This window comes from Paraburkholderia acidipaludis NBRC 101816, assembly GCF_000684975.1.
Lineage (GTDB): Bacteria > Pseudomonadota > Gammaproteobacteria > Burkholderiales > Burkholderiaceae > Paraburkholderia > Paraburkholderia acidipaludis.
Map to the genome: position 1 here is coordinate 283,286 of NZ_BAXZ01000005.1, position 99,506 is coordinate 382,791.

General features: G+C 64.1%; 89 protein-coding genes and 2 tRNA genes (1 of these 91 cut by a window edge). 36 read left to right on the forward strand and 55 right to left on the reverse strand.

What is annotated here, in order from left to right:
• The 7 genes from ubiB to BAC01S_RS08330 form a co-directional block, all read right to left on the reverse strand.
• Positions 1–1,207, reverse strand: the 5' portion of a protein-coding gene (ubiB, locus tag BAC01S_RS08300; protein WP_027794344.1) for a ubiquinone biosynthesis regulatory protein kinase UbiB. 371 nt of this gene lie to the left of the window's left edge; the window shows 1,207 of its 1,578 coding nt (coding positions 1–1,207); the start codon lies at positions 1,205–1,207; the stop codon falls past the left edge of the window.
• Positions 1,208–1,210: 3 nt separating this feature from the next.
• Entirely contained in the window at positions 1,211–1,852 is a 642-nt protein-coding gene (locus BAC01S_RS08305) for a ubiquinone biosynthesis accessory factor UbiJ (RefSeq protein ID WP_027794345.1), read from the reverse strand.
• A 177-nt stretch (positions 1,853–2,029) separates the two neighbouring features.
• Positions 2,030–3,073, reverse strand: coding sequence for a Tim44 domain-containing protein (locus tag BAC01S_RS08310; RefSeq protein WP_027794346.1), 1,044 nt, complete (start codon positions 3,071–3,073; stop codon positions 2,030–2,032).
• A 36-nt stretch (positions 3,074–3,109) separates the two neighbouring features.
• Complete coding sequence (gene ubiE, locus BAC01S_RS08315) at positions 3,110–3,841, reverse strand: bifunctional demethylmenaquinone methyltransferase/2-methoxy-6-polyprenyl-1,4-benzoquinol methylase UbiE (protein WP_027794347.1); 732 nt, start codon at positions 3,839–3,841, stop codon at positions 3,110–3,112.
• A gap of 90 nt (positions 3,842–3,931) precedes the next feature.
• Positions 3,932–4,345, reverse strand: coding sequence for a gamma-butyrobetaine hydroxylase-like domain-containing protein (locus BAC01S_RS08320; RefSeq protein WP_027794348.1), 414 nt, complete (start codon positions 4,343–4,345; stop codon positions 3,932–3,934).
• A 58-nt stretch (positions 4,346–4,403) separates the two neighbouring features.
• The gene (locus tag BAC01S_RS08325) at positions 4,404–4,835 is read right to left on the reverse strand and encodes an HIT family protein (protein ID WP_027794349.1); all 432 of its coding nucleotides are present in this window, start codon (positions 4,833–4,835) and stop codon (positions 4,404–4,406) included.
• 54 nt (positions 4,836–4,889) lie between these two features.
• Positions 4,890–8,933, reverse strand: coding sequence for a DUF3683 domain-containing protein (locus BAC01S_RS08330; RefSeq protein ID WP_027794350.1), 4,044 nt, complete (start codon positions 8,931–8,933; stop codon positions 4,890–4,892).
• 462 nt (positions 8,934–9,395) lie between these two features.
• Here BAC01S_RS08330 and ilvA point away from each other — a divergent pair, with 462 nt between their 5' ends.
• From ilvA to queF, 3 genes are read left to right on the forward strand one after another with little or no spacing between them, the layout of a single operon-like run.
• Positions 9,396–10,979, forward strand: a complete 1,584-nt coding sequence (gene ilvA, locus BAC01S_RS08335) for a threonine ammonia-lyase, biosynthetic (protein ID WP_281175883.1) — start codon at positions 9,396–9,398, stop codon at positions 10,977–10,979.
• Between the two features lie 25 nt (positions 10,980–11,004).
• A complete protein-coding gene (locus tag BAC01S_RS30660) occupies positions 11,005–11,955 on the forward strand; it encodes a 5'-nucleotidase (protein WP_043201599.1) in 951 nt (316 codons plus the stop codon).
• Complete coding sequence (gene queF, locus BAC01S_RS08345) at positions 11,952–12,776, forward strand: NADPH-dependent 7-cyano-7-deazaguanine reductase QueF (protein WP_027794352.1); 825 nt, start codon at positions 11,952–11,954, stop codon at positions 12,774–12,776. Before BAC01S_RS30660 ends, queF begins: the two co-directional genes overlap by 4 nt.
• 39 nt (positions 12,777–12,815) lie before the next feature.
• On the opposite strand, the gene mtgA is transcribed toward queF, so the two are convergent.
• From mtgA to mpl, 5 genes are all read right to left on the reverse strand, one after another.
• Complete coding sequence (mtgA, locus tag BAC01S_RS08350; protein ID WP_027794353.1) at positions 12,816–13,529, reverse strand: monofunctional biosynthetic peptidoglycan transglycosylase; 714 nt, start codon at positions 13,527–13,529, stop codon at positions 12,816–12,818.
• A gap of 35 nt (positions 13,530–13,564) precedes the next feature.
• Positions 13,565–14,425, reverse strand: a complete 861-nt coding sequence (gene aroE, locus BAC01S_RS08355; protein WP_027794354.1) for a shikimate dehydrogenase — start codon at positions 14,423–14,425, stop codon at positions 13,565–13,567.
• Positions 14,422–16,530, reverse strand: coding sequence for a ribonuclease catalytic domain-containing protein (locus tag BAC01S_RS08360; protein WP_027794355.1), 2,109 nt, complete (start codon positions 16,528–16,530; stop codon positions 14,422–14,424). The genes aroE and BAC01S_RS08360 overlap by 4 nt, the downstream gene beginning before the upstream one ends.
• Before the next feature lie 131 nt (positions 16,531–16,661).
• Positions 16,662–17,246: a YqiA/YcfP family alpha/beta fold hydrolase gene (locus BAC01S_RS08365; protein ID WP_027794356.1), complete on the reverse strand. Its 585-nt coding sequence runs from the start codon at positions 17,244–17,246 to the stop codon at positions 16,662–16,664.
• A complete protein-coding gene (gene mpl, locus BAC01S_RS08370) occupies positions 17,243–18,634 on the reverse strand; it encodes a UDP-N-acetylmuramate:L-alanyl-gamma-D-glutamyl-meso-diaminopimelate ligase (protein ID WP_027794357.1) in 1,392 nt (463 codons plus the stop codon). The genes BAC01S_RS08365 and mpl overlap by 4 nt, the downstream gene beginning before the upstream one ends.
• 209 nt (positions 18,635–18,843) lie before the next feature.
• Here mpl and BAC01S_RS08375 point away from each other — a divergent pair, with 209 nt between their 5' ends.
• The 10 genes from BAC01S_RS08375 (at position 18,844) to BAC01S_RS08420 (ending at position 27,004) form a co-directional block, all read left to right on the forward strand.
• Positions 18,844–19,509, forward strand: a complete 666-nt coding sequence (locus tag BAC01S_RS08375) for a hypothetical protein (RefSeq protein ID WP_027794358.1) — start codon at positions 18,844–18,846, stop codon at positions 19,507–19,509.
• A 51-nt stretch (positions 19,510–19,560) separates the two neighbouring features.
• Positions 19,561–20,112, forward strand: coding sequence for a TlpA family protein disulfide reductase (locus BAC01S_RS08380; protein ID WP_027794359.1), 552 nt, complete (start codon positions 19,561–19,563; stop codon positions 20,110–20,112).
• Between the two features lie 193 nt (positions 20,113–20,305).
• Positions 20,306–20,758, forward strand: a complete 453-nt coding sequence (gene aroQ, locus BAC01S_RS08385) for a type II 3-dehydroquinate dehydratase (RefSeq protein WP_027794360.1) — start codon at positions 20,306–20,308, stop codon at positions 20,756–20,758.
• A 114-nt stretch (positions 20,759–20,872) separates the two neighbouring features.
• On the forward strand, positions 20,873–21,337 hold the full coding sequence (gene accB / locus BAC01S_RS08390) for an acetyl-CoA carboxylase biotin carboxyl carrier protein (protein WP_027794361.1): 465 nt from the start codon (positions 20,873–20,875) through the stop codon (positions 21,335–21,337).
• Between the two features lie 21 nt (positions 21,338–21,358).
• A complete protein-coding gene (gene accC / locus BAC01S_RS08395; protein ID WP_027794362.1) occupies positions 21,359–22,726 on the forward strand; it encodes an acetyl-CoA carboxylase biotin carboxylase subunit in 1,368 nt (455 codons plus the stop codon).
• Between the two features lie 3 nt (positions 22,727–22,729).
• Positions 22,730–23,626, forward strand: coding sequence for a 50S ribosomal protein L11 methyltransferase (prmA, locus tag BAC01S_RS08400; RefSeq protein ID WP_027794363.1), 897 nt, complete (start codon positions 22,730–22,732; stop codon positions 23,624–23,626).
• Positions 23,627–23,680: 54 nt separating this feature from the next.
• The gene (locus tag BAC01S_RS08405; protein ID WP_027794364.1) at positions 23,681–24,844 is read left to right on the forward strand and encodes a zinc-ribbon and DUF3426 domain-containing protein; all 1,164 of its coding nucleotides are present in this window, start codon (positions 23,681–23,683) and stop codon (positions 24,842–24,844) included.
• A 106-nt stretch (positions 24,845–24,950) separates the two neighbouring features.
• Entirely contained in the window at positions 24,951–25,451 is a 501-nt protein-coding gene (tpx, locus tag BAC01S_RS08410) for a thiol peroxidase (RefSeq protein ID WP_027794365.1), read from the forward strand.
• Between the two features lie 96 nt (positions 25,452–25,547).
• Positions 25,548–26,489: a carbohydrate kinase family protein gene (locus BAC01S_RS08415; protein ID WP_027794366.1), complete on the forward strand. Its 942-nt coding sequence runs from the start codon at positions 25,548–25,550 to the stop codon at positions 26,487–26,489.
• Between the two features lie 38 nt (positions 26,490–26,527).
• Positions 26,528–27,004 carry an outer membrane lipoprotein gene (locus BAC01S_RS08420; RefSeq protein ID WP_027794367.1) on the forward strand — a complete coding sequence of 159 codons (477 nt, stop codon included), beginning with the start codon at positions 26,528–26,530 and terminating at the stop codon, positions 27,002–27,004.
• Between the two features lie 259 nt (positions 27,005–27,263).
• On the opposite strand, the gene BAC01S_RS08425 is transcribed toward BAC01S_RS08420, so the two are convergent.
• The 7 genes from BAC01S_RS08425 to BAC01S_RS08450 form a co-directional block, all read right to left on the reverse strand.
• Positions 27,264–27,821: a histone H1-like DNA-binding protein gene (locus BAC01S_RS08425; RefSeq protein WP_027794368.1), complete on the reverse strand. Its 558-nt coding sequence runs from the start codon at positions 27,819–27,821 to the stop codon at positions 27,264–27,266.
• Between the two features lie 28 nt (positions 27,822–27,849).
• The gene (locus BAC01S_RS35485; protein WP_084168370.1) at positions 27,850–28,176 is read right to left on the reverse strand and encodes a hypothetical protein; all 327 of its coding nucleotides are present in this window, start codon (positions 28,174–28,176) and stop codon (positions 27,850–27,852) included.
• Between the two features lie 93 nt (positions 28,177–28,269).
• Complete coding sequence (locus BAC01S_RS08430) at positions 28,270–29,493, reverse strand: ribonucleotide-diphosphate reductase subunit beta (protein WP_027794369.1); 1,224 nt, start codon at positions 29,491–29,493, stop codon at positions 28,270–28,272.
• Between the two features lie 415 nt (positions 29,494–29,908).
• Positions 29,909–32,923, reverse strand: a complete 3,015-nt coding sequence (locus BAC01S_RS08435; protein ID WP_027794370.1) for a ribonucleoside-diphosphate reductase subunit alpha — start codon at positions 32,921–32,923, stop codon at positions 29,909–29,911.
• Between the two features lie 536 nt (positions 32,924–33,459).
• Positions 33,460–34,080 (reverse strand): 1,6-anhydro-N-acetylmuramyl-L-alanine amidase AmpD, encoded by a 621-nt coding sequence (gene ampD, locus BAC01S_RS08440; protein ID WP_027794371.1) that lies wholly within the window; start codon positions 34,078–34,080, stop codon positions 33,460–33,462.
• Positions 34,077–34,394: a PP0621 family protein gene (locus BAC01S_RS08445; RefSeq protein ID WP_027794372.1), complete on the reverse strand. Its 318-nt coding sequence runs from the start codon at positions 34,392–34,394 to the stop codon at positions 34,077–34,079. Before BAC01S_RS08445 ends, ampD begins: the two co-directional genes overlap by 4 nt.
• 66 nt (positions 34,395–34,460) lie before the next feature.
• On the reverse strand, positions 34,461–35,396 hold the full coding sequence (locus BAC01S_RS08450; RefSeq protein ID WP_027794373.1) for a cytochrome C assembly family protein: 936 nt from the start codon (positions 35,394–35,396) through the stop codon (positions 34,461–34,463).
• Positions 35,397–35,480: 84 nt separating this feature from the next.
• Here BAC01S_RS08450 and ffh point away from each other — a divergent pair, with 84 nt between their 5' ends.
• Together ffh and BAC01S_RS08460 are read left to right on the forward strand one after the other, a co-directional pair.
• Entirely contained in the window at positions 35,481–36,848 is a 1,368-nt protein-coding gene (gene ffh, locus BAC01S_RS08455; protein WP_027794374.1) for a signal recognition particle protein, read from the forward strand.
• A 159-nt stretch (positions 36,849–37,007) separates the two neighbouring features.
• The gene (locus BAC01S_RS08460) at positions 37,008–37,559 is read left to right on the forward strand and encodes a hypoxanthine-guanine phosphoribosyltransferase (RefSeq protein ID WP_027794375.1); all 552 of its coding nucleotides are present in this window, start codon (positions 37,008–37,010) and stop codon (positions 37,557–37,559) included.
• 97 nt (positions 37,560–37,656) lie between these two features.
• Here the strand turns inward: BAC01S_RS08460 and BAC01S_RS08465 are convergent, their stop codons facing one another.
• Complete coding sequence (locus BAC01S_RS08465) at positions 37,657–38,256, reverse strand: MarC family protein (protein WP_027794376.1); 600 nt, start codon at positions 38,254–38,256, stop codon at positions 37,657–37,659.
• Between the two features lie 14 nt (positions 38,257–38,270).
• On the reverse strand, positions 38,271–40,007 hold the full coding sequence (locus BAC01S_RS08470; protein WP_027794377.1) for a proline--tRNA ligase: 1,737 nt from the start codon (positions 40,005–40,007) through the stop codon (positions 38,271–38,273).
• A gap of 239 nt (positions 40,008–40,246) precedes the next feature.
• Between BAC01S_RS08470 and BAC01S_RS08475 the strand changes: the two genes are divergently transcribed.
• Both BAC01S_RS08475 and BAC01S_RS08480 read left to right on the forward strand, forming a co-directional pair.
• Positions 40,247–40,894: an RNA pyrophosphohydrolase gene (locus BAC01S_RS08475; RefSeq protein WP_027794378.1), complete on the forward strand. Its 648-nt coding sequence runs from the start codon at positions 40,247–40,249 to the stop codon at positions 40,892–40,894.
• Between the two features lie 131 nt (positions 40,895–41,025).
• Positions 41,026–41,589, forward strand: coding sequence for a CNP1-like family protein (locus BAC01S_RS08480; protein WP_027794379.1), 564 nt, complete (start codon positions 41,026–41,028; stop codon positions 41,587–41,589).
• A 95-nt stretch (positions 41,590–41,684) separates the two neighbouring features.
• Here the strand turns inward: BAC01S_RS08480 and proB are convergent, their stop codons facing one another.
• From proB to rplU, 4 genes are all read right to left on the reverse strand, one after another.
• Positions 41,685–42,803 (reverse strand): glutamate 5-kinase, encoded by a 1,119-nt coding sequence (gene proB / locus BAC01S_RS08485; RefSeq protein ID WP_027794380.1) that lies wholly within the window; start codon positions 42,801–42,803, stop codon positions 41,685–41,687.
• Between the two features lie 77 nt (positions 42,804–42,880).
• A complete protein-coding gene (gene cgtA / locus BAC01S_RS08490) occupies positions 42,881–43,993 on the reverse strand; it encodes an Obg family GTPase CgtA (protein WP_027794381.1) in 1,113 nt (370 codons plus the stop codon).
• A 142-nt stretch (positions 43,994–44,135) separates the two neighbouring features.
• Positions 44,136–44,399, reverse strand: coding sequence for a 50S ribosomal protein L27 (gene rpmA / locus BAC01S_RS08495; RefSeq protein WP_027794382.1), 264 nt, complete (start codon positions 44,397–44,399; stop codon positions 44,136–44,138).
• 26 nt (positions 44,400–44,425) lie between these two features.
• On the reverse strand, positions 44,426–44,737 hold the full coding sequence (gene rplU, locus BAC01S_RS08500) for a 50S ribosomal protein L21 (protein WP_004194344.1): 312 nt from the start codon (positions 44,735–44,737) through the stop codon (positions 44,426–44,428).
• Between the two features lie 275 nt (positions 44,738–45,012).
• Here rplU and BAC01S_RS08505 point away from each other — a divergent pair, with 275 nt between their 5' ends.
• From BAC01S_RS08505 to BAC01S_RS08525, 6 genes are all read left to right on the forward strand, one after another.
• Positions 45,013–46,005, forward strand: coding sequence for a polyprenyl synthetase family protein (locus BAC01S_RS08505; protein WP_027794383.1), 993 nt, complete (start codon positions 45,013–45,015; stop codon positions 46,003–46,005).
• A 37-nt stretch (positions 46,006–46,042) separates the two neighbouring features.
• Positions 46,043–46,115 (forward strand) — tRNA-Pro (locus tag BAC01S_RS34485).
• A gap of 209 nt (positions 46,116–46,324) precedes the next feature.
• Entirely contained in the window at positions 46,325–47,548 is a 1,224-nt protein-coding gene (locus BAC01S_RS30665) for a hypothetical protein (protein ID WP_052408712.1), read from the forward strand.
• Positions 47,549–47,725: 177 nt separating this feature from the next.
• Positions 47,726–48,388 (forward strand): hypothetical protein, encoded by a 663-nt coding sequence (locus tag BAC01S_RS08515; RefSeq protein ID WP_027794384.1) that lies wholly within the window; start codon positions 47,726–47,728, stop codon positions 48,386–48,388.
• A 108-nt stretch (positions 48,389–48,496) separates the two neighbouring features.
• Positions 48,497–49,357 (forward strand): hypothetical protein, encoded by an 861-nt coding sequence (locus BAC01S_RS08520; RefSeq protein WP_027794385.1) that lies wholly within the window; start codon positions 48,497–48,499, stop codon positions 49,355–49,357.
• A gap of 125 nt (positions 49,358–49,482) precedes the next feature.
• Positions 49,483–49,917, forward strand: coding sequence for a hypothetical protein (locus BAC01S_RS08525; protein ID WP_027794386.1), 435 nt, complete (start codon positions 49,483–49,485; stop codon positions 49,915–49,917).
• A gap of 33 nt (positions 49,918–49,950) precedes the next feature.
• Here the strand turns inward: BAC01S_RS08525 and BAC01S_RS08530 are convergent, their stop codons facing one another.
• On the reverse strand, positions 49,951–50,391 hold the full coding sequence (locus tag BAC01S_RS08530; RefSeq protein WP_245616536.1) for a MarR family transcriptional regulator: 441 nt from the start codon (positions 50,389–50,391) through the stop codon (positions 49,951–49,953).
• Between the two features lie 211 nt (positions 50,392–50,602).
• Between BAC01S_RS08530 and BAC01S_RS08535 the strand changes: the two genes are divergently transcribed.
• Positions 50,603–51,001 (forward strand): helix-turn-helix domain-containing protein, encoded by a 399-nt coding sequence (locus BAC01S_RS08535; protein WP_027794388.1) that lies wholly within the window; start codon positions 50,603–50,605, stop codon positions 50,999–51,001.
• 356 nt (positions 51,002–51,357) lie between these two features.
• On the opposite strand, the gene BAC01S_RS08540 is transcribed toward BAC01S_RS08535, so the two are convergent.
• The 3 genes from BAC01S_RS08540 to BAC01S_RS08560 all read right to left on the reverse strand — a co-directional run bounded on the left by BAC01S_RS08540 (position 51,358) and on the right by BAC01S_RS08560 (position 56,450).
• Complete coding sequence (locus BAC01S_RS08540; RefSeq protein ID WP_245616537.1) at positions 51,358–54,147, reverse strand: tetratricopeptide repeat protein; 2,790 nt, start codon at positions 54,145–54,147, stop codon at positions 51,358–51,360.
• Positions 54,148–54,895: 748 nt separating this feature from the next.
• Positions 54,896–55,462 carry a tyrosine-type recombinase/integrase gene (locus tag BAC01S_RS08555; RefSeq protein WP_027794392.1) on the reverse strand — a complete coding sequence of 189 codons (567 nt, stop codon included), beginning with the start codon at positions 55,460–55,462 and terminating at the stop codon, positions 54,896–54,898.
• Positions 55,463–55,955: 493 nt separating this feature from the next.
• On the reverse strand, positions 55,956–56,450 hold the full coding sequence (locus tag BAC01S_RS08560; protein ID WP_027794393.1) for a hypothetical protein: 495 nt from the start codon (positions 56,448–56,450) through the stop codon (positions 55,956–55,958).
• 113 nt (positions 56,451–56,563) lie between these two features.
• Between BAC01S_RS08560 and BAC01S_RS08565 the strand changes: the two genes are divergently transcribed.
• Positions 56,564–57,010: a DUF6641 family protein gene (locus BAC01S_RS08565; protein ID WP_027794394.1), complete on the forward strand. Its 447-nt coding sequence runs from the start codon at positions 56,564–56,566 to the stop codon at positions 57,008–57,010.
• Positions 57,011–57,258: 248 nt separating this feature from the next.
• On the opposite strand, the gene BAC01S_RS33715 is transcribed toward BAC01S_RS08565, so the two are convergent.
• Both BAC01S_RS33715 and BAC01S_RS35275 read right to left on the reverse strand, forming a co-directional pair.
• Positions 57,259–57,582, reverse strand: a complete 324-nt coding sequence (locus tag BAC01S_RS33715; RefSeq protein ID WP_156954349.1) for a hypothetical protein — start codon at positions 57,580–57,582, stop codon at positions 57,259–57,261.
• 234 nt (positions 57,583–57,816) lie between these two features.
• The gene (locus BAC01S_RS35275) at positions 57,817–58,677 is read right to left on the reverse strand and encodes a lysozyme inhibitor LprI family protein (protein ID WP_052408713.1); all 861 of its coding nucleotides are present in this window, start codon (positions 58,675–58,677) and stop codon (positions 57,817–57,819) included.
• A 372-nt stretch (positions 58,678–59,049) separates the two neighbouring features.
• Here BAC01S_RS35275 and BAC01S_RS30675 point away from each other — a divergent pair, with 372 nt between their 5' ends.
• From BAC01S_RS30675 to BAC01S_RS08615, 9 genes are all read left to right on the forward strand, one after another.
• Complete coding sequence (locus tag BAC01S_RS30675) at positions 59,050–59,235, forward strand: hypothetical protein (protein WP_043201605.1); 186 nt, start codon at positions 59,050–59,052, stop codon at positions 59,233–59,235.
• Between the two features lie 401 nt (positions 59,236–59,636).
• Positions 59,637–59,713 (forward strand) — tRNA-Pro (locus tag BAC01S_RS08580).
• Between the two features lie 198 nt (positions 59,714–59,911).
• A complete protein-coding gene (locus BAC01S_RS08585) occupies positions 59,912–61,231 on the forward strand; it encodes an HlyC/CorC family transporter (protein ID WP_027794395.1) in 1,320 nt (439 codons plus the stop codon).
• A 38-nt stretch (positions 61,232–61,269) separates the two neighbouring features.
• Entirely contained in the window at positions 61,270–62,592 is a 1,323-nt protein-coding gene (locus tag BAC01S_RS08590; RefSeq protein WP_245616538.1) for a GspE/PulE family protein, read from the forward strand.
• On the forward strand, positions 62,589–63,815 hold the full coding sequence (locus BAC01S_RS08595; RefSeq protein WP_027794397.1) for a type II secretion system F family protein: 1,227 nt from the start codon (positions 62,589–62,591) through the stop codon (positions 63,813–63,815). The genes BAC01S_RS08590 and BAC01S_RS08595 overlap by 4 nt, the downstream gene beginning before the upstream one ends.
• A gap of 27 nt (positions 63,816–63,842) precedes the next feature.
• Positions 63,843–64,760 (forward strand): prepilin peptidase, encoded by a 918-nt coding sequence (locus BAC01S_RS08600; RefSeq protein ID WP_043201606.1) that lies wholly within the window; start codon positions 63,843–63,845, stop codon positions 64,758–64,760.
• Between the two features lie 3 nt (positions 64,761–64,763).
• Positions 64,764–65,381: a dephospho-CoA kinase gene (gene coaE, locus BAC01S_RS08605; RefSeq protein ID WP_027794399.1), complete on the forward strand. Its 618-nt coding sequence runs from the start codon at positions 64,764–64,766 to the stop codon at positions 65,379–65,381.
• Positions 65,382–65,551: 170 nt separating this feature from the next.
• On the forward strand, positions 65,552–66,307 hold the full coding sequence (gene zapD / locus BAC01S_RS08610) for a cell division protein ZapD (protein WP_027794400.1): 756 nt from the start codon (positions 65,552–65,554) through the stop codon (positions 66,305–66,307).
• 86 nt (positions 66,308–66,393) lie between these two features.
• Complete coding sequence (locus tag BAC01S_RS08615; protein ID WP_027794401.1) at positions 66,394–66,591, forward strand: DNA gyrase inhibitor YacG; 198 nt, start codon at positions 66,394–66,396, stop codon at positions 66,589–66,591.
• Positions 66,592–66,720: 129 nt separating this feature from the next.
• Here BAC01S_RS08615 and mutT read toward each other — a convergent pair whose 3' ends face one another.
• From mutT to secA, 4 genes are all read right to left on the reverse strand, one after another.
• Positions 66,721–67,137, reverse strand: coding sequence for an 8-oxo-dGTP diphosphatase MutT (gene mutT, locus BAC01S_RS08620; RefSeq protein WP_027794402.1), 417 nt, complete (start codon positions 67,135–67,137; stop codon positions 66,721–66,723).
• Between the two features lie 2 nt (positions 67,138–67,139).
• Positions 67,140–68,012, reverse strand: a complete 873-nt coding sequence (locus BAC01S_RS08625; protein ID WP_027794403.1) for an ATP-binding protein — start codon at positions 68,010–68,012, stop codon at positions 67,140–67,142.
• Positions 68,013–68,039: 27 nt separating this feature from the next.
• Positions 68,040–69,281 (reverse strand): bifunctional glutamate N-acetyltransferase/amino-acid acetyltransferase ArgJ, encoded by a 1,242-nt coding sequence (argJ, locus tag BAC01S_RS08630; protein WP_027794404.1) that lies wholly within the window; start codon positions 69,279–69,281, stop codon positions 68,040–68,042.
• A gap of 163 nt (positions 69,282–69,444) precedes the next feature.
• Positions 69,445–72,252: a preprotein translocase subunit SecA gene (gene secA, locus BAC01S_RS08635; RefSeq protein WP_027794405.1), complete on the reverse strand. Its 2,808-nt coding sequence runs from the start codon at positions 72,250–72,252 to the stop codon at positions 69,445–69,447.
• A gap of 372 nt (positions 72,253–72,624) precedes the next feature.
• Here secA and BAC01S_RS08640 point away from each other — a divergent pair, with 372 nt between their 5' ends.
• Positions 72,625–73,098 carry a DciA family protein gene (locus tag BAC01S_RS08640; protein WP_027794406.1) on the forward strand — a complete coding sequence of 158 codons (474 nt, stop codon included), beginning with the start codon at positions 72,625–72,627 and terminating at the stop codon, positions 73,096–73,098.
• A gap of 99 nt (positions 73,099–73,197) precedes the next feature.
• Here the strand turns inward: BAC01S_RS08640 and lpxC are convergent, their stop codons facing one another.
• The 20 genes from lpxC to BAC01S_RS08740 all read right to left on the reverse strand — a co-directional run bounded on the left by lpxC (position 73,198) and on the right by BAC01S_RS08740 (position 97,997).
• On the reverse strand, positions 73,198–74,115 hold the full coding sequence (gene lpxC / locus BAC01S_RS08645; protein ID WP_027794407.1) for a UDP-3-O-acyl-N-acetylglucosamine deacetylase: 918 nt from the start codon (positions 74,113–74,115) through the stop codon (positions 73,198–73,200).
• Positions 74,116–74,369: 254 nt separating this feature from the next.
• Positions 74,370–74,879 (reverse strand): peroxiredoxin, encoded by a 510-nt coding sequence (locus BAC01S_RS08650; protein ID WP_027794408.1) that lies wholly within the window; start codon positions 74,877–74,879, stop codon positions 74,370–74,372.
• A gap of 285 nt (positions 74,880–75,164) precedes the next feature.
• Positions 75,165–76,364 (reverse strand): cell division protein FtsZ, encoded by a 1,200-nt coding sequence (ftsZ, locus tag BAC01S_RS08655; RefSeq protein WP_027794409.1) that lies wholly within the window; start codon positions 76,362–76,364, stop codon positions 75,165–75,167.
• Between the two features lie 123 nt (positions 76,365–76,487).
• On the reverse strand, positions 76,488–77,720 hold the full coding sequence (gene ftsA / locus BAC01S_RS08660) for a cell division protein FtsA (protein WP_027794410.1): 1,233 nt from the start codon (positions 77,718–77,720) through the stop codon (positions 76,488–76,490).
• Between the two features lie 27 nt (positions 77,721–77,747).
• Positions 77,748–78,500 (reverse strand): cell division protein FtsQ/DivIB, encoded by a 753-nt coding sequence (locus BAC01S_RS08665; RefSeq protein WP_027794411.1) that lies wholly within the window; start codon positions 78,498–78,500, stop codon positions 77,748–77,750.
• A gap of 63 nt (positions 78,501–78,563) precedes the next feature.
• Complete coding sequence (locus tag BAC01S_RS08670) at positions 78,564–79,505, reverse strand: D-alanine--D-alanine ligase (protein WP_027794412.1); 942 nt, start codon at positions 79,503–79,505, stop codon at positions 78,564–78,566.
• A gap of 5 nt (positions 79,506–79,510) precedes the next feature.
• Positions 79,511–80,905 (reverse strand): UDP-N-acetylmuramate--L-alanine ligase, encoded by a 1,395-nt coding sequence (gene murC / locus BAC01S_RS08675; protein ID WP_027794413.1) that lies wholly within the window; start codon positions 80,903–80,905, stop codon positions 79,511–79,513.
• On the reverse strand, positions 80,902–82,014 hold the full coding sequence (murG, locus tag BAC01S_RS08680; RefSeq protein ID WP_027794414.1) for an undecaprenyldiphospho-muramoylpentapeptide beta-N-acetylglucosaminyltransferase: 1,113 nt from the start codon (positions 82,012–82,014) through the stop codon (positions 80,902–80,904). Before murG ends, murC begins: the two co-directional genes overlap by 4 nt.
• Positions 82,011–83,273 (reverse strand): putative lipid II flippase FtsW, encoded by a 1,263-nt coding sequence (gene ftsW, locus BAC01S_RS08685; protein WP_027794415.1) that lies wholly within the window; start codon positions 83,271–83,273, stop codon positions 82,011–82,013. The genes murG and ftsW overlap by 4 nt, the downstream gene beginning before the upstream one ends.
• A complete protein-coding gene (murD, locus tag BAC01S_RS08690) occupies positions 83,270–84,784 on the reverse strand; it encodes a UDP-N-acetylmuramoyl-L-alanine--D-glutamate ligase (RefSeq protein WP_027794416.1) in 1,515 nt (504 codons plus the stop codon). Before murD ends, ftsW begins: the two co-directional genes overlap by 4 nt.
• Before the next feature lie 32 nt (positions 84,785–84,816).
• Positions 84,817–85,986: a phospho-N-acetylmuramoyl-pentapeptide-transferase gene (gene mraY, locus BAC01S_RS08695; RefSeq protein WP_027794417.1), complete on the reverse strand. Its 1,170-nt coding sequence runs from the start codon at positions 85,984–85,986 to the stop codon at positions 84,817–84,819.
• A gap of 20 nt (positions 85,987–86,006) precedes the next feature.
• A complete protein-coding gene (locus tag BAC01S_RS08700; RefSeq protein ID WP_027794418.1) occupies positions 86,007–87,419 on the reverse strand; it encodes a UDP-N-acetylmuramoyl-tripeptide--D-alanyl-D-alanine ligase in 1,413 nt (470 codons plus the stop codon).
• On the reverse strand, positions 87,416–88,972 hold the full coding sequence (locus tag BAC01S_RS08705) for a UDP-N-acetylmuramoyl-L-alanyl-D-glutamate--2,6-diaminopimelate ligase (RefSeq protein WP_027794419.1): 1,557 nt from the start codon (positions 88,970–88,972) through the stop codon (positions 87,416–87,418). The genes BAC01S_RS08700 and BAC01S_RS08705 overlap by 4 nt, the downstream gene beginning before the upstream one ends.
• Positions 88,969–90,861, reverse strand: coding sequence for a peptidoglycan D,D-transpeptidase FtsI family protein (locus BAC01S_RS08710; protein WP_027794420.1), 1,893 nt, complete (start codon positions 90,859–90,861; stop codon positions 88,969–88,971). The genes BAC01S_RS08705 and BAC01S_RS08710 overlap by 4 nt, the downstream gene beginning before the upstream one ends.
• The gene (gene ftsL, locus BAC01S_RS08715) at positions 90,858–91,214 is read right to left on the reverse strand and encodes a cell division protein FtsL (protein WP_027794421.1); all 357 of its coding nucleotides are present in this window, start codon (positions 91,212–91,214) and stop codon (positions 90,858–90,860) included. The genes BAC01S_RS08710 and ftsL overlap by 4 nt, the downstream gene beginning before the upstream one ends.
• Positions 91,211–92,152: a 16S rRNA (cytosine(1402)-N(4))-methyltransferase RsmH gene (gene rsmH, locus BAC01S_RS08720; protein ID WP_027794422.1), complete on the reverse strand. Its 942-nt coding sequence runs from the start codon at positions 92,150–92,152 to the stop codon at positions 91,211–91,213. The genes ftsL and rsmH overlap by 4 nt, the downstream gene beginning before the upstream one ends.
• A gap of 28 nt (positions 92,153–92,180) precedes the next feature.
• Positions 92,181–92,609, reverse strand: coding sequence for a division/cell wall cluster transcriptional repressor MraZ (gene mraZ / locus BAC01S_RS08725; protein WP_027794423.1), 429 nt, complete (start codon positions 92,607–92,609; stop codon positions 92,181–92,183).
• Positions 92,610–92,997: 388 nt separating this feature from the next.
• Complete coding sequence (coq7, locus tag BAC01S_RS08730; protein ID WP_027794424.1) at positions 92,998–93,687, reverse strand: 2-polyprenyl-3-methyl-6-methoxy-1,4-benzoquinone monooxygenase; 690 nt, start codon at positions 93,685–93,687, stop codon at positions 92,998–93,000.
• A gap of 396 nt (positions 93,688–94,083) precedes the next feature.
• Positions 94,084–95,757: a long-chain fatty acid--CoA ligase gene (locus BAC01S_RS08735; protein ID WP_027794425.1), complete on the reverse strand. Its 1,674-nt coding sequence runs from the start codon at positions 95,755–95,757 to the stop codon at positions 94,084–94,086.
• 161 nt (positions 95,758–95,918) lie between these two features.
• Complete coding sequence (locus BAC01S_RS08740) at positions 95,919–97,997, reverse strand: molybdopterin-containing oxidoreductase family protein (protein ID WP_027794426.1); 2,079 nt, start codon at positions 97,995–97,997, stop codon at positions 95,919–95,921.
• 254 nt (positions 97,998–98,251) lie between these two features.
• On the opposite strand from BAC01S_RS08740, the gene BAC01S_RS08745 reads away from it, so the two are divergent.
• Positions 98,252–99,445 (forward strand): M20 aminoacylase family protein, encoded by a 1,194-nt coding sequence (locus BAC01S_RS08745; protein ID WP_027794427.1) that lies wholly within the window; start codon positions 98,252–98,254, stop codon positions 99,443–99,445.
• Positions 99,446–99,506 lie beyond the last annotated feature (61 nt).

A 99,506-nucleotide genomic window follows, 5' to 3' on the forward strand; every position in this document is an offset into this window, starting at 1 on the left:
GCAGCAGCACGAGCTGCGGCTGGATTTCGACGTTGAAGCGCCGCGAAGTCTGGAAGAGGCGCAGCAGCACCTGGCCGAGCGAAATGTCCTTGAGCGAGCGGTCGAAATACGGCTCGCAGACAGCGCGAATCGCGCTCTCCAGCTCCTCGACGCGCGTGTTGGGCGGCACCCAGCCCGACTCGATATGCAGCGTGGCGACGCGGTGATAGTCGCGCTTGAAGAAGGCCAGAAAGTTCTGCGCGAGGTAGTTCTTGTCGAAATCAGAAAGCGCGCCGACGATGCCGAAATCGAGCGCGATATAGCGCCCGAAGTGCGCCGGATCGAGGCTCACCTGGATGTTGCCGGGGTGCATGTCGGCGTGAAAGAAGCCGTCGCGAAACACCTGCGTGAAGAAGATCTCGACGCCCTCGCGCGCCAGCTTCGGAATGTCCACGCCAGCCGCGCGCAGCTTGTCCACCTGGCTGATCGGCACGCCGATCATGCGCTCCATCACGAGCACGTTGCTCGTGCTGAACTCCCAGAACATCTCCGGCACGAGCAGCAGTTCGAGGCCTGCGAAGTTGCGGCGCAGCTGGCTGCCGTTGGCGGCCTCGCGCATGAGGTCGAGTTCGTCGTGCAGGTACTTGTCGAATTCGGCCACGACCTCGCGCGGCTTCAGGCGCTTGCCGTCGGCCCACAGCCGCTCGGCCCACACGGCGATGTCGCGCAGCAGTGCGAGGTCGGAATCGATCACGGGCCGCATGTTCGGCCGCAGCACCTTCACGGCGACCGCCTTGCCCGCATGCTGCCCGGACTTCAGCTTCGCGAAGTGCACCTGCGCAATCGAGGCGCTCGCCACCGGCACGCGCTCGAAGTCGTCGAAGATCGTGTCCACCGGCGCGCCGAGCGACTTCTCGATAATGCCGATCGCCACGTTGGAATCGAACGGCGGCACCTGATCCTGCAGGCGCGCGAGCTCGCTGGCGATGTCGGGCGGCAGCAGGTCGCGGCGGGTGGACAGCACCTGGCCGAACTTCACGAAAATGGGACCGAGGCTCTCCAGCGCGAGACGCAGGCGCACGCCGGGCGGCTGCTCGAACTTGCGGCCGATCGTGGTAACGCGAAGCAGCAACCGCACACGGCGGTCATTGATCCGGCTCAACATCATTTCGTCGAGGCCGAAGCGGATAACCGTGAAGAAAATCTTCAGAAAACGCAGGAAACGCATGTTCTAGAGGCCTGTTGACGGGCGCGGGCCACGCGGCGACGCGACACCGCCGGCAGCCGTTTTTTGTTCGAGGCGCTCGATGCGCTTTTCCACGCGCGCAAGAGCGTCGCGCGCGTGGGAGAGTTCGGCGGAAAGGCCATCCAGCTCGGCACGCCGCACGAGCTGCGGGTTTTCATCCAGCAGGTATTCCGTGACCGAGCCGAGCACGTTGCGGCCGGTGCGCAACGCCTGCTCGCCTGCGGCGCGCGCGAACGAGGCGACGCGCGCGGCGCTCGCGTCGCCAATCAGCTTCGCGAGATCTTCCTCGGGCTCCCAGCGCAGATGCTCCGCGAGCTTGCCGATGACCTGCGCGAATTCCGCGTCGCCCTCGATCTTGACGTGCTTCATCACCGCGGCCTGACCGCCCTGCACGAACGACGACAGCGCGCCCGCGGGCAACGAGAGCGAGACGTCCGCATGCTGCGCCTCGAGTTCATCCACGGCGGCGAGATAGCCGTCGGGCTGTACGAGCAGCGTGAGGACGACAGGCGGACACGAGAGTCGCGCCGTCTTTCCCGCGTAGGGAGCGAGGCGTTCGCGGGCCCACGTTTCGCGGGCGAGCAGGTGATTGACGGCAGAAGCGAAGGGCTTGGCGGCGAGAGTCATCGGCGTGGGGGACAAGAAAACCCGCGCGGGCAAAAGCCCGCGCGGGTTCCTATTGTAGCGTTCGCGAACTGCAATCGCGCCCCAGTGCGGCCTGGCCGCATGGCCAGCATGGCCGGGCAGGCGCCTACGATCCTGCGCGCGACGAGCCCAATGCGAGAACCGGACGCCGTAGCGACCTTAGTGGGCCCCCAGTTGAGTTCCCACCTGCTGGATCCCTGCGAGCAACCAGCCTTCGCCGGTCGAACGCGACTTCGAAAGATTCCAGATCTCCCCGAACGGCTCGGCCGCTGCACCTTGCGTCTCGCGGATCAGGCCGTAAAAGCGCACGCTCGCGAGATACTCGTTGCCCTGCTCCGCCACGTCGAGCAGATCGGCGTTGAGCTGCACGACGTCGGTCTGGTTGGGCTGCGACCCGCGGTCCGCGAGATCGACACGGACCTCGGCGAACATCTCTGGCGTCGTGAACTCGCGGATGTCGTCCATGTTGCCCGCGTCCCAGGCGGCCTGCAGGCGAACGAAGTGCACCTTCGCGTTGCGCAGGAATGCTTCGGTATCGAAACCCGCCGGGACCGACGGTGCCGCGGCAATCTGCGGCGTGGTGAGCGGATTGGCTTCCGGCGCGAGGTACTGGCCCGTGGGCGGCGCGGTATAGCGCGGCTCCTGCGGATAGCCGTGCGCCTGGGTCAGACCGCCCGACGGCGGCAAGCCGGCACCGCCCGCCTGATACGCCGCCTGCGCGACACGGCGGCGGCTCATGAGCTTGCGGATCAGCCAGATGGCAACGAACGCGATCAGCGCGATCACGATCGCATTGGCCATCGCGCCCGCGAATGCTTCGCCAAGGCCGAAGTGCGAAAGCAGCGCCGCGATGCCAAGGCCGGCCGCGAGGCCTGCGATCGGGCCGAGCCAGCGGTTGCGCGCCGGCGCTGCGGCGGCAGGTGCCGGGGTGGGCGTGGCGGGTTGGGCACGCTGCGCCTGACCGGGCTGCGTGGACTGCGTGGGCGTCGGCGAGTTGGGCTGCGCAGGCGGCGGCGTGGTGCTGCGCTGCGAGGCCACCGACGACTGCTTGCCGATGCTGCGGCTACCGCCCATGCGGCGGGCTTCGGCGTCGAAAGAGGCGAAGCTGCCGACCATCATCGCGCCGGCTACGGCCAGAACTCCGATCTTTCTGGCCCACTGCATTGAAAGCTTTTTGGAAGAATTGACACGGGGCTCAGACATGAAGGAATTTCCTTTAAAGACAGAGATTTGGGAACGCTAATACTTTGTCCCGACGTGCAAGGCTACCACGCCAGCTGACAAATTGTAATATTTGACGGCATCAAGGCCGACTTGTTCCATCATCGTCTTCAAAGTTTCCTGGTCGGGGTGCATGCGGATCGATTCGGCAAGATAGCGATAGCTCTCGGCGTCCTGCGCGAAGCGCGCGCCGAGCCACGGCAGCACCTTGAACGAATAGACGTCGTAGGCCTTCTTGAGCGGCTCCCAGACCTTGGAGAACTCCAGCACGAGCAGGCGTCCACCCGGCTTGAGCACGCGGCGCATCTCGGCAAGCGCGGCGTCCTTGTGGGTCATGTTGCGCAGGCCGAAGGCCACGGTCACCACGTCGAAATAGTTGTCCGGAAACGGAATTTTCTCGGCGTCGCAGAGCAGCGCGGGCGTGAGCACCCCATGGTCGATCAGGCGGTCGCGGCCCACGCGCAGCATCGACTCGTTGATGTCGGTATGCCAGACCTCGCCCTTCGGACCGGCCTTCTTCGCGAACGCCATCGAAAGGTCACCGGTGCCGCCCGCGATGTCGAGCACCTTCGCGCCCGGCCGCACGTTGGCCTGTGCAATCGTGAAGGCCTTCCAGGCACGGTGCAGCCCGCCCGACATCAGATCGTTCATCAGGTCGTAGTTCGAGGCGACCGAGTGGAACACGCCGGCCACCTTCTTCGCCTTTTCCTGTTCGTCGACTGTCTGATAGCCGAAGTGGGTTTTGCTCATCGCGCTCGTCCTTTCGCGGGGGTCTTGTCTTGAGAATAGTCGTCGCCGCCGGAACGCGCCGGCAGCGGGGCAGGATCGTAACAGGAAGCGTCAGTGGCAGTGGCCGTGCGCCGCCGCGGGCGGCGCCATGGGCGCGTCGCGCTCGACGCCCGCCGCCTTCAGCCTGGCGAAGTAGTCCGCCCAGAGTTCGTCCTGGCGCGTTGCCAGCTCGTAGAGCTGGTCCCAGGAATAGATGCCCGAGTTGTGGCCGTCCGAGAAGGTCGGCTGCAGCGCATAGTGGCCGACGCCTTCGAGCGCCGTGATCGTCACCTCGCGCTTGCCGGTTTGCAGCGTCTCCTGCCCCGGCCCGTGGCCGCGCACCTCCGCGGAAGGCGAATACACGCGCATCAGCTCGAACGGAATGCGATAGCTCTCGCCGCTCGCGTACTGCAGCTCCAGCACGCGCGAGACGGCATGCACCACGACGCCGGTCGGCACCGGCGTATCCGATTTCAGTCCACTCATGATCGTCCTCGGGCTCGTACCCGTTTCTGCGCGGCGCGCGACATGCGCAAAGTGCGCGTCAGGCCAGCGCCTCGTCCATCTCATGGCGCACCGCGTCGCGCAGCAGCGTGGCCTGCGCGCGGCGCTGACCCAGCATCGCCTCGGAAACCGTGCGCTGGCGCGGCGCCCAGACCGGCAGCGGGAAGTGCGCGTCGTTCGTATAGCGCGGGATGACGTGCCAGTGCACATGCGGAACCTGGTTGCCGAGGCTCGCCAGGTTCACCTTCGACGGCTGCATGACGCGACGCAGCGCGCGTTCGACCGCGTAGACGGCGCGCATCAGATGTTCCCGGTCGGGCGCGGCGAGATCGGAGAACTCGGCAACGTGGCCGTTCCAGATCACCCGGCAGAAGCCCGGGTAATCGGTCTCCGACGTCGCCAGCACGACGCGCATCCGCTCGTCCTGCCACAGCACGTCGCCGCCATCCTCACTGCAGAATACGCATCCCATCATCGCCCCCGAAGCCGCCGTCACGAAATCATACGGAATTATTACGCGCCGCCATTAAACCAGCACGCGCTCGATTCCGCCATTGTTCGCCTTCTGGACATAGTCTGCCATCCAGTTTTCGCCCAGAACGTGCCGGGCGATTTCGACCACGATGTAGTCGGCTTCGATGCCGGCGTCCTCGTTGTAGCGCGAAAGCCCCTGGAGGCACGACGGGCAGCTCGTCAGGATCTTGACGTCCTGGGCCGTGCCCTGCCCGCCCGCTTCCTGCGGCGTCACCGGCTGCACGCCGTTGGCGTTGCCCACGAGCGGAATGCCGCGCAATTTCGCCGCACCCTTGCGGATCTCCTCTTCCTTGCGGAAGCGCACCTGGGTGGAGATATCGGGACGCGTGACGGCCAGCGTGCCCGACTCGCCGCAGCAGCGATCGTTTTTCTCGATCTTGTATCCATCTTTCTCGGAGCCCATCAGTTCGTTGACGAGCTTGACCGGATCGATCGTCTTGATCGGCGTGTGGCACGGGTCGTGGTACATGTAGCGCGTGCCCGTCACGCCGTCGAGCTTGATGCCCTTCTCGAGCAGGAACTCGTGAATGTCGATGATGCGGCAGCCCGGGAAAATCTTGTCGAATTCATAACCGGAAAGCTGGTCGTAGCACGTCCCGCACGACACCACCACGGTCTTGATGTCGAGGTAGTTGAGCGTGTTGGCGACGCGGTGGAACAGCACCCGGTTGTCCGTGACGATCTTCTCGGCCTTGTCGAACTGGCCCGAGCCGCGCTGCGGATAACCGCAGCAGAGGTAGCCCGGCGGCAGCACGGTCTGCACGCCCGCTTCCCAGAGCATCGCCTGGGTGGCGAGACCCACCTGCGAGAACAGACGCTCGGAGCCGCAGCCCGGGAAGTAGAACACCGCTTCCGAATCGACGCTCGTCGCCTTCGGATTGCGGATGATCGGCACGATCTTGTTGTCCTCGATGTCGAGCAGCGCGCGCGCCGTCTTCTTCGGCAGGTTGCCCGGCATCTTCTTGTTGACGAAGTGGATCACCTGCTCCACGACGGGCGGCCGGCCCGTGGTGGCTGGCGGATGCGCCGTCTGCTTCTTGATGACCTTCTTGAGGATATCGTTGCCGAGGCGCTGCGCCTTGTAGCCCACGCCCATCATCGCCTCGCGCGCGAGGTTGATGGTCTGCGGGTTGGTGGCGTTGAGGAAGAACATGCCCGCCGCGTTGCCCGCGTTGAACTTCTTCTTGCCCATCTTGCGCAGCAGGTTGCGCATGTTCATCGTCACGTCGCCGAAGTCGATCTTGACCGGGCATGGCGTCACGCACTTGTGGCAGACCGTGCAGTGGTCGGCCACGTCGTTGAACTCGTCCCAGTGCTTGATCGACACGCCGCGGCGCGTCTGCTCTTCGTACAGAAAAGCCTCGACCAGCAGCGAGGTCGCGAGGATCTTGTTGCGCGGGCTGTACAGCAGGTTCGCGCGCGGCACGTGCGTCGCGCACACGGGCTTGCACTTGCCGCAGCGCAGGCAGTCCTTCACCGATTCGGCAATCGCGCCGATATCGGACTGCTGCATGATCAGCGACTCGTAGCCCATCAGGCCGAACGACGGCGTGTAGGCGTTGCGCAGGTCGGCGCCGTCGAGCAGCTTGCCCGCGTTGAAGCGGCCGTTCGGATCGATACGCTGCTTGTAGGCGCGGAACTCGGCGATCTCGTCGTCCGTGAGGAATTCGAGCTTCGTGATGCCGATGCCGTGTTCGCCCGAGATCACGCCGTCCAGCGAACGCGCGAGCTTCATGATGCGCGCGACCGCCGCGTGAGCGTCCTGCAGCATCTCGTAGTTATCCGAGTTGACCGGGATGTTCGTGTGCACGTTGCCGTCGCCCGCGTGCATGTGGAGCGCCACGAACACGCGGCCACGCAGCACCTTCTTGTGGATCGCCTGGGCCTCGTCGAGGATCGGCTTGAAAGCGCCGCCGTTGAAGATCTGGCGCAGTTCCGCGCGAATCTCCTGCTTCCACGAGATGCGCACCGTGCGGTCCTGCGTGACGTGGAACACGTTGGCCTCGGGCTGCGCGTCGACGCGGTCGGCGAACTTCTCCGCCAGCGCCTCGTAGCCGAGCCGCACGAGATAGTGCTGTGCCTCGCGCAACGACAGGTCGAGCTTTTCTCCGACGAAGGTCCAGCGCTCGCGCACGCGCTTGAGCAGATCGAGCGCCTGCTGCACGCGGTCTTCGAGCAGTTCCGCAGACGGAATCTCGCTCGCGTCGTCGCTCCGGCCAAGCGGCAGATTGCCGGCCTTGAAGAATGCTTCGAGCGCATCGAGCAACTGCAGCTTGTTCTTGATCGACAGCTCGATGTTAATGCGCTCGATGCCGTCCGTGTACTCGCCCATGCGGTTGAGCGGAATCACGACGTCTTCGTTGATCTTGAACGCGTTGGTGTGCTTCGCGATGGCGGCCGTGCGGCTGCGGTCGAGCCAGAAGCGCTTGCGGGCCTCGGCGCTCACGGCCACGAAGCCTTCGCCGCTCTTGCCGTTGGCCATGCGGATGACTTCGGACGTAGCGGTGGCCACGGCATCGGCGTCGTCGCCGACAATGTCGCCGATCAGCACCATCTTCGGGAACGCATTGCGCTTGCTCTTGGTCGCATAGCCCACGGCGCGCAGATAACGTTCGTCGAGGTGTTCAAGGCCGGCGAGAATCGCGCCGCCCTGCTTCGAGGTTTCGAAGAGATAGTCCTTGATTTCGACGATGCTCGGAATCGCCTCGCGCGCCTGGCCGAAGAACTCCAGGCAGACGGTGCGCGTATGCGCGGGCATCTTGTGCAGCACCCAGCGCGCCGACGTGATGAGGCCGTCGCAGCCTTCCTTCTGCACGCCGGGCAGGCCGGCCAGGAACTTGTCCGTGACGTCCTTGCCGAGGCCTTCCTTGCGGAAACGCTTGCCCTCGATGTCGAGCCATTCCGTGCGCAGCAGCTTCTCGCCCGGCGCGTGCTCGCCGTCGAACCACTTCAGTTCGAAGCGCGCGACCGGGATGTCATGAATCTTGCCCATGTTGTGGTCGAGGCGCGTGACTTCGAGCCAGTTGCCCTCGGGATCGACCATGCGCCACCAGGCGAGGTTGTCGAGCGCCGTGCCCCACAGCACCGCCTTCTTGCCGCCCGCGTTCATCGCGACGTTGCCGCCGATGCACGAAGCGTCGAGCGAGGTGGGGTCGACCGCGAACACGAAACCTGCCGCTTCGGCCGCCTCGGTCACGCGGCGCGTGACGACGCCGGCGCCCGAGTAGATCGTCGGCACCTTGCGGTCGACGCCCGGCAGTTCGGTCATCTCGACCGGACCGAGCTGTTCGAGCTTTTCGGTGTTGATAACGGCCGAGAACGGCGTGAGCGGCACGGCGCCGCCCGTGTAGCCCGTACCGCCCCCGCGCGGAATCACCGTGAGGCCCAGTTCGAAACACGCCTTCACGAGACCGGCGATTTCCTCTTCTGAGTCGGGCGTCAGGACGACGAACGGATATTCGACGCGCCAGTCCGTGGCGTCGGTCACGTGCGAGACGCGCGCGAGGCCGTCGAAGCGGATGTTGTCTTTCTGCGTGCAGCGGCCAAGCGTCTTCGTCGCGCGGCGGCGCAGCTCAGCCATCTTCTCGAACTCGCTCGCGAACGAATCGATCGCGCGGCGCGCGGCGGCCACCAGCGTCTCGACACGCGCGGAACGGTCCATGCCGGCTTCGTCGCCGTGCTGGCTCAGGTCGGCGCGGCGGCGCTTCTCGATTTCGGCGAGACGGTGGTTCAGCGCCTCGATCAGGAGCGCGCGACGCTTCGGATTGTCGAGCAGGTCGTCCTGCAGATAAGGATTGCGGCGCACGACCCAGATATCGCCGAGCACTTCGTAGAGCATGCGTGCCGAGCGGCCCGTGCGGCGTTCGGCACGCAGTTCGGCGAGTGCGGCCCAGGCTTCCTCGCCAAGCAGGCGAATGACGATTTCGCGATCCGAAAAGGACGTGTAGTTGTACGGAATCTCGCGCAGGCGCGGTTCGATGTCGGCGGCCACGGCGGTGGCGGCGCCGTGAGGATCGAAAACTTGAGGTGCGTTCATGGTTGGACGACTCTTTGGGTCAGCACCGCACGGCGGCTGGCGAGCCGCCCGGGTCGATGCCGACGGGGCGCATGGGGCGCTATTCTGAAATCGTGTCCGCCTGTGGCTGGTTGCGGACTTTGGGGTGGGGAAGCCTGGCGGCGGCGGCACTCACACCGACGGAACCCCTGCGCTCAGACTCCGCGACACGATCGTGCGTGACGGATGTGCCGCTGCGCCGCGGGGCGGGTCTCGCGCCGTGCGGGCATCAAATGGGCTGTCCGAGGTTGCCAGTGCATCTTCCGATCCTGGTTATCAAAACCGGATTTTAACGCATGATCCGCCCGTGCGCTGACGCTGCCCGGTAAGCCCGGAGACGGGTAAGGCCAATGATGAACCGCGACCGCCGCACGGAATAATTCGCCGTCCGGAAGGTCGGGAAATGAGCCAGGAGCGCCTGCCAGCGGCTCCATCGTTGGCGCTATCATTGACGTTTTCCCGTCATATTCCGTTGACTCTCGCGCTCAGGCGCCCGCCCGCATGGCCTCCCACGACGACTACCTGAAAAAGATCCTCACCGCGCGCGTCTACGACGTGGCCCGCGAGACCGAGCTCGAACGCGCGCCGAACCTCTCGGCGCGCCTGTCCAACACGGTCTGGCTCAAGCGCGAGGACAACCAGCCCGTGTTCTCCTTCAAGCTGCGCGGCGCCTACAACAAGATGGCGCAGCTCACGCCCGCGCAACTGGAGCGCGGCGTGATCACCGCCTCGGCCGGCAACCACGCCCAGGGTGTGGCGCTCTCGGCCGCGAGACTCGGCGTGAAGGCCGTGATCTGCGTGCCGGTCACCACGCCCCAGGTGAAGGTGGACGCGGTGCGCGCCCACGGCGGGCCGACCGTCGAGGTGGTGCAGGCGGGCGAATCGTACAGCGACGCCTACGCCCAGGCCCTGCGCCTGCAGGCAGAGCGCGGCCTGACCTTCGTGCACCCGTTCGACGACCCGGACGTGATCGCCGGCCAGGGCACGGTGGCGATGGAGATCCTGAGCCAGCATCAGGCCCCGATTCACGCGATCTTCGTGCCGATCGGCGGCGGCGGGCTCGCGGCGGGCGTGGCGGCGTACGTGAAGGCGGTGCGCCCGGAGATCCGCGTGATCGGCGTGCAGACCGACGACTCGTGCGCGATGGCGCAGTCGATCGCGGCAGGCCAGCGCGTGGAGCTGACCGAGGTGGGGCTGTTCTCGGACGGCACGGCGGTCAAGCTCGTGGGCGAGGAGACGTTCCGTCTCTGCCGTGAGTATCTGGACGAAGTGATCACGGTGGACACCGACGCGCTGTGCGCGGCGATCAAGGACGTGTTCCAGGACACCCGCAGCGTGCTGGAGCCGGCGGGGGCGCTGGCTGTGGCGGCGACCAAGCAGTACGTGGAGCGCGAGGGCATCCGCGGGCAGACGCTGGTGGCGGTGACGTCCGGTGCGAACATGAACTTCGACCGCATGCGTTTCGTGGCCGAGCGCGCGGAGGTGGGGGAAGCGCGCGAGGCGGTGTTCGCGGTGACGATCCCCGAGGAGCGCGGCAGTTTCAGGCGCTTCTGCGAGCTGGTGGGCACGCGCAGCGTGACGGAGTTCAACTACCGGATCGACGACGCGGAGCGCGCGCACATCTTCGTGGGGGTGCAGATCCGCAACCGGGGCGAGTCGGAGCAGATTGCGCAGGCGTTCGTCTCGCACGGGTTCCCGACGGTGGACCTGACGGGCGACGAGCTCTCGAAGCAGCACATCCGCTACATGGTGGGCGGGCGCTCGCCGCTGGCGCACGACGAGCGTCTGTTCCGCTTCGAGTTTCCGGAGCGCCCGGGCGCGCTGATGCGCTTTCTCTCGTCGATGGCGCCGGACTGGAACATCAGCCTGTTCCACTACCGCAACCAGGGGGCGGACTACAGCTCGATCCTGGTGGGCATCCAGGTGCCGGCGGCGGACGACGCGGAGTTCCGGCGCTTTCTCGCCACGCTCGGCTACCCGCACTGGGAAGAGACGCAGAATCCGGCGTACCGGCTGTTTCTCGCTTAAGAGTCAACATCAAGGACCGATACAAGTGAGCGTTTCGCTCTCCGACAAACTCGTAGTCGCGATCTCGTCGCGCGCGCTCTTCGATTTCGAAGAGGAAAACCGCGTCTTCGAAACCGGCAATCTCGCCAGCTACGAAGCCCTCCAGCGTGAGCGCCTCACCGTGCCCGCGCAGCCGGGCGTCGCGTATGCGCTGATCCGCAAGCTGCTCGCGCTGAACAACGGCTCGCATCACGTCGAGGTGGTGATCCTCTCGCGCAGCGATCCGATCAGCGGCCTGCGCACGTTCAGCTCGTGCCGCGAGCATGGGCTCGACGAGATCCAGCGCGGCGTGTTCACGCGCGGCCGCGCGCCATGGGCCTACCTGAAACCGCTCAACGCGTCGCTCTTTCTTTCCGCCAATCAGGACGACGTGCGCGGCGCGCTCGCCGCCGGCTTCCCGGCCGCACGTGTTTTTCCTGAATCGGCGACAATAGCGGGACGCAATGCGAACGAGATTCGCATCGCGTTCGACGGCGATGCCGTGCTGTTTTCAGACGAAGCCGAGCAGATCTTCCAGCATGAGGGTCTCACCGCCTTCGTGAGCCACGAGCGCGACAACCGCGACCTGCCGCTCGCACAAGGCCCGCTCAAGCCGCTGCTCGAAGCGCTGAACCGCCTGCAGAAGCTCGCGGACGCCAACGCGCAGATGCGCATCCGCACGGCGCTCGTCACCGCCCGTTCGGCGCCGGCGCACGAACGCGCGATCCGCACGCTCATGGCCTGGAATATCGAAATCGACGAAGCGATGTTCCTCGGCGGACTCGACAAAGGCCCGTTCCTGCGCGAATTCGAACCGGACTTTTTCTTCGACGACCAGATCCGCCACTGCGAATCGGCCCGCTCGGTCACGGCGACCGGGCATGTCGCGAGCGGCGTGGCGAATGTCGTACCGCCGGCCACCGTGCCGGAAGCAACCGTAACCAGCAGCGCATCATGACTCCCGAACACTCTCCGCTCGGCAAGCCCGCCACCTACACCGAACAGTACGACGCCTCGCTGCTGTTCCCGATTCCGCGCGCCGGCGCGCGCGAAGCGATCGGCATTGGCGCGCAACTGCCCTTCTTCGGCACCGATATCTGGAACGCCTACGAGCTTTCGTGGCTCAACGCGCGCGGCAAGCCGCAGATTGCCATCGCAACGTTCTTGATCCCCGCCGATTCGCCGAACATCGTCGAATCGAAGTCGTTCAAGCTCTATCTGGGCTCGTTCGCGCAGACCCGGGTCGATTCGGCCGACGCGGTGCGCGAGATGATCAAGCGCGATGTCACGGCCGCCTGCGGCGCGTCGGTGTCGGTGCGGCTCGAGCAGCCGGGCGCGTTCGGCAAGATCCCGTTCGAGGAGTTCGACGGCCTCTCGCTCGACCGCCTCGATCTGGATGCGGAGATCTATCATCCCGACGCGTCGCTTCTCACCGCCGCGTTCGACGAAGCGCCGGTCGAGGAAACGCTGGTCTCGAACCTGCTGAAGTCGAACTGCCCGGTGACGGGCCAGCCCGACTGGGGCAGCGTGCAGATTCACTACGTGGGGCCGCAGATCGACCAGGCGGGCCTGTTGCGCTACATCATCTCGTACCGCAACCACACGGGCTTTCACGAGCAATGCGCGGAGCGCATGTTCGTCGACATCCTGAACGCGTGCAAGCCGGACCGTCTTGCGATCTACGCGCGCTACACGCGCCGCGGCGGGCTCGACATCAACCCGTTCCGCACCAACTACAACGTGGCGATGCCCGACAACGCGCGGCTGGCGCGGCAGTAAAGGCGAAGGAAAGGCAGGAGGGAGGCGCCGTTCAGCCGTTCAATGCGGCAGTTCGGCGGCGCCCATGCGCCGCGCGATCACGGCGGCACGCTGCGCGAGATACGGCGAGTTGCGATGCTCGTCGAAGTACTTCGGGCGCGGCAGCATCACTGCAAGGCGCGCCGCCTGCCAGGCCGTGAGCTTCGACGCCGAGGTACGGTAGTAGTAATGCGCCGCGGCCTCGGCACCGTAGACGCCGTTGCCCCACTCCACCGAATTCAGATAGATCTCGAAGATGCGCTCCTTGTCGAGCAGCGTCTCCAGCATCCACGTGATGATGAGCTCCTGGCCCTTGCGGATATAGCTCTTCTCGCGGGAAAGGAACAGGTTGCGGGCGAGTTGCTGCGAGATCGTGGAACCGCCGCGCACGATGTGGCCGCGCTGCTTGTTCTTCTCCCACGCCTGCAGGATGGCGTCGGTTTCGTAGCCGTTGTTATTGACGAAGTTCGCGTCCTCGGACGCGATGATCGCGCGTTTGAGATTGCGCGAGATCTGGTCGTACGGCACCCACTGATGCTGGATCGGGTACTCGGCGCCGAGCCGACCTTCGTCGGTGCGCATGAACGCCGTCGATTGCGGATCGACGACATTCCAGAGCGCGATCTGCACGAAGTAGTAAGCCTGCAGCGCGATCCACGCAATCGCGAAAACCGCGCCCACATAGGCCAGCCAGCGCAAAGCACCCGGCCGCGTTGCGACCTGGCGACCAGGCATCGTGCTCCCTCGCGCGCGGCGCGCCACCATGGGTGTCAGGCCTGCGCCGCGAGCTGCGCGCGCAGCGCAGCCAGCACCGGCGCGCTGTCGGGACGCACGCCACGCCACACATAGAACGATTCCGCGGCCTGCTCCACCAGCATGCCAAGGCCATCCGCCGCGCGTGCGCCGAGCGCCTGGGCGTGACGCATGAACACCGTGGGCTGTGCGCCGTACATCATGTCGTAGGCGAGCGTGCCCGTGCCGAATGCGCGCTCGTCGCACTCGGGCAGCGAGGCGTCGAGGCTGCCCGCCGTCGCGTTGACGATCACGTCGTAGGGCTTCGGGCCGACCGCCTGCGGGCCGCCGCCATGAATGAGGCAACCCGCCGCCGCCGACGCCGACGCGAATTGTTCGACCAGTTCGTGCGCCTTCGCGGCCGTGCGGTTCACGATGGCGATCTCGCGCGGACCGCGCTCGAGCGTCGGCAGCACGACGCCGCGCGCCGCCCCGCCCGCGCCGAGCAGCAGCACGCGCGCGCCCTTCAGCGCGACGCCGAGATTCGACTCGATATCGCGCACGAGGCCGAAGCCGTCGGTGTTGTCGCCGAAGATACCGTCGGCGTCGAAGCGCAGCGTGTTCACCGCACCCGCCGCCGCCGCACGCGGCGAGAGCCGCTCTGCAAGCGCGTACGCTTCGAGCTTGAACGGCACCGTCACGTTGAGGCCCCGACCGCCTGCCGCGCTGAACGCGCTCACCTCGGCAACGAAGCCGTCGAGCGGCGCGAGCAGCCGCCCATATTCGACACGCTCGCCGGTCTGCTGCGCGAACTGAGCGTGGATGAACGGTGACTTGCTGTGCGCGATCGGGTTGCCGACCACCGCATAACGATCGACCGGCGCGGAAACCGTGCTCATTCGCCGGTCTCCGCCGCGTGTTGCACGCCCGGCGATTGCTGGGGCGCTTCACCGTCCGGATCGCCGCTCGCTTCGGACGCGCCCTCCGCGGCAGGCGCATCCGCTTCGGCCAGCGCCTCGGCTTCGCTTTCCGCCGACGGGTCGGCGGACTCGATCACCTCTTCGTCCTCGCTCTCTTCCGCTTCCGCGCCGCTCGTCACGACCGGCGCATCGAGCACGCGCAGCATGCGCACCGAAGCCTCGATGGTCAGCTCGTCGATCGACATCACTTCGAGCAGTACGCGCGTGCCGCGCGCATGCACGCCGAGCGCGGGCACGTGCATGATGAGCGGCACTTCCTCGAAGCGCACGAGATCGTCCTTGATAACGGTTGCGGCGAACTCGCGGCGGTTTTCCTGCTGGAGCCAGCGCAGGCACCAGAAGTACTCCATGCGGCGCTGATGATCGGCGTAGGCGGTGTAGGTCTCGTCGAAGCCCTGCACGACGGCGAACAGGTCGGCGTCCTTGGGCTTGAACGGCGCGGCGAGCTTCGCCGTCACGCCATGCTCCACGCACGCGAGCAGTTGCCACTGGTTCACGAGGTCCACATAGCGGCGCAGCGGCGAGGTGCTCCACGCATACTGCGAGACGCCCAAACCTTCGTGCGGCGCGGCCGTGGTCTGCATGCGCGTGCGCTTCGGGCCGCCCGGCGCGCCGAACGCGCGCTGCGAGCGGTAGATGCCCGGCACGCCGTGGTCGTGCAGGAACGCGCCCCACGTCGAATTCGCCAGAATCGCCAGCTCCGCGACGATCGTGTCGAGCGGTGAGCCGCGGCGGCGCGGCGTGATCGTGACGTGCTCGCCGTCCACGTAGAAGTTGAAGTCGGTGTTGCGCTGGACTTCGCGGCGCAGGCCGTAGCCCGCGCGCGCCTGCTGGCGCTTTTCGAACAGCGCCTGCGCAAACGGCCACAGCACGGCGATGTCGTCCTTGTGCGGATACTCGCCCGTGCCGGCGGCGAGCGTTTCTTCCGTGACGAGCTCGTCGAGCGTGTTATGGCGCAGGTTGTTCTTCACGAACACGCGCTCCGCGCGCGTTTCGCTCGCGACGATCTCCTGCGTCTCGCGGTTCACGATGCTGTAGAGCGAGAGCGCCGGACGCAGTCCGCCTTCCTTGAGCGTGAACGCATCGACGAAATCGTCGGGCATCATCGTGATCTTGTCGCCGGGCATGTAGACCGTCGAAAGACGCGTGCGCGCGATCGTGTCCGCCATGTCGCCGCGCTGGATGCCGAGCGCCGGCGCGGCGATGTGGATGCCGATGCGCACGCGACCGTCGGCAAGAGGCTCGATCGAGAACGCGTCGTCGATTTCGGTGGTCGTAACGTCGTCGATCGAGAACGCCTCGACGTGCGCCTCGGGCAAATCCTCGGGCAGCGCCCCCACCTGCACGGGCGGAAAACCGGTGCCATGCGGAAAGAACTCGGCGAGAAAGCGTGCCTCATGCAGCGCGCGCGGCGACGCGATGCCGCCGCATTCGAGCATCAGACGCGGCATCGAAATGCCGCGCGCCGCCGCCGCGGCTTCGAGCGCCTTGTACTCGATCGTGTTCTTGTCGGGCTTCGTGAGGAGACCCAACGCCTTGCCCTGGAACGCCTCGGGCAGCTTGCCCGCCTTCAGCTCTTCCTCGTAGCCGGCCTGCACGAGCGCCTGTTGGCGCTTGCGCTCGAGCGAGGCGAGCGCCATCTTCAGTTGCTCTTCGGGAGCGCGCTGGTACTGGCCGCGCCCTTTGCGGCGGAAATAGACGGGCGAGCCATGCAGACACAGCACGAGCGCCGCGCGTTCGACGGGACCCGAGGCCTCGCCGAAGTACTCGGCGGCAAGCGCCGTAAACGCGAATTCGTCGGCAGGTGCGCATTCCCACAGGAAGCCGAGGTCGATCTCCTGCGCGGCCGCGTCCGCCTGCTCCATCAGTTCGGCGGCGGTGGGCTTCTCGAACTCGATCAGCACGTCCTTCGCGCGCACCTTCGCGCGGCGCCCGCCCGGCAACTCGACCTGAAACGCGTCACCCTGCCGCGCCAGCACGCTGCCGGCCTTGAAACTGCCCGATTCCTCAAAGAAAACGTTCACTCAATACTCTCGTTCAGACTTGCTTCGACCGCCAAAGCCATGTGGCGTGACGGTACTGCTGTATACATATAGGCGTTCGCGCGCGCGGCGCGATGCCCGCTACCGGGCCAGCCCGAAGATGAGCCTCTGCGTCAGGGCGTGTCGCACCATGCGATCACGTCGTCGACGTAGTCGGCGAATTCGCTGATACCGTGGTCACTGCCCTCGATCAGCCGCGCGGGCACGCCCGCGTAGTGCGCGAGCATTTCGCGATAGTCGAGCACCTCGTCGCCGGTGGCGGCCATCAGCCAGTAGCGCTCGGGACGCGTCACGCGCGCGACCGCCAGCGCGCGCAGTTCGTCCAGATGCCGCGGTTCGACGACGATGTTGCCGCCGCCATGCCAGAGCGGCTGCTCGCCGAGATACTTCGAGAGATCGCGGTCCGGCACCACGGCCGGATTGAGCAGCACGGCGCGCCAGCCGTGCTTTTCGGCGAGATGCGTCGCGAAATAGCCGCCAAGCGAGCTGCCGATCAGCGTGACACGCTCGCCCGCCTGCATACGCCCGGCTCGCGCGCCGATTTCGCGCTCGGCCAGTGCGATCGCCTCGAGCGGCGAGACCGGCAGCGTCGGGCAGAGCCATTCGCCGGCGCGCCCCAGAACGTCGAGGCGCGCCGCGAGCAGCCGCGCCTTGAACGACTGCGGCGACGAGCGAAAGCCGTGCAGATAGACGATCACGCAGCGCTCCGTGCCGAGAGCGCGTCCAGCAACTTCTGATGCACGCCGCCGAAGCCGCCGTTGCTCATGACGAGCACCTGGTCGCCGGGGCGCGCGGCGGCCACCACCGCTTTCACCAAGGCGTCGAGGTCGTGGAACGCGTGCGCCTTCTCGCCAAGCGGCGCAAGCGCGCTCGCCAGATCCCAGCCGAGTGCATCCTTGCCGGCCGATGCGCCATAGCCGAACACGAGATCGGCGTCGGCGAGGCTCGCGGGCAACTGAGCCTTCATCACGCCGAGCTTCATCGTGTTCGAGCGCGGCTCCAGCACGGCGAGGATGCGGGTATGGTCGCGTCCTACGCGCGTGCGCAAGCCGGCGATCGTCGTCTCGACCGCGGTGGGATGATGCGCGAAATCGTCGTAGACGGTCACGCCGTCCACGCTGCCGCGCACTTCCATGCGGCGCTTCACGTTGCGAAAACCCGCAAGCGACTGGGCCGCCTGCGCGGGCGGCACGCCGACACTGCGCGCGGCCGCAATCGCCGCGAGCGCGTTCTGACGGTTGTGCTCGCCCTGAATCTGCCAGTCCACCACGCCCGCGCGCGCGCTGTTGTGATACACCGCGAAACGCTCGTCGACGGGCGTGCCGTCCTCGGCGGGCAGCGCCTGCCAGCCGCCTGCCACGCCAAAGCGCTCGACTTCGCTCCACACGCCGCGCGTGAGCACGCGCTCGAGCGCGTCCGAGCGCCCGTTCGTCACGATGCGGCCGACACCGGGAATCGTGCGCACGAGGTGATGGAACTGCGTTTCGATGGCGGCGAGATCGGGAAAGATGTCGGCGTGATCGTATTCGAGGTTGTTCAGCACGGCTGTACGCGGCCGGTAGTGGACGAACTTCGAGCGCTTGTCGAAGAAAGCCGTGTCGTACTCGTCGGCTTCGATCACGAAGAAGCTCGAATCGGTGAGACGCGCCGACACGCCGAAATTGAGCGGCACCCCGCCGATCAGGAAGCCCGGATTCATTCCGGCGTCTTCCAGCAGCCACGTGAGCATCGAGCTCGTGGTGGTCTTGCCGTGCGTGCCCGCCACCGCGAGCACCCACTTGTCGCGCAGCACGTGCTCGCCCAGCCACTGCGGCCCCGATGTATACGGCAGGCCGCGATTGAGGATCTCCTCCATCAGCGGATTGCCGCGCGAAACGACGTTGCCGATCACATAGAGATCGGGATTCAGTTCGACCTGGCTCGCGTCGTAGCCCTCGATCAGGCGGATGCCCTGCGCTTCGAGCTGGGTGCTCATCGGCGGATAGACCCCCGCGTCGCAGCCGGTCACGGTATGGCCCGCGCTGCGCGCGAGCACGGCAAGACCGCCCATGAACGTACCGCAGATGCCGAGGATATGGATGTGCATAAGCCTTGCGCGCCGCACGGGCGCCGAAAAACGGGTTATCGGGTTGCCGGGGGGTTGCCGGAATCAGGAGGCGCGAAGACGGCGGCGTGCGCCGCCGAAGCAAAGAACGGTATTGTACCCGAGGCGCCCCGCGCGTTTTCCGCGCAGCCGCCCAAGCCCGGCGCCTTGCACCGCGAAGGCCGGGAGACATTCTCTAGTATGATTCGAAGATGGTTCGCAGATCACATTTCGATCCGCAACGCGTGCGCGAGGAAATCGCCATCGCGGCAGCACGGATGATCGCCGAGGACGGCCTCGACTACGCAACGGCCAAGCGCAAGGCAGCGCGGCAGGTCGTGGGGGAAACGCGCATCGAAGGCACCTGGCTGCCCGATAACGATCAGATCGAAGAAGAGATCCGCGAATATCAGGCCCTGTTTCAGGGAGAAAGCCAGCCGGCCGTGCTGCGGCACCTGCGCGAGATCGCGCTCGACTGGATGAAGCGGCTCGAAGCCTTCAACCCGTTCGTGACGGGCGCGGTGCTCAACGGCACGGCGGGCGAGCACTCCGACATCCACTTGCAGATCTTCTGCGACAACCCCAAAGACGTCGCCATCTGGCTCCTGAATGCGAATGTGCAGTACGACGTATCGGAGACCCGCCATTTCGCCGCACGCGGTTACGTGGAAACGTTGAGCTTCATCTACAAGGTTTCGCGTGACGGGGAGCCGGTGGGCATCCATGTCGCGCTCTACGATACCGACGACCTGCGCGGCGCTGTCCGCGCCGACGCGCGCGGGCGCCTCGCCCGCGCGAACGCGCAGGCGCTGCAGGCCTTGATCGACCAAAGCGACCAAAGCGACGAAGACAACGAAAGCGGCGGTGCGGCTTCCTGAGCCATGTTTCACCCTTCATTCAACCAGCACGATCAACGGAAAAGCGCAGCGATGAACACGAAGCGGATTCTGGCCGGCCTCGCAGTTGCGGCGGTGGCCGCCGGCGGCGGCATTCTGGCGGGGCATTGGGCCAGCGGCGGCGATACGGGAACGGCCGATGCGGCGTCGGTCCCGGGCAAGCAGGACGCCGTCGGCCAGCTCTGGACGGCGGCCGTCACGACGCCCGACGGCAAGCCCAAGTCGCTCGCGCTCTATAAGGGCCGGCCGATCGTCGTGAACTTCTGGGCTTCGTGGTGCGGTCCGTGCGTCGAGGAGATGCCGGAACTCTCGGCGCTACAGCGCGAGTACGCGAAGAAGGGCATCCAGTTCGTGGGTCTTGGCGTCGATTCGAGCGCGAACATCAAGACCTTCCTCCAGAAAGTGCACGTGGACTACCCCGTCTATGTCGCCGGCTTCGGCGGCGCCGACGTTGCCCGCGCGTTCGGCAACACGGCGGGCGGCCTGCCTTACACGGTCGTAATCGACGCGAACGGCAATGTACGCGCGACAAAATTAGGCCAAATCAAGCCGGACGAACTTCGCCGAACCCTTGACGCACTTTGACGCCGTGGAATATTTGACCGGAACTTAACACCCGTATTGTTCTTTTTGTCGCAGAATTTACGGCTTTTGACGGAAGATCGACGATTCCGCCGGGTTTCGGGCTAACTAGGGGCCATATCACCTGCTCGGAAAACTAGACAAATTTCTCTAATCGGCGATAAAGTTCGCGCAACTCCACGGAAATGAAGCGACCATGACGCGACTGCTGGTTCTGCACGGCCCCAACCTCAATCTTCTCGGCACCCGGGAACCCGAGGTGTATGGGCGCGTGACACTCCCGCAGATCGATCAGGCGCTGGCCGACCGCGCCGCGGACGCAGGCGTCGACTTGGCGACGTTCCAGAGCAATCACGAAGGCGCTCTCGTCGACCGCATCCAGGCCGCGCGCGCGGAAGCCACCGATTTCATCCTGATCAACCCGGCGGCGTACACGCACACCAGCGTGGCGATCCGGGACGCACTGGCTGGCGTCGGCATTCCGTTCGTCGAGATTCACCTGTCCAACGTGCATCGCCGCGAGACCTTCCGGCATCACTCGTATTTCTCCGACCAGGCCGAAGGCGTCATCTGCGGCCTCGGCTGGAAAGGCTATCTGTACGCCCTCGAATACGCGCTCGACCGGCTCGCCGCCGGCAAGCGCGCCTGATTCGCGGGTCGCGCGGGTGGGCCGGCCGAAACATTCGGACAGCAAGACAGACAACACCAATCCCGTGCCGGGGCCCACGCCCCCGGCACCTCACGTATTCAAAGGGGCTGCACCATGGATCTACGTAAGCTGAAGACTCTGATCGACCTCGTCTCCGAATCGGGCATCTCGGAACTCGAAGTCACCGAGGGCGAAGGCAAGGTGCGTATCGTCAAGAACGCGCCGCCGGTTTACGTCCAGCCGGCGGCCGCGCAATACGCCGCCCCGGTCGCGGCCCCGCTCGCAGCGCCCGGCCACGGCGCCGAAGCAGCCGCCCCTGCCGCCGCCGCACCCGCGGTCCCGCAGGGCCACGTCGTGACCTCGCCGATGGTCGGCACGTTCTACCGCGCACCGTCGCCGGGCGCCGACCCGTTCGTCCAGGTCGGCGATACGGTCAAGGAAGGCCAGACGCTGTGCATCATCGAAGCGATGAAGCTGCTCAACGAAATCGAGTCGGACGTGGCCGGCGTGGTCAAGGAGATCCTCGTCGACAACGGCCAGGCCGTCGAATACGGTCAGCCGCTGTACGTGATCGCCTAAGGCCGGGGGCGCATACCCACCATGTTTGAAAAAATCCTCATTGCCAACCGTGGCGAAATCGCGCTCCGTATCCAGCGCGCCTGCCGCGAGCTCGGCGTCAAGACGGTCGTCGTCTACTCGGAAGCCGACAAGGAAGCCAAGTACGTAAAGCTCGCCGACGAGGCGGTCTGCATCGGCCCGGCTCCGTCGAACCTGAGCTACCTCAACATGCCGGCGCTGATCAGCGCGGCCGAAGTCACCGACGCCGAGGCGATCCACCCCGGCTACGGCTTCCTCTCCGAAAACGCGGACTTCGCCGAGCGCGTCGAGCAATCGGGCTTCACGTTCATCGGCCCGCGCCCGGAAACGATCCGCATGATGGGCGACAAGGTCACGGCGAAGCAGACGATGATCAAGACCGGCGTGCCCTGCGTGCCGGGCTCCGAAGGCGCACTGCCCGATGATCCGAAAGAAATCGTGAAGATCGCGCGCACGATCGGCTACCCCGTCATCATCAAGGCTTCAGGTGGCGGCGGCGGTCGCGGCATGCGCGTGGTGCACACGGAAGCGGCGCTCGTGAACGCGGTCAACATGACGAAGGAAGAAGCGGGCCGCGCCTTCGGCAACCCGCAGGTGTACATGGAGAAGTACCTCGAGAATCCGCGTCACATCGAGATTCAGGTGCTCTCCGACTCGTTCAAGAACGCCGTCTGGCTCGGCGAGCGCGACTGCTCGATGCAGCGCCGCCACCAGAAGGTGATCGAGGAAGCACCGGCGCCGGGCATCGCGCGCCGCCTGCTCGACCGCATCGGCGACCGCTGCGCCGACGCCTGCAAGAAGATGGGCTACCTCGGCGCGGGCACGTTCGAATTCCTGTATGAGAACGGCGAGTTCTACTTCATCGAGATGAACACGCGCGTACAGGTCGAGCACCCGGTCACGGAATTGATCACCGGCATCGACATCGTGCAGGAGCAGATCCGCATCGCCGCCGGCGAAAAGCTCTCGTTCCGCCAGCGCGACATCCAGTTGAAGGGCCACGCGATCGAGTGCCGCATCAACGCGGAAGATCCGTTCAAGTTCACGCCGTCGCCGGGGCGCCTCACGTCGTGGCACATGCCGGGCGGCCCTGGCGTGCGCGTCGACTCGCACGCCTACAACGGCTACTTCGTGCCGCCGAACTACGATTCGATGATCGGCAAGCTGATCACCTACGGCGCGACGCGCGAGCAGGCGATTCAGCGCATGCGCATCGCGCTCTCGGAAATGGTGGTGGAAGGCATTTCGACCAACATTCCGCTGCACCGCGAGCTGATGCTGGACGCGAAGTTCGTCGAAGGCGGCACGAGCATTCACTACCTCGAAAGCCGTCTGGCCGAGCGTCAGGCTGTGAAGAAGGACGAAGCGTAATTCATGAGCTATCGGGAACTGATCGTCGAGCTTGAACGAGACCGCGCGGAAGAACTCTCCGACGCGCTGATCGAACTCGGCGCGCTGTCGGTGTCGGTGGAAGACGCCGACGCCGACACCCCCGACGAGCAGCCGCTCTTCGGCGAGCCCGGGCTCACGCCCGAGCGCACTGCGTGGCAGCATTCGCGCGTGGTCGCACTGATCGGCGACGACCAGGATCCGGCCGTGCTGCTCGCGGCGGCTGCAAACGAACTCGGCCTCACCGAGACGCCGAAGTTCTCGCTGCGCGAAGTCGAGGAGCAGGACTGGGTGCGCCTCACGCAATCCCAGTTCGAGCCGATCCCGATCGGCAAGCGCATCTGGGTCGTGCCGTCATGGCATGACGCGCCCGATCCCGACGCGCTCGTGCTCGAACTCGACCCGGGTCTTGCCTTCGGCACCGGCAGCCATCCCACCACGCGCCTGTGCATGGAATGGCTCGAAGAGCACGTGAAGCCGGGTAGCTCGCTGCTCGACTATGGCTGCGGCTCGGGCATCCTCGCGATCCTCGCGAAGAAGTGCGGCGCCGCCCCCGTGATCGGCATCGACATCGACCCGCAGGCCGTCGAATCGGCACGGCACAACAGCGAACGCAATCGCGCCGAGGTCGCCTACGGCCTGCCCGACGACTGCCCGCCGGGCGAGTTCGACATCGTCGTCGCGAACATCCTCTCGAATCCGCTCAAGCTGATGGCCTCGATGCTCTCCTCGCGCGTGAAGCCGGGCGGGCGCCTCGCGCTCTCGGGCATCCTCGCGCGCCAGGCCGAGGAAGTCGCCCGGGTGTACGAACGCTGGATCGACATCGCGGTATGGCGCGAACACGAAGGCTGGGTCTGCCTCGCGGGTACGCGGCGCGGCTAGCCGCCGATTGCCAGTAGAATGGCGGGTATCGCCAACCTCCCGGTCCCGGCCCACATGCTCCTGGCAACGCGCTGCCCTTTCTGCGAATCCGTCTTCCGTGTTCAGCCCGCGCAGCTTGCCGCGCGCCGCGGCCTCGTGCGCTGCGGTCATTGCAGGGAGACATTCGACGCATCGGGCAGCCTGTTCGAGCTCACCGAGGGCGGGGACTTCGCAAGCGCCGTGCCTGTCGGCGCCGACGTCGCAGCGGGCATCGTGGCATCCGCGCCCGCTTCCGCCTCGCCCGCTTCCGCCTCGCCCGATTTTCCCGCGCACGCCCCGGCGGCACCCGCTGCCGCGCCCGATTTCTCGGCCAGCGCGTGGGACCCGTGGGCGCCGCGCCCCGACAGCCGTATCGACCCGGACCTGCAATACAACGCCGAGCACCTGCCGCGCGCCGGAGCGATGCCCGCGGCTACGCCCGGCGGCGAATCGAATACCGGCCGCCATGACGAGCCGACACTCGCGGCGCCCCCGCCGCGTGCCGAGCCGGCTGCTCAATGGCGGCGCGTAGAACCCGACCTCAGCGAGCCCACCCTTTCGGCGAACGAAGCAGCGGCGGCGGCGATGAACGATCCCGAGCCGGTGTTCTCGCGCAATCCTGCTGCCGCGGCCGCCGCGCCCGCGTTTAGCGCGCTCTCGCCGAACGACGGCGCCGAGCCCTTCGCCGTGACGCGGGAAGCGCCCGCACGAGCGCCGCGCCACATAGGCTGGCGCATCCTGGGCAGCCTGCTCGCGCTCATGCTGCTGGCTCTGCTGGCCGCCCAGCTCGCCTGGTGGCTGCGCGAAACCGTGATGGTCTACTGGCCCGGCTCGCAGTCGCTCTATGTCGAGGCCTGCGAACAGCTCGGCTGCCGTGTGCAGCCGCCGCGCGACATCGACGGCCTGCAGGTGGAGCCGTCCGATCTGCGCCAGGTCGACGACCCGCACCACCTCGAGCTGAAGGTGCCGCTACGCAATCATTTCAGCGTGCCGCTGGCGTACCCGGCCATCGAGCTCACGCTGCTCGACCGCCAGAACAACGTGGTCGTGCGCCGCGTGCTGTGGCCGCAGGACTATGTTCCGCCCGGCACGCGCATCGACGCCGGACTGCCCGCGCGCACCACGCAGACGATGATCGTGCGGCTCGATACCGGCAGCGTCGTCGCGTCGAACTTCCGCATCGAGATCTTCTATCCCTGACGCCCGTTTCGTTTGCGGCGCCGTCTGCGGGCGGCCCGCGCGTTCCCTGTGTCCGGCACGGCCGGACGCGCTTCTCACCACACTATGAATTCCCGGAGAGCACATCATGAGTCAAGTTACGCTGGGTGGTAACCCGATCGACGTTGCAGGCACGTTTCCGTCGGTCGGCCAGAAGGCGCCGGCGTTCTCGCTCGTCGGCAAGGATCTGAAGCCCGTCTCGCTCGCCGACTTCGCCGGCAAGCGCAAGGTGCTGAACATCGTCCCGAGCCTCGACACGCCGGTCTGCGCCACCTCGACCCGCAAGTTCAACGAAAGCGCCGGCAAGCTCGACAACACGGTCGTCGTGGTCGTCTCGGGCGACCTGCCGTTCGCCGCTTCGCGCTTCTGCTCGACCGAAGGCATCGAGAACGTCGTCACGGCCTCGACCTTCCGCGGCCATGACTTCGCCCAGGCCTACGGCGTGGACGTGACGAGCGGCCCGCTCGCCGGCCTCACCGCGCGCGCGGTGGTCGTGCTCGACGCGAACGACAACGTCGTCTACGCCGAGCGCGTGGGCGAAATCAAGAACGAACCGAACTACGACGCTGCCCTCGCAGCCCTGAAGTAATCCGGCGTTCGCGCGCGCTGCGGCGCGCGCCTGCCGTTCCTGCTTCTCTCGCGCTTTTTCCCGCTTCTTTACCTTACGCATTACAGGAACCCAGCCTTGGCTACGCTGATCTGCGGCTCGCTCGCCTACGACAACATCATGACCTTCGAGGGTCGCTTTCGGGAGCACATCCTGCCGGAGCAGGTGCACATCCTGAACGTAAGCTTCCTCGTGCCGACGATGCGCCGCGAGTTCGGCGGCTGCGCCGGCAACATCGCCTACGCACTGCATCTGCTCGGCGGCGACGCGCGCATCATGGCGACGCTCGGCGGCGCCGACGCGCAGCCCTATATCGAGCGCCTCGATACGCTGGGTCTCTCGAAGGCGCACGTGCGCGTGCTGCCCGACACCTGGTCGGCGCAGGCGATGATCACGACGGACTTCGAAAACAACCAGATCACGGCCTTCCACCCGGGCGCGATGATGCAATCGCACCTGAACCGCGCCGACGAAGCGCCCGGCATCAAGCTCGGCATCGTCGCACCGGACGGCTTCGACGGCATGGTCCAGCACGTCGAGCAGTTCGCGAGCGCCGGCATTCCCTTCGTTTTCGATCCGGGCCAGGGCCTGCCGCTCTTCGACGGCGCGTCGCTGCGCCGCGCCATTGAACTTGCGACCTATGTTGCGGTCAACGATTACGAAGCCAACCTTGTCAGCCATCGCACCGGCTGGTCGTTCGACGAGATCGCCAGCAAGGTCGACGCGCTGATCGTCACGCGCGGCGAGCACGGATCGCAGATCTATCACAGCGGCAGCATCGAAGACATTCCTGCGGTGCAGGCCGAACGCGTGCTGGATCCGACCGGTTGCGGCGACGCGTTCCGCGGCGGCCTGCTCTACGGCATCGAGAACGGCCTCGGCTGGGCAACCACCGGGCGGCTCGCGAGCCTGATGGGCGCGCTCAAGATCGAGCATCAGGGTCCGCAGAACTACACGCCTACGCGGGCGCAAATCAATGAACGGTTCAAGGCAGCGTTCGGTTACGACCTGTCGAAATGAGCCGAGGCCCCACGGGGGGGCCTTTTGGAGTTACGGGAATGAGAATAACAAGTCATCTGATGGCGGCAGCCATGATCGCGGGTTCGCTCGCGATGTCGGGCTGCGCATATAACAGCAGTTCCGCGGACGTCTATACGGCGTCGCAGGCACAGCGCGAGCAAACGGTCCGCATGGGCACCGTCGAGAGCGTACGCGCGGTGAAGATCAGTTCCAACAACGGACAGCCGAGCGGACTTGGCGCCATCGGCGGCGGCGCGCTGGGCGCCGTGGCGGGCAGCCGGATCGGCGGCGGCACTGGTTCGATCGTGACGGGCATCATCGGCGGCATTGCAGGCGCCGTGGCCGGCAACGCGATCGAGAACGGCGTCGCAATGCGCGACGGCCTCGAGATCACGGTGCAGCTCGACAACGGCGATCTGCGTGCCATTACGCAGACTGCCACGGGCGAAGTCTTCAACGCAGGCGACCGTGTGCGCCTGCTCTCGAGCGGCGGCGTGACCCGGGTCACCCACTAAATAACCGGTTTTCCCCTGTACCGCGGCGGCGCCTTGCGCCATAAGCGGAACCTCAGGCGCATGTGCTCCCCTGTGCATGCGCCTTTTTTCATGTGTCGCGCCTGACCCGCGAGCAAGCAGGACGGATGAAAAGAGGGGACGAAAAAAATCCCGTCGCGGGCAAGCCCGCCGACGGGATCACGTTCGGACCTCGAAATTCTCCTCGAGGTTAGTCGAACTGCGAGGCACGCACGCCGCGCGCCTCGCCTGGTACTGCGTATTACGGACGGCTGCCGGTCGGGAACGGCCATGCTGCGGCCGGGTTCAGCGCCGTCTTCACCGTTGCTGCCGGCGCGGCCGGTTGTGCAGCAGCGGGGGCAGCAGGCGCGGCAGCGGCAGCCTTCTTCGCAGGCGCTTTCTTGGCTGCCTTCTTGGCGGCAGCCTTCTTCGCAGGCGCCTTCTTGGCGGCAGCCTTCTTCGCCGGCGCGGCCTTCTTCGCAGCAGCCTTCTTCGCCGGTGCGGCCTTCTTCGCGGCAACCTTCTTCACCGCGACTTTCTTCGCTGCGGCCTTCTTCGCCGGTGCTGCCTTCTTCGCTGCAACCTTCTTCGCAGCAACCTTCTTCACGGCGACTTTCTTGGCTGCAACCTTCTTCGCTGCGGCCTTCTTCGCCGGTGCTGCCTTCTTCGCAGCAACCTTCTTCACGGCGACTTTCTTCGCTGCGACCTTCTTGACTGCGACCTTCTTCGCAGCAGCCTTCTTGGCCGGTGCGGCCTTCTTCGCTGCAACCTTCTTCACTGCGGCCTTCTTGACCGCCGGTTTCTTCTTGGCAGTTGCCATTTTCTTCTCCTTCAGGTTCAGATGAGAGTCAGTTCAAACTACACCCTTCGTCAAAACCCGCTTCCCGCAAACGCTTCTCAGGGCGCACGCTACGAAGCGGGCTATTCATCGGCGTACGCTGATCCCGCGCGCTTACGCTAATGAATGCGGTAAGGCGCGCCGTGCCTTCGGGCACAGCGCGCCAGGTCAACCCGGCGTCGGATACCGACGCCGGCCAACGTTCGTTGAGGGCGCGGGGGCCACGATGCGTGGGGCCCGCGCCTTTTTCCGGGGGGAAGTTTGCCCATCCCTCTGAAGGGTTCGCAAAGTGCCGGTCATATCGATGAGCCGCCAAGGCTCCGGCCAGGCTTTGCATCAGGCGTTCCTGCTCCTAATCATCCAGCCGGCACTCGCGCGTCGCATGGCGCGGCCGGCAACCCCAAAAGACCTGATCCGCAGTGCGCCCGGCTCACTCCCAGGACAACGCACCGCCCGTCTGATATTCGATCACGCGCGTCTCGAAGAAGTTACGCTCCTTCTTCAAGTCGATCATCTCGCTCATCCACGGGAACGGGTTCTCTTCGTTCGGGAACAGCGGATCGAGTCCGATCTGCTGGCAACGGCGGTTGCAGATGAAGCGCAAATAGCTCTTGAACATCGCCGCGTTCAGACCCAGCACGCCGCGCGGCATGGTGTCTTCGGCATAACGGTATTCGAGGTCCACAGCCTTGCGGAACAGATCAGCGATCTCCGCACGGAATGTGGGGGTCCACAGGTGCGGGTTCTCGAGCTTGATCTGGTTGATGAGGTCGATGCCGAAGTTGCAGTGCATCGACTCGTCGCGCAAGATGTACTGGTATTGCTCCGCTGCGCCGGTCATCTTGTTCTGGCGGCCCAGCGCGAGGATTTGCGTGAAGCCCACATAGAAGAACAGGCCTTCCATGATGCAGGCGAACACGATCAGCGACCTGAGCAGCGTCTGGTCGGCTTCGGTCGTGCCGGTCTTGAAGGCGGGATCGGTCAGCGTCTGGATGAACGGGATCAGGAACTCGTCCTTGTCGCGGATCGACTTGACCTCGTGGTACGCGTTGAAGATCTCGCTTTCGTCCAGACCCAGCGATTCGACGATGTACTGGTAGGCGTGCGTGTGGATCGCCTCCTCGAACGCCTGACGCAGCAGGAACTGGCGGCATTCGGGCGCCGTGATGTGGCGGTAGGTGCCCAGCACGATGTTGTTCGCGGCGAGGGAGTCGGCGGTCACGAAGAAGCCGAGGTTGCGCTTGACGATGCGGCGCTCGTCCTCGGTCAGACCGTTCGGATCCTTCCACAGGGCGATGTCGCGGGACATATTGATTTCCTGCGGCATCCAGTGGTTCGCGCAACCGGACAGGTATTTCTCCCAGGCCCACTTGTACTTGAACGGGACCAGCTGATTGACGTCGGTCTGGCCGTTGATGATGCGCTTGTCGGCGACATTCACGCGCGCTTCGGACGACACCGGCGCAGCCGGCGGCGGGGGAACTGCGAAGTCGCTGGAGAAAATATTCTCCGCCGTGGAAACCTGAGGAGCAAAACGCTGACCGAACTGCACGTCGGCGTTCGAGACGGCGAATCCCGCGGGGTTGCGCATCGTGTTTTGCTGCGCACCGCTCGACGGAGTTACGGCCGTGATCTCGTCATCCCAGTTGAGCATAAATGTCACCATCAATTTAGATCGGTTTGTACCATCTTTTCGTGAGCGATAAAAGGGTTCGCACACGAAAATTCCTTTTTTCGAATCGCGTTGCGACGTGCATACAACACTTTGCGATTGCAGCGAGTCGATCACGTCGTATGAGCGATGCGATGACGACGCATTCGAAGGTCGCTACTTGATTCGAGTGAGCCGCATTTGCGTTGCGTGCTGCGTGTCCCGAGTGCGTCGGCGAAGACGCCAGGGATTCCTGATGCCTTGTTCGCCAGCCTCTTTCATGAATCGCGGCATGGCTGCCGTGCGTGTCGGAGAGAATCCGTCGCGCGTGATGCGACAGGCGGGATTCGAAACAGGCGGCGCGCATCGCACGCGCCGCCCTGCACTACTGTTTACTACTGACTACTGCGGTTGCACGTTACTGGCAGGCTTCGCACTCTTCGAAGCCTGCATCGCCCGGACGCATCATGCACACGGGGCCCTCGGCTTCCGGCGCGGCTGCCGCTGCCGGTTCAACCGCTGCGGTCGGTGCCGATTGCAGCACCGTCGAACCCGCGTTGCCGCCAGCCGCGCCGAAGCCCGCACCGCCGCTGAACGCACCACCGGCACCACCCGCACCGCTGCCGCCATCGCCGTTCGTCGGCACGGCGTTCAGCGCGCCGTGCGCGACCGTCGACTTCTCGACGTGCGTGGCCGCCATCGTGCGCAGGTAATACGTGGTCTTCAGGCCGCGGATCCAGGCGAGCTTGTAGATCTCGTCGAGCTTCTTGCCCGAAGCGCCCGCCATGAAGATGTTCAGCGACTGCGCCTGGTCGATCCACTTCTGGCGGCGCGAAGCCGCTTCGACGAGCCACGTCGGGTCGACTTCGAACGCCGTCGCGTACACCGCGCGCAGGTCGGCCGGGATGCGGTCGATGCGCGAGAGCATGCCGTCGAAGTACTTCAGATCGGCGACCATCACTTCGTCCCACAGGCCGCGATCCTTCAGGTCGCGCACGAGGTAGTCGTTCACCACCGTGAATTCGCCCGAGAGGTTCGACTTCACGTAGAGGTTCTGGAACGTCGGCTCGATGCAAGGCGAGACGCCGATGATGTTCGAGATCGTCGCGGTGGGCGCGATCGCGATGCAGTTCGAGTTGCGCATGCCGTGCGTGGCGATGCGCTCGCGCAGCGAGGTCCAGTCCATCGACTCGCTCGAATCGACTTCGACGTAGCCGCCGCGCTGCTCGGCGAGCAGCTTGAGCGTGTCCTGCGGGAGGATGCCGCGATCCCACAGCGAGCCGCGGTAGGTCGAATAGCGGCCGCGCTCTTGCGCGAGCTCCGTCGACGCCCAGTACGCGTAGTAGCAGACGGCTTCCATCGAGCGGTCGGCAAACTCCACCGCTTCCTGCGAAGCAAACGGCGTGCGCAGGAGGTGCAGGCAGTCCTGGAACGCCATGATGCCCATGCCCACAGGACGGTGCTTCAGGTTCGAGTTACGCGCCTTCGACACCGCGTAGTAGTTGATGTCGATGACGTTGTCGAGCATGCGCATCGCCACGCTGACGGTGCGCTTGAGCTTGTCGTGGTCGAGCGCGTAGCTGCCGTCGGCCTGCTTGACCATGTGCGCCACGAGGTTCACCGAGCCCAGGTTGCAGACGGCGATTTCGGTGTCGCTCGTGTTCAGCGTGATTTCCGTGCACAGGTTCGACGAGTGGACGACGCCCACGTGCTGCTGCGGCGAGCGCACGTTGCACGGATCCTTGAACGTGATCCACGGGTGGCCCGTTTCGAACAGCATGCCAAGCATCTTGCGCCACAGCTGGGCGGCCGGCATCTTCTTGAAGAGCTTGATCTCGCCGCGCGCGACCTTGTCTTCGTAAGCCGTGTAAGCCTGCTCGAACTCGGCGCCGAACTTGTCGTGCAGGTCCGGGCAGGTCGAGGGCGAGAAGAGCGTCCAGTCGCCGCCTTCCATCACGCGTTTCATGAACAGGTCGGGAATCCAGTTCGCCGTGTTCATGTCGTGGGTGCGGCGGCGGTCGTCGCCGGTGTTCTTGCGCAGTTCGAGGAATTCTTCGATGTCGAGGTGCCACGATTCGAGGTACGCGCAGACCGCGCCCTTGCGCTTGCCGCCCTGGTTCACGGCCACGGCCGTGTCGTTCACCACCTTCAGGAACGGCACAACACCCTGCGACTTGCCGTTGGTGCCCTTGATGTGCGAGCCGAGCGCGCGCACGCGCGTCCAGTCGTTGCCGAGGCCGCCCGCAAACTTCGAGAGCAGCGCGTTGTCCTTGAGCGCTTCGTAGATGCCGTCGAGGTCGTCGGCAACCGTCGTCAGGTAGCACGACGAGAGCTGCGAGCGGTGCGTGCCCGAGTTGAACAGCGTGGGCGTGGACGACATGAAGTCGAACGTCGAGAGCACGTTGTAGAACTCGATCGCGCGCGCTTCACGGTCGATCTCGTTGAGCGAGAGGCCCATCGCGACGCGCATGAAGAATGCCTGCGGCATTTCGATACGCGTGCCGTGCACGTGCAGGAAGTAGCGGTCGTAGAGCGTCTGCAGGCCGAGATAGCCGAACTGCAGGTCGCGGTTCGCGTCGAGCGCGTTGCCGAGGCGCTTCAGGTCGAACTGCTGGAGCTTGTCGTCGAGCAGGCCGGCTTCGATGCCGCGCTTGATGAACTGCGGGAAATACTCGGCGTAACGCTGGGCCATTTCGGCCTGCGTCACTTCCTCTTCGAGAATTTCGCGACGGATCGTGTGCAGCAGGAGGCGCGACGTGACCTGGCTGTACGCCGGATCCTTTTCGATCATCGTGCGCGCGGCAAGGATGGCCGAGTCGTAGACCTGCGACATCGGCACGCCGTCGTAGAGGTTCTTCACCGTTTCCGCGACGATCGGATCGGGGATCACGGCATCGCCAAGACCGTCGCACGCCGAAACGATCAGCGCGCGCAGCGCGTTCAGGTCGAGCGGACGGGTCACGCCGTTGTCGGTGACGTTCAGGCCCGGCGCGGCCGGCGCCGCGGCTTCCTGGGCGACGCCGCGCTCCTGGTTGCGCTTCTCGCGGTAGAGCACGTAGGCGCGCGCCACGTTGTGCTCGCCGCCGCGCATCAGCGCGAGCTCGACATGATCCTGGATGTCTTCGATATGGAACGTGCCGCCGTTCGGACGGCTGCGCACGAGCGCACGCACGACGCTCTGCGTGAGCTGCTCGACGAGTTCGCGCACGCGTGCCGACGCCGCGCCCTGCCCGCCGTTGACTGCCAGAAACGCCTTCGTCAGCGCGATCGCGATCTTCGAAGGCTCGAACGACACCACGCTGCCGTTGCGACGGATCACCTTGTAGTCGGCGAACTGCGTCGCGTTCGTCTGGCCGGCTTGCGGCTGGCCGCCCAGTGCGTGCGCGGCAGGCGCGCCTTCATACCGGGTCGAGACGTTATCGGTCGTTTGCATGTGCAAAGCTCCTGGTCCTGGAAGTGTGCGAAGCGTATTCGCGGATTAAAACGGACGCCGCGCCCCCGTGTGCGCGGACGATATAGCGGAGAAAAAAAGCCAGCCTGGCGAGGCTGCCGGATGCGGCAAGGCTGATGGGACAAACGTGACGCCGGTCTTCATCGTGGATGCCGCGATCATTGGCTGTACCTTCTTTCTCGATTACAGCCGGTGCGCCGGTTCTCTTGGCCGGATGCACCGCACAAAGTTCTTTCCTATGCCTGCAATACGCGCGGCGCCGTGCTCGTGAAGCGGGGCGCCGCGGTACGACACAACATATGGTGTAAATCTCTGTTTCAGGTACAAAGTATAGTGGAACTTGCCGGGTGTTCAAACGCCTTTTTTTACTGGTTCCATCTTGACAAGGCGTGAGCCCCGACAGCGCGGGCGTTACCGCCGGAAGGACGTTCGAATGGTCTGCATCGAGCCCGGGAACACGCGCGGCGCGTGCTCAAATGGTGGGCAAAATGCGAGGTTCCCGACGCGTTCGCCGCGTGTCACGACGCCGCGTTTTGCTCGTCTCGCGCTGAAGGACGGTAGGGGAAATACGTAGCGTCGAGCTGCGTCTCGCGCTGCAGCCGCGCCCAGTCGAAATGCGGACCGGGATCGGTCTTGCGGCCCGGCGCAATGTCGGCGTGGCCCGCGAGCGCCTCGACTGGATAGTGCGCAGCAAGCGCCTTCACGAGCGCCGCGAGCGTCGTATATTGCGCGGATTCGAACGCGGTGGTGTCGCTGCCTTCGAGCTCGATGCCAATCGAAAAATCGTTGCACCGCTCGCGGCCGAAGAAGTTGGAGACGCCCGCATGCCACGCGCGCGCGTCGCAGGAGACGAACTGCTCCAGCGTGCCGTCGCGATGGATCACGAAGTGCGCCGAGACGCGCACGCCGCGCAGATGTTGATCGAAGTACGGATGCGCGTCGCAATCGAGACGGTTGAGGAAGAGATCGGCGATCTCGGGCCCGCCGAAGGTGTCCGGCGGCAGGCTGATGTTGTGCACCACGACAAGGATCGGCGCGGCGCCCGCGGGCCGCGCCTCGAAGTTCGGCGACGGCAGACGGCGCGCGCCGCTCACCCACCCCTGCGCATCCACCTCGAACGACGGCGACGCCGCGCTCATCGCGCCGCGCGGTCCTGGCCCGCGTAACGCGCGGCGTAGGCGCGCGCGTGCTCGTGGCTGCAGAACGACTGCGAGCCCATCGTCACCGAGTCGCTCTGCGGCGCATGCACGCCGCACTCGGCGCAGCGGACCATCAGCTCAGGCAACGTGCCGCCGCGGCCGCTCTCGTTCGCGGTGCCCGCGCCGTTCGGCGCACGCCACGTGCCCTGCCCGTCCCGCTGACCGGGACGCGACTGCGGCTGCGCACGGCGCAGCGCCTTGACGAGCCACTGACCGACGACGAAGAGCAGGATAAGGAAAAAAATCTGTCTCATAGGTTCAAGGCGGAGGTTCAAGGCGGAGGTTCAACGCGAAGATTCAACGCGGAAATCGACACGCGCTCAGACAACCGGGCGGTGCAGCAGCACCTCGAAGACGAACCGGCTGCCCACATAGGCCAGCAGCAACGCAACGAACGAAGCGATCACCCAGCGAAGCGCGGCGCGGCCGCGCCAGCCCGAAACCCTTCGCGCGGTGAGCAGCGCGCCGAACATGAGCCACGAGAGGATCGCGAAGACGGTCTTGTGATCGAGGGAGAGCGGCCGGTCGATCAACTGCTCGCTGAATACGATGCCGGAGGCGAGCGTGAGCGTGAGCAGCACGAAGCCCGCGCCGATCAGGCGGAACAGCAGCTTCTCCATGGTGAGGAGCGGCGGCAGCGTCTCGATCCAGTTCGAGAGCCAGCCGCCGCCGCGCGTGCCCGCATTGCGCTGGAAGCCGCCGCCGCGCAGCGCGTGCAGGCGGCGCTCGACGGCCAGCATCAGCACCGCGTGCAGCGCGGCGATCGCGAAGAGCCCGTAGGCGACGTTGGCGATGACGAAGTGCAGCTTGAACATCGGCGCTGCGGCATACGGCAGCACGCGCACGCCGCCGAACGCGAGCGGCAGGAGCGACGCCACGGCCGCAAGCGGCAGCAGCAACAGACGCAGCCCGTCGAGCTGGAAGAAAAAGCTCTCGATCCAGTAGATGCCCGCGCCGAGCCAGAACATTGCCGACAGCGCAAACGCGAAGCCGAAGATCATCTCGTGGGCGGGAAAGATCGTCATGTGCAGCAGCACGCCGTGCGCGGCGAGCGCGATGAAGAGCAGCGTGCGCGAGAGCAGCCCGAAGCTGCGCGTGCGCGCCGGACCGCCGGCCGAGGCACCCGTAGCGGCCACCGGCACCGCGGGCAGGCTGCCGAGCAGCGGCTCCATGCCTGCGTGACGCAGCGCGCGCCAGTCGGCGGCGCACAGTCCGCCGTACAGGAGCACGGTGAGGGCATACAGTACAATATCCATGTTCGAAGTTTACTATAGGCCCCCTGGCGCGCGCCGGATTGCCCCCGCGCACGTATCGCCCGGCCGCACTGCTCACCGCTCCCCATGCTCGACAATCTCACTCAACGGATGGCGCGCGTCGTCAAGACGCTGCGCGGCGAAGCCCGGCTGACCGAGGCCAACACGCAGGAAATGCTGCGCGAAGTACGCCTTGCCCTGCTCGAGGCGGACGTCGCGCTGCCCGTCGTGCGCGAGTTCATCGCCAAGGTCAAGGAAAAGGCGCTCGGCGAGGAAGTGATCGCCAGCCTCTCGCCGGGCCAGGCGCTCGTCGGCGTGGTGCAGCGCGAACTGACGGCCGTGATCGGCGGCGACTACGAAGGCAAGGCCGCCGAGCTCGATCTCGCCGTCACCCCGCCCGCCGTGATCCTGATGGCCGGTCTGCAGGGCGCGGGCAAGACCACCACGGTCGGCAAGCTCGCCAAATTACTGCGCGAGAAATACAAGAAGAAGGTGCTGACCGTTTCCTGCGACGTCTACCGTCCGGCCGCTATCGCGCAGCTGAAGACGGTGACCGAGCAGGTCGGCGCCGACTTCTTCCCGTCGCAGCCCGACCAGAAGCCCGTCGATATCGCCAATGCGGCGGTGGACTGGGCGAAGCGCCACTATCACGACGTGCTGCTCGTCGACACGGCCGGCCGTCTCGGTATCGACGAGGCGATGATGCAGGAAATCGCCGCCTTGCACGCGACGCTCAAGCCGGCCGAAACGCTCTTCGTCGTCGACGCGATGCTGGGCCAGGACGCCGTCAACACCGCCAAGGCGTTCAACGACGCTCTGCCGCTCACCGGCGTCGTGCTGACCAAGCTCGACGGCGACTCGCGCGGCGGCGCGGCGCTCTCCGTGCGCCACATCACGGGCAAGCCGATCAAGTTCGTCGGCGTGGCCGAAAAGCTCGACGGCCTCGAAGTCTTTTACCCGGACCGCATGGCGAACCGGATCCTCGGCATGGGCGACATTCTCGCGCTCGTCGAGGAAGCGCAGCGCGGCGTGGACGTGCAGGCCGCCCAGAAGCTCGCCGACAAGGTCAAGAAAGGCGGCGACTTCGACCTCAACGACTTCCGCGCGCAGCTCTCGCAGATGAAGAAAATGGGCGGCCTCTCGTCGCTCATGGACAAGCTGCCCGCGCAGTTCCAGCAGGCCGCCTCGGGCGCCGACATGGGCGTCGCCGAAAAGCAGATGCGCCGCATGGAGGGCATCATCAATTCGATGACCCCCGCCGAGCGCGCCAAGCCCGAACTCATCAAGGCCACGCGCAAGCGCCGCATCGCGGCCGGCGCGGGCGTGCAGGTGCAGGAAGTGAACCGCATGCTCAACCAGTACGAGCAGATGCGCACGATGATGAAGAAGCTCAAGGGCGGCAACCTGCAGAAGATGATGCGCGGCATGAAGGGCATGATGCCCGGCATGCGCTGATTTGCCGGGCCCGGTCGCGGCACAGATGCCGGGCTGCGACCGGGCCCCGGGTGCCTCCTGTAACGCGGCGCGCAAGCTGGAATGCGCGGGTTTATGCTGTAGCGCGCGCCGACGTTATTTTCCACACTTCACAGCTACAGCTACGGTCCCGCCAGAGTCATGAATCGCGAAGAAGCCCTCCACATTTTCCGCCACTCCGAAGAAATCGTTTCGGAGGGCGAGGTCAATGCGTCGATCGGCCGGATGGCCGAAGCCATCCGTAGCGAAATCAGCGAGGACTTCCCGCTCGTGCTGTCGGTGATGGGCGGCGCCGCCGTGTTCACCGGCATGCTGCTGCCGCACCTCGACTTCCCGCTCGAGTTCGACTACATCCACCTCACCCGCTATCGCAACGCCATCAAGGGCAGCGCCGAGATGCAATGGCGCGTCGCGCCGCGCGAATCGGTGAAGGACCGGGTCGTGATCGTGCTCGACGACATCCTCGACGAGGGCGAGACCATGGCCGCGATCCGCGACCGCATCATCGCGATGGGCGCGAAGCGCTTCCTCTCGGCCGTGCTGTGCGAAAAGATCATTCCGAAGGCGAAGCCGCTGCACCCCGACTTCTGCGGGTTCTCGGTGCCGGATCGCTATGTGTTCGGCTGCGGCATGGATGCGAAGGGCTACTGGCGCAATCTGCCCACTATCCGCGCGCTGACCGAAGGCGCCTGAATCGCGCCGCCCCGCGCTCGCGCGGGAACTGAAGCACCATGAAGAAAGCGGCCCGCGGGCCGCTTTTCTGTTTGTACGTGCCGTGGAGGCAACGAACTCAGAGGTGATGCACGAAGTTGCTGATGCCCGCGAGGATCATCTCCACGGAGATCGCCACGAGCACGAGACCCATCAGCCGCTCGAACGCCGTCACCACGCGCTCGCCAAGCCATTGCTGGATGCGCTCGGCCAGCACCAGCACGGCCGCACAGACCACCATCGTCACGGTGAGCGCGCCGATCCATTCGACCAGTTTGCCCGGCGCCTGCGAGGTGAGCAGCATGACCGTGGCAAGCGCGGAAGGCCCCGCCAGCGCCGGAATGGCGAGCGGCACGATGAGCGGCTCGCCGTCCTTGTCGCCGCCGCCGAACGGTCCGCCCGGATGCGGGAAGATCATGCGCAGCGCGATCAGGAACAGCACGATGCCGCCGCCGATGCGCAGCGACGTGTCCGTGAGCCCCATCATCCGCAGGAAACCGTTGCCGGCCACCATGAAGATGAGCAGGATTCCGAACGCGATCGCCACTTCCCGCAGGATCACGATCGCCCGGCGCGACCGCTCCACGTGGCGCAGACACCCGATGAAGAGCGGAATGTTGCCGAGCGGATCGGTGATGAGGAGGAGCAGGACGGTCGCGGAAAGGAAGCTGTATTCCATCGCTTCCTGGCCGCCTAGCGCGCGAGCGCCGCGCGGACCTTCTGCACCACCGCCTGCGCGGCCTCTTCGGCCGGCAACAACGTCGGCTCGGCGTCGCGGCGGCCCTGGTACTCGATCTTGCCTTCCTTGAGGCCTCGCTCGCCGATCACGAGACGATGCGGCACGCCGATCAGCTCCCAGTCGGCGAACATCACGCCCGGACGCTCGCCGCGGTCGTCGAGGATCACGTCCACGCCGGCCTTCACGAGCTCGTCGTAGATGCGTTCGGCGTGCTCGCGCACGAGCTCGCTGCGGTCCATGCCCATCGGGCAGAGCACCACCTCGAACGGCGCGATCGATTCCGGCCAGATGATGCCCTTCTCATCGAAGTTCTGTTCGATCGCGGCGCCCAGGATACGCGTGATGCCAATGCCGTAGCAGCCCATCTGCATCGGCGCGGGCTTGCCGTTCTCGGCGAGGAAGGTCGCGCCCATTGCATCGGAGTACTTGGTGCCGAGCTGGAACACGTGGCCCACTTCGATGCCGCGGCAGATGTCGAGCACGCCCTTGCCGTCCGGCGAGGGATTGCCCTTTTTCACGTTGCGGATGTCGGCGACGACCGGCTCCGGCAGGTCGCGGCCCCAGTTCACGCCCGTCGTGTGGAAGTCCACCTCGTTCGAACCCACTACGAAGTCGCTCATGTTCGCGACCGTACGGTCCGCGATCACCTTGACGGGCTTCTTCGTGTTGAGCGGCCCGAGGTAGCCCGGCGGCGTGCCGAACCATTCGACAATCTCGGCTTCGGTCGCGAAGCGGAAATTGGCGAGGCCTTCGAGCTTCGCCACCTTGATCTCGTTCAGGTCGTGGTCGCCGCGCAGCATCAGCAGCCAGATCGTGGGCTCGGCGCCTTCGTTGTCGGTCGCCAGAATGATCGACTTGATGGTGCGCTCGAGCGGAATGCCGAGCAGAGCCGCCACGGCCTCGCACTTCGCCGCGCCCGGCGTCGCGGTCTTCGTGAGGGCTTCGGTAGCCGGGCCGCGCGTGGCGATGAGCGGCAGCGCATCGGCTGCTTCGACGTTGGCCGCGAAGTCCGAAGTCGGGCAGTAGGCGATATCGTCCTCGCCCGTCTCGGCGATCACGTGAAATTCGTGCGAGCCGCTGCCGCCGATCGAGCCGTTGTCGGCCGCGACCGCGCGGAACTGCAGGCCGAGACGCGTGAAGATGCGCACATAGGCGTCGTACATCTTTTGGTACGAGCCCTTGAGGCCTTCGATGTCCTTATCGAACGAGTACGCGTCCTTCATGATGAACTCGCGGCCGCGCATCACGCCGAAACGGGGACGGATTTCGTCGCGGAACTTCGTCTGCACCTGGTAGAAGTTCACCGGCAGCTGACGGTAGCTCTTGATCTGGTTGCGCGCGATGTCGGTCACGACTTCCTCGTGCGTCGGACCCATCACGAAATCGCTCTGCTTGCGGTCCTTGAAGCGCAGCAGTTCCGGCCCGTATTTTTCCCAGCGTCCCGATTCCTGCCACAGCTCGGCCGGCTGCACGGCCGGCATCAGGAGCTCGATCGCGCCCGCACGGTTCATTTCCTCGCGCACGATCTGCTCGACCTTGCGGATCGAGCGCAGGCCGATCGGCAGATAGTTGTAGATGCCGCCCGCGACGCGGCGGATCATGCCCGCGCGGACCATCAACTTGTGGCTGACGATTTCGGCGTCAGCCGGCGCTTCCTTCAGGGTGCCGATAAAGAAACGGGAGGCTTTCATTCAGATTATCCAAAGGCGGCGGCCCGGTGAGAGGCCGCCCGAAAGAGTCCAACGATGGAGTTCACAGACCCGACATTATGACAACGCCCCATGCACCGCACCGATGACGCCAGCCGGCCTTGCGACGAACGCTGCTTGCGCGCTCGCGGCAAATCGCGCCAATCTTCCGGCCGCCGGGTGCGTGAGGACCGTTATCTGTTTATAATCAAAGCAATTTTAAAGGATTCGAAGGTGGTTGTATGCTGGATCGTGAAGGCTTTCGCCCGAACGTCGGCATCATCCTCTTGAACGCGCACAACGAGGTGTTTTGGGGCAAGCGGGTTCGCGAACATTCCTGGCAGTTTCCGCAAGGGGGCATCAAGTATGGTGAGACCCCTTTGCAGGCAATGTATCGGGAGTTGCAAGAAGAAACCGGGCTGCTTCCTGAGCACGTCAAGATTGTCGGTCGCACGCGCGACTGGTTGCGTTATGAGGTGCCGGACAAGTTCATCAAGCGCGAAGTGCGCGGCCATTATCGCGGTCAGAAACAGATCTGGTTTCTGCTGCGCATGGTCGGGCGCGACTGCGATATCTGCCTGCGGGCAACGGAGCATCCCGAGTTCGATGCGTGGCGCTGGAACGAGTACTGGGTGCCGCTTGAAGCGGTCATCGAGTTCAAGCGCGACGTCTATCAGCTCGCGTTGACCGAGTTGTCGCGCTTCCTGCGGCGCGCCGCCGCGCCGCGCCAGGAACGCCACGAGCGCGGCATGCATGCTCACGAGGTCCGCTACCCGCGCATCGTCACGTCGGCGCATGCCGATGCCGTGCAGGCAGCCCCGGCGCTGGAAAGCGGCTGTGGGGGCGACGGCGGGAGTATGATCGTGCCTGCGCCGGGCGAGCACGAGTAAGCCCGTCACGACGGCGTGCCGGGGGGGAACCCGCGGCGAGAACCGGCGACGCGAACCCACGGTTTGCGCCGCCGTTCGTATTTGCGGCGCTGCGCTTCAAGGCCGGGCCGTTGCTTCGAAGGAAAATCAATTTGAAACGATTGGCTCTTGCCGTGGTGTGCGCCGCGGCCGCAAGTAGTGTCCTGCTGACCGCCTGCAGCAGTTCCGGCCCCACCAACAAGGACGACAGCGCGTTTGTCTACCTGTTCGACCGCCAGGGCAGCTGGAAAGAAAACGCGCTCGAAGGGCTGCCGCCGATGCCGCAAGCCGGCACAAAGCTGCTGCCGTTTGACGTCTCGAACGATACGTCGCTCAAGTTCGCGATCGATCCGGCTTCGCTGACGGTCGGCTCCGACGGCGTCGTGCGCTACACGGTCGTCATCACGAGCCCGAGCGGCGCGCGCAACGTGAACTACGAGGGCATACGTTGCGACACGTACGAGTGGCGCCTGTACGCGAGCCTCGATGCCGACCACAACGCGTGGGACCAGACCGTTGCGAACGACTGGTCGCGTATCGAGAACGGCTCGCTGAACGCGTATCGTGCCTCGCTCTATCAGGACTATTTCTGCGCGAACAAGATGCCGGTGGCAAAGGCTCAGGTCATCGTCGACAACCTGCGCTACGGCCGCACGCAGGCGTCGCTGATCCACTGACACCCGGCCTGGAACACCATAAAAAAAGCTGCCCCGGCTCGATGCCGGGGCAGCTTTTTTGTCGCCCGTATTTCCGCCAGGGATGCGGGTGCAGATCAGACCAGCACGAGATTGTCGCGATGAATCAGCTCCGGTTCCAGCATGTAGCCGAGCACGCCCTCAATCTCGCCGCTCGGATGACGCTGGATCAGCTTCGTTTCCGCGCTGCTGTAGTTCGTGAGCCCGCGCGCCACCTCCACGCCCGTGCTGTTCAGGCACGCAATGACCTCGCCGCGCGCGAACGCACCCTGCACGCCGACTACACCGATCGGCAGCAGGCTCTTGCCGTCCGCGGTGAGTTTTTGCACGGCGCCGTCGTCGATCACCACATGGCCGCGCACCTGCAGATGGTCGGCCATCCATTGCTTGCGGGCCGCCATGCGGGCCGTGCGGGCGATGAGCTGCGTGCCGATCGCCTCGCCCGAGGCGAGTCGCACGAGCACGTCGGCCTCCCGGCCGCTCGCGATCACCGTGTTCGCGCCGCTATGCGCCGCGCGCTTGGCCGCGAGGATCTTGGTGAGCATGCCGCCGCGACCGAGGCTCGACCCCGCGCCGCCCGCCATCGCCTCGAGTTCGGACTTGCCGGCGTCGGCCTCGCGGACCAGCGTGGCGGCCGGATCCTTGCGCGGATCCGCCGTGTAAAGCCCGCTCTGGTCGGTGAGAATCACGAGCGCATCGCCTTCGATGAGGTTCGCGACGAGCGCGCCGAGCGTGTCGTTGTCGCCGAACTTGATTTCGTCGGTAACGACCGTGTCGTTCTCGTTGATGATGGGCACGACTCCGAGACGCAGCAGCGTGAGCAGCGTCGAGCGCGCGTTCAGGTAACGTTCGCGATCGGCGAGGTCGGCATGGGTGAGCAGGATCTGCGCGGTACGAATGCCGTGCCCGGCGAAGCTGCTTTCGTACACCTGCGCAAGTCCCATCTGGCCGACCGCCGCGGCCGCCTGCAATTCGTCGATCTCGCGCGGGCGCTTGCTCCAGCCAAGCCGTTGCATGCCCTCGGCGATAGCGCCCGAGCTGACGAGCACGACCTCGAAGCCCCGCTCGCGCAGCGCCGCGATCTGCGAGGCCCAACGGCCGATCGCCGCATGATCGAGCCCGCGGCCATCATTGGTGACAAGGCTCGAACCGACTTTCACTACCAGACGCCGGGAATCGGCGATGACGGAACGCATGCTGCGCGGTCTCCCAAATGGCTGATGACGCGTAAAGCTGCCGGCGCGCCATGCGCGCCGGAGAGGGCGAAGATGGGTTATTCCTGCGATGCCTGCGGCTGCACGCCCCCGTCGTCCGGCGCGTCGCGGAAACGCACGTCGGACGCGAGATCTTCCGCCTCGGCCGCGCGGCGCGCGTCCGAGTGGGCCGCGACGTAGTCGTACACCGCGTAGCACAGGTTTTCGCAGCCCTGGCCCGTGAGCGCCGAAATCTCGAAGACCGGACCGTCCCACTCGAAGCGCTTCACGAAGTCGGCGACTCGCGCGGCGCGCTGGTCTTCGGGCACCATGTCGAGCTTGTTCAGAACGAGCCAGCGCGGCTTTTGATAGAGCGTCTCGTCGTACTTGCGCAGTTCCTCGACGATGGCCTTCGCCTCGGTCACCGGATCGACCGACTCGTCGAACGGTGCGAGATCGACCAGATGCAGCAGCAGATTCGTGCGCTGCAGGTGGCGCAGGAACTGATGGCCGAGCCCCGCGCCTTCCGCCGCGCCTTCGATCAGGCCCGGAATGTCGGCAATCACGAAGCTCTTGCTCGGCCCCACGCGCACCACGCCCAGGTTCGGCGCGAGCGTCGTGAACGGGTAGTCGGCGATCTTGGGCCTGGCGTTCGAAACCGCCGAGATGAACGTGGACTTGCCCGCGTTCGGCATGCCGAGCAGGCCGACGTCGGCCAGCACCTTCAGCTCGAGCTTGAGCATGCGGCGCTCGCCGGGCTTGCCGTCGGTTTTCTGGCGCGGCGCGCGGTTCGTGGACGACTTGAAATGCAGGTTGCCGAGGCCGCCCGCCCCACCCGTTGCGACGACCACGCGCTGGTCGTGCTCGGTGAGGTCGGCGATCAGCTCGCCCGTTTCGAGATCCGAGATGGCCGTGCCCACCGGCATGCGCAGCGTGATGTCGTCGCCGCCCTTGCCGTAGCAGTCCGAGCCGCGGCCGTTTTCGCCGTTGCGCGCCTGGTGCTTCTTCGTATAGCGGTAGTCGATCAGCGTATTGATATTGCGGTCCGCGATCACGTAGACGCTGCCGCCACGCCCGCCGTCGCCGCCGTCCGGCCCGCCGAACGGGACGAACTTCTCGCGCCGCATCGACGCGCTGCCATCGCCCCCATCGCCGGCGATGACTTCGATCTTCGCTTCGTCAATGAACTTCATGCGTTACTCCGTCCCGTGGATGTCGTTATTTTGCCGCGCGCCGGCCTCCGGGCCAACCTGGCCGAACGGACACGCCCCATAAGCAAAAGGCCCCGCAAACTTCGCGGGGCCTTCCTTGCGTCGATTGCGAACGGGCCAGTACTTAGGCCGCTGCCGGGACGACGTTGACCGTGTGCTTGTTCGCCGCGCCCTTGGTGGTGAACGAGACGTGGCCATCGACCAGCGCGTAGAGCGTGTGGTCCTTGCCGATGCCGACGTTCAGGCCCGGGTGCATGCGCGTGCCGCGCTGGCGAACGATGATGCCGCCGGCGAGGATCGCCTGGCCACCGAACACCTTGACGCCCAGTCGTTTCGACTCGGAATCGCGGCCGTTACGCGAGGAACCGCCTGCCTTTTTGTGTGCCATTTGTTTGCTCCTTTACCTGCGTGCGCTTACGCGTTGATCGCGTCGATGCGCAGTTCGGTGTAGTTCTGGCGGTGGCCGCCATGCTTCTGGTAGTGCTTCCGGCGACGCATCTTGAAGATGGTCACTTTGGCGTGACGACCGTGCGAGACAACGGTGGCCTTGACGGAAGCCCCACTGACCAGCGGCGTACCGAACTGAATCGATTCGCCTTCGCCCACTGCGAGAACCTGGTCGAGCGTGATTTCTGCGTCAATGTCAGCCGGTATCTGTTCTACTTTGAGTTTTTCGCCAACGGCAACCTTGTACTGCTTGCCGCCGGTTTTTATGACCGCGTACATTGAGAACCTCACTCTGAGAATACTTTCCAGACACACTGCGCGCTGGAAACCTTAGATTATACATAGAGTTAGCGGCGCGGTCAAAACTCCTTGACATCCATCTCGGCCTGCCGCCACGCGCACGGCGGCACATCCCGTGCGGAGCGTCGAAAGCGCCGCCTGGCGGGCGTTTCCCGAGTCCCGCCCCTGGACCGAAGGCCAATCTGGAGACGTCTCAGGGTCCGGCGTTTGCGCGATTCGCCTTATAATCCGCGGCACTACCCCTATTCGCCATCATGTCGTCCACCGCCACCCACACCCCCAGCGCCGCTGCCCTGCTCGCCCCGATTGCCGCTGACATGGAGCAGGTCAACCGCGTCATCCGGCAAAGCCTGGCGTCCGAGGTGATGCTGATCAACCAGATCTCCGAGTACATCATCGGTGCGGGGGGCAAGCGCCTGCGCCCGGCGCTGCTGCTGCTCGTCGCGGGGGCGCTGGGCGACCGCGGCACGCATCGTCACGAACTCGCCGCCGTCGTGGAATTCATCCATACGGCGACGCTGCTGCATGACGACGTGGTGGACGAATCCGACCTGCGGCGCGGCCGGCAGACGGCCAATGCGCTCTTCGGCAACGCCGCGAGCGTGCTCGTGGGCGACTACCTGTACTCGCGCTCGTTCGAAATGATGGTGGGCGTGGGCAAGATGCGCGTGATGGAGATTCTTTCCCAGGCGACCACGATCATCTCCGAAGGCGAGGTGCTCCAGCTCCTGAACATGCATGACGCCGACGTGGACGTGTCGCGCTACATGCAGGTGATCCGCTACAAGACGGCCAAGCTGTTCGAGGCGGCGGCACAGCTTGGCGCAGTGCTTTCGGGGTCGGATGCGCGAACGGAAGAAGCGGCCGCCGAGTTCGGCCGGCGCATCGGCACGGCATTCCAGCTCATGGACGACTGGCTCGATTACGCAGGCACGGCCGAGGCGATGGGCAAGAACGCCGGCGACGACCTGCGCGAAGGCAAGCCCACGCTGCCGCTCATCTGGCTGATCGAGCACGGCACGGCGGCGGAAGCGGCGCTCGCGCGCGAGGCGATCGAACAGGGCGGCACGACGCGCTTCGACGAAATCTTCGCGGCGATCACGCGCTCGGGCGCGCTCGATCACACGCTGGAATGCGCAAGGACCGAGGCGCAGGCCGCCGCCGACGCAATTTCGGCCTTCCCCTCTTCCATTTACAAAGAGAGCCTGCTAGAATTATGTTCTTACTCGACGACGCGCCAGTCTTGATTAAGACGCGGCATGTTGAAGAGTCCAGCAGCAAATTCGGGGTGTAGCTTAGCCTGGTAGAGCGCTACGTTCGGGACTGTTTACACGGTCCACAAATCCTCTCACCCCGAATTAAAAACCCCTTTAAAATCAATGAGTTGCTGAGCTTTGATCTCAGGTCAGTATTGCACTAGACTGGTGCATACGATCTTTTGATTTTGCTCTGCGGCTTTTCTGTGCTTTCGATTCTCTGTTTGCGCTGTATGGGTTGCGGCTCTCTATGCCAATACCAATAGAACAGCCAACGATTTCCCTTCTTCCATCCAAAGCAACCCGTACCGTGCCGATTCCAGGCACGCTCGAATCCGTACCGGGCTATCCAGACAAGCTCAAGATTTACCGCATGGCAGCCAGCCCATTCTGGCAAGTGCGATTCTTCGACGGCCGCAAGACCATCAAGCGTAGCACCGGCGCAACAGACAAGCGCATTGCGCACCGGTTCGCCAAAGACCTCTACGAACAGATCCTCTACAGCAAATTCGGCGATGTCGATAACACCGGCCGCAGCCGCTTCGGCGTCTGCGCAGCCGGCATGCTGGAAGCGCAAGCGGGCCGCGTGCTTCGCAAAGAGATTTCCGCGCAGTCGCATCAGAACGACATCTACATGCTCAATAACCGCGTGCTTCCGTTCATGCGTGAGCTGGATGTCAGCGAAGTCACCTACGAAGTGCTTGAGCGGTTCGTTACCGCGCTATCCGATCTATCTGCGTCCGCAATACAGCGGCATCTCGGCATCGTTCGCAAAACGCTCGATTACGCAGCAAATCATCGATTGCTGACCGGCATTCCCAATTTCCCAAAAATCAAGAAGCGCGAAGAACCGCGCGGCTGGTTCACCGTCCGCGAATATCGCTGGCTGTGGTCGAAAGCTCGCTCCCTGCTTGGAACCAGACAGGTCATTGAACCGAAATCGGGCAAGGATGTGGACGTTCGGCGCGTCCAGTTCACGGATGATCTGCTCTACATGATCGCGTTTATGGTCAACGGCTTCATCCGCCCTACCGACCTGAAAACCATGCAGCACCGGCATGTCGAAATCATCCGAAACAGCCATACTTATCTGCGACTGACGCTGCCGGAAAGCAAAAAACACAACAAGCCGATCGTCACGTTACGGAGAGCCGTCGATGCTTATGAACGGCTGACGGCCATTCATCGTGCGGAAGGGCTGGCCGGACCGGCCGACTACGTTTTCCTGCCTCAGTTCAAGAATCGGGCGACCGCGCTGCGTCGACTCGAACAGCAGTTCAATTTCCTGCTCGATGCGCTCGACCTGAAAACCGGCCTGCGTGGCGAAAAGCGCACGATCTACAGCTTGCGGCATACGTCCATCATGTACCGACTGCTGTATGGCGACGGAATCGACATGCTGACGCTTGCCCGCAATGCCCGCACGTCTGTCGAAATGATTGAGCGTTTCTACGCCAGCGAGCTAGTCGGCGAAATGAACATCGGCGCGATCCAGTCGCAGCGTCGGCGCAAGACTCGATCCGAACTGCGCTGACCGCATAAAATTGTCGTGGCAACAGACGTTCCCCCTGCGGTTGGCCAAACGAGCCGCCATGCGTTTTGCTGGCCCGCTCGATACTTGTGCTGCCTCACGCTCAAGCAGCAAGCCAAAACGCCGTTAAATTAACGTGGCGGCACAACACTAGTCTTTCTGCGACGTTTTTCCGTACCCATGACTGACATCGTACTCACTCGCAAATTCGGCGAGCCTTTCCCGATCTTTGATTCGATCAGTGCGGCGTCTGACGCGATCACCAAGGCCGCATTTCGGCTCTATGTTGTGATAAACCCAGACCACTCAGCAGACGACTTCTTAAGGGAAGTCCTCATGCCCATAGCGCAGTCATCGGCCGAAAGCCCGACGCAAATCGAAGTTCGGGTGTTCAAGAATCACTCCGAGCAATCGTTCGTCATTTACATGCGAGCAATCTGCCACGCGTGCGCCTACGTACAGGAAGCACGAAACGCGCACAATGAAGGCCGGGAAAGCGAAGGGTGGTCTCATATCGCCAATGCACACTACCTGCTGGGTTATGCGGAAGGCATATTTGCCCTGGAACCGGCGCTAGTCCGCACTATCTCCGCCCGAGCAAGGAAAAATTCATCCGAAGGCGATGAAAAGCGATATGGGCCGCTCCGGAAACTGGCTCGGGAACTTGCCGCCGCTGGCAACTACAAGAGCAAACGCAACGCCGCGCTGTCGATCAAGGATCGGGTCATTGCCGAATCACGCAAGACGGGCGTCAACATGTCCGAAGCGCAGGCAGAAAAAACCATCACGGCATGGCTTGAGGGGATGACGTTTGCTCGCAAACAGGGAACTTCTGCGGGCTGACGCAGTATGTCAGCGGGCGAGCAATCTATTTTTAAATCCCGCTCCGAAATAAAGTTCGTTTCGTCGATTAGCTAATCGACGATTCCGAAACCTTATAAGGAGTATGTCATGGAAAATATCAACGCAACCGAAACCAACACGCAGGAACTCGATACGAGCGCCGCAAAAGAATTTCCGATTGAGAAGTCCAAGCTCAAAAAGGCTCTCGAGAAAAATAAGCAATCGGTTGGCTTCGAATTCAGCTCGAACAAGCTGGAGTCACACGATGAAAATGTGGTAATCCCTCTTCTCAAAGCAGAGCTGGACGATCTCAAGAAGCGCGGCGAGTCGATTAGAAAAAAGATCGACGGATTTCACGGAAAAATTCAGCAATCTGCAATTGACGAGCTTGCGAAATGTCTTGGGATTCGTCAGAAATTTTTCAAAATCGACAGCATCTTGCTTCAAGACAAAATCTACGCCACCCTGTATGAGAAAGCAATGAACGAGCCGTTCAAAAAAAAGCGAAAGAATACGACAGAATACCATTTGATTTCGCGAATTTACCGCGGAGAAGAGCGGCGACAAGCGTCCTCCGATGCACTCATCCTCCAGCGCGCCAACGACGCAGGCCAGACGGAACAGACATTTGCGGCATGGGTGCTTGCAGAGAAAGGACTTGATGAAATTCGTCGTGCCATCTCCGCAGAGCGCAAGGTTGCAAATTCCAGCAATGGTAAGTTAAAAAAGAAAATCAGCAAGAATGTTGGAACCGATCGATTTATCAAGCTATTCAATGATCTAAACCACTCTGGACATGTTCGAGATATGACAGTTCTCGAAAAGGATGAGATGCACACCTTGTTTGGAAGTTGGCTTATTTGGGAGCCTGAAAATTCCGTACCTATCGTTGTGTACCCTCGGAAAGACGGGAAATTCCAGATTCGCAAACTTGATCTTAATGCGATGCGAACCAACAATCCTTCTTAAAATTGTCTGTTGACGCGACGTTTTTGTCAAAATGTTTCTTGATGGCCCAGTAGCCCTTCGCTACCCTCTTTTACATCGGCATTGCACTTGATGCCGTTCCGATATTAAGCGTAGCAAGGGGTTAAATGTTCGCGATCACGCGTTTTCATAATTTCATGTCGCTGTATCAAGGGCGGTACGCTACCGCCCTTGCAAAATCGCTCGGTACGTCGGTGTTCGCGGCGAAAGCGCTCGATATCGCACTGTCCACCGGCGAAATCTCCCTTGATAAACTGCATCTGCTGCTCGGTTGCAGTCGGGGACAGGCAATCGGTGCTGCGTTCGACTTGCAGGAACAGGGGCTAGCCCGAGTCATCGAATCGACAAAAAGCCGCAACGGAGAATACTTCCTAGTGGCCGTCGATGCACGGTGCGAAGCTGCCCGACTGTACCGCGCCAAGCTGGAACGACTCGGCCGTGATATCGGCCTGTCCGATGCTCTGGAAAAGACGCTTCCGGCCCTGCAGGCGATCTTCATGGACGCCCTATCCGCGATGGTAGCGAAGCCACCCAAACGGTAGCGTTGTCAATTATTCAATGGTGCTCGGCACGGCTCACACGACCCGCGCCAATATCCGCCGCTGGGCCTGATACTGGACGTTCTGCGCATCGCCTTGCAGTTCCTCAAGCGCTTTCGTCAGCACGTCCTGATACACAGGTAGCAGGGTTGCCAACCGCTCGGTAACTCCGGCTTCCGCGGCCAGATTGAATACCAGTTTGTCATATCCCTCGAATCCGAACAGTCGCTCCCGGCTCGGCTTCAACACCCGTTGTCGATTGTCGTTACCCTCCTCCGCTATCTCGATGTAGCGGAGATGTTGCAGGTCAAATACGGCGCCAATGATTTGGCCCTGACTTCCGCCAAGGATGCAGCTCAACTCGTGAAGGGTCATGCCGGGAAATGTCCGGATCAGGCCCAAGGCTCGCGCGGCCATCGGCGTCATCTGCAATGCTTGGCCGAGCGCCGATGCGCGGCAGCTCTCGTAGACCGACATGAACGTATGGAATCGGAAAAGTGAATCACTCGTAGTCATAGGCTATTGATTTTTCGAAATAAAATCCGCCGAGCGGCTTTCACCTGTGCCCCGACCACTCACGCAATCCCTGTACGATACGAAAACACCCTCAAAAATTCAACCGTTTTGGAATTAAATATTCCTATTAGGGTGTTCATCGTATCTGGAATGAAGTCGACCATATCGTCCTATGAGCACTCGTTCCGCCCCCACAACCGACGACGCACACGACGCGCTGCTAGCTGCCCGCGTCGGGACCGCCATTGCTGAACAACGACGTGCACGCGGACTGACCCAAGCCAAGCTTGCAGAAATGATCGATCTGGAACAGGAAGCGGTCAGTCGCTGGGAACGTGGAACGCGTGTACCGACGTTACATCGCCTTCAACAACTAAGCGATGCGCTGGACTGCTCGGTAGACCAGCTATTGCAGCGTGGTTCGAAGCGGCCGGACGACCAGATGGCCATGATCGCCGACGCGCTAGAGGGACTGGGCGCCGACGAACGTTTGCTCGTCGTGAATTTCGTCCAGCAGTTCGCCGACATGCTCAAGGTGAAGCACCGCACCAAGAATAATCGACGTAAGTAGGAGTCGGACCGGATGCGAAAACAATCAGGGGCCGGCGCCCAACCTCGCACCGTAGCAAGGAACCGAGTTCCGGCCATGAAGCGTCGTTCGTATGCGTTATCGCACGACCTTTCAAGCGTCTGCTCTGCACTTGCACCGGCCCCTTGTTCGGAGGCTGACCGGTGCACATCTGGCGAAGTGTTTGCCGTGGGCTGCCCTGAAACCGATCTCTACGTTTAACGCGGGCGCTCACTGGGGCGTGCGCTATTTCGCGGCCGGCAGGTTTCTGCCAAAACGCAGCCGCGAGTGAAATCGCGGTGGGCGTACCACGTCAGCCGCCTCGCCGCTAGGTGCCAAGGGCGAGTCCGCTGACACACTTAACCGAGATACATAATGGCCGTCGCGCGTCGCGAGCGACGGCCATTTGTGTCAGCCTCATGCTTGATGGCCAGTCGTGTACCAGCTCCAATATGTGTCCACCGGTGTGTGTTCCGGTTCTCGAAGGCGGATGAATGCAGGAAATACGACTGGCCATCGTCGTCCTTTGCGAACACATAACTTGGAAACCCATCGGCAGCGGGCACGTTGCTGACGCAAACAAGCGTATAGCCCTCATCCTTGAGCGTTTCGGTCACCCCTTGGAGCGACTCTCCGACGGCTGGCGCGATCTCGGCGATACCGATTTTCGGCGGCAGCGCGATACCCAACGTTCCCGCGACCAGTCGAAGGTCCGATTCGTCAGCACCGGCGCGTTGCAGTTCGGGCAAATAGTCATCAATAAGGCGGTGGATTGAGTCAGCCTGTGGGTCAGAAGGCCTTCCGAGGTCGGGCTTGCGGAGATAGAAAGCGATATCGCCGCACAGTTTTCGTAGCTCGTGCGCAAGTGTGCGGGACATGCCGTATCGCTTTAGCAAGAACGCTGCCGCGTCAATGCCATGGCCAATTAGCTTCCATACACGACCGTGCCCAGCAACACCTCGCCGGAATTCAAGATCAGCCTGTCGGCGATATGCCGACACACGTGCTGCACCGTGTGTCGCCATTAATGGTCCAGACACCTTCCAATCCTGGGTCAGCGAGTAAACGGTTCCCAGCTTTTCCTGGAAGTTTAGTGCGGACAGATAGATGCTCCACAGCCGCAGGACGGCATGCTCCGCATCTTCTGACACATTACCCCATCCTGCGTCGATTAGCTCCTGACATAGGGTCTCCGCCTCATCGTGGTTGTTTGCACGCATTGCCAGTGCAGCAAGCATGAGCTTGGCAGCAGGATCGGCACTATCCTGCTGGATTGCAAACCGCAATGCAGACTCTGCGTCCCTCGGATCATTCAACCTCAAGAGCAACTTGGCCTGCAAGCGATACAGAAATGCGGAACCGCCTTGGTTGTCGATCTGCTGCCGCACGCGCGTCAGAAGCGGTGCGCATGGCAAAGGGCTCTCGGCAGCGCATGCGCCTGCGACCTGTCTCGAAAGCGCAATCGCCGAGGCCGGTGTACCTTCAGGGATGAAAAATGGATCGAGCGGTGAAAGCCCGCGCTCGGCCTGCAATTTGAGCGCGGAGGCGACGGCTGCCTCGCTCTTTCGCTGCCAATCAAGCAGCGAGGCCCGCACTTTGAGATTTCTGGGTTGCACACGCAACAACTCCCGGATTGACGTGCCCAACGCATAAACCTCGCCCGCATCTGTTGTTTCCCGCGTAATCAGGGAAGTCTTACCAAGGCTGGCGATTGCCGCTGAAATAGTGTCGACGTCCAAGTTCAACGCTTCGCAGAGGCGACCTCGGGACGGCTGCTCCAGTACGAATAGCGCTTCAAGTACTTCGTTTGCTGCCGGGGATAGAGTTTCGAGCAAATTCGAAAAGGAAAACTCTGTAACATCGACCTGTGACGATTCCAAGCTCTCGTTGATGTCTCGGCCTGCGACGTAGTAGTCCACCGTTAGGCGTATCGCCAGTGGGTTGCTGTGGCAGGTATCGATGATGCGCTGGAGTGTCACAGCGTCGAGGGGCGCCGTGCCTTTCGCTGCTAGGTAGGCACGCGCAAGCGCCATCGCTCCGCCATCATCGAGGGATGGCAATGGGATGTTTTTCGCCCCGTCGAGCGGCACCCGACTTGTGACGATCACCTTCCAGTTTTGCGGCAACTCATCCATGAGGCCGTCAAAGACGAGCGGCTCATCGCGCAGCAGAGTTTCGAGGTTGTCAACAAATAGCCATATCCGTCTGTCGTCGCAAGCCCTCAGCGCGGCAGGAAAGTCGGGCCAGTCCCAACCGAACATGGCGTTCAAAGAGGCGGTGAGATGGTCACGGACGCCTGCAATCGTCTGCGGCGCGTTGAGCGTCTCGATGCCACGCTCGGTCAGCTTTTCCTGTTTGAGCGAGATAAAGAGTACGCCATCGGTTAGCTGCGGCGCCTCCGGCGAAACGCAAAAATCGGCTAGGACCTGCAGTGCTAAACTCGTCTTCCCGATACCGCCTCTCGCTACAATCGAGACAAGAGGTGACCGAGCATTCCGCAGTTCCTTTTGAAATCTTGCGACATCCCGATTGCGCCCGATCAAGCCCGTGGACGAGTGTTCGAACTCGGTGGGCAAATTCGTGGGAACACACCATCGCGGCTGGTTCAACCATTCATCGGGCGGCTCCTTGAGGTCGCCGGCGATCGCGCTTGCCAGCGCCGCCGAGACATCATACAGGTGCAGCGAGTCAATCGCGGGGTCACTGGCTAAAGCGCAGCAGCGGTACCAGTAGCAATGCGGGAACGGCCTGTTGGGATGGCTGACCGCATTGCGGATGTCGAACACCTCAAGAGCATTGCAAAGCGCCATCAGTCGCTTAGCGTGTGCGGCCTCCGACGAGCCCTCCGCTACTTCGAGCGCAAGCTGCAGAACTTCTGCAAAGTAGCTGTTCTCGATAATTATCGAACACGTCTCCTGCAGATCGCCGACGATCGAGCGACCTATTCTGCTCAGTATTTCCCTCCCTACCGGGCCGGTGGAGATGTTCGTGTTTGATTCGAGAATATAGCGGCCGAGACTACGTTCGAATTCGTATATCACCATCGCGCATTGAATGCGTAACTGACCGTCGCCGTTCAATTTGATCCCCCGCAGTCCCGTTTCTGGTCCGTTTGCACGGACGCGATTTACATGCCACCAGAACGCCATTATAAGGTCAGTACACCGGGTCATCGCCCTGTGAAACAACTGGCCCATTCGCACCGGCATGTAGGCGGCGCAGCCTATCTGCGCAACGAGATCTCGCGACATTTGCGACCGGCTGCAAGTATCTTGTGGTCGAGGTTACGGCGGATCCGTGGGAGTGGGAGAGAGCCGACGATCTGCCAGCGATGGAAACACACGTGATCGACCGCTGTACCTTTGAAGGGGACATAGCGCGTTACCAGAAACGCGTGGCGGAAGAGGGTCGCACTGTGCCGAAGAGTTGCCTGCAGGAATTTGCCTCCCCCTTTTACGGCACGAGTTTCATCGTGCCGTGACTACCGCAACGCAAGCAACCGTCGTTGCCGCTCCAATTGCGGTTCGTACAGCGATGATCGCGGCATCCGACAGCGCCGCATTTGGTGCACCGATAGATATTGGCCGAGTGTTGCCCTGCCTGATTGGGAATGCGACCTGCGCAGCTTGCCATGTGTGATTTCTCCATCAGTTGATTAAACGCCTGCTATTCTGAACAGGTCTCCTTTATCCGACGGCGCAAACCTCGCTAGACCAATGCGCCGATTGAATAGCTGGACTGCTTTCTCGAAATACTGCTGATCGGTCAGCCTGTGCATGTCCTGTCCGAGCGACCAACCGTTGCCGAGTACGTGCGTTAGTTCCGGCCTGCTCTCATGCCTGAACGCGAGCGCAAACCGGCGACGTGCTTCTATCTGAGCAGGATTAGCGCGGCTCATCACACGAGGTCCACAGCTTTGCGCTGCATGTCGTCGTTGACGTCGATGTATCGCTGCGTCGTCGAAATATCTCGATGTCCTGCTAGCGACATCAACACTCGCACGCCGACGCCTTTGCTTGCCAGATTGGTGATGAACGAGCGCCGGCCGGAATGGCTGCTCGCGCCTTGAATGCCTGCTTCCCTGTAGAGCCAGTGGAAGTACTGACAGAGCGTATTGGCCGTGAACCCCGCCCGCTTCTGTGTATAGAACAGCGGTTGCTCAGGTCTCGAATTCTTCAAGCTCGCGACATACGCGGCGAGCTCGCGCCGTAACTTCTGTCCCACGAACACGGTACGGGCGTGTCGCCCTTTGGTCTGCTCTGGAGCAAGTCGAATTTCTGACTTGATCGAACCATCTGCGTCGAGCACATCCCTCACAAGCAACGCGGCGACTTCGCCAACACGCATACCAGCCCAATGCGTCAGCAGCACCATCGCTCGATTACGCAGCACATGCCGCCGCAACGAGACGTAGGTCAGTACCTGCTTTAGTTCCTTTTCGGTGAATGTCTTGGCCTGCTTCATTTTCCCCCTGAACAAAGAAAGTCCATAGCCAGAGGATGTATTCTTTAGTTATACGGATCAACAAAGGAATGACACCACGCAGGTGTCAGAGGAAACAAGCACTTACGCGAAAATTAAAGGTTTTAGCAAAAACCTTTTATTTCGACCTGCTGCCGACATGAGATGTCGGCTAACCGACAAGTGATGTGCGCGCTGCCGTCGAAATTGTCGGTTGCCCAGACAAATTTCCTTGCACGGAGCGCCGTTGCAGTGGAAGCGGAAGTAAGGGGGGAACTAGGAGAGGAACGGATGTGATGTGTATCTGGTTATTTCCTATCGCATGCTCTATCCGTTCCTTGTTCGTCGTATTGTTCACATGCAGTTCTTCATCGAAATCTATAACCGTAGTAAATCATTAAAGAGCTACTTTACAAGGCTCTTTTCGTGCTGAAAGCTGCGGAACGATTTCGTTAGCGACGCAGCCTGGGCAGTTCAGCGGAAAGCTTGCTTACTTCTATTCTTCGTCGGGAATGTGCATGTTCCCGACATCCACGTTGTCGGCGCTGCCCAAACCGACTTCTTTGGTGATGTAGTCGATCCAGCCTTCAGTGCATACAGGTTTGATCTTAATTTCGTTATTTCCGAACGCGGTCTTGTACCATGCTTTATGAATCGCAGCGGCGATTTCCTCTTGGCTCATCTCCTCTCGGAAATTTCCGAAGGCGCAGTGATAGTGCAGATTCTTACCGGTCGCCTTGCCCTCCAAAACGGGAATGACGTACAGGCGTCGAGTCGAATTTCCGAACATGCTGCGATTCAGTCTGTTCATGAAGTGTCGGAAGTTCTTTCGTGCTTCGTCTTCGGTCAGTGTCTGCGTAGTCATGCCCTTGTCGTTCGTGATTTCACGATACTGCTTCATCGTTAGCGTAACGGCATGCGTCATGCACCATTGGTACTCAAGCAGCCAATCGCGCGTCTCCCGCTGAATTTGTTTTTGATTGTTTGTCATAGCTGTATTTAGCTCAGCCAGGACAAAAAAACCTATATAACCGAGAAATTCTGTTGATTTCAACAATGGGCGAATACATCCTCCTCTGTATCGAAACGACATAGGAGAACTACATGAGCGCAATCGCAAATCTGAAAATCGTCGCTGCAAAACGCCCCGGTGCATTGCCGCAGGTCGTACAGCGTCGTAACCGACTGATCGCGCAAATTTGGGAACAGACAGAACTTGCGAAGGCTCAACAGGCCGGAACGTCGTTTACACCGACGAAGTTCCGTTCGGTGAAGGATGCCGAAACCGGCGAACGCCGTAACGTGGAGGTGCAGAAGCGCGTTCGTGCTTGGTGGTGGACTGCGGAAAACGGTCGCATTCACATGCACGTGAAATACGGCTCGAAGACGCTGGAACTCGCGAAGGGCAAACAGGCTATCGAAGTCGGTACGCTAAAGGATCTGATTCCGACGCTCGACACGCTCAAGGCAGCAGTCGTCGCCGGTGAACTCGATGCGCAGATCGAAGGCGCAAGCAATCAGATGCGGTCGGGCTTTGTTGGCAAGACGTGAAATACATCGGAAGTCCGATAATCGGACTTCCGATCACGCGATGATACTGCGCATCCCAAACGGTGCACTCATCGGGCATGCATCCCCATCACCTGTACGTCGCAGAATGGCTAGTTTCGGCTATACGATCAAACGTGCAGGATTATCGACAATCGTTTTCACTCTGCGAAGCAGACGAACGGACGACTCCGCAAACTAAACTTCGTGTGGTAGTTCGCCAAGGGCCACGTTTCCCACGGCACGAAGTCTCAAAGGGATTCGCTAATGCGGAGCCATGCTTCGTGGAATTTGGCCTGCTTGTAGGATACAACGCTAAGCCAATAAGCGCCGCCATTCGCATCCCGCGTTGCCATCTGCTGCACTTCCTGCCTTGTCAACACATAGCAGACCGGCTGGTCTTCATTGGCATTAACTGTGACGACCCACCACGCTGAACATAGTGCTTCGAGCGACTTGCCTAGAGGGACGGCATGGTATTTGCTGAGTGCCTTTGACTGGACACCGAAAAACCTGCTCTCTTCAGCATCCGTCACCATTAGGTCTGAGCCTCGCATGTTACGAACCGTCGGCATGACATGCCATCCGCGTCGAGAAAGCTGCCAAGCAACATAGTTAAGACCGGCATTTCCAGTCGTCGAATTCCGATAGGATCGGCCAGTATCTGCACCTAAACCCATGAAGCCTTGTCCCGTTAAAATCGCTTAATCATGTTGCCCTTGTTGCGTAGCAAGACTGCCCATGCTCGCCATTTATTGCAACATACATCTATTTGTGGAGTTTGGTTTCTCCACATTTCGGGTGCTAATTTACCTCCGAAGACCACCACCTCTATATAGGCTTTGTCTGCCAGACCGGCTTGACTCGTAATCCTCCATCAGGAGTGCAGAGAGCAGATTTCCCTTCCCAACAATCCGCAGGCGCGAATCTTTTGTTTCGTCGGTCTTGGGATCATAGTAGCCCCTTGGCCTTAGGCGGTCATCCACCAGTTCCAGTCGGCCATCCCTCTTCTGACTGATTCGGCCAATAATGTTGCCTCGCGCGTCCTTTAAGACCTGATCACTCGGTGGCTTTATAGATTTTGTGCGTGCTGAGATGTCGTTGGACGTCCTCGACAGCCTTCTGTCTCCCTTCGACGAACGCCTGCCACCGGCAAAGAGCTTGAACAGGCCCAACATGATCAAACCAAGTATGACAAGACCACCGCCTACACTACCACCTTGTGTCGTAACCGCGTTCGAAATTAAAGGTTCTGCGGACCTCTCCACAGTCAGGGGTGGCTGAGTCGCCTGCAGGGATGTTACTTGGGCCTGACTAGCGCCGGCTTCGCCGCTCGTGGCTAACTCGTGCGACGATTGCCTTGCCAACTCGGACTGCCCCGATTGCATAGACTTCATGAGTTCCTTCCACTGGGAAAAGACCTCATCAATACAGTGAACATCCGTGCACGCATCACGCTGCTGCTGCCAGTCGACAAGGTCTTCGCTCGATAGTCGTCCCGAAGCCAGCAACGATTGCTGCTGCGCGAAGATGCTGTCGTACTCGTTGTTTAGGATGGCATGGTCGCAGATGATACGCCGCGCCGCTTGCTGGGTAGTCTCGCATTGCAGGTCCCGAGCCGAAACGCTGGTACTTCCGAGTACCACCATGACGAACAGTGTTGTCGTCATTCCCTTGTGCCATATCACCGCCAACTCCCTGTTTGAAACCTCACAGTACGTGATTACGGCGCATGCGTAGAAATCTTTACGTCGAGGAAAACCTACGTCATTTGATGCATCTGCTAACGCACACTTTTCTGCTTATCAAGGAGAAGTTCCCGGAGTACGTGGCGCCGCTCACAATTTCATGAAAGGTGGAGTAGCCTTTATTGCCACCCATCCTATTATTGCCACGAGGGCTGTCGCGCTTCCCAGACCGAACCCCACCTTCCGGCTAAAATCCACCCTAACGTCCGCTAATGAGAAAGTTGAGAGGCCACTTCGGGTCAATCGCGGTCTCCGGCCGCATAAATATCCGCGACAACGATGGAGACAACAACCATGAGATACCACGAAATTCTGACCCGATCTGGTCTGCACGAAGTAGCCGACCTTGAGCAACAGCGCATCAAAGCGCAGCAGCAGGCTGCCAAGCGTCAGACCGCAGCAGCGAAACGTGCTGACCTGATGCATCGAAAGCAGAAGATAGACAAGCAGCTTTCCGACCTCAACTCCAAGCCGATCTGACAGCGTTCGGCAAATGTCGGTCGAACCGACATTTGAGCGAAGCGCAAGCCCTGTTCGCACGCAAGTCGAACAGGGCTTCATCGTTGAAGAACCGCGTTTTTCGTGATTTCTCCTGTGTACGATGTACACAGGCTACGCCTGCTGCACTGCGTTTTCTTTGGTTTTGGGGCCACATTGACTGTAGTACGCAGTGTAGTACAGTTAATTCCTACAAAAATACAACAAGGTTCAGTCGGATGATGTTCGGAGCCGGCCACCGCAGTATCGGCGCAGACTCTCACACGATCTCCAAATTTTGCCGGCAAGCTTCTTGCCAAGAAGTTCAGCCTTAGCTACAATACTGGTCTTGCTTGATGACAAACGCGGCGTAACTTGCTGTGTACGCTGTCAACGCAAAAATTCGGGGTGTAGCTTAGCCTGGTAGAGCGCTACGTTCGGGACGTAGAGGCCGGAGGTTCGAATCCTCTCACCCCGACCAGAATTTCGAAAAAACCGCGCAAGCATTGCGCGGTTTTTTTTCGCCTGCTGTTTTTTGCCAGGAAGCTTTTTGCCAATAAGCGCCAAACAAGCAAGCACGCCCTACGGGCACGATGGGGCACGACAGCCCGGCCACAACCGGCTGGCAAACGTCCCTCTGCTATAGTCTCCCCATCCGTTTCTCTCACTTTCGCGACGCGTGGACCACCTCCCGTTATGGGCGCAGATCGGCGCCGTCTTCGTGCTGCTCATCTGCTCCAGCTTCTTCTCCATTTCCGAAACGGCGATGATGGCGCTCAACCGCCATCGGCTGAAACACCTTGCCAACCACGGCGCGCTCGGCGCGAAGACCACACAGAATCTGCTGGGCCGCACGGATCTGCTACTTACCGTCATCCTGATCGGTAACAACCTCTTCAACACGATCATCCCGGTTCTCACCACCTCGATCGCGCTGCGCACCTTCGGTCATAACAACCTCGTGCTCTCGGTCGCGACCGGTATCGTCGCGTTCCTGATCATCGTGTTCGCGGAAATCACGCCGAAGATCGTCGGCGCGACCTTCCCCGAGAAGATCGCCCTGCCCGCGAGCCTCCTGATCGCGCCGCTCATGCGCGTGACCAAGCCGGTCGTCTGGTTCGTGAACCTGTTCGCCAACAGCGTCCTGCGTCTGTTGCACATCAACACGGCCAACGCGCACAGCCAGCGGCTCTCGACCGAAGAGCTGCGCACCATCGTGCTCGAGTCCGGCAGCTTCATGCCGACCAAGCACCGCAGCGTCCTCCTGAACCTGTTCGACCTGGAGAACATCACCGTCGACGACGTGATGATTCCGCGCCGGCGCATCGAGGCGCTCGACTTCGACGCGCCGCTCGACGACATCCTCCATCAGCTAGAAACCTGCTATCACAACCGGCTGATCGTCTATCAGGGCGACATCGACCGCGTGCTGGGCGTTCTGCACGTGCGCAAGACGCTGTCCGCGCTGCACAACCAGGAACTGGAGCGCGACACGCTGCGCGAGCTGCTGGACGAGCCGTATTTCGTGCCCACCGGCACGCCCGTCTTCCAGCAGCTTCAGTACTTCCAGGAAGGCCGCCACCGCGTTGCGCTCGTGGTCAACGAGTATGGCGAGATGGAAGGCCTCGTCACGCCGGAAGACATCATCGAGGAGCTGATCGGCGAGTTCACCACGACCCTGCCGCGCAGCGGCGCGGGCCGCGGCGGCTGGAACGAGGATGGCGAGTGCATCGTGCCGGGCAGCATGCCCTTGCGCGAGTTGAACCGCTGGCTGCATCTCACGCTGCCCACCGACGGTCCGAAGACGCTCAACGGCCTCATCCTCGAAATGCTGGAGGAGATTCCCGAAGGCGACGTGTGCCTGCAGATCGGCGACGTGAAGCTCGAAGTGCTGCGCAGCGACGACCAGTCCGTGCGCACCGTGAAGCTCTTCAAGCCCGGTGCGAAGCCGCGCGCCAGCACGCTGCAGAAGGCAAAGAAGCTCTTGCCGGGCCGTTAGCCGTTCGGCCGAGTGGCGCACGAGTCGCGCGTCGCTCGATGATGGAAGCCGTCCTCCATGAAGGCGGCTTCGGCCGGATCCCCATGTTTCGCATTCCCTACCGTGAGGCGGCGCGCCGTGCGTGCTCGTCCGCGCAAACTACGGCCGGCGGTGGCGGTATCGCTCGCCCGAACGCCCCCGCATCGCTTGCCGCTGCCGACGACGCGCCCGCGGTACGACTCCTCGCCGACACGCTGCGCGAAGCCGCACGACGCAATGCGTCCGATCTCCACGTCGAGCCGCTCGAGCACGGCTGGCGTATCCGGCTGCGCATCGACGGCGTGCTGCATGAAGCGGCCCGGCCACCCGCCCATTTGCGCGACGCGTTCATCACACGCGTCAAGGTGCTCGCGCGCATGGACATTGCCGAAAGACGCATTCCGCTCGATGGACGGCTGCGGCTCGCGCCGCCCGGTTCGGCACAGGCCGCCGAGGACTATCGCGTGAATTCGCTCCCCACGCTCTTCGGCGAGAAGCTCGTGCTGCGCCGGCTCGAAGCCTTGCCCGCGAATCTCTCGCTGGCCGCGCTCGGGCTAGACGAGCTGCAGCGGCAAGCGGTTGCCGAGGCGATCGGCGCGCCGCACGGCCTCGTGCTCGTCACCGGTCCGACCGGCAGCGGCAAGACGCTCTCGCTCTACTGCTTCCTGCAGAAGCTCAACAACGATTCGTGCAATCTGTGCTCGGTCGAAGACCCCGCCGAAATCCAGCTCGCGGGCATCAACCAGGTCAACGTGCGCGAAAAAGCGGGACTCACCTTCGCGGTCGCGTTGCGCGCGCTGCTGCGCCAGGATCCGGACGTCATCATGATCGGCGAGATCCGCGACGAGGAAACCGCCAGCGTTGCCGTGAAGGCGGCGCAGACGGGCCACCTCGTGCTTTCCACCCTGCATACCAACGACGCGCCCGCCGCCGCGGCGCGGCTGATCGATATCGGCGTCGAGCCTTATAACCTCGCCGGTGCCGTGAGGCTCGTCACGGCGCAGCGGCTCGTGCGCAAGCTCTGTGCTCAGTGCCGCACGAGCGCCCGCGAATCGGCCGCCACGCTGCGCGCCGCCGGGCTGGACGCCAACGAGGAAACCTGGACAGCACGCGGCTGCGAAGCGTGTCACGGCATCGGGTATCGCGGGCGCATCGGGATTCATGAGGTGATGCCCGTGTCGGAGGGACTGCGAGACCTGATCGCCGCGAAGCAGGGTGCGCGAGCCATCGCTCGACAGGCGCGCGCGGAAGGTGTCGCGACGCTGCGCGATGCCGCGCTCGCACGCGTGCGCGACGGCACGACGAGCCTCGCCGAAGCGCTCGCCGCGACAGATACGCCATGACGCCCGCGCGCGAGGGTCACGCCCAGCCGCCGGCCGAGTGGTGCTACACGTGGCAAGGCTTCGATGCTTCGGGCAGGCCGCGGCGCGGCGCGCTGATCGCAGTCGATGTGGCCGCCGCCCGGTACGCGCTCAAACGCGAACGCATCGCCGTCACGGCACTTGCGCAGCGGCGGGCCGCGCCGCGCCCGCGAGCGAGCCATGCCGACGTCACGCGCTTCACGCGCCAGTTATCGAGCCTGCAGCGCGCTGGCCTGCCGCTCGCGCCGTCGCTCGAACTGCTCGCGCAATCGCCCGGCCCTGGCGGCATGCCGCGTATCGCCGGGGCGCTCGCACGCGATATCACCGCCGGCATGCGCTTCTCCGATTCGCTCGCACGCCACCCTGCCCGCTTCGGCGTGCTCTACTGCCAGCTCGTCGCGGTTGGCGAGGCCTCCGGCACACTCGCCGCCGTCCTCGGGCGCATCGCCGACGACCGTGAGCGCGCCGCCGCGCAGCGTTCGAAGGTACGCGCGGCCCTCACCTATCCGGTTGCCGTCCTTTTGCTGGCCGTGGCCATTACGGCAGCGTTGCTGGTCTGGGTCGTGCCCACCTTCAAGCAGATCTTCGACGGTTTCGGCGCTGCGCTGCCCGCGCCCACGTTGTTCGTCCTGATGCTCTCCGGCGCGGCGGCGCGCTGGAGCGTGCCCGTCGCGGCGTGCATCGCGGCGGGCGTTGCCGCGACGCACGCCGTGCTGCGCCGCTCGGCGCAAGCGCGTATCGCTTTTGGCCGCGCCGCCCTCAAGCTGCCGTTCGCCGGCCCGCTGCTCACGGCGCTGTGCGCAGCGCGCTGGAGCCGCGCGCTCGGCACCCTGCTCGCCGCGGGCACGCCGCTCGCCGACGCGTTCGATTCGCTCGCCCACGCCAGCGGCAACGCCTTCTTCGATCACGCGAGCGCGGGCATCAGCGCGCGTTTGAGGCGCGGCGAGCGGCTTGCCTCCGCGATGCGCGCCACGGGCTGCTTTCCCGCCGACGTCGTCCAGCCCGTGGCCGTTGCAGAGGAGTCCGGCGCACTCGACGCCATGCTGCTCGACGTCGCCTCGCTCGCCGACCGTCAGGTCGACGAAAAGATCGGCCTGCTTTCGAGTCTGTGCGAGCCGCTCGTAATCGTCGTGCTCGGCGCGCTGGTCGGCGGACTCGTGGTGGCGATGTATCTTCCCATCATTCAACTGGGCAACGTGGTGTAGCATCGCTGCCAGATTCCCGTTCCGACCATGCCTCTTCATTTTCTGTCCGCTCCCGACCTCGCGGCCACCGGCCCCGCCAGCACCGTCGATGCCGCGCTCGTCACACTGCCGCCTGCCGTGCTGATGGGTTTTGCGATCGTGCTCGGGCTCGTCGTAGGCAGCTTCCTGAACGTGGTCGTGCACCGGCTGCCCATCATGGTGGAACGCGCATGGCGCGCGGACGCCGCCGAATCGTCGGGCCGACTCTTCGCTGACGACGGCCTGCCCGAACGCTACAACCTGTGGCTGCCGCGCAGCGCCTGCCCGCATTGCGGCCACGTGCTGCGCGCGTGGGAGAACATCCCCGTGCTTAGCTGGCTGGCGCTGCGCGGTCGCTGCTCGCGCTGCCACGCGCGCGTAAGTGCCCGCTATCCGCTCATCGAACTGGCCGGCGCCATCTGCGCGGCGCTCGCCCTGGCCGTGTTCGGCCCTTCCGGCAAAGCGTTGGCCGCGTTCGCGCTGTGCGCCGCGCTCATCGCCGCGAGCGCCATCGACCTCGAACATCAGATGCTCTACGACGAAATCACGCAGCCGCTGCTCTGGGCCGGGCTGATCGTGAATCTATGGGGCACGTTCGTTACGCTGCACGAGGCCGTGATCGGCGCCGTGGCGGGCTATCTCGCGCTCTGGTGCGTGTACTGGCTGTTCCGGCTCCTGCGCGGCATCGAAGGAATGGGCTACGGCGACTTCAAGCTACTCGCGGCGCTCGGCGCCTGGCTAGGCTGGAGCGCTTTGCCGCAGATCGTCGTGATCGCCGCCGTCGCTGGAGCCGCCGTCGGCCTCGCCGCCACCTGGAGCGGACGCATGCGCTTCGAGGAGCCCCTGCCGTTCGGCCCGTATCTCGCCGCGGGCGCGCTCGTCACGCTATTTGTGGGTACACCGTTCTACTTCATGTGGGGGAGCTGATCGATGTTTTCGGTCGGACTGACAGGCGGCATAGGCAGCGGCAAGTCCACGGTCGCCGACCTGTTCGCGGCGCGCGGCGTGCCGATCGTCGATACCGACGTGATCGCTCACCAGGTCACGGCGCCGCAAGGCGCCGCCATGGAAGCGATCCGCAAGCAATTCGGCCCTGAATTCGTCGCGCCCGACGGGTCGATGGACCGTGCCCGCATGCGCGCGCTCGTCTTCGGCGATGAGGCAGCCCGCAAGCGTCTCGAGGCGATCACGCATCCGCTCATCCGCTCGGAAACCGAACGCGAGTCGCTTGCCGCGAGCGGTCCGTACGTCATCGTCGTCGTGCCGCTGCTCGTCGAGTCCGGCACGTGGAAAGCGCGGGTCGACCGCGTGCTCGACGTCGACTGCAGCGTCGAGACGCAAATCGAACGCGTGATGCGCCGCAACGGCTTCACGCGCGAACAGGTGCTGGCCATCATTGCGCGCCAGGCCACGCGCGATGCGCGCCTTGCGGCTGCCGACGACGTCGTCGTCAACAACGGCGCCACGCTCGAATCGCTGGGCCGGGACGTGGACGCGCTGCACGCGCGCTACCTCGCACTCGCACAATCCGCCAGCACGCAAAGCTGAACGCCACGGCGCGTTGATTCAGGACAGAGCATGGAAGTGCCGCCGGCCGCTCCCCGGCGAGCCGTCGGCGTCACCGGTGAACCGGCCGCCTTGCCCGCGATTGCGACCGTAGTCCCACCGCATTAGAATGTCCTGCAATCCTTCACCGACCACGCCCGAGGCGAGCGCGCTTGATTCTTTACGAGTATCCCTTCAACGAGCGAATCCGTACGCTGCTGCGCCTCGAAGACTTGTTCGAGCGCTTCACGTTTTTCCTGACCCAGGAGGATCCGAGGGAACATCACGTCGCGCTCACGACGCTGTTCGAAATCGCGGAAGTCGCGGGCCGCGCCGACCTCAAGTCGGACCTCATGAAGGAGCTCGAAAGGCAGCGCCAAACGCTCGCACCGTTCCGCGGCAATCCTGGCATCGAGCAGAACGCGCTCGAAACCGTGCTCGGCGAGATCGAGCAAACGCTTGCGGGCCTCACGCAGATGCAGGGCAAGACCGGCCAGCATCTGGCCGACAACGAATGGCTCGCCAGCATCCGCAGCCGCGCGATCATTCCGGGCGGCACCTGCAAGTTCGACCTGCCCTCGTACTACGCGTGGCAACAATTGCATCCCGACCAGCGCCGCCAGGACATCGCCAAATGGGTCATGCCGCTCCTGTCCCTGCGCGACGCCGCCGCGATCGTGCTGCGCCTCGCGCGCGAATCGGGTCAGGCGTCGAAGGTGATGGCGATGCAGGGCAGTTACCAGCAAATGCTCTCGGGCCGCGCCTATCAGCTGATGCAGGTGCGCGTGGCACCGGATTTGCGCGTGATTCCGGAAGCCAGCGCCAACAAATATATGCTGTGGGTGCGCTTCACGGTACAGGATGGCGATTTGCGGCCGCGCGCCGTGGACGTCGACGTGCCGTTCCAGTTGACGCTGTGCAGCCTTTGACGGCTCGAAGCGCAGATTTTTGCCAGCAGCGTTTTGCCAACCGTACCGGCGCCTCGCAGAGCGCGCCCGACTGACCGTTCAACCGCATGACCACTGTCGTCAAATGTCCGACCTGCGGCAAGGATGTCCGCTGGGTACCGGAAAACCGCTTCCGCCCGTTCTGCTCGGAACGCTGCAAGCAGATGGATCTGGGCGCCTGGGCCGCCGAAAAGTACCGCATCGGCGGCAACGACGAAGACACGCCCCCCGATGACGAGGCGCCGCCTACGGACACGCGTCAATAGCCGGTAGCCTAGGCCCGGCCTCACCAATGAAAAGGCCGCTGCGCGAATCGCGCAGCGGCCTTTCTCGTCCCGGCCTCCGCTCAGGCGCACCAAGAGCGGCGAGCGGAGAAGCCGCTTCGTTTCACCGTATCACTCGGCGGCCAGCCATTCGAGCACCGGAATCGTCGCCGGCAACAGCGGCTCGACGCTCGCCGGCAGCGACTGCCAGACGAACGCCTGACCCTCGCGCCCATGGGGCTCGCCGCTCCACTCGGTCACCTTGCAGAAGTAAAGCCGCACGTAGGCGTGCGGATAGTCGTGTTCGAGCGTATGCCAGAGATGGCACGCCTTCACGTCGATGCCCAGTTCCTCGTGCAGTTCGCGCGCGAGCGCCGCCTCGACCGACTCGCCTGACTCCAGCTTGCCGCCCGGAAACTCCCAATAACCTGCATAGGGCTTGCCTTCGGGGCGTTGCGCGAGCAGGTAGCGGCCGTCGGGCTGTACCAGCACGCCCACCGCTACCTCGGTCACCGGGCGCGACGGCGTAGCCATGTCCTCCGCGTGCATGCTCATGCTTCCTGCGCCTTCTTGCCCGACCAATCGCGCGCGAACTGCCACGCCACGCGGCCCGAGCGCGAGCCGCGCTCCAGCGCCCAGACGAGCGCGTCGCCGCGCGCCGATTCCACTTCGACATCGGCACAGCCGAAATGCCGCAGCCAGTGGCCAACGATCGTCAGGTAGTCGTCCTGCTTGAACGGATAAAAGCTCACCCAAAGTCCGAAACGCTCCGACAGCGAGATCTTTTCTTCGACCACCTCGCCCGGATGGATCTCACCGTCCGGCATGTGCTTGTACGTCTCGTTGTCGCTCATGTACTCCGGCAGCAGATGGCGGCGGTTCGACGTCGCGTAGATCAGCACGTTGTCGCCCTGCGCGGCCACCGAACCGTCCAGCGCGACCTTGAGCGCCTTGTAGCCCGACTCGCCCTCTTCGAACGAGAGGTCGTCGCAGAAAACGATGAAGCGCTCGGGGCGAGTCGCGATCAGGTCGACGATATCGCCCAGGTCGTGCAGGTCGTCCTTGTCCACCTCGATGAGACGCAGGCCGTCATTCGCGAAAGCGTTCAGGCACGCCTTGATCAGCGACGACTTGCCGGTGCCGCGCGCGCCCGTGAGCAGTACGTTGTTCGCCGGCTTTTTCAGCACGAACTGGCGCGTATTGCGTTCGATGAGGTCCTTCTGGCGGTCGATGTTCTGCAGGTCGCCGAGCGAGATCGACGAGACCTGCGGCACCGGCTGCAGATAGCCGCGGCCCTGGCGCTTGCGCCAGCGAAACGCCATCGCGGCATTCCAGTCGACGTCGGGCGCGGCCGGCGGCAGCACCGCTTCGAGGCGGCCGAGCAGCGCCTCGGCGCGGGTCAGAAACTGTTCGAGCTTGTCCATGGGCTTGAAAGCGAAATCGGGAACGAATCAGGAGCGGTAATCCGCGTTGATGCTCACGTAGTCGTGCGAAAGGTCGCAGGTCCAGACCGTGGCCTCGGCGTTGCCGCGGCCCAGCAGCACACGGATCGTGATCTCGCTGTTCTTCATGACGCGCTGACCGTCTTCCTCGCGGTAGTCGGGATTGCGGCCGCCCGCCTTCGCAACGAGCACGTCGTCGAGGTACAGGTCGATCTTGCCCACGTCGAGGTCGGTCACGCCCGCATAGCCGATCGCGGCCAGGATGCGGCCCAGGTTGGGATCGGAAGCGTAGAAGGCCGTCTTGACGAGCGGCGAGTGACCGATCGCGTAGGCGATCTGACGGCACTCGGCCACCTCCTTGCCGCCTTCCACCTGCACGGTCATGAACTTCGTCGCCCCTTCGCCGTCACGCACGATCAGTTGCGAGAGCGTCTGCGCGACCTCCGTCACGGCATCGCGCAGCGCCGCGTAGGCGGGCGAGCCGGTGGACGTGATGGCCGGCAGGCTCGACTTGCCCGAGGCGATCAGGATGAACGAGTCGTTGGTCGAGGTGTCGCCGTCGATCGTGACGCAGTTGAACGAGCGGTCGGCCACATGCTTCACGAGCTCGTCGAGCACCGGTTGCGCCACGCTGGCGTCGAACGCGAGGAAACCGAGCATCGTCGCCATGTTCGGCTTGATCATGCCCGCGCCCTTGCTGATGCCCGTGAGCGTGACCGTATGGCCGTCGATCGTGACCTGGCGCGAGGCGGCCTTGGGCAGCGTGTCGGTGGTCATGATCGCCTGCGCGGCGTCGTACCAGTTCGCGGCCTTGCGGTTCGCCAGGGCGGCGGGCAGGCCCGCGATCAGCCGGTCTACCGGCAGCGGCTCGAGAATCACGCCCGTCGAGAACGGCAGTACCTGTGACGGTTCGATGCCCGCGAGGTCGGCCAGCGCGTCGCAGGTTGCGCGCGCGCTGGCGAGACCCGGCTCGCCCGTGCCCGCGTTCGCATTGCCCGTGTTGATCACGAGCGCGCGAATGCCCTTGCCGCCCGAGCGGACCTTTGCAAGATGCTCGCGGCACACCGTCACCGGGGCCGCGCAGAAGCGGTTCAGCGTGAACACGCCCGCAACGCTCGCGCCTTCGTCGACGGAAATCACGAGCACGTCCTTGCGGTTGGGCTTGCGGATGTTGGCCTCGGCCCAGCCCAGCGTCACGCCGGCGACCGGATGGAGTTGTGTGGGATCGATCGAAGGGAAATTGACAGCCATGGTGGCGACCTGTCGAAAAGGCAATGCCGGCCGAGGCACGTCGAGCCTGGCCGGCATTGGGAATCAAAAGGCAAGGCCCGGAACGCTTTCCGGGCCACCGGGAATCAACGGCAGGGCCGCATGAGCCACGCGGCGAGCGGAAAAGCCCGCGCGCCGCCCGGCATCACGAGATCTTGCCGTGGCACAGCTTGTACTTCTTGCCGCTGCCGCACGGACACGGATCGTTGCGGCCCACCTTCGGCACATTCTGGCCGTCAGGCGTTACACCTGCGTGGCTCATGGCCGCGCCGACCATCGCCGCCGCGGCGTCGGCCGCAGGCGCTGCCGCCGTGGGCCCCGGGGCCGCGTCGGCTTCGGCGAACTCCGCATGGCGGAACTCAACGTTCTCGAGATGATTGCCCTGCTCTTCCAGTTGCTCGGCGGCCTGTTCGAGCTGCTCCGGCGACTGGATCTGCACGTTCATCACGATACGCGTGACTTCCTGCTTCACGGCGTCGAGCATCGCGGCGAACAGTTCGAATGCCTCGCGCTTGTATTCCTGCTTCGGATTCTTCTGCGCATAGCCGCGCAGATGGATGCCCTGGCGCAGGTGATCGAGCGCCGCGAGGTGCTCGCGCCAGCTGCGGTCGAGCGTCTGCAGCATGACCGAGCGCTCGAACGCGCTGAACGATTCGCGGCCAACGAGCGTGACCTTCTGCTCGTAGCTTTCGTCAGCGGCGGCGAGCACGGCTTCGAGGATCTCGTCGGCGTCGATCGAGGTCGACTCGTTGATCATCTCCTGGATCGCGAGGTCGAGCTGCCACTCGTTGCGCAGCAGTTCCTCGAGCTCGGGCACGTCCCACTGCTCTTCGATGCTGCCGTGCGGCACGAACTGACGCACGATCTCGGTGATGACGCCGTGTCGCATCGCGCCGATCGTCTCGGTGATGTCGTGCGCTTCGAGCAGTTCGTTGCGCTGCTGGTAGATCACCTTGCGCTGGTCGTTCGAAACGTCGTCGTATTCGAGCAGCTGCTTGCGGATGTCGAAGTTGCGCGCTTCGACCTTGCGCTGCGCCGACTCGATCGAGCGCGTGACTATGCCCGCCTCGATCGCCTCGCCTTCCGGCATCTTCAGGCGGTCCATGATCGCGCGCACGCGGTCGCCCGCAAAGATGCGCAGGAGCGGATCTTCGAGCGACAGATAGAAGCGCGACGAACCCGGGTCGCCCTGACGGCCTGCGCGGCCGCGCAGCTGGTTGTCGATACGGCGCGACTCGTGGCGCTCGGTGCCGATGATGTGCAGGCCGCCGGCGGCCTTCACCTGATCGTGCAGCGTCTGCCACTCGTCGTTCAGCTGCTGGATGCGGCGCGCCTTTTCGTCGGCGGGAATCATTTCGTCGGCTTCGATGAACGAAGCCTGCTTTTCGGCGTTGCCGCCCAGCACGATGTCGGTACCGCGGCCCGCCATGTTCGTGGCGATGGTGATGCGCTTCGGACGGCCCGCTTCCGCGACGATGGCCGCCTCACGCCCGTGCTGCTTCGCGTTGAGCACGTCATGCGGCAAACCGGCCTTCGTGAGCAGATGCGAGAGCAGTTCGGAGTTTTCGATCGACGTCGTACCCACCAGCACCGGCTGGCCACGCTCGTAGCACTCGCGAATGTCGCGGATCACGGCGTCGTAACGCTCGCGCGCGGTCTTGTAGATCTGGTCCTGCTTGTCGATCCGCTTGGGCACGCGGTTCGTGGGGATCACCACGGTTTCGAGGCCGTAGATCTCGTTGAATTCGTATGCTTCCGTGTCGGCCGTGCCGGTCATGCCCGAAAGCTTCGCGTACATGCGGAAGTAATTCTGGAACGTGATCGAGGCGAGCGTCTGGTTCTCGCTCTGGATCTTCACGTGCTCCTTCGCCTCGACAGCCTGGTGCAGGCCGTCCGACCAGCGGCGGCCGGCCATCAGACGGCCGGTGAACTCGTCGACGATCACCACTTCGCCGTTCTGCACCACGTAGTGCTGGTCCTTGAAGAACAGCGTGTGGGCGCGCAGCGCGGCGTACACGTGGTGCATCAGCGTGATGTTCTGCGGCGCGTAAAGGCTTTCGCCCTGGCCGATCAGGCCCCACTCGGCGAGCATGCGCTCGGCCTTCTCGTGGCCCGACTCCGTGAGGAACACCTGGCGCGCCTTTTCGTCGAGCGTGTAGTCGCCCGGCTTTTCGACGCCCGTGCCGTCGGCCTTCTCCTCGCCGATCTGGCGCTCGAGCAGCGGCGGCAGCGCGTTCATGCGCACGTAGAGTTCCGTATGGTCTTCCGCCTGGCCCGAGATGATGAGCGGCGTACGCGCTTCGTCGATCAGGATCGAGTCCACTTCGTCGACCACGGCGAAGTTCAGCGCGCGCTGCACGCGCGCCTCGGTCTCGTAGACCATGTTGTCGCGCAGATAGTCGAAGCCGAACTCGTTGTTCGTGCCGTAGGTGATGTCCGACGCGTAAGCCTGCTGCTTCATCGCGTGGTCCATCTGCGACAAATTGATGCCGACCGTGAGACCGAGGAAATTGTAGAGGCGGCCCATCCACTCGGCGTCGCGCTGAGCGAGGTAGTCGTTCACCGTGACGACGTGCACGCCGCGCCCGGAGAGCGCGTTCAGGTAGGCCGCGAGCGTGGCCACAAGCGTCTTGCCTTCGCCCGTGCGCATTTCGGCGATCTTGCCGTAATGCAGCACCATGCCGCCGATCAGCTGCACGTCGAAGTGGCGCATCTTGAGCACACGCTTGCTGGCTTCGCGGCAGACCGCGAAAGCCTCGGGCAGCAGCGCGTCGAGCGAAGTCCCCTTCGCGACGCGCTCGCGAAACTCGGTGGTCTTCGCGCGCAGTTGCTCGTCGGTGTATTGCTCGATCTGCGGTTCGAGCGCATTGATCGCCGCGACCGTCTTCTGATATTGCTTGATCAGGCGCTGATTGCGGCTGCCAAAGATTTTCTGTAAGAAACCGGTGGTCATCGGATCGGTGTCTGCGTCGCGGCTTCGGCCGGGATTCCCGCGCGGGTTTTGGCGCCGCAAGCGTCTACTTTTGGCGTTTGTCCTGCGCTACGCACCCGGATCGGAAGGACCTCGGCGGCTTAAGCCCAAATTGGTGGATTCGAATCGGGCATTTTAGCACGCGCCCTTACACCCGCCTGTGTCAGAGACGAGAAGGGGCGCTCGCGCGCAATGCCCGCGCGGCAAGCTCCCCGGCCGTATGCGTCCGCCTGGCACCCGCCTCGCAAGCGGGTCCTGGCTGAACGGCCGAAGAGGCGTGGAAGCGCACCGCGGCGGCTACAATGGCACTATCTGCCCGCGCCTTCACGTGTGCGCATCCTACGCCTATCCGACATGAGCCGTTTCTCGCCGTTTTCAAGGCCGTCCGCGCCGCGCTACGCCCAGCCGGTGGCCGAAGTGCTGGGCCGCACCGACGCCTTCGCGCCCTTGCGCGCCGGCGTCGAGCAGATGGCGGCGATGCGGCGCGATCTGCAGGCGCTCCTGCCCGACTATCTGGCGGCCAGCGTCGAGCCGGGCTTCATCAAGGACGGCAAGCTCGCGCTCTTCGCCGCGCATAATGCGCTCGCAGCACGGCTGCGGCATCTGGAGCCGCGCCTCGTCGCCGACCTTCAGGCGCGCGGCTGGGCGGTCGATGCGGTGCGCATCCGCGTGCGTCCGCAGGCGGTGAAAGAGGCGAAGCCGCCCAAACAAGCGCGCATGACGCCCGTGGGCGCGGCAGCGCTAATGGCGCTCAGCGAGGACCTGCCGCCGTCGCCGCTCCAGGAGGCACTGGCGCGCATGGCGGCGCGCCATCTCAACAAGCGCTGATCCACCGCGGCCGGAAGCAAAAAAGGGTGGCATCGAGCCACCCTTTTTCTTTTGCCAGTTTTGCCGCCCCTGCCTTACAGGCGAGGCAACATCCGGCGCTCAGGCAAATGCCGTCTGCGCCTCGTAGCCGAACCCGCGCGGCGCCTTCTGCGTATCTTCGAAAGTCACGATTTCGTACGCGTCCTCGTGCGCGAGCAACTCGCGCAGCAGCGCATTGTTCAGGCCGTGGCCCGACTTGTACGCCGTGTACGAGGCGAGCAGCGGATGCCCCACCACGTACAGGTCGCCAATCGCGTCGAGCATCTTGTGCTTCACGAATTCGTCGTCGTAGCGCAGGCCGTCGTTGTTGAGGATGCGGTACTCGTCCAGCACGATGGCGTTGTCGAGACTGCCGCCGCGCGCCAGCCCCAGGTCGCGCATCATTTCGAACTCGTGCGCGAAGCCGAACGTGCGGGCGCGCGCGATTTCGCGCACATACGACGTGTTTGCAAAATCTACTTCGAGCATCTGGCCCGTCTTGTCGACAGCCGGATGGCGGAAGTCGATCGTGAATTTCAGCTTGAACCCGAAATACGGATCGAGGCGCGCGAACTTGTCGCCATCGCGAATCTCGACGGGCTTCCTGACCTTGATGAACTTCTTGGGCGCGTTCTGCTCTTCGATGCCTGCCGACTGGATCAGAAACACGAACGAAGCCGCGCTGCCGTCCATGATGGGAATTTCTTCGGCGGTCACGTCGACGTAGAGGTTGTCGATGCCAAGGCCCGCGCACGCGGACATCAGGTGCTCGACGGTCGAAACGCGTGCGCCGTCTTTCTGCAGCACCGAAGCAAGGCGCGTATCGCCGATCGCCAGCGCCGACGCGGGGATGTCCACCGGGGTCGGCAAATCTACGCGCGAAAACACGATGCCCGTGTCCGGGGCGGCCGGGCGGAGCGTCAGATCGACCTTGCGGCCCGAATGCAGGCCGATGCCGACCGTCTTCACGATCGATTTGATGGTTCGCTGCTTCAACATGGTTCTCTGCTCATTGAAAATCCCAATCGGGACTTTTTAATTCATAGCACGAATTATACTCCAGAAGCGCGGAGTCCGTTGTTTTCCGCAGCGTGACAATCTGTTTCCCGCTGTTACGCTGTCAGGACGAACGACGGGCCGATGACCGAAACGGAGGCGTTTCCGGTCATCAGCCCGCCTGTTGCCACGTAATAACCCGTCACATTTACGTCATCTGCCCGTTGCGTTGCGGCAACGTGACACGGGCAGAAACATCATGCAGGACCCAACGTGGCGAGGATGCTCGCCGCATCGCTGACTTCGAACTTGCCGGGCGCTTCGACGAAGAGCGTCTTGACCACGCCGTCGTCGATCACCATCGCGTAGCGCTGGGAACGGATTCCCATGCCGCGCGCCGACAAGTCCTGCTCCAGACCCAGCGCCCGGGTGAAGACCGCACTTCCGTCGCCCATCATGCGCACCTTGCCCGCGGTACGCAGATCGCGTCCCCACGCGCCCATCACGAACGCGTCGTTGACGGATACGCACCAGACTTCGTCGATGCCGGCGGCGGCAAGCGCCTCGGCCTTCTCGACATAACCCGGCACGTGCTTCGCGGAACAGGTCGGCGTGAATGCGCCCGGCAATCCGAAGATCACCACGCGCCTGCCCGCCGTCTGTTCGCGCACGCTGAAGCTGTTCGGCCCCAGCGTGCAGCCTTCGCGCGCGTCCTCGACAAACTCGTAGAGGGTCACGTCGGGCAGCGCTTCACCCTGTTTGATCATGGCTCGTCCTTCGCATCAATGCGCAAGCATGTTACACGCGCAATCTCACAATTATCTGCCACCAGGCTTACAGAGTTGTCAGGCGGCACGCCGCCCTTGCCGCACGCCGAGGCGTTGCGGGCAACGGTCCCTGCCGCTGATCCTCGCGGATGCGGCCCTGCTGGCCTTCATTGCGACGTCGCACGTGTCGATCAGAGTCGGCGCTGGAGCGCCTTACCCTGGTCCCATGTCCGTCTGCGGGCGGGCGCCACACCGGCACCGCGCCGCAGCCAGACCCGCTCGCGCTTAGTCCGCCTGCTTGCGCAGGAACGCCGGGATGTCGTACGTGTCGACGCCCTTTTCCTGCAGCGCCTGCACGTGCGAAGCCGCGGTGTCGCGCGACGTGCGCCAGACCGCCGGCGTGTCGAGCGCGCCGTAGTCGGCCGTCGTGCCCACCGATGCCTGCGGTGCGTACGTCTGCATCGCCGGGATCGGATGGTTGTCCGTACCGGTGCGCAGAAGCGTCATCGGCGCGGCCGACTGCTGCTTCTTCGCGGCACGGCCAAGGCCCGTTGCCACCACCGTCACGCGCAGGGCGTCGCCCATCGCGTCGTCGTACACGGCACCGAAGATCACCGTGGCGTCTTCCGCCGCGTAGCTCTTGATGGTGTTCATGACTTCGCGCGTTTCGGAGAGACGCAGCGAACGGCTCGACGTGATGTTGACCAGCACGCCGCGCGCGCCCGACAGATCGACGCCTTCCAGCAGCGGGCTCGCCACGGCCTGTTCGGCCGCGAGGCGCGCGCGATCGACGCCGGCCACCGTCGCCGTGCCCATCATCGCCTTGCCCTGCTCGCCCATCACCGTCTTCACGTCTTCGAAGTCGACGTTCACGAGACCGTCGACGTTGATGATTTCGGCGATGCCTGCGACTGCGTTGTTCAGAACGTCGTCCGCGCACTGGAAGCACTTGTCCATCTCGGCGTCATCGCCCATCACGTCGAACAGCTTGTCGTTCAGAACGACAATCAGCGAGTCGACGTGATCCTCCAGTTGCTGCGAGCCGGCTTCTGCCACGCGCATGCGCTTGCCGCCTTCGAACTCGAACGGCTTGCTCACGACGCCAACGGTCAGAATGCCCATTTCCTTGGCGATCTGCGCCACGACCGGGGCTGCGCCCGTGCCCGTGCCGCCGCCCATGCCCGCGGTGATGAAGACCATGTGCGCGCCGAGCAGTGCGTCGGCGATGCGCTCGCGCGCTTCTTCAGCGGCGGCACGGCCCATCTCCGGCTTCGCGCCCGCGCCCAGCCCCGTGTTGCCGAGCTGGATCACGGACGATGCGCGCGAACGCGAAAGCGCCTGCGCATCCGTGTTCATCACGATGAAGTCGACGCCTTGCACGCCGCGGTTGATCATGTGCTGCACGGCATTGCCGCCAGCGCCACCGACGCCCACCACCTTGATGATGGTGCCGTTGGTTTCCGTTTCCAGCATCTGGAATTCCATGTTGCCTCCGTCAAGAAAAAGATACCGCTCCTCGGCCGTTATCCGGTGGAGGATCGGGCAACCCTCCACCGCGCGCCGGCCGCCGTCACCGGCGCTTACTGCTTATTCGTTCCCACTACGTGCTCAGAAGTTGCCGAGGAACCAGTCTTTCATCCGCGTGAAGACCTGGCCCATCGACCCCGACTGCACGGCAACCTTGCGCCCGCGCATGCGCTGCGAGCGGCCTTCCACGAGCAGGCCCATCGCCGTCGAGTAGCGCGGGTTGCGCACCACGTCGGCCAGACCGCCCGCATACTCCGGCACGCCAATGCGCACCGGCTTCAGGAAAATGTCTTCGCCCAGCTCGACCATGCCCGGCATCATCGCCGCGCCGCCCGTCAGCACGACGCCCGAGCTCAGCAGTTCTTCGTAGCCCGACTCGCGCACCACCTGCTGCACGAGCGAGAACAGCTCTTCCACGCGCGGCTCGATCACGGCCGCCAGCGCCTGGCGCGACAGCGTGCGTGGGCCACGTTCGCCGAGACCCGGCACCTCGATCATCTCGTCCGGATCGGCCAGCGCCTGCTTCGCGATGCCGTAGCTCACCTTGATGTCTTCCGCGTCGGGCGTGGGCGTGCGCAGCGCCATCGCGATGTCGCTCGTCACCTGGTCGCCCGCGATCGGAATCACCGCGGTATGGCGGATCGCGCCTTCGCTGAAGATCGCGATGTCGGTCGTGCCGCCGCCCACGTCCACCAGCACCACGCCGAGCTCCTTCTCGTCGTCGGTGAGCACCGCCAGCGACGAAGCCAGCGGCTGCAGGATCAGGTCGTTCACCTCCAGGCCGCAGCGGCGCACGCACTTCACGATGTTCTGCGCCGCGCTCACCGCGCCCGTCACGATGTGCACCTTCACTTCGAGCCGGATGCCGCTCATCCCGATCGGCTCGCGCACATCCTCCTGACCGTCGATGATGAATTCCTGCGTGAGGATATGCAGCACCTGCTGGTCGGTCGGGATGTTGATCGCCTTCGCCGTTTCGATCACGCGCGCAACATCCGTTTGCGTGACTTCCTTCTCCTTGATCGCGACCATGCCGCTCGAATTGAAGCTGCGAATATGGCTGCCCGCGATGCCGGTGAACACGTTAGTGATCTTGCAATCGGCCATGAGTTCCGCTTCTTCGAGCGCGCGCTGGATCGATTGCACGGTGGCCTCGATATTCACCACCACGCCCTTCTTGAGTCCTTTCGATTCGCTCTGGCCGAGACCGATCACCTCGTAGTGGCCTTCGCCCTTCAGCTCGGCGACAACGGCCACTACCTTCGACGTCCCGATGTCGAGGGCGACCAGCAGATCCTTGTAGTCTTTACTCATAGCGTGCTCGTTGCGTGTGATGTCTGGTTACTTCTTGCCTGGGGTCGTGTCGCTGATGAAGCGCATGCCGGCTGCCCGGATCGCAAAACCGTTCGGATAGCGTAAGTCCGCATATTCGATATCTTTCCCCCAACGTTGCGTGACCGCCGCCCATGCCACGACGAGCCGGTGCGTGCGCTCGGAGAGCGTGTCCGCGTTGCGCTCGCGGCCCAGTTCCACCTCCGTCCCGTTCGAGAGCTTCACCGTCCATGCGTAACGCGGCGAAAGCGTCACCTCGTCGGGCGTGAGGCCGAGCGGCGCAAACCATTTCTGGAAGTCGTGATAACGCGCGACCACTTCCTGCGCGCTGCCATCCGGGCCGTCGAACGCGGGCAGATCCTGATCGAGCTCGCCCTGGTTAGCCGTGAAGAGTTCGCCATCCGTGCTCACGAGCTGATCGCTGCCCCACGTGCCGAGCGGCTTGTATTCTTCCAACGACACGGCGAGCGCGTTCGGCCAGACACGTCGCACGCTCGCATGGCGCACCCATGGCATCTGCTCGAACATCTGACGCGCGGCATCGAGATCGACGGTGAAGAAGTTGCCCTTCAGATGGCCGACCACGCTCTGACGCACCGTAGGCGCATTGATGTGGTCGATATCGCCCTCGACGCGGATCTCGCGCAGCGCGAAGTTCGGCCGCTGCACGAGCCAGTAGCAGCCAGCCGCCAGCAGTGCAAGCGCGAGGAGCGCGTGCAACGCGTTGGTGGCAAGGTTGAGCTGGCGTACGTTATTCCACATTTCGAGATTGTTGCGTCAAAGGGTCCGGTGCAATCCGTTGATCAAGTGAGTCAGTTAGCGGGGTTAGTCCTTCAGCGTGAGCGACAGCACCTTCACGACCAGTTCCTGATACGGGATGCCGACCGCGCGCGCAGCCTTGGGCGGCAGCGAGTGATCGGTCATGCCCGGCGCCGTGTTCACTTCGAGGAAATACGGGTTGCCCGCGCCGTCGATCATGAAGTCGGCGCGGCCCCAGTCGGTGCAGCCGAGCACGTCGAACGCGCGGCGCGCGAGCTTCTTGAGGCGCGCCTCTTCCTCCGGCGCCACGCCGCACGGAATCAGGTATTGCGTCGTGTCGAGAATGTACTTCGCGTCGTAGTCGTAGAACTCGCCCGCGGGCACGATCTTGATGAGCGGCAGGTCGAGGTCGCCTGCGACGCATGCCGTGTACTCGCCGCCGCCTTCGATGCTCTTCTCGACCAGCACGATCTTGTCGTACTTCGCGGCTTCCTCGATTGCTGCGACGAGTTGGTCCGCGGCTTTCACCTTGATCACGGCCACGCTCGAGCCCTCGCTCGCGGGCTTCACGAAAAGCGGCAGACCGAGCTTCGCCACGATCTGCGGCGCGCGCGCGGCGTAGTCGTCGCCGCGCAGCACGGCTTCGAACGGCGGCGTAGGAATGCCGAGCTGCTGCCACACGAGCTTGCTGCGGAACTTGTCGAGCCCGAGCGCCGAGCCGAGCACGCCGGTGCCCGTATAGCGAATGCCGTAGAAGTCGAGCGCGCCCTGGATCTGGCCGTTCTCGCCATAACCGCCATGCAGCGCATTGAACGCGCGCACGAAACCTTCGTCCTTGAGCGCCGAAAGCGGCCGCTCGGACGGGTCGAAGAGATGCGCGTCGATGCCGGCGCCCGTAAGCGCCTGATGCACGAGACGGCCCGAGTTGAGCGACACCTCGCGCTCGGCGGACACGCCGCCGAGCAACACTGCCACCTTGCCGAATTGCTTAGGGTCGAGACTGCTCATGTCGCTCACACCTTCTGTTCCTGTGCGGCGATCCGGCCCGGCACGCCGCCGATCGAACCCGCACCCATCGTAATCACCACGTCGCCGTCGCGGACCACGGCGGCGAGCGCCTCCGGCACTTCGTCCACCGTTTCCACGAACACCGGCTCGACCTTGCCCGCCACACGGATCGCGCGTGCGAGCGCGCGGCCGTCGGCGGCAACGATCGGCGCTTCGCCGGCCGCGTAGACGTCGGTCAGCACGAGCGCGTCGACGGTCGACAGCACCTTCACGAAATCTTCAAAGCAGTCGCGCGTGCGCGTAAAGCGGTGCGGCTGGAACGCCAGCACGAGACGCCGCTCGGGGAACGCGCCGCGCGCGGCCGCGATGGTCGCGGCCATCTCCACCGGGTGATGCCCATAATCGTCGATCAACGTGTAGGTGCCGCCGCCGTTGACGGGAATTTCGCCATAACGCTGGAAACGGCGTCCCACGCCGTTGAATTCGGCGAGCGCGCGCTGGATGTCGGCGTCCTTCACTTCGAGTTCGGTCGCGATCGCGATCGCGGCCAGCGCATTCTGCACGTTGTGCGTGCCCGGCAGATTCAGCACGATGTCGAGCGACGGCGCGTCCTCGCGCATCGCCGTGAAGTGCATCTTGCCGTCGTGCGCGACGACATTCACCGCGCGCACCTGCGCATCGGATGCAAGACCGTAGCGGATGATCGGCTTCGAAACGAACGGCAGGATTTCCTTCACGTTCGGATCGTCCACGCACAGCACCGCGATGCCGTAGAACGGCAGCCGGTGCGTGAATTCGATGAACGCCTGCTTCAGGCGCGCGAAGTCGTGCCCGTAGGTGTCCATGTGATCGGCGTCGATATTCGTGATGACTTCGATCACCGGAAAGAGATTGAGGAACGACGCGTCCGACTCGTCGGCCTCGGCGACGATGAAGTCGCCGGTGCCGAGGCGCGCATTCGCGCCCGCGCTGATGAGGCGCCCGCCGATCACGAAGGTCGGGTCGAGCCCGCCCGCCGCCAGCACGCTCGCCACGAGCGAGGTGGTGGTGGTCTTGCCGTGCGTGCCCGCAATCGCGATGCCCTGCTTCAGGCGCATCAGCTCCGCGAGCATCACGGCGCGCGGCACGATGGGGATGCGGCGGTGTCGCGCCGCCAGCACTTCGGGGTTGTCGCTGCGCACGGCCGTGGAGACGACCACGGCGTTCGCGCCTTCGATGTTCTCTTCGGCGTGACCGATCGAGATGCGCGCGCCGAGCGCCGCGAGGCGGTCGGTAACGCCGTTCTTCGCGAGGTCCGAGCCGCTCACCTGATAGCCGAGATTGACGAGCACTTCGGCAATGCCGCTCATGCCTGCGCCGCCGATGCCGACGAAATGGATATGTTTGACGATGTGTTTCATTGCTTTCCTCCCGCACTAGCGCCCGCCACCGCCGCGCAGATGCTCGCGACCTGATCGGCGGCGTCGGGTTTCGCGAGCGCGCGGGCGCGCTCGGCCATTTCCGCCAGCGTTTCTCTTGTTTGTTGCCGCAGCCAGTCGGCGAGTCCTTCCGCCGTCAGGTCGCGTTGCTGCACCACGCGCGCCGCGTCCTTGTCGGCCAGGAACGCGGCGTTGGTGGTCTGATGGTCGTCCACGGCGAACGGGAACGGCACGAAGCACGCCGCCACCCCCACCGCCGCGATTTCCGCAACCGTCATCGCGCCCGAGCGGCAGATGACGAGGTCGGCGTTGGCGTAGGCGCTCGCCATGTCGTCGATGAACGGCACGAGCCGCACGCTCTCGCCTGCGTTTGCGTCCAGCAAGCCCGCGTCGGCGTAGTTCGCCTTCAGCGCGTCGATATGCTTCGCGCCCGCCTGATGCACGACCAACGGACGTTCGCCCGGCGCGAGCAGCGCCAGCGCGCGCGGCACGACTTCGTTAAGCGCCGTCGCGCCAAGGCTACCGCCCACCACGAGCACGTGTAGCGGACCGCTGCGCGCCGCATAGCGGACGCGCGGCGCTTCCACGTGCGCCAGCTCTTCGCGAATCGGATTGCCGGTCCATTCGCCGTGCGGCAGCGCGCCCGGGAAGGCGACAAGCACGCGCTTCGCGAGTTTGGCGAGCACCTTGTTCGCAAGGCCCGCGATCGAGTTCTGCTCGTGCAGCACGAGCGGACGCCCCGTCATCGCGCTCATCACGCCCGCCGGGAACGTGATGTAGCCGCCCATGCCGAGCACGACGTCCGGCTTCACGCGCGCGAGTGCCGCGCGGCTCTGCGTGAACGCGCGCAGCAGGTTCAGCGGCAGCATCAGCTTGGTCTTGATGCCCTTGCCGCGCACGCCGCCAAACCGCACATATTCCATCGGAATGCCGTGCTTCGGCACGAGCGTCGCTTCCATGCCCGCGGGATTGCCGAGCCACACCACGCACCAGCCCCACGCCTGCATGCGGCGCGCGACCGCGAGCCCGGGGAACACGTGCCCCCCCGTGCCGCCGGCCATCACCATGAGCGTGCGCGGTGCAGCAGTCATACCTTGCCTCCGCGCATCAAGACCCGGTTCTCGTAATCCACGCGCAAGAGCAGCGCCACCGCGATGCAGTTGAGCAGAATGCCCGAGCCGCCGTAACTCACGAGCGGCAGCGTAAGACCCTTGGTGGGCAGCAGGCCGAGGTTCACGCCCATGTTGATGAACGCCTGCGCGCCGAACCACACGCCGATGCCCTTCGCGACGAGCCCCGCGAACGTGCGGTCGAGCGCGAGCGCCTGGCGGCCGATCTCGAACGAGCGGCGCACGATCCAGTAGAACAGCAGGATCACGACCAGCACGCCGACGAAGCCGAGTTCCTCGCCGATCACGGCGAGAATGAAGTCGGTGTGCGCTTCGGGCAGGTAGTTGAGCTTTTCGACGCTGCCGCCGAGACCCACGCCGAACCACTCGCCGCGCCCGAACGCGATCAGCGAGTGCGTGAGCTGATACGCCTTGCCCTGCGCGTAGCGGTCGTCCCACGGATCGAGGTACGCGAAGATCCGCTCGCGGCGCCAGGGCGAGAGCCACACGAGCATCGTGAACGTGCCCACCGCCGTCGCCACGAGGCCGCCGAACAGCTTGCCGTTCACGCCGCCGAGGAACAGCACGCCCATCGCGATCGCGGCGATCACCATGAACGCGCCCATGTCGGGTTCGAGCAGCAGCAGCGCGCCCACCACGCCCACGGCGAACGCCATCGGCAGGAAGCCCTTGGCGAAGCTGTGCATGTACTCCTGCTTGCGCACCGTGTAGTTCGCCGCGTAAATCGTCACGGCGAGCTTCATGATTTCGGACGGCTGCATGTTCGTGATGCCGAGCGGAATCCAGCGGCGCGCGCCGTTCACGCCCTTGCCGATGTGCGGAATCAGCACGACGACGAGCATGACGAGCGCGATCAGGAAGAGCTTCGGCGCGTAGCGGTCCCACGTCGAAACGGGGATGCGGAACGCCACGACCGCCGCGATCGAAGCGATCACGAGCGAGGCGATGTGGCGCACGAGGAACGCGTAGTCGTGGTACGAGGCGTACTTCGGCGAATCGGGCATCGCGATCGAGGCCGAATACACCATCACCACGCCGAGGCCAAGCAGCGCAATCACGGCCCACAGCAGCGAGTGGTCGTAGTCGAGCATGCGCGAACGCGCGGGGCGCACACCGTTGACGACGCTCGCAAGCCCCCCCGAGCGCGCCGCACCGCCCCCCGAGGCAGCGCCGCCGCCCTCGCCCGACAGACGTGAACCGAACCGTTCGGACCAGCTCATATCATCGTCCCCCGTTCTGCGGCGATTTCCTCGACCGTGTCGTGGAACACGGCTGCGCGATGAGCGTAACCCCTGAACATGTCGAAGCTCGCACAGGCCGGCGAAAGCAGCACGACGTCGCCAGGCTGAGCGAGCGCCGTCGCAGCGCGTGTGGCGGCTTCGAGCGTCGGATGGTCGTCGATCACGATGCCGGTAGACGCCAGCGCAGCACGGATTTGCGGCGCGTCGCGACCGATCAGCATCACCGCGCGGCACCAGCGCTCGACGGGGGCCGCAAGCGGTTCGAAGTCCTGACCCTTGCCGTCGCCGCCCGCGATCAGCACCGCGCGCTGCGCGAGGCCGTCGAGCGCCGCGACCGTCGCGCCGACGTTCGTGCCCTTGCTGTCGTCCACGTAATCGATGCCGTCGATCGAGGCGATCAGCTCCACGCGATGCGGCTCGCCGCGATACTCGCGCAAACCGTGCAACAGCGGCGCGGCGGGCAGGTCGATCGCGCGCGCGAGCGCGAACGCGGCCAGCGCGTTTGCTGCGTTATGCAGACCGCGAATCCGCAGGGCGTCGGCCGGCATGAGGCGCTTGTTGGCGAGATTCACCGGCGCCGTCTCCTGCTGCTTGCGCCGGCGCGCGGAGACCGGTTCGTCCGTCGCGTCGCGATCGTGCGCCTGCACGAGCCACAGCATGCCGTTGTCGCGCGAGAGGCCGTAGTCGCCGTCCTGCCGCGGCTCGTCGACGCCGAACGTGACCACGCGAGCCGTGTTGTCCGCGGACGACGCGAGCGACATCACGCGCGCGTCGTCGCGGTTGAGCACGCGCGTCGTTTGCGGCCCGAAAATGCGGCCCTTCGCGGCCGCGTAGGCGTCGAGCCCGCCGTGCCAGTCGAGGTGGTCCTGCGTGATGTTCAGGATGGCGGCGGCGGCGGGAGCGAACGTGTGCGACGTCTCCAGCTGGAAGCTCGACAGTTCGAGCACCCAGACGTCGGGCAGCGCGGTGTTGTCGATCGCTTCGGCGAGCTTGTCGAGCATCGCCGGGCTGATGTTGCCGGCCACCGCCACGCGCTTGCCCGCGCGCGCGCAGAGCAGGCCCGCGAGGCTCGTCGTCGTGGTCTTGCCGTTCGTGCCGGTGATCGCGAGCACCTTCGGCGCGTAGCCGCTCTCTCCCAGGTGCTTCAAAGCCTGCGCAAAAAGTTCGAGTTCGCCCCACACGTCGATGCCGCGTTCGCGCGCGGCTGCGAGCAGCGGCACGAGATCGGCTGCGAGCGGCGAGAGGCCGGGGCTGATGGCGACGAGTTCGACGCCGTCGAGCAGCGCCGTCGAGAACGCGCCGCCGACGAAATCGGCGTCGATGCCGTGCACGGCGAGTTCGGGCAGGCCGGGCGGCACTTCGCGCGTATCGGCAATGCGCAGGCGGCAACCGTGCCGCGCACACCAGCGCGCCATGGCAAGCCCGGATTCACCGAGCCCCAGCACGAGCACCATCGGCTTTTGCCGATCCCGAAACTTCTCGCCAAACATCGCTTGCTTTCCTTGATGACTTACTTGATGGCTCAGCGCAGCTTGAGCGTGGACAGACCGAACAGGCACAGCATCAGCGTGATGACCCAGAAACGCACGACGACCTGCGTTTCCTTCCAGCCCGACAGCTCGAAGTGGTGATGCAGCGGCGCCATCTTGAAGATGCGCCGGCCCTCGCCATACCGCTTCTTGGTGTACTTGAACCAGGTGACCTGCAGCATCACGGAGAACGTCTCCGCAACGAAGATGCCGCCCATGATGAAGAGCACGATTTCCTGGCGCACGATCACGGCAATCGTGCCGAGCGCGCCGCCCAGCGCGAGCGCGCCCACGTCGCCCATGAACACCTGGGCCGGATACGTGTTGAACCAGAGGAACGCGAGCCCTGCCCCGCCCATCGCCGAGCAGAAAATCAACAGCTCGCCCGCACCGGGAATGTGCGGGAACAGCAGGTACTTCGAGTAGACCGAACTGCCCATCACGTAGGCGAACACGCCGAGCGACGCGCCCACGAGCACGACCGGCATGATGACGAGGCCGTCGAGGCCGTCGGTGAGGTTCACGGCGTTGCTCGCGCCGACGATCACGAAATACGTGAGCGCAATGAAGCCCCATACGCCGAGCGGATAGCTGATCGACTTGAGGAACGGCAGCAGCAGGTCGGCGCGCGCGGGCAGGCCCATCGAGAGGCCGCTCCTCACCCACGCCATGAAGAGGTCGAACACGCGCACGTTGCTCGCCTCGGACACGCTGAAGGCGAGATACACGGCGGCGAAGAGGCCGATCACCGACTGCCAGAAATACTTCTCGCGCGAGGACATTCCGCGCGGATCCTTGTAGACGACCTTGCGATAGTCGTCCACCCAGCCGATCAGTCCGAACCCGAACGTCACGAGCATCACGATCCAGATGAAGCGGTTCGCGAGATCGGCCCAGAGCAGCGTCGAAACGGCGATGCCCAGCAGGATCAGGACGCCGCCCATGGTCGGCGTGCCCGACTTCACGAGATGCGTCTGCGGGCCGTCCGTGCGCACGGCCTGGCCGACTTTCATCGCGGTCAGCTTGCGAATGACCCACGGGCCCAGCACGAGCCCGATCGCCATCGCGGTGATGGTCGCCATCACCGCGCGGAACGTCAGATAACTGAACACGCGCAAGAAGCTTGCGTCATTCTGCAGCCATTGCGCCAGCGCCAGTAACATGCCTTGTATTCCTTCGTATTTCAGTGCGTACCGGACGCAGCGTCCGGCGCAGGGTTTTGCGGATTCGTCAGGGCCGCCACTACACGCTCCATCTGCATGAAGCGCGAGCCTTTCACGAGTATCGTTGCGCCGCCGCCGTAGCCGGCCGCGGCCAATGCGTTCACCAGTTCGCTAACGCCGACGCTATGCAGCGCGTTCGCACCGAACGCCGCCGATGCGTCGCCCGCCGCCTGACCGAGCGTGTAGAGCGCGTCGATGCCGCGCTCTTTCGCATACGCGCCCACCTCGCGATGGAACGCCGGACCTTCGTCGCCCACTTCGCCCATGTCGCCCAGCACGAGCACGCGCGGCGCGGCCTGCGCCGCGAGCACGTCGATCGCCGCGCGCACGGAATCGGGGTTCGCGTTGTAGGTGTCGTCGATCACCGCCGCACCCGTAAGTTCCCGGAACGCGGCATGTTTTACCTGCAAGCGGCCCTTCACCGGTTCGAACGCTTCCAGACCGCGACGGATCGCATCGAGCGAGACCCCTGCCGCCAGCGCGGCCGCCGTGGCCGCAAGCGCGTTGTGCGCGTTGTGCGCGCCCAGCACCTGCAGCTCGACTTCGAGATGCCCCTCGGGCGTCGCGATGGCGAGGCGGTTGCCGGTGAGCTTGCCCGTCACCGCGGCGTCGACGGCGCTTGCTTCCGTATGCAGGGCGAAATCGAGAATCTGCGAGCCGGTCGCCGCGACGCGCCAGATGCCCGCGTAGGCGTCGTCGGCGGGAAATACCGCGACGCCTTCGGGCTTCAGAGCGTGGATCACGCTGGCGTGCTCGAGCGCGACGGCTTCCACCGTCGCCATGAATTCCTGGTGTTCACGCTGCGCGTTGTTGACCACCGCGACGGTCGGCTCGGCGAACTGCGCCAGCAGCTCCGTCTCGCCCGGATGATTCATCCCGAGTTCGACGACCGCGAGGCGATGTGCACTGGATAAACGCAGCAGCGTGAGCGGCACGCCGATGTCGTTATTGAGGTTTCCGGACGTAGCGAGACGACATTCTTCTCCAACCGCCGCCGCAAAGATCGCGGCAATCATTTCCTTGACCGTCGTCTTGCCGTTGCTGCCCGTCACCGCGACGAGCGGCAGCGTGAAGCGCCGCCGCCAGCCGAGCGCGAGCGCGCCGAGCGCCGCGCGCGTGTCGTCCACGCGCAGGGCAGGCGTGCGCCAGTCGCCGGGGCTGCGCGAAACGAGCACGGCATTCACGTGACGGTCCGCGACTTCCTGCAGGAAATCGTGCGCGTCGAAGCGGTCGCCCTTGAGCGCGACGAACAGGTCGCCCGGGCCGGCCGTGCGGCTGTCGGTCGAAATACGCGCGAACGTGGCGTTCTCGTCGCCGAGCACGCTCGCGCCCGGAATCAACGCCGCCGCATCGCGCAGGGAAAGCATTGTCATTCGCCGCCTCCGCGCCCATGCCGATCGGAAGTCGGACGGGCTGCGAGAGCAAGCCGCGCGTGATCCTGATCCGAGAACGCGCGCTTCTTGCCCATGATTTCCTGGGTCGCCTCGTGCCCCTTGCCGGCCAGCACGACGACGTCTTCGCGCGCTGCGCCGCGCACCGCCTGCAGGATCGCGCTCGCGCGGTCCTCGATGCGGCGCGCCTTTTCGGGCTCGCGCATGCCGCCGACGATCTGGTCGATGATCGCGGCTGGCGATTCGCTGCGCGGGTTGTCGCTCGTCACGACGACCTGGTCTGCGAGCCGCTCGGCAATCGCACCCATCAACGGACGCTTCGTGGCGTCGCGGTCGCCGCCGCAGCCGAACATGCAGACGAGCTCGCCGCCGCGCGCCGCCGCGATCGGGCGCAGCGCTTCGAGGGTCTTTTCGAGCGCATCGGGCGTGTGCGCGTAGTCGATCACGACGAGCGGTTCGTCGTGATCGACGCGGCCGCCAAGACGCTCCATGCGGCCATTCACAGGCTGCAGCTTCGCCAGTTCGTTCAGCGCGGCCACGAGCGGCACGTTCGCGGCCAGCAGTGCGCCGAGCACGCCGAGCAGGTTGCTCACGTTGAAGAGGCCGAGCGTCTGCACCTCGACTTCGGCGTCGCCCCAGTCGGACGTGGTCAGATGGAACGCCGTGCCCGTGGCCGTCGCGCGCACGTTTTCCGCGCGCAGCCACGCATCGGCAACGGGCGCTTCGGCAGCCGACGTTGCGATGCCGTACGCGATGGTGCGCGCATGGCCGCGTGTCGAGGCCAGCAGGCGACGACCCGCTGCGTCGTCGGCGTTGATCACCGCCGCTCGCAGTCCGGGCCACGCGAAAAGACGCGCTTTCGCCGCCTCATAGGCCTCGAACGTGCGGTGATAGTCAAGGTGATCCTGGGTCAGATTCGTGAAGATCGCGACGTCGAACGAGGTGCCGTTCACGCGGCCCTGATGCAGCGCATGCGACGACACTTCCATCGCCACGGCCCGCGCGCCGGCCTTGTGCAGCTGCGCGAGGCTGCGCTGCAGTTGCGGCGCGTCCGGCGTCGTGAAGCCCGTATGCGTGAGCTGGCCCGGAAAGCCGCTGCCGAGCGTGCCGACGATCGCGCACTTCTGGCCGATCGCCGTGAGCGCCGTGGCGACCCACTGGCTGCACGACGTCTTGCCGTTCGTGCCCGTCACGCCGACCACGAGCATCGCGTCGCTCGAATCGCCATACCAGCCGCTCGCGATCTCGCCGGCCAGCACGTCGAGCTGCGGCACCGCGAACGACATCGATGCGTCCACCGGACCTGTGAAGCCTTCCGGCTGATAGAGGATGGCGGCGGCGCCGCGCTCGATCGCGTTGTCGACGTGCGGGCGGTTATCCGCGCCGTCGACGGCGTAGGCCACGAACACATCGCCCGCCTTCAGCGAGCGCGTGTCGGCGTGCAGATCGGCGCCCGACGCGACGCGCGCGCGCAGCCACGCGAGCGCGTCCGCGATCTGCCGGTGCGCGGGATGCTGGGTGCGCGTGGCGCTCATCGGACGACTCCGGGTCGGTTGTTCGCACTGTCGGCGACGGTCATGTGGCGAGCGGCACCGGCGGTGGACTTCGGCGCGGCCGACGCATGCTTCGCCGGCGCGGCGGTGGCCGTGGCGGGCGAGTTCGACGGCGTGGCCTGGGCGCTGTCGTCGGAGACGACAAGCTGCTTGACCGGCATGTCGGGCGGCACGTTGAGCGTGCGCAGCGTGTCGCCGGCGATGCCCGCGAACACCGGACCCGACACGGCGCCGCCGAAGTGGCTGCCGGCGGTCGGCTCGTCGATCGACACGGCCACCACGATGCGCGGGTTAGGCATCGGCGCCATGCCGACGAACGAGGCGCGATACTTCGACTTGTCGTAGCCGCGCCCCTCGTGCTTGTACGCCGTGCCCGACTTGCCGCCCACGCGGTAGCCCGGAACGGCCGCGTCGGGCGAGGTGCCGTCCTTCGACACGACGCTTTCGAGCATGGTACGGACTTCGCGTGCCGTGGTCGGCGAGAACACCTGGGTGCCGGTCACGGGCTGATCGTCGCCCGGATGGCGGAACAACGTCACGGGCAGGATCTGGCCGTCGTGCGCGATGGCCGTGTACGCGCGCGCGAGCTGGAACAGCGACACCGAAAGGCCGTAGCCGTAGGACATCGTCGCCTGCTCGATGCGGCGCCAGCTCTTCCACGGACGCAAGCGGCCCGCCGCCGCGCCGGGGAACCCGACCTTCGGCGCCTGACCGAGTCCGATGCTGGTGTACATGTCCCACATTTCTTCGGGCTTGAGCGTCATCGCGATCTTCGTCGCGCCGATATTGCTCGACTTCTGGATCACGCCGCCCACCGTCAGCACGCCGAATGCGGCGTCGTCGGTGATGGTCGCGCCGTCCAGCGTGAAGTGGCCCGGGCCCGTATCCACCAGTGTAGTCGGCGAGACCCGGTGCAGATCCAGCGCCAGCGACACCGTGAACGGCTTCATGATCGAGCCCGGCTCGAACACGTCGGTGAGAACACGATTGCGCAGCTGCTCGCCCGTGAGGTGCGAGCGGTCGTTCGGGTTGTAGGTCGGATAGTTGACGAGCGAAAGCACTTCACCCGTGCGCACGTCCACCACCATCGCGGCGCCGGCCTTCGCCTTGAACTTCTCGACGGCCGCCTTCAGGTCTTCATACGTGATGTACTGGATCTGGCTGTCGATCGACAGCCGCACGTCCTGGCCATCGTGCGGCACCACCTGCTCGTCCACGTCCTCGACGATGTGGCCCATACGGTCCTTGATGACGTGGCGAATGCCCGGAACACCCGCGAGAACCTTCTGGTCTGCGAGCTCCACGCCTTCCTGGCCATAGTCTTCCACGTTCGTGAAGCCGATCAGGTGCGCGGTGATCTCGCCTTCGGGGTAGTAACGCTTGTATTCGTTGCGCTGATAAATGCCCGGAATGCCGAGCAACGCCACTTTGGCGGCGACGTCGATCGGCACCTGGCGCTTCACGTAGACGAAAGTCTTGTCCTCGGAAAGCTTCTTGCGCAAGTCGGTCGTCGACATGCCGAGCAACTGGCCGAGCTGCGCGAGCTTGTCGGCGCCCAGGTCGTCGGGCACGTCTTCGGGAATCGCCCAGATGGCGCGCACCGGCAGGCTCGTGGCGAGCACGAGCCCGTTGCGGTCGAGAATCTTGCCGCGCGTGGCGGCCAGTTCGATCGTGCGCTGATAGCGGCTCTCGCCCTGCTTCTGGTAGAACGCGTTGCCCGGGCCCTGGATCCAGAACGCGCGCGCGGCAAGCGCGACGAACGCCATGAACAGCATGAACACGACGAGCTTCGAGCGCCACATCGGCAGGCGCACGGAAAGAATCGGATTCGACGAAAACGCGACGCTCTTGCGGCTGTTGCCCTTTTTCATCGCGTGCCTCCGCGACGGCCGGAAGCCGCGGCAGGCGAAGCAGCCGGCGCCGACGTGGGCACCGGCGCCTCGGTCGCGGCGGCGGCGCCGGACGCGAGCGTCAGGTATTGCGTGCGTCCGGTCGTGACGGCCTGCATCTTGAGCGAATCGGTGGCGATCTGTTCTACGCGCGATGTCTTCGACAGCGCGCTCTGCTGATATTGAAGCTGGTCGTAGTCCTGCTGAAGCTGGTGCTCTTCCGCTTGCGCGCGCTGCAGCTGGATGAAGATCTGCCGCTGCTGGTTGGTGGCGTTGACGACCGACAACGCACAGCCCATCACGACGATCAGCAGGAAGATGTTCAGGCGGTTCATGGCGTGACGCGCTCCGCGGTGCGCATCACGGCCGAGCGGGCGCGCGGGTTCGCGGCGACTTCTTCGTCGCTCGCGAACACGCGGCCAAGCAGCTTGAGCGGCGGGCTGGGCAGGTCGACGGCGCGGATCGGCAGGCGGCGGTCGATCGCGGGCGCGCTGGCGTGCGCCTGCATGAACCGCTTGACGATCCGGTCTTCGAGCGAATGAAAGCTGATGACCACCAGCCGCCCCCCCTGCTCAAGCGTCGCCAAGGCCGCCTCTAGAACGGCCTGCAGGTCCGCAAGCTCTTGATTGACGTGAATCCGTATAGCCTGAAAGGTGCGGGTTGCCGGGTCCTTACCCTTCTCACGGGTCTTGACGACGTTAGCCACGATTTGGGCAAGCTCGCCCGTGCTGTCGAGAGGCCCGAGACGTTCGGACTCTGCCCGGCGAGCAACAAGCGCCTTTGCAATCTGAAAAGCAAACCGTTCTTCCCCATAATCTCGTATCACCTCCGTCAGTTCCTGCAGCGTGGCCCGAGCGAGCCAGTCGGCAGCGGACTCGCCGCGCGTCGGGTCCATCCGCATGTCGAGCGGACCGTTTGCGCGGAAACTGAATCCGCGCTGCGGATCGTCAACCTGCGGCGACGACACGCCAAGGTCCAGCAGCACACCCGACACACGCCCTACCCCGCGCGACGCCAGGGCATCGCGCAGCGAAGCAAAACTCTCATGCACAATCGAAAAACGCGGATCCTCGACGGTGGCGGCCGTGGCGATCGCCTGCGGATCCTTGTCGAACGCGATCAGACGCCCGGCTTCGGAAAGCCGGCCGAGAATCGCGCGACTATGCCCGCCGCGCCCGAACGTGCCGTCCACATAGACGCCGTCCGCGCGCGTGACCAGCACGTCGACCGCTTCATCGAGCAGCACCGTGCGATGCTGCAGTCCTTGTCCCATCGCAGATGCCATAGCTCTTTATCCGCGATCAGAACGTGAAATTCTTCAAGGCGTCGGGCATGCCCTGCGCCATCGCCGCCTGCTCCTTGGCGATGTACGTCTGTGCATCCCACAACTCAAAATGACTACCCATGCCGAGCAGCATGACTTCCTTTTCCATTCCTGCTGCCAGACGTAATTCAGGCGAGACGAGCACGCGGCCCGCGCTGTCGAGATCGACGTCGGACGCGTTGCCGAGAAAGATGCGGCGCCACCAGTGCGCGTCCATCGGCAGCGCGGCGACCTTCGCGCGGAAAACCTCCCATTCGGGGCGCGGAAATAGCAACAGGCAGCCGTCCGGGTGCTTGGTGATCGTCACCCGTCCTTCTGCCTGTTGTTGCAGCGCGTCCCGATAGCGAGACGGAATCGACATCCGTCCTTTCGCATCGAGTGCCAGCGCCGACGCCCCCTGGAACAATTTGCTCCCCCTCGCGCGGCGCCACTCGCCGCCCGTCCCAATTCAAATGAATTTACCCGAATACGCGCCTGAAATCACACAAAAAAACACTTTCTCACACTGTCTCCCACTTTAGAGGAACACCCCACGAGGGTCAAGGGACGCGGGCCATTTCTTGACGAAATTTATCCGTTAGAACAAGGACTTAGCGGCGCTTCTTCAGGTCGACCCGAAAACCAAAAATCGTTATGAATGAATGAACTAACGCAGGTTCTGAAGGTGATACGTGAAAAACCTGGCGAAAACGGCGGGGGCGATGGGATTCGGAGGGGATTAAAACGGTGGGGCAGACAGGAGGAATGGCGGTGGATAGCCGGGACGGCGAATGCCGCCGTCCCACTTCAAAGCGTCAAATATAGTAGGCCGTGCGCGTCATGACTTTCGACACGGCACGCATGAGCGTTCGCACCGGAAGCGGCAACTCGATACCCCCTGCGTCAGTGGCGGCCTTCGCGTGCGAGATCTCGTCGGCACGCATCTGTTCGACCACGGCGCGCGATTCCAGGTCGGCCTGCGGCAGGCTATCCAGATGGCTGTCGAGATGGTGCTCGACCTGCCGCTCCGTCTCGGCCATGAAGCCGAGGCTCACCTTGTCGCCGAAGCGGCCCGCGGCGAAGCCGATCGCCAGCGCACCGGCATACCACAGCGGATTGAGCAGGCTCGGGCGCGAGTCGAGCGCCTGCAGACGGCGCGCGGTCCACGCGAGGTGATCTTCTTCCTCGAGCGCAGCCTGGGTGAACGCGGCCTTGAGCGCAGGCGAGCGCGTGGCGAGTTTTTGTGCCTGATAGAGCGCCTGGGCGCACACCTCGCCAACGTGGTTCACGCGCATCAGACCGGCTGCATGCGCGCGCTCAGCCTGGGTGAGGTCGTTCGCGGCCGGGAGCGCGGCTTCCGCGGTTGCGGATACTTCGGACTCTTCGGCGGCGGCCTCCGTGCCCGCCGACACAGCCGGCACGGGCATCGGCCGCGACATGCGCGACACGCCAGTCATCGAACGCAGGCCTCGATCGAATTCGGTAATCAATTCGTCAAGCGTCATCCAACCTCCCTTTCGATACGCGAGCGGAAGGCGAGCGCCGGTCGTCTTTCGCCATTACTTGATATTACGAATTACTGTCAATCAGCAGCACCGCTGATAGCTAACTTCATATTCTATTCCATGTTGTATAAACGAAACAGATACTTAGCGATGCCTTTGCTCCCGCTTTTTTGACATAGACTTGCGTCTGACGTTACAGAGGACTTCTCGCGATGCTGCACGGCGGGGCCAGGTCATCTGCCGCAAGTTCGAAGAAGAACAGCCGTGTCATCCTCGAAGGCGCCTACGGGCGCCTTTTTCTTTGGCCCGTTTTGTGCGTCCCGCGGACCAAACAAAAATGGCCCGCCTTCACGGGCAGGCCATGTCGCACGGCAAGTTCGCCGCGGCGCGCGCCGCTCAGGCGCGGCCGTCGCGCAATTCGCGCCGCAGAATCTTGCCGACGTTGCTCTTCGGCAGTTCGGTGCGGAACTCGACGATCTTCGGGCGCTTGTAGCCCGTGAGCTGCGACTTGCAGTATTCGAAGACATCCTTGTCGGTGAGCGCCGGATCCTTTTTCACGATGAAGAGCTTCACCGCCTCGCCGGAATGCTGGTCGGGCACGCCCACCGCCGCCACCTCGAATACGCCCGGCAGCTTCGCCACCACGTCTTCGACCTCGTTCGGGTAGACGTTGAATCCCGACACGAGAATCATGTCCTTCTTGCGGTCGACGAGCTTCACGTAACCGCGCGTGTTCATCACGCCCACGTCGCCCGACTTGAAGAAACCGTCCGCCGTCATGACCTTCGCCGTCTCCTCCGGCCGGTTCCAGTAGCCCGCCATCACCTGCGGGCCGCGGATGCAGATCTCGCCCGGCTCGCCGATCGCCAGTTCCTTACCCTCGTCGTCGCGAATCGAAATTTCGGTCGAGGGCAGCGGGAGGCCGATGGTCCCCGTGTACTCGGTCGCCGTGGTCGGATTGCAGGTCACGCTAGGCGACGTTTCCGAGAGCCCGTAGCCCTCGATGATGGGCGTATGCGTCTGCTCATACCAGCGCTTCGCCACCGCCTCCTGGACCGCCATGCCGCCGCCGTTGGCCACGAGCAGCTTCGAGAAGTCGAGCTTGCCGAAATCGGGGTGATTGAGCATCGCGTTGTAGAGCGTGTTCACGGCCGGAAACGTCGTGATCGAGTAGCCTTGCAGCTCCTTGATCATGCCCGCGATGTCGCGCGGATTCGGAATCAGAACCGCGAGACCGCCCGTGCGGATCGCGAGGAGTCCGCACACGGTCAGCGCGAACACGTGGTAGAGCGGCAGCGCCGCAACCGTCACCGCCTGCTGGCCGGCCGGCAGCTTCGAAAGCACCGGCTCGGTCCAGGCGGCGGACTGCAGCACGTTCGCGATCAGATTGCGATGCAGCAGCGTTGCGCCCTTCGAAACGCCCGTCGTGCCGCCCGTGTACTGGAGGAAGGCGATGTCGTCGGGCGTCTGCTCGACGCGCTTGAAGCTCGCGCGCGCACCGGCGGAAAGGGCGTCGTTGAAACGGACGTGACCCGGCAGCGTCCACGCCGGCACCATCTTCTTCACGCGCCGGACGACGAAATTGACGAGGCAGCCCTTCACGCCGAGCAGATCGCCCATCGACGCAGCCACGACATGCTTGACCGCCGTGTTCGCGATGACGGCGTCTAGCGTGGCGGCGAAATTCTCGAGGATGACGATCGCCTCGGCGCCGCTGTCCTTGAGCTGATGTTCGAGTTCGCGCGGCGTGTAAAGCGGATTCACGTTCACGACCACATAGCCCGCGCGCAGGATCGCCGCGAGCGCGACGGGATATTGCAGCACATTCGGCATCATGATCGCGATGCGCGACCCGGGCGCGATGCCGCGCGACTGGAACCAGGCCGCGAGCCGACGCGAAAGATCGTCGAGCTCGCCGTAGGTGATCGACTTGCCCATGCACGCAAAGGCCGGCTTCGTCCGGTACGTGCTGAAGCTCTCTTCGAGCAGCGCCGTGATGGACGCGTAGCGCCCCGCGTCGATCTCTGCTGGAACGCCGGGGGGATACGATTTCAGCCAGATTTTTTCCATGCGGCGTCTCCTCCGTTAATTTTCGAATGATCGTGCTAAAACGTGGATCGTAGCATGGCGCTCCGGGCTTTAAGCCGCTGAATCAGCGAGTTAGAGAAGCCCTTCGAACGCCGGCGGCGCGCAAGCCGGCGCGGCATGCGCCGCTCGTCCACGGAAGAAGGTCAGGCCCGCTCGATTTCCACGAGGCAGTCGTAAAACGTGGCGGATCCGCCGAGGTCGGTCAGCGCCTGGCTCGTCACCTCGTTGGCGTTGCGGCCATCGGGCGCGAGCTTCTTCCACCAGATCGACAGACCGACCACGAGGCCCTCTCGCGCACGCTCGCTCACGCGTGCCCGCGCGCGCAGCGCGCCGCGATCGTTGAAGACGCGCACTTCGTCGCCGTTCCCGATGCCGCGGCGGGCAGCATCGACAGCATTCAGGTCGACGTGCGGCTCGCCTTCCGTCGCGCGCAGACTCTCGACATTGACGAAGGTACTGTTCAGGAAGTTGCGCGCCGGCGGCGAGATCATCGCGAGCGGATAGCGGGCGGCCAGTTCGGGCGCGCCATCCGCCGATTCGTAGGGCGGCAGGTAGTCCGGCAGCGGGTCGAGCCCCGCTTTCGCGAGCGCGTCGCTGTAGAACTCGCACTTGCCCGAAGGCGTGCGAAAGCCGCCGTGCGCGAACGGCGCATCGGCGATCTGAAGCTTTGCCCAGCCGTTCGACTTCAACGTGGCCCAATCGATACCCCCGAATGCCGGGTCTTCCCAGTGAAACGCCCTGGCCGCCACTTCCTCGTCGCTCTCGAAAAGCGCCGGTTCGGTCAGGCCCATCCTGCGGGCGATCATGCGGAAGATTTCCGTATTCGGACGCGCCTCGCCCACCGGCGCGATGGCGGGCAGATTCGCCATCACGTGCGTGTGGCCGTAGGATTTATGGATGTCGAGGTGTTCGAGTTGCGTGGTCGCGGGCAGCAGCAGATCGGCGTAATCGGCGGTGTCGGTCTGGAACTGTTCCAGCACGATCGTGAAGAGGTCTTCGCGCGCGAAACCCGCCGCGACCTTGCCCGAATCGGGAGCAACCGCCACCGGGTTCGAGTTGTAGACGACGAGCGCCTCCACCTTCGGACCAAACGCGGCATCGCCGGCATGCGTGAGCGCGTCGCCGATCTGGTTCATGTTGATCACGCGCGGCAGCGCTTTCGGCCAGCCCGGAATCAGGTCCGGGCGCTGCAGCGCGTTGGCATCGACATTGGCCCACCCCGACGACGACAGCAGCGCGCCTCCTGCCCGCTCGCGCCAGGCGCCCGTCAGCGCCGGCAGGCACGCGATCGCGCGCACCGCGTTGCCGCCGCCGCGCACGCGCTGCAGACCGTAGTTCATGCGGATCGCCGCCTTGCGCGTCGAGCCGTAAAGACGCGCAAGGTCGACGATCGTCTGCTCGTCGATGCCGCAGATCTGCGCGACGCGCGCCGGCGTGTAGGTCAGTGCTCGAACCTTGAGCGCCTCGTACCCGTGCGTGTGCGCGGCAATGTAGTCGTGATCGAGCCGATCCTCGACAATCAGAACGTGCATCATGCCGAGCGCGAGCGCCCCATCCGTGCCGGGCTTCAATGCGACGTGCTGGTGGCACTTTTCTGCAGTCAGCGATCGGTACGGGTCGATGGCGATCAGCCTGGCGCCGTTGCGCTTCGCCTCCTGGGCGCGCGTCCAGAAGTGCAGATTCGACGCGACCGGGTTGGCGCCCCAGATCAGGATCAGCTCGCTTTCGGCGAAGAACTCCGTATGCATGCCGATACCGGCGCCGTACGTGTAGCGCAGGCCGGCCGCACCGGCTGCTGCGCAAATCGTGCGGTCCAGCCGCGACGCACCCAGTTTGTGAAAGAAGCGTTGCGAAATGCTGTCGCCCTGCACGAGGCCCATCGTGCCGGCATAGCTGTAGGGAACGATCGCTTCGGGCGAACGCCGCGCGATTTCACCCAGGCGATCGGCGGCGATCGCGCATGCCTCGTCCCAGCTGATGGGCTCGAACCGCCCTTCACCCTTGCGGCCGACGCGTTTCATCGGCTGCGTCAAGCGCTTCGGATGGTGAACGCGTTCCGCGTAACGGCTCACTTTTGTACAAAGCACGCCCTGCGTCGGCGGATGGTCGGGATCGCCCGTCACCTTGACCGCCCGGCCGTTGTCTACGGTCACGCGCATCGCGCAGGTATCGGGGCAATCGTGGGGACAGACCGCACGGGCAAATTCGGCTGGGGCGTTCATTGGTAGTCCATCGGGCGAGGCGTCATTTCTATCCGAACCGAAGCTGGTATTTCAGCACTTGTCGAGTGTAGCCAGGGGTTAGCCCTGACTACGCCGATCCGTTCACGCGCAGAGCGTTCTTGCGATTTTAGTCTGTCCGGCCCCACGTCCTGGGAGAGACCCCGGCCGGTTGGCGCGAAAAAAAAGGTTGGGCGTAGAATGGTTTGTCCAGGCCCGCTCGATTCCGGGTGCTCACCTGCTACAACCAGTCCGCCATGAAACTGATTCCCGAAATCCAGTCCGCCCAAGGCGAAATCCAGACCCTCCGACGAACGATCCACGCCCATCCAGAACTGCGCTACGAAGAAACCCACACCTCGGAGCTCGTTGCGTCGAAGCTCGCCGAGTGGGGTATCGAAGTGCATCGGGGATTGGGCAAGACGGGCGTGGTCGGTGTCCTCAAACGCGGCAACGGCGCCCGGTCGGTGGGTCTGCGCGCCGACATGGACGCGCTGCCGGTCCAGGAGCTCAATACCTTCGAACACCGCTCGCGCAACGAAGGAAAAATGCATGCATGCGGCCATGACGGCCATACCGCGATGCTGCTTGGCGCGGCGCAATACCTGGCAAGGCACGGCCAGTTCGACGGAACGATCGTGTTCATTTTCCAGCCGGCGGAAGAAGGCGGCGCCGGTGCGAAGGCCATGATCAAAGATGGCCTGTTCGACCGCTTTCCCGTCGACGCGGTGTTTGGCATTCACAACTGGCCAGGCATGCCGGCGGGCTACTTCGGCGTGACGGAAGGGCCGATCATGGCGTCGAGCAACGAGTTCCGGATCGTGATCACGGGCGTGGGTTCACATGCTGCACTGCCGCACAACGGACGCGACCCGGTCTTTACGGCCGTGCAGATTGCGAACGGGCTGCAAAGCATCATCACGCGCAACAAGAAGCCCTTGGACACGGCAGTGCTGTCGATTACGCAGATTCATGCCGGCGATGCGGTGAATGTGGTGCCAAATGAAGCGTGGATTGCTGGGACGGTCCGCACGTTCACTACCGAGACGCTGGATCTCATCGAATCGCGGTTGCGCAAGATCGCGGAAAGCACTGCGGATGCGTATGATTGTTCGGTCGAGATTTCGTTCCTGCGCAACTATCCGCCGACGGTGAACAGCAGTGCCGAAACTCAATTCGCGGTGGAGGTCATGCGCGAACTGGCAGGTGATGACTGCGTGAACGCGAACGTCGAGCCGACAATGGGCGCCGAGGACTTTTCGTTCATGCTGCTCGAGAAGCCGGGCTGCTACGCGTTTCTGGGGAATGGCGACGGTGGTCATCGCGAGGCCGGCCACGGTGCGGGACCCTGCATGCTGCACAACGCGAGCTACGACTTCAACGATCAGTTGTTGCCGGTTGGCTCGTCGTACTGGGTGCAACTGGCGACGAAGTTTCTTGCGAGGCAGTAGGCCGGAAGGCGGTCAGGCTAAAAGGACAGCGCGCCCTGAGTCGCTGCGCATCAGCCAAAAA

What these genes read in the sequence shown, in the direction of transcription:
- BAC01S_RS08590 (WP_245616538.1), top strand. Translation starts at nt 61,270, where the DNA reads ATGATGGAAGCCGTCCTCCATGAAGGCGGCTTCGGCCGGATCCCCATG.
- BAC01S_RS08615 (WP_027794401.1), top strand. Translation starts at nt 66,394, where the DNA reads ATGACCACTGTCGTCAAATGTCCGACCTGCGGCAAGGATGTCCGCTGG.
- BAC01S_RS08560 (WP_027794393.1), bottom strand. Translation starts at nt 56,450, where the DNA reads ATGACAAACAATCAAAAACAAATTCAGCGGGAGACGCGCGATTGGCTG.
- rpmA (WP_027794382.1), bottom strand. Translation starts at nt 44,399, where the DNA reads ATGGCACACAAAAAGGCAGGCGGTTCCTCGCGTAACGGCCGCGATTCC.
- murC (WP_027794413.1), bottom strand. Translation starts at nt 80,905, where the DNA reads ATGAAACACATCGTCAAACATATCCATTTCGTCGGCATCGGCGGCGCA.
- BAC01S_RS08425 (WP_027794368.1), bottom strand. Translation starts at nt 27,821, where the DNA reads ATGGCAACTGCCAAGAAGAAACCGGCGGTCAAGAAGGCCGCAGTGAAG.
- BAC01S_RS08745 (WP_027794427.1), top strand. Translation starts at nt 98,252, where the DNA reads ATGAAACTGATTCCCGAAATCCAGTCCGCCCAAGGCGAAATCCAGACC.
- BAC01S_RS08625 (WP_027794403.1), bottom strand. Translation starts at nt 68,012, where the DNA reads ATGGACAAGCTCGAACAGTTTCTGACCCGCGCCGAGGCGCTGCTCGGC.
- ampD (WP_027794371.1), bottom strand. Translation starts at nt 34,080, where the DNA reads ATGAGCGCGGCGTCGCCGTCGTTCGAGGTGGATGCGCAGGGGTGGGTG.
- BAC01S_RS30675 (WP_043201605.1), top strand. Translation starts at nt 59,050, where the DNA reads ATGAGATACCACGAAATTCTGACCCGATCTGGTCTGCACGAAGTAGCC.
- BAC01S_RS08670 (WP_027794412.1), bottom strand. Translation starts at nt 79,505, where the DNA reads ATGAGCAGTCTCGACCCTAAGCAATTCGGCAAGGTGGCAGTGTTGCTC.
- BAC01S_RS08320 (WP_027794348.1), bottom strand. Translation starts at nt 4,345, where the DNA reads ATGAGTGGACTGAAATCGGATACGCCGGTGCCGACCGGCGTCGTGGTG.
- BAC01S_RS08475 (WP_027794378.1), top strand. Translation starts at nt 40,247, where the DNA reads ATGCTGGATCGTGAAGGCTTTCGCCCGAACGTCGGCATCATCCTCTTG.
- aroE (WP_027794354.1), bottom strand. Translation starts at nt 14,425, where the DNA reads ATGAGCACGGTTTCCGCGCCGGTCGATCGTTATGCGGTGGTCGGCAAC.
- ubiE (WP_027794347.1), bottom strand. Translation starts at nt 3,841, where the DNA reads ATGAGCAAAACCCACTTCGGCTATCAGACAGTCGACGAACAGGAAAAG.
- ffh (WP_027794374.1), top strand. Translation starts at nt 35,481, where the DNA reads ATGCTCGACAATCTCACTCAACGGATGGCGCGCGTCGTCAAGACGCTG.
- BAC01S_RS08595 (WP_027794397.1), top strand. Translation starts at nt 62,589, where the DNA reads ATGACGCCCGCGCGCGAGGGTCACGCCCAGCCGCCGGCCGAGTGGTGC.
- BAC01S_RS08460 (WP_027794375.1), top strand. Translation starts at nt 37,008, where the DNA reads ATGAATCGCGAAGAAGCCCTCCACATTTTCCGCCACTCCGAAGAAATC.
- BAC01S_RS08450 (WP_027794373.1), bottom strand. Translation starts at nt 35,396, where the DNA reads ATGGATATTGTACTGTATGCCCTCACCGTGCTCCTGTACGGCGGACTG.
- secA (WP_027794405.1), bottom strand. Translation starts at nt 72,252, where the DNA reads ATGACCACCGGTTTCTTACAGAAAATCTTTGGCAGCCGCAATCAGCGC.
- BAC01S_RS08565 (WP_027794394.1), top strand. Translation starts at nt 56,564, where the DNA reads ATGAGCGCAATCGCAAATCTGAAAATCGTCGCTGCAAAACGCCCCGGT.
- BAC01S_RS08650 (WP_027794408.1), bottom strand. Translation starts at nt 74,879, where the DNA reads ATGATCAAACAGGGTGAAGCGCTGCCCGACGTGACCCTCTACGAGTTT.
- murD (WP_027794416.1), bottom strand. Translation starts at nt 84,784, where the DNA reads ATGTTTGGCGAGAAGTTTCGGGATCGGCAAAAGCCGATGGTGCTCGTG.
- BAC01S_RS35485 (WP_084168370.1), bottom strand. Translation starts at nt 28,176, where the DNA reads ATGCAAAGCCTGGCCGGAGCCTTGGCGGCTCATCGATATGACCGGCAC.
- BAC01S_RS08735 (WP_027794425.1), bottom strand. Translation starts at nt 95,757, where the DNA reads ATGGAAAAAATCTGGCTGAAATCGTATCCCCCCGGCGTTCCAGCAGAG.
- mtgA (WP_027794353.1), bottom strand. Translation starts at nt 13,529, where the DNA reads ATGCCTGGTCGCCAGGTCGCAACGCGGCCGGGTGCTTTGCGCTGGCTG.
- BAC01S_RS08325 (WP_027794349.1), bottom strand. Translation starts at nt 4,835, where the DNA reads ATGGGATGCGTATTCTGCAGTGAGGATGGCGGCGACGTGCTGTGGCAG.
- coaE (WP_027794399.1), top strand. Translation starts at nt 64,764, where the DNA reads ATGTTTTCGGTCGGACTGACAGGCGGCATAGGCAGCGGCAAGTCCACG.
- argJ (WP_027794404.1), bottom strand. Translation starts at nt 69,281, where the DNA reads ATGGCTGTCAATTTCCCTTCGATCGATCCCACACAACTCCATCCGGTC.
- lpxC (WP_027794407.1), bottom strand. Translation starts at nt 74,115, where the DNA reads ATGTTGAAGCAGCGAACCATCAAATCGATCGTGAAGACGGTCGGCATC.
- BAC01S_RS08465 (WP_027794376.1), bottom strand. Translation starts at nt 38,256, where the DNA reads ATGGAATACAGCTTCCTTTCCGCGACCGTCCTGCTCCTCCTCATCACC.
- BAC01S_RS08665 (WP_027794411.1), bottom strand. Translation starts at nt 78,500, where the DNA reads ATGTGGAATAACGTACGCCAGCTCAACCTTGCCACCAACGCGTTGCAC.
- BAC01S_RS08445 (WP_027794372.1), bottom strand. Translation starts at nt 34,394, where the DNA reads ATGAGACAGATTTTTTTCCTTATCCTGCTCTTCGTCGTCGGTCAGTGG.
- BAC01S_RS08405 (WP_027794364.1), top strand. Translation starts at nt 23,681, where the DNA reads ATGCTCCTGGCAACGCGCTGCCCTTTCTGCGAATCCGTCTTCCGTGTT.
- cgtA (WP_027794381.1), bottom strand. Translation starts at nt 43,993, where the DNA reads ATGAAGTTCATTGACGAAGCGAAGATCGAAGTCATCGCCGGCGATGGG.
- mutT (WP_027794402.1), bottom strand. Translation starts at nt 67,137, where the DNA reads ATGCACGCGGAGGACATGGCTACGCCGTCGCGCCCGGTGACCGAGGTA.
- BAC01S_RS08700 (WP_027794418.1), bottom strand. Translation starts at nt 87,419, where the DNA reads ATGACAATGCTTTCCCTGCGCGATGCGGCGGCGTTGATTCCGGGCGCG.
- ftsW (WP_027794415.1), bottom strand. Translation starts at nt 83,273, where the DNA reads ATGAGCTGGTCCGAACGGTTCGGTTCACGTCTGTCGGGCGAGGGCGGC.
- BAC01S_RS08310 (WP_027794346.1), bottom strand. Translation starts at nt 3,073, where the DNA reads ATGTCTGAGCCCCGTGTCAATTCTTCCAAAAAGCTTTCAATGCAGTGG.
- BAC01S_RS08515 (WP_027794384.1), top strand. Translation starts at nt 47,726, where the DNA reads ATGACTGACATCGTACTCACTCGCAAATTCGGCGAGCCTTTCCCGATC.
- BAC01S_RS08540 (WP_245616537.1), bottom strand. Translation starts at nt 54,147, where the DNA reads ATGGCGTTCTGGTGGCATGTAAATCGCGTCCGTGCAAACGGACCAGAA.
- BAC01S_RS08535 (WP_027794388.1), top strand. Translation starts at nt 50,603, where the DNA reads ATGAGCACTCGTTCCGCCCCCACAACCGACGACGCACACGACGCGCTG.
- rsmH (WP_027794422.1), bottom strand. Translation starts at nt 92,152, where the DNA reads ATGGGACAAGGACTGCAGCATCGCACGGTGCTGCTCGATGAAGCGGTC.
- BAC01S_RS08705 (WP_027794419.1), bottom strand. Translation starts at nt 88,972, where the DNA reads ATGAGCGCCACGCGCACCCAGCATCCCGCGCACCGGCAGATCGCGGAC.
- ftsA (WP_027794410.1), bottom strand. Translation starts at nt 77,720, where the DNA reads ATGAGTAAAGACTACAAGGATCTGCTGGTCGCCCTCGACATCGGGACG.
- BAC01S_RS08380 (WP_027794359.1), top strand. Translation starts at nt 19,561, where the DNA reads ATGAACACGAAGCGGATTCTGGCCGGCCTCGCAGTTGCGGCGGTGGCC.
- accC (WP_027794362.1), top strand. Translation starts at nt 21,359, where the DNA reads ATGTTTGAAAAAATCCTCATTGCCAACCGTGGCGAAATCGCGCTCCGT.
- proB (WP_027794380.1), bottom strand. Translation starts at nt 42,803, where the DNA reads ATGCGTTCCGTCATCGCCGATTCCCGGCGTCTGGTAGTGAAAGTCGGT.
- rplU (WP_004194344.1), bottom strand. Translation starts at nt 44,737, where the DNA reads ATGTACGCGGTCATAAAAACCGGCGGCAAGCAGTACAAGGTTGCCGTT.
- BAC01S_RS08710 (WP_027794420.1), bottom strand. Translation starts at nt 90,861, where the DNA reads ATGAAAAAGGGCAACAGCCGCAAGAGCGTCGCGTTTTCGTCGAATCCG.
- BAC01S_RS08640 (WP_027794406.1), top strand. Translation starts at nt 72,625, where the DNA reads ATGAGCCGTTTCTCGCCGTTTTCAAGGCCGTCCGCGCCGCGCTACGCC.
- BAC01S_RS08740 (WP_027794426.1), bottom strand. Translation starts at nt 97,997, where the DNA reads ATGAACGCCCCAGCCGAATTTGCCCGTGCGGTCTGTCCCCACGATTGC.
- tpx (WP_027794365.1), top strand. Translation starts at nt 24,951, where the DNA reads ATGAGTCAAGTTACGCTGGGTGGTAACCCGATCGACGTTGCAGGCACG.
- BAC01S_RS08470 (WP_027794377.1), bottom strand. Translation starts at nt 40,007, where the DNA reads ATGAAAGCCTCCCGTTTCTTTATCGGCACCCTGAAGGAAGCGCCGGCT.
- BAC01S_RS08435 (WP_027794370.1), bottom strand. Translation starts at nt 32,923, where the DNA reads ATGCAAACGACCGATAACGTCTCGACCCGGTATGAAGGCGCGCCTGCC.
- queF (WP_027794352.1), top strand. Translation starts at nt 11,952, where the DNA reads ATGACTCCCGAACACTCTCCGCTCGGCAAGCCCGCCACCTACACCGAA.
- BAC01S_RS33715 (WP_156954349.1), bottom strand. Translation starts at nt 57,582, where the DNA reads ATGCCGACGGTTCGTAACATGCGAGGCTCAGACCTAATGGTGACGGAT.
- BAC01S_RS08305 (WP_027794345.1), bottom strand. Translation starts at nt 1,852, where the DNA reads ATGACTCTCGCCGCCAAGCCCTTCGCTTCTGCCGTCAATCACCTGCTC.
- BAC01S_RS08330 (WP_027794350.1), bottom strand. Translation starts at nt 8,933, where the DNA reads ATGAACGCACCTCAAGTTTTCGATCCTCACGGCGCCGCCACCGCCGTG.
- prmA (WP_027794363.1), top strand. Translation starts at nt 22,730, where the DNA reads ATGAGCTATCGGGAACTGATCGTCGAGCTTGAACGAGACCGCGCGGAA.
- mpl (WP_027794357.1), bottom strand. Translation starts at nt 18,634, where the DNA reads ATGCACATCCATATCCTCGGCATCTGCGGTACGTTCATGGGCGGTCTT.
- ftsZ (WP_027794409.1), bottom strand. Translation starts at nt 76,364, where the DNA reads ATGGAATTCCAGATGCTGGAAACGGAAACCAACGGCACCATCATCAAG.
- murG (WP_027794414.1), bottom strand. Translation starts at nt 82,014, where the DNA reads ATGACTGCTGCACCGCGCACGCTCATGGTGATGGCCGGCGGCACGGGG.
- aroQ (WP_027794360.1), top strand. Translation starts at nt 20,306, where the DNA reads ATGACGCGACTGCTGGTTCTGCACGGCCCCAACCTCAATCTTCTCGGC.
- BAC01S_RS08600 (WP_043201606.1), top strand. Translation starts at nt 63,843, where the DNA reads ATGCCTCTTCATTTTCTGTCCGCTCCCGACCTCGCGGCCACCGGCCCC.
- ftsL (WP_027794421.1), bottom strand. Translation starts at nt 91,214, where the DNA reads ATGAACCGCCTGAACATCTTCCTGCTGATCGTCGTGATGGGCTGTGCG.
- mraY (WP_027794417.1), bottom strand. Translation starts at nt 85,986, where the DNA reads ATGTTACTGGCGCTGGCGCAATGGCTGCAGAATGACGCAAGCTTCTTG.
- BAC01S_RS08420 (WP_027794367.1), top strand. Translation starts at nt 26,528, where the DNA reads ATGAGAATAACAAGTCATCTGATGGCGGCAGCCATGATCGCGGGTTCG.
- BAC01S_RS08505 (WP_027794383.1), top strand. Translation starts at nt 45,013, where the DNA reads ATGTCGTCCACCGCCACCCACACCCCCAGCGCCGCTGCCCTGCTCGCC.
- BAC01S_RS35275 (WP_052408713.1), bottom strand. Translation starts at nt 58,677, where the DNA reads ATGACGACAACACTGTTCGTCATGGTGGTACTCGGAAGTACCAGCGTT.
- BAC01S_RS08520 (WP_027794385.1), top strand. Translation starts at nt 48,497, where the DNA reads ATGGAAAATATCAACGCAACCGAAACCAACACGCAGGAACTCGATACG.
- coq7 (WP_027794424.1), bottom strand. Translation starts at nt 93,687, where the DNA reads ATGACGCTTGACGAATTGATTACCGAATTCGATCGAGGCCTGCGTTCG.
- BAC01S_RS08530 (WP_245616536.1), bottom strand. Translation starts at nt 50,391, where the DNA reads ATGTCGGTCTACGAGAGCTGCCGCGCATCGGCGCTCGGCCAAGCATTG.
- BAC01S_RS08430 (WP_027794369.1), bottom strand. Translation starts at nt 29,493, where the DNA reads ATGCTCAACTGGGATGACGAGATCACGGCCGTAACTCCGTCGAGCGGT.
- BAC01S_RS08375 (WP_027794358.1), top strand. Translation starts at nt 18,844, where the DNA reads ATGGTTCGCAGATCACATTTCGATCCGCAACGCGTGCGCGAGGAAATC.
- accB (WP_027794361.1), top strand. Translation starts at nt 20,873, where the DNA reads ATGGATCTACGTAAGCTGAAGACTCTGATCGACCTCGTCTCCGAATCG.
- BAC01S_RS08525 (WP_027794386.1), top strand. Translation starts at nt 49,483, where the DNA reads ATGTTCGCGATCACGCGTTTTCATAATTTCATGTCGCTGTATCAAGGG.
- BAC01S_RS08555 (WP_027794392.1), bottom strand. Translation starts at nt 55,462, where the DNA reads ATGAAGCAGGCCAAGACATTCACCGAAAAGGAACTAAAGCAGGTACTG.